Origin of the sequence: Sulfitobacter pacificus (assembly GCF_030159975.1) — a bacterium.
Taxonomy (GTDB): Bacteria; Pseudomonadota; Alphaproteobacteria; order Rhodobacterales; family Rhodobacteraceae; genus Sulfitobacter; species Sulfitobacter pacificus.
The window spans coordinates 2599585-2710096 of the sequence record NZ_BSNL01000001.1 but is presented as its reverse complement, the minus strand read 5'-3'; the positions used below and the strand labels follow the sequence as shown (position 1 = coordinate 2710096).

The 110512-nt window shown below is 58.1% G+C and carries 119 protein-coding genes and 1 riboswitch (2 of these 120 running past the window's edge); of the genes, 70 read left to right on the top strand and 49 right to left on the bottom strand.

Annotated features, from left to right (window positions below; genetic code table 11):
• A protein-coding gene (locus tag QQL78_RS13675) for a hypothetical protein (protein ID WP_284374294.1) crosses the window boundary here: on the top strand, positions 1 to 653 show its 3' portion. Its footprint begins 556 nt before the window's first position; 653 of the gene's 1209 nt are visible here — the last part of the coding sequence; its start codon lies beyond the left edge, outside the window; it ends in the stop codon at positions 651 to 653.
• A 243-nt stretch (positions 654 to 896) separates the two neighbouring features.
• Here QQL78_RS13675 and QQL78_RS13670 read toward each other — a convergent pair whose 3' ends face one another.
• Positions 897 to 2828, bottom strand: coding sequence for a DUF4214 domain-containing protein (locus QQL78_RS13670; protein ID WP_284374292.1), 1932 nt, complete (start codon positions 2826 to 2828; stop codon positions 897 to 899).
• Between the two features lie 197 nt (positions 2829 to 3025).
• Between QQL78_RS13670 and aspS the strand changes: the two genes are divergently transcribed.
• From aspS to QQL78_RS13650, 4 genes are all read left to right on the top strand, one after another.
• Positions 3026 to 4876 carry an aspartate--tRNA ligase gene (aspS, locus tag QQL78_RS13665; protein ID WP_284374290.1) on the top strand — a complete coding sequence of 617 codons (1851 nt, stop codon included), beginning with the start codon at positions 3026 to 3028 and terminating at the stop codon, positions 4874 to 4876.
• A gap of 155 nt (positions 4877 to 5031) precedes the next feature.
• On the top strand, positions 5032 to 6414 hold the full coding sequence (locus QQL78_RS13660; protein ID WP_284374288.1) for a DUF1800 domain-containing protein: 1383 nt from the start codon (positions 5032 to 5034) through the stop codon (positions 6412 to 6414).
• A gap of 7 nt (positions 6415 to 6421) precedes the next feature.
• Positions 6422 to 7591, top strand: a complete 1170-nt coding sequence (locus QQL78_RS13655) for a DUF1501 domain-containing protein (protein WP_386258294.1) — start codon at positions 6422 to 6424, stop codon at positions 7589 to 7591.
• 71 nt (positions 7592 to 7662) lie between these two features.
• Positions 7663 to 8388: a GNAT family N-acetyltransferase gene (locus QQL78_RS13650; RefSeq protein WP_284374285.1), complete on the top strand. Its 726-nt coding sequence runs from the start codon at positions 7663 to 7665 to the stop codon at positions 8386 to 8388.
• A gap of 25 nt (positions 8389 to 8413) precedes the next feature.
• Here QQL78_RS13650 and QQL78_RS13645 read toward each other — a convergent pair whose 3' ends face one another.
• On the bottom strand, positions 8414 to 9133 hold the full coding sequence (locus QQL78_RS13645; protein ID WP_284374283.1) for a response regulator: 720 nt from the start codon (positions 9131 to 9133) through the stop codon (positions 8414 to 8416).
• Between the two features lie 129 nt (positions 9134 to 9262).
• Between QQL78_RS13645 and mce the strand changes: the two genes are divergently transcribed.
• Both mce and QQL78_RS13635 read left to right on the top strand, forming a co-directional pair.
• On the top strand, positions 9263 to 9667 hold the full coding sequence (gene mce / locus QQL78_RS13640; protein WP_284374281.1) for a methylmalonyl-CoA epimerase: 405 nt from the start codon (positions 9263 to 9265) through the stop codon (positions 9665 to 9667).
• Between the two features lie 3 nt (positions 9668 to 9670).
• Positions 9671 to 9964: a DUF1467 family protein gene (locus tag QQL78_RS13635; protein ID WP_284374279.1), complete on the top strand. Its 294-nt coding sequence runs from the start codon at positions 9671 to 9673 to the stop codon at positions 9962 to 9964.
• On the opposite strand, the gene QQL78_RS13630 is transcribed toward QQL78_RS13635, so the two are convergent.
• The 5 genes from QQL78_RS13630 to trpS all read right to left on the bottom strand — a co-directional run bounded on the left by QQL78_RS13630 (position 9897) and on the right by trpS (position 14018).
• Positions 9897 to 10631, bottom strand: coding sequence for an EI24 domain-containing protein (locus QQL78_RS13630; RefSeq protein ID WP_284374278.1), 735 nt, complete (start codon positions 10629 to 10631; stop codon positions 9897 to 9899). The two genes, QQL78_RS13635 and QQL78_RS13630, sit on opposite strands and share 68 nt — an antisense overlap.
• Positions 10616 to 11194: a nitroreductase family protein gene (locus tag QQL78_RS13625; protein ID WP_284374276.1), complete on the bottom strand. Its 579-nt coding sequence runs from the start codon at positions 11192 to 11194 to the stop codon at positions 10616 to 10618. The genes QQL78_RS13630 and QQL78_RS13625 overlap by 16 nt, the downstream gene beginning before the upstream one ends.
• A 3-nt stretch (positions 11195 to 11197) precedes the next feature.
• Positions 11198 to 12304 (bottom strand): class II histone deacetylase, encoded by a 1107-nt coding sequence (locus QQL78_RS13620; RefSeq protein ID WP_284374274.1) that lies wholly within the window; start codon positions 12302 to 12304, stop codon positions 11198 to 11200.
• Positions 12305 to 12385: 81 nt separating this feature from the next.
• Complete coding sequence (locus QQL78_RS13615) at positions 12386 to 12868, bottom strand: VOC family protein (protein ID WP_284374272.1); 483 nt, start codon at positions 12866 to 12868, stop codon at positions 12386 to 12388.
• 130 nt (positions 12869 to 12998) lie between these two features.
• Positions 12999 to 14018 (bottom strand): tryptophan--tRNA ligase, encoded by a 1020-nt coding sequence (trpS, locus tag QQL78_RS13610; protein ID WP_284374270.1) that lies wholly within the window; start codon positions 14016 to 14018, stop codon positions 12999 to 13001.
• A gap of 74 nt (positions 14019 to 14092) precedes the next feature.
• On the opposite strand from trpS, the gene QQL78_RS13605 reads away from it, so the two are divergent.
• A complete protein-coding gene (locus QQL78_RS13605; protein ID WP_284374268.1) occupies positions 14093 to 14779 on the top strand; it encodes a rhomboid family intramembrane serine protease in 687 nt (228 codons plus the stop codon).
• On the opposite strand, the gene murJ is transcribed toward QQL78_RS13605, so the two are convergent.
• Positions 14776 to 16317: a murein biosynthesis integral membrane protein MurJ gene (murJ, locus tag QQL78_RS13600; RefSeq protein ID WP_284374266.1), complete on the bottom strand. Its 1542-nt coding sequence runs from the start codon at positions 16315 to 16317 to the stop codon at positions 14776 to 14778. The two genes, QQL78_RS13605 and murJ, sit on opposite strands and share 4 nt — an antisense overlap.
• Positions 16318 to 16583: 266 nt before the next feature.
• On the opposite strand from murJ, the gene QQL78_RS13595 reads away from it, so the two are divergent.
• Positions 16584 to 17207, top strand: coding sequence for a LysE family translocator (locus tag QQL78_RS13595; RefSeq protein WP_284374264.1), 624 nt, complete (start codon positions 16584 to 16586; stop codon positions 17205 to 17207).
• A gap of 34 nt (positions 17208 to 17241) precedes the next feature.
• On the opposite strand, the gene QQL78_RS13590 is transcribed toward QQL78_RS13595, so the two are convergent.
• A complete protein-coding gene (locus QQL78_RS13590; RefSeq protein WP_284374262.1) occupies positions 17242 to 20028 on the bottom strand; it encodes a [protein-PII] uridylyltransferase in 2787 nt (928 codons plus the stop codon).
• Positions 20029 to 20030: 2 nt separating this feature from the next.
• Positions 20031 to 21215, bottom strand: coding sequence for a penicillin-binding protein activator (locus tag QQL78_RS13585; protein WP_284374260.1), 1185 nt, complete (start codon positions 21213 to 21215; stop codon positions 20031 to 20033).
• An 86-nt stretch (positions 21216 to 21301) separates the two neighbouring features.
• Between QQL78_RS13585 and rsmI the strand changes: the two genes are divergently transcribed.
• The 4 genes from rsmI to QQL78_RS13565 are packed head-to-tail and all read left to right on the top strand — an operon-like array spanning position 21302 to position 24507.
• Complete coding sequence (gene rsmI / locus QQL78_RS13580) at positions 21302 to 22159, top strand: 16S rRNA (cytidine(1402)-2'-O)-methyltransferase (RefSeq protein ID WP_284374258.1); 858 nt, start codon at positions 21302 to 21304, stop codon at positions 22157 to 22159.
• Positions 22160 to 22209: 50 nt separating this feature from the next.
• On the top strand, positions 22210 to 22590 hold the full coding sequence (locus tag QQL78_RS13575; RefSeq protein WP_284374256.1) for a YraN family protein: 381 nt from the start codon (positions 22210 to 22212) through the stop codon (positions 22588 to 22590).
• Between the two features lie 58 nt (positions 22591 to 22648).
• Entirely contained in the window at positions 22649 to 23584 is a 936-nt protein-coding gene (gene gshB / locus QQL78_RS13570) for a glutathione synthase (RefSeq protein WP_284374255.1), read from the top strand.
• Positions 23581 to 24507 (top strand): alpha/beta hydrolase, encoded by a 927-nt coding sequence (locus tag QQL78_RS13565; RefSeq protein ID WP_284374253.1) that lies wholly within the window; start codon positions 23581 to 23583, stop codon positions 24505 to 24507. The genes gshB and QQL78_RS13565 overlap by 4 nt, the downstream gene beginning before the upstream one ends.
• Here the strand turns inward: QQL78_RS13565 and QQL78_RS13560 are convergent.
• From QQL78_RS13560 to cobU, 4 genes are all read right to left on the bottom strand, one after another.
• On the bottom strand, positions 24473 to 25987 hold the full coding sequence (locus tag QQL78_RS13560; RefSeq protein ID WP_284374252.1) for a YifB family Mg chelatase-like AAA ATPase: 1515 nt from the start codon (positions 25985 to 25987) through the stop codon (positions 24473 to 24475). The two genes, QQL78_RS13565 and QQL78_RS13560, sit on opposite strands and share 35 nt — an antisense overlap.
• 87 nt (positions 25988 to 26074) lie before the next feature.
• A complete protein-coding gene (locus QQL78_RS13555) occupies positions 26075 to 26758 on the bottom strand; it encodes a glutathione S-transferase (protein WP_284374250.1) in 684 nt (227 codons plus the stop codon).
• A 60-nt stretch (positions 26759 to 26818) separates the two neighbouring features.
• Positions 26819 to 27397: a histidine phosphatase family protein gene (locus tag QQL78_RS13550; protein ID WP_284374248.1), complete on the bottom strand. Its 579-nt coding sequence runs from the start codon at positions 27395 to 27397 to the stop codon at positions 26819 to 26821.
• Positions 27394 to 27915: a bifunctional adenosylcobinamide kinase/adenosylcobinamide-phosphate guanylyltransferase gene (gene cobU, locus QQL78_RS13545; RefSeq protein ID WP_284374246.1), complete on the bottom strand. Its 522-nt coding sequence runs from the start codon at positions 27913 to 27915 to the stop codon at positions 27394 to 27396. The genes QQL78_RS13550 and cobU overlap by 4 nt, the downstream gene beginning before the upstream one ends.
• 108 nt (positions 27916 to 28023) lie before the next feature.
• Here cobU and QQL78_RS13540 point away from each other — a divergent pair, with 108 nt between their 5' ends.
• The 5 genes from QQL78_RS13540 to QQL78_RS13520 all read left to right on the top strand — a co-directional run bounded on the left by QQL78_RS13540 (position 28024) and on the right by QQL78_RS13520 (position 33757).
• A complete protein-coding gene (locus QQL78_RS13540; RefSeq protein ID WP_284374244.1) occupies positions 28024 to 28902 on the top strand; it encodes an RNA polymerase factor sigma-32 in 879 nt (292 codons plus the stop codon).
• A 79-nt stretch (positions 28903 to 28981) separates the two neighbouring features.
• Positions 28982 to 30181, top strand: a complete 1200-nt coding sequence (coaBC, locus tag QQL78_RS13535; protein ID WP_284374242.1) for a bifunctional phosphopantothenoylcysteine decarboxylase/phosphopantothenate--cysteine ligase CoaBC — start codon at positions 28982 to 28984, stop codon at positions 30179 to 30181.
• Positions 30178 to 30630 carry a dUTP diphosphatase gene (gene dut, locus QQL78_RS13530; protein ID WP_284374240.1) on the top strand — a complete coding sequence of 151 codons (453 nt, stop codon included), beginning with the start codon at positions 30178 to 30180 and terminating at the stop codon, positions 30628 to 30630. The genes coaBC and dut overlap by 4 nt, the downstream gene beginning before the upstream one ends.
• Positions 30630 to 31670 carry a HesA/MoeB/ThiF family protein gene (locus tag QQL78_RS13525; RefSeq protein WP_284374239.1) on the top strand — a complete coding sequence of 347 codons (1041 nt, stop codon included), beginning with the start codon at positions 30630 to 30632 and terminating at the stop codon, positions 31668 to 31670. The genes dut and QQL78_RS13525 overlap by 1 nt, the downstream gene beginning before the upstream one ends.
• Positions 31671 to 31744: 74 nt before the next feature.
• On the top strand, positions 31745 to 33757 hold the full coding sequence (locus tag QQL78_RS13520; RefSeq protein ID WP_284374237.1) for a M3 family metallopeptidase: 2013 nt from the start codon (positions 31745 to 31747) through the stop codon (positions 33755 to 33757).
• A 9-nt stretch (positions 33758 to 33766) separates the two neighbouring features.
• Here the strand turns inward: QQL78_RS13520 and QQL78_RS13515 are convergent, their stop codons facing one another.
• Genes QQL78_RS13515 through QQL78_RS13490 form a run of 6 tightly spaced genes read right to left on the bottom strand, consistent with a single transcriptional unit; the run spans position 33767 to position 40330 of the window.
• A complete protein-coding gene (locus QQL78_RS13515; protein WP_284374235.1) occupies positions 33767 to 34702 on the bottom strand; it encodes a 2-hydroxyacid dehydrogenase in 936 nt (311 codons plus the stop codon).
• Positions 34703 to 34705: 3 nt separating this feature from the next.
• Complete coding sequence (gene rodA / locus QQL78_RS13510) at positions 34706 to 35845, bottom strand: rod shape-determining protein RodA (RefSeq protein WP_284374233.1); 1140 nt, start codon at positions 35843 to 35845, stop codon at positions 34706 to 34708.
• The gene (gene mrdA / locus QQL78_RS13505; protein WP_284374231.1) at positions 35842 to 37785 is read right to left on the bottom strand and encodes a penicillin-binding protein 2; all 1944 of its coding nucleotides are present in this window, start codon (positions 37783 to 37785) and stop codon (positions 35842 to 35844) included. The genes rodA and mrdA overlap by 4 nt, the downstream gene beginning before the upstream one ends.
• Positions 37786 to 37798: 13 nt before the next feature.
• Positions 37799 to 38338 carry a rod shape-determining protein MreD gene (locus tag QQL78_RS13500; protein ID WP_284374229.1) on the bottom strand — a complete coding sequence of 180 codons (540 nt, stop codon included), beginning with the start codon at positions 38336 to 38338 and terminating at the stop codon, positions 37799 to 37801.
• Positions 38335 to 39231, bottom strand: a complete 897-nt coding sequence (mreC, locus tag QQL78_RS13495; protein ID WP_284374227.1) for a rod shape-determining protein MreC — start codon at positions 39229 to 39231, stop codon at positions 38335 to 38337. Before mreC ends, QQL78_RS13500 begins: the two co-directional genes overlap by 4 nt.
• A 52-nt stretch (positions 39232 to 39283) precedes the next feature.
• A complete protein-coding gene (locus QQL78_RS13490) occupies positions 39284 to 40330 on the bottom strand; it encodes a rod shape-determining protein (protein WP_025045991.1) in 1047 nt (348 codons plus the stop codon).
• Positions 40331 to 40501: 171 nt separating this feature from the next.
• Here QQL78_RS13490 and QQL78_RS13485 point away from each other — a divergent pair, with 171 nt between their 5' ends.
• Positions 40502 to 41089 (top strand): VOC family protein, encoded by a 588-nt coding sequence (locus QQL78_RS13485; protein ID WP_284374225.1) that lies wholly within the window; start codon positions 40502 to 40504, stop codon positions 41087 to 41089.
• Between the two features lie 161 nt (positions 41090 to 41250).
• Here the strand turns inward: QQL78_RS13485 and QQL78_RS13480 are convergent, their stop codons facing one another.
• The gene (locus QQL78_RS13480; RefSeq protein WP_284374223.1) at positions 41251 to 42819 is read right to left on the bottom strand and encodes a 2-isopropylmalate synthase; all 1569 of its coding nucleotides are present in this window, start codon (positions 42817 to 42819) and stop codon (positions 41251 to 41253) included.
• Between the two features lie 272 nt (positions 42820 to 43091).
• On the opposite strand from QQL78_RS13480, the gene QQL78_RS13475 reads away from it, so the two are divergent.
• A complete protein-coding gene (locus QQL78_RS13475) occupies positions 43092 to 43757 on the top strand; it encodes an SDR family NAD(P)-dependent oxidoreductase (RefSeq protein ID WP_284374222.1) in 666 nt (221 codons plus the stop codon).
• Positions 43754 to 45280 carry a cryptochrome/photolyase family protein gene (locus QQL78_RS13470; protein WP_284374220.1) on the top strand — a complete coding sequence of 509 codons (1527 nt, stop codon included), beginning with the start codon at positions 43754 to 43756 and terminating at the stop codon, positions 45278 to 45280. The genes QQL78_RS13475 and QQL78_RS13470 overlap by 4 nt, the downstream gene beginning before the upstream one ends.
• A gap of 207 nt (positions 45281 to 45487) precedes the next feature.
• On the opposite strand, the gene QQL78_RS13465 is transcribed toward QQL78_RS13470, so the two are convergent.
• The 3 genes from QQL78_RS13465 to QQL78_RS13455 all read right to left on the bottom strand — a co-directional run bounded on the left by QQL78_RS13465 (position 45488) and on the right by QQL78_RS13455 (position 46676).
• Entirely contained in the window at positions 45488 to 45904 is a 417-nt protein-coding gene (locus QQL78_RS13465) for an acyl-CoA thioesterase (RefSeq protein ID WP_284374218.1), read from the bottom strand.
• A 107-nt stretch (positions 45905 to 46011) separates the two neighbouring features.
• Entirely contained in the window at positions 46012 to 46356 is a 345-nt protein-coding gene (locus QQL78_RS13460; protein ID WP_284374216.1) for an antibiotic biosynthesis monooxygenase family protein, read from the bottom strand.
• On the bottom strand, positions 46353 to 46676 hold the full coding sequence (locus tag QQL78_RS13455) for an NIPSNAP family protein (RefSeq protein ID WP_284374214.1): 324 nt from the start codon (positions 46674 to 46676) through the stop codon (positions 46353 to 46355). Before QQL78_RS13455 ends, QQL78_RS13460 begins: the two co-directional genes overlap by 4 nt.
• A 72-nt stretch (positions 46677 to 46748) precedes the next feature.
• On the opposite strand from QQL78_RS13455, the gene QQL78_RS13450 reads away from it, so the two are divergent.
• A complete protein-coding gene (locus QQL78_RS13450; RefSeq protein ID WP_284374212.1) occupies positions 46749 to 47429 on the top strand; it encodes an ArsR/SmtB family transcription factor in 681 nt (226 codons plus the stop codon).
• On the opposite strand, the gene QQL78_RS13445 is transcribed toward QQL78_RS13450, so the two are convergent.
• From QQL78_RS13445 to QQL78_RS13435, 3 genes are read right to left on the bottom strand one after another with little or no spacing between them, the layout of a single operon-like run.
• The gene (locus QQL78_RS13445) at positions 47426 to 48226 is read right to left on the bottom strand and encodes a CE1 family esterase (protein ID WP_284374210.1); all 801 of its coding nucleotides are present in this window, start codon (positions 48224 to 48226) and stop codon (positions 47426 to 47428) included. The two genes, QQL78_RS13450 and QQL78_RS13445, sit on opposite strands and share 4 nt — an antisense overlap.
• A gap of 31 nt (positions 48227 to 48257) precedes the next feature.
• Positions 48258 to 48788: a hypothetical protein gene (locus QQL78_RS13440; protein ID WP_284374208.1), complete on the bottom strand. Its 531-nt coding sequence runs from the start codon at positions 48786 to 48788 to the stop codon at positions 48258 to 48260.
• Positions 48789 to 48792: 4 nt separating this feature from the next.
• Positions 48793 to 50451, bottom strand: a complete 1659-nt coding sequence (locus QQL78_RS13435) for an NAD+ synthase (RefSeq protein WP_284374206.1) — start codon at positions 50449 to 50451, stop codon at positions 48793 to 48795.
• A 198-nt stretch (positions 50452 to 50649) separates the two neighbouring features.
• Here QQL78_RS13435 and QQL78_RS13430 point away from each other — a divergent pair, with 198 nt between their 5' ends.
• The 5 genes from QQL78_RS13430 to QQL78_RS13410 all read left to right on the top strand — a co-directional run bounded on the left by QQL78_RS13430 (position 50650) and on the right by QQL78_RS13410 (position 55874).
• A complete protein-coding gene (locus QQL78_RS13430; protein WP_284374204.1) occupies positions 50650 to 52038 on the top strand; it encodes an MORN repeat-containing protein in 1389 nt (462 codons plus the stop codon).
• Positions 52031 to 52579: an ankyrin repeat domain-containing protein gene (locus tag QQL78_RS13425; protein WP_284374202.1), complete on the top strand. Its 549-nt coding sequence runs from the start codon at positions 52031 to 52033 to the stop codon at positions 52577 to 52579. The genes QQL78_RS13430 and QQL78_RS13425 overlap by 8 nt, the downstream gene beginning before the upstream one ends.
• A gap of 26 nt (positions 52580 to 52605) precedes the next feature.
• Positions 52606 to 53007, top strand: a complete 402-nt coding sequence (locus QQL78_RS13420; protein ID WP_284374201.1) for a DUF1801 domain-containing protein — start codon at positions 52606 to 52608, stop codon at positions 53005 to 53007.
• Between the two features lie 53 nt (positions 53008 to 53060).
• Complete coding sequence (gltX, locus tag QQL78_RS13415) at positions 53061 to 54395, top strand: glutamate--tRNA ligase (protein ID WP_284374199.1); 1335 nt, start codon at positions 53061 to 53063, stop codon at positions 54393 to 54395.
• Between the two features lie 87 nt (positions 54396 to 54482).
• Positions 54483 to 55874 (top strand): MATE family efflux transporter, encoded by a 1392-nt coding sequence (locus QQL78_RS13410; RefSeq protein WP_284374197.1) that lies wholly within the window; start codon positions 54483 to 54485, stop codon positions 55872 to 55874.
• Here the strand turns inward: QQL78_RS13410 and QQL78_RS13405 are convergent.
• Positions 55854 to 56408: a gamma-glutamylcyclotransferase family protein gene (locus tag QQL78_RS13405; protein ID WP_284374195.1), complete on the bottom strand. Its 555-nt coding sequence runs from the start codon at positions 56406 to 56408 to the stop codon at positions 55854 to 55856. The two genes, QQL78_RS13410 and QQL78_RS13405, sit on opposite strands and share 21 nt — an antisense overlap.
• 90 nt (positions 56409 to 56498) lie before the next feature.
• Positions 56499 to 56584, top strand: a riboswitch (glycine riboswitch).
• Positions 56585 to 56725: 141 nt separating this feature from the next.
• Between QQL78_RS13405 and gcvT the strand changes: the two genes are divergently transcribed.
• The 3 genes from gcvT (at position 56726) to gcvP (ending at position 61175) form a co-directional block, all read left to right on the top strand.
• A complete protein-coding gene (gene gcvT, locus QQL78_RS13400; RefSeq protein ID WP_284374194.1) occupies positions 56726 to 57850 on the top strand; it encodes a glycine cleavage system aminomethyltransferase GcvT in 1125 nt (374 codons plus the stop codon).
• 20 nt (positions 57851 to 57870) lie between these two features.
• Entirely contained in the window at positions 57871 to 58230 is a 360-nt protein-coding gene (gene gcvH / locus QQL78_RS13395; RefSeq protein WP_284374193.1) for a glycine cleavage system protein GcvH, read from the top strand.
• A 98-nt stretch (positions 58231 to 58328) separates the two neighbouring features.
• On the top strand, positions 58329 to 61175 hold the full coding sequence (gcvP, locus tag QQL78_RS13390; RefSeq protein WP_284374191.1) for an aminomethyl-transferring glycine dehydrogenase: 2847 nt from the start codon (positions 58329 to 58331) through the stop codon (positions 61173 to 61175).
• A gap of 42 nt (positions 61176 to 61217) precedes the next feature.
• Here the strand turns inward: gcvP and QQL78_RS13385 are convergent, their stop codons facing one another.
• Genes QQL78_RS13385 through QQL78_RS13375 form a run of 3 tightly spaced genes read right to left on the bottom strand, consistent with a single transcriptional unit; the run spans position 61218 to position 65296 of the window.
• The gene (locus QQL78_RS13385; protein WP_284374189.1) at positions 61218 to 62087 is read right to left on the bottom strand and encodes an inositol monophosphatase family protein; all 870 of its coding nucleotides are present in this window, start codon (positions 62085 to 62087) and stop codon (positions 61218 to 61220) included.
• Positions 62088 to 62114: 27 nt separating this feature from the next.
• A complete protein-coding gene (locus QQL78_RS13380) occupies positions 62115 to 64631 on the bottom strand; it encodes an ABC transporter permease (protein ID WP_284374188.1) in 2517 nt (838 codons plus the stop codon).
• Positions 64628 to 65296 (bottom strand): ABC transporter ATP-binding protein, encoded by a 669-nt coding sequence (locus QQL78_RS13375; protein ID WP_284374187.1) that lies wholly within the window; start codon positions 65294 to 65296, stop codon positions 64628 to 64630. The genes QQL78_RS13380 and QQL78_RS13375 overlap by 4 nt, the downstream gene beginning before the upstream one ends.
• Positions 65297 to 65344: 48 nt before the next feature.
• Here QQL78_RS13375 and QQL78_RS13370 point away from each other — a divergent pair, with 48 nt between their 5' ends.
• From QQL78_RS13370 to preA, 3 genes are all read left to right on the top strand, one after another.
• The gene (locus QQL78_RS13370; RefSeq protein WP_284374186.1) at positions 65345 to 66001 is read left to right on the top strand and encodes an arylesterase; all 657 of its coding nucleotides are present in this window, start codon (positions 65345 to 65347) and stop codon (positions 65999 to 66001) included.
• A 120-nt stretch (positions 66002 to 66121) separates the two neighbouring features.
• Entirely contained in the window at positions 66122 to 67444 is a 1323-nt protein-coding gene (locus QQL78_RS13365) for an NAD(P)-dependent oxidoreductase (protein WP_284374185.1), read from the top strand.
• Between the two features lie 11 nt (positions 67445 to 67455).
• Positions 67456 to 68757, top strand: coding sequence for an NAD-dependent dihydropyrimidine dehydrogenase subunit PreA (gene preA, locus QQL78_RS13360; protein WP_284374184.1), 1302 nt, complete (start codon positions 67456 to 67458; stop codon positions 68755 to 68757).
• Positions 68758 to 68771: 14 nt separating this feature from the next.
• Here the strand turns inward: preA and QQL78_RS13355 are convergent, their stop codons facing one another.
• Entirely contained in the window at positions 68772 to 69161 is a 390-nt protein-coding gene (locus QQL78_RS13355) for a hypothetical protein (protein ID WP_284374183.1), read from the bottom strand.
• Positions 69162 to 69295: 134 nt separating this feature from the next.
• Positions 69296 to 69913 (bottom strand): TetR family transcriptional regulator C-terminal domain-containing protein, encoded by a 618-nt coding sequence (locus tag QQL78_RS13350; protein ID WP_284374182.1) that lies wholly within the window; start codon positions 69911 to 69913, stop codon positions 69296 to 69298.
• 155 nt (positions 69914 to 70068) lie between these two features.
• On the opposite strand from QQL78_RS13350, the gene QQL78_RS13345 reads away from it, so the two are divergent.
• Both QQL78_RS13345 and hydA read left to right on the top strand, forming a co-directional pair.
• Entirely contained in the window at positions 70069 to 71319 is a 1251-nt protein-coding gene (locus tag QQL78_RS13345; protein WP_284374181.1) for a Zn-dependent hydrolase, read from the top strand.
• Positions 71320 to 71455: 136 nt separating this feature from the next.
• Positions 71456 to 72916, top strand: coding sequence for a dihydropyrimidinase (gene hydA, locus QQL78_RS13340; protein ID WP_284374180.1), 1461 nt, complete (start codon positions 71456 to 71458; stop codon positions 72914 to 72916).
• On the opposite strand, the gene QQL78_RS13335 is transcribed toward hydA, so the two are convergent.
• Positions 72917 to 73330, bottom strand: coding sequence for a cupin domain-containing protein (locus QQL78_RS13335; protein WP_284374179.1), 414 nt, complete (start codon positions 73328 to 73330; stop codon positions 72917 to 72919).
• Between the two features lie 40 nt (positions 73331 to 73370).
• On the opposite strand from QQL78_RS13335, the gene QQL78_RS13330 reads away from it, so the two are divergent.
• The 4 genes from QQL78_RS13330 to QQL78_RS13315 all read left to right on the top strand — a co-directional run bounded on the left by QQL78_RS13330 (position 73371) and on the right by QQL78_RS13315 (position 77080).
• Positions 73371 to 74195 carry an ABC transporter ATP-binding protein gene (locus tag QQL78_RS13330; RefSeq protein ID WP_284374178.1) on the top strand — a complete coding sequence of 275 codons (825 nt, stop codon included), beginning with the start codon at positions 73371 to 73373 and terminating at the stop codon, positions 74193 to 74195.
• 63 nt (positions 74196 to 74258) lie between these two features.
• The gene (locus QQL78_RS13325; protein ID WP_284374177.1) at positions 74259 to 75179 is read left to right on the top strand and encodes an ABC transporter permease; all 921 of its coding nucleotides are present in this window, start codon (positions 74259 to 74261) and stop codon (positions 75177 to 75179) included.
• The gene (locus tag QQL78_RS13320; protein ID WP_284374176.1) at positions 75176 to 76018 is read left to right on the top strand and encodes an ABC transporter permease; all 843 of its coding nucleotides are present in this window, start codon (positions 75176 to 75178) and stop codon (positions 76016 to 76018) included. The genes QQL78_RS13325 and QQL78_RS13320 overlap by 4 nt, the downstream gene beginning before the upstream one ends.
• A 66-nt stretch (positions 76019 to 76084) precedes the next feature.
• The gene (locus QQL78_RS13315; RefSeq protein WP_284375594.1) at positions 76085 to 77080 is read left to right on the top strand and encodes an ABC transporter substrate-binding protein; all 996 of its coding nucleotides are present in this window, start codon (positions 76085 to 76087) and stop codon (positions 77078 to 77080) included.
• Positions 77081 to 77154: 74 nt separating this feature from the next.
• On the opposite strand, the gene QQL78_RS13310 is transcribed toward QQL78_RS13315, so the two are convergent.
• The 3 genes from QQL78_RS13310 to ettA form a co-directional block, all read right to left on the bottom strand.
• On the bottom strand, positions 77155 to 77706 hold the full coding sequence (locus tag QQL78_RS13310) for a L,D-transpeptidase (RefSeq protein ID WP_284374175.1): 552 nt from the start codon (positions 77704 to 77706) through the stop codon (positions 77155 to 77157).
• Between the two features lie 150 nt (positions 77707 to 77856).
• Positions 77857 to 78063 carry a cold-shock protein gene (locus QQL78_RS13305; protein ID WP_007117950.1) on the bottom strand — a complete coding sequence of 69 codons (207 nt, stop codon included), beginning with the start codon at positions 78061 to 78063 and terminating at the stop codon, positions 77857 to 77859.
• Positions 78064 to 78784: 721 nt separating this feature from the next.
• Positions 78785 to 80440 carry an energy-dependent translational throttle protein EttA gene (gene ettA, locus QQL78_RS13300; RefSeq protein ID WP_284374174.1) on the bottom strand — a complete coding sequence of 552 codons (1656 nt, stop codon included), beginning with the start codon at positions 80438 to 80440 and terminating at the stop codon, positions 78785 to 78787.
• Positions 80441 to 80824: 384 nt separating this feature from the next.
• On the opposite strand from ettA, the gene QQL78_RS13295 reads away from it, so the two are divergent.
• The 3 genes from QQL78_RS13295 (at position 80825) to QQL78_RS13285 (ending at position 83516) form a co-directional block, all read left to right on the top strand.
• Positions 80825 to 81265 (top strand): universal stress protein, encoded by a 441-nt coding sequence (locus QQL78_RS13295; protein WP_284374173.1) that lies wholly within the window; start codon positions 80825 to 80827, stop codon positions 81263 to 81265.
• An 18-nt stretch (positions 81266 to 81283) separates the two neighbouring features.
• Positions 81284 to 82834, top strand: a complete 1551-nt coding sequence (locus tag QQL78_RS13290; protein WP_284374172.1) for an alanine/glycine:cation symporter family protein — start codon at positions 81284 to 81286, stop codon at positions 82832 to 82834.
• 79 nt (positions 82835 to 82913) lie between these two features.
• Positions 82914 to 83516, top strand: a complete 603-nt coding sequence (locus QQL78_RS13285) for a nicotinate-nucleotide adenylyltransferase (RefSeq protein ID WP_284374171.1) — start codon at positions 82914 to 82916, stop codon at positions 83514 to 83516.
• On the opposite strand, the gene QQL78_RS13280 is transcribed toward QQL78_RS13285, so the two are convergent.
• Entirely contained in the window at positions 83508 to 84332 is an 825-nt protein-coding gene (locus QQL78_RS13280; RefSeq protein ID WP_284374170.1) for a DMT family transporter, read from the bottom strand. The genes QQL78_RS13285 and QQL78_RS13280 overlap by 9 nt on opposite strands.
• A gap of 85 nt (positions 84333 to 84417) precedes the next feature.
• Here QQL78_RS13280 and dacB point away from each other — a divergent pair, with 85 nt between their 5' ends.
• Positions 84418 to 85920 carry a D-alanyl-D-alanine carboxypeptidase/D-alanyl-D-alanine endopeptidase gene (gene dacB / locus QQL78_RS13275; RefSeq protein ID WP_284374169.1) on the top strand — a complete coding sequence of 501 codons (1503 nt, stop codon included), beginning with the start codon at positions 84418 to 84420 and terminating at the stop codon, positions 85918 to 85920.
• Here the strand turns inward: dacB and QQL78_RS13270 are convergent.
• A complete protein-coding gene (locus tag QQL78_RS13270) occupies positions 85917 to 86339 on the bottom strand; it encodes a tellurite resistance TerB family protein (protein ID WP_284374167.1) in 423 nt (140 codons plus the stop codon). The two genes, dacB and QQL78_RS13270, sit on opposite strands and share 4 nt — an antisense overlap.
• Before the next feature lie 123 nt (positions 86340 to 86462).
• Between QQL78_RS13270 and QQL78_RS13265 the strand changes: the two genes are divergently transcribed.
• The 3 genes from QQL78_RS13265 (at position 86463) to QQL78_RS13255 (ending at position 90975) form a co-directional block, all read left to right on the top strand.
• The gene (locus QQL78_RS13265; RefSeq protein WP_284374165.1) at positions 86463 to 88043 is read left to right on the top strand and encodes a lysine--tRNA ligase; all 1581 of its coding nucleotides are present in this window, start codon (positions 86463 to 86465) and stop codon (positions 88041 to 88043) included.
• Positions 88044 to 88100: 57 nt separating this feature from the next.
• Positions 88101 to 88514, top strand: coding sequence for a DUF4864 domain-containing protein (locus QQL78_RS13260; RefSeq protein ID WP_348540752.1), 414 nt, complete (start codon positions 88101 to 88103; stop codon positions 88512 to 88514).
• A 172-nt stretch (positions 88515 to 88686) separates the two neighbouring features.
• Positions 88687 to 90975 carry a glycosyl hydrolase family 28-related protein gene (locus QQL78_RS13255; protein ID WP_284374163.1) on the top strand — a complete coding sequence of 763 codons (2289 nt, stop codon included), beginning with the start codon at positions 88687 to 88689 and terminating at the stop codon, positions 90973 to 90975.
• Between the two features lie 42 nt (positions 90976 to 91017).
• Here QQL78_RS13255 and QQL78_RS13250 read toward each other — a convergent pair whose 3' ends face one another.
• The 4 genes from QQL78_RS13250 to QQL78_RS13235 form a co-directional block, all read right to left on the bottom strand.
• Positions 91018 to 91689 (bottom strand): hypothetical protein, encoded by a 672-nt coding sequence (locus QQL78_RS13250; RefSeq protein ID WP_284374160.1) that lies wholly within the window; start codon positions 91687 to 91689, stop codon positions 91018 to 91020.
• 143 nt (positions 91690 to 91832) lie between these two features.
• Positions 91833 to 92021 carry a PLDc N-terminal domain-containing protein gene (locus QQL78_RS13245; protein ID WP_284374158.1) on the bottom strand — a complete coding sequence of 63 codons (189 nt, stop codon included), beginning with the start codon at positions 92019 to 92021 and terminating at the stop codon, positions 91833 to 91835.
• A gap of 206 nt (positions 92022 to 92227) precedes the next feature.
• Positions 92228 to 94435 (bottom strand): excinuclease ABC subunit UvrB, encoded by a 2208-nt coding sequence (gene uvrB, locus QQL78_RS13240; RefSeq protein ID WP_284374156.1) that lies wholly within the window; start codon positions 94433 to 94435, stop codon positions 92228 to 92230.
• Between the two features lie 100 nt (positions 94436 to 94535).
• A complete protein-coding gene (locus tag QQL78_RS13235) occupies positions 94536 to 94820 on the bottom strand; it encodes an antifreeze protein (RefSeq protein ID WP_284374154.1) in 285 nt (94 codons plus the stop codon).
• A gap of 141 nt (positions 94821 to 94961) precedes the next feature.
• Between QQL78_RS13235 and QQL78_RS13230 the strand changes: the two genes are divergently transcribed.
• From QQL78_RS13230 to rplP, 6 genes are all read left to right on the top strand, one after another.
• On the top strand, positions 94962 to 95273 hold the full coding sequence (locus QQL78_RS13230) for an ETC complex I subunit (RefSeq protein WP_284375590.1): 312 nt from the start codon (positions 94962 to 94964) through the stop codon (positions 95271 to 95273).
• A 256-nt stretch (positions 95274 to 95529) separates the two neighbouring features.
• Entirely contained in the window at positions 95530 to 96372 is an 843-nt protein-coding gene (gene rplB / locus QQL78_RS13225) for a 50S ribosomal protein L2 (RefSeq protein WP_276150910.1), read from the top strand.
• Positions 96373 to 96375: 3 nt separating this feature from the next.
• Positions 96376 to 96654 (top strand): 30S ribosomal protein S19, encoded by a 279-nt coding sequence (rpsS, locus tag QQL78_RS13220; protein ID WP_025045938.1) that lies wholly within the window; start codon positions 96376 to 96378, stop codon positions 96652 to 96654.
• A gap of 3 nt (positions 96655 to 96657) precedes the next feature.
• Positions 96658 to 97038: a 50S ribosomal protein L22 gene (gene rplV / locus QQL78_RS13215; protein WP_025045937.1), complete on the top strand. Its 381-nt coding sequence runs from the start codon at positions 96658 to 96660 to the stop codon at positions 97036 to 97038.
• Positions 97038 to 97745, top strand: coding sequence for a 30S ribosomal protein S3 (rpsC, locus tag QQL78_RS13210; RefSeq protein WP_284374150.1), 708 nt, complete (start codon positions 97038 to 97040; stop codon positions 97743 to 97745). The genes rplV and rpsC overlap by 1 nt, the downstream gene beginning before the upstream one ends.
• 11 nt (positions 97746 to 97756) lie before the next feature.
• The gene (rplP, locus tag QQL78_RS13205; RefSeq protein ID WP_276150907.1) at positions 97757 to 98170 is read left to right on the top strand and encodes a 50S ribosomal protein L16; all 414 of its coding nucleotides are present in this window, start codon (positions 97757 to 97759) and stop codon (positions 98168 to 98170) included.
• Positions 98171 to 98289: 119 nt separating this feature from the next.
• Here rplP and QQL78_RS13200 read toward each other — a convergent pair whose 3' ends face one another.
• The 4 genes from QQL78_RS13200 to QQL78_RS13185 form a co-directional block, all read right to left on the bottom strand.
• The gene (locus QQL78_RS13200) at positions 98290 to 99039 is read right to left on the bottom strand and encodes a heparin lyase I family protein (protein WP_284374147.1); all 750 of its coding nucleotides are present in this window, start codon (positions 99037 to 99039) and stop codon (positions 98290 to 98292) included.
• Between the two features lie 78 nt (positions 99040 to 99117).
• Positions 99118 to 99372 (bottom strand): type II toxin-antitoxin system CcdA family antitoxin, encoded by a 255-nt coding sequence (locus QQL78_RS13195; protein ID WP_284374146.1) that lies wholly within the window; start codon positions 99370 to 99372, stop codon positions 99118 to 99120.
• A gap of 67 nt (positions 99373 to 99439) precedes the next feature.
• Positions 99440 to 100060, bottom strand: a complete 621-nt coding sequence (locus tag QQL78_RS13190; RefSeq protein WP_284374143.1) for a TIGR02466 family protein — start codon at positions 100058 to 100060, stop codon at positions 99440 to 99442.
• A 3-nt stretch (positions 100061 to 100063) separates the two neighbouring features.
• A complete protein-coding gene (locus tag QQL78_RS13185) occupies positions 100064 to 100816 on the bottom strand; it encodes an SDR family NAD(P)-dependent oxidoreductase (protein ID WP_284374141.1) in 753 nt (250 codons plus the stop codon).
• A 231-nt stretch (positions 100817 to 101047) separates the two neighbouring features.
• Between QQL78_RS13185 and rpmC the strand changes: the two genes are divergently transcribed.
• From rpmC to rpmD, 11 genes are all read left to right on the top strand, one after another.
• On the top strand, positions 101048 to 101257 hold the full coding sequence (gene rpmC / locus QQL78_RS13180) for a 50S ribosomal protein L29 (RefSeq protein WP_025045931.1): 210 nt from the start codon (positions 101048 to 101050) through the stop codon (positions 101255 to 101257).
• 3 nt (positions 101258 to 101260) lie between these two features.
• Positions 101261 to 101491, top strand: coding sequence for a 30S ribosomal protein S17 (gene rpsQ, locus QQL78_RS13175; RefSeq protein ID WP_276150901.1), 231 nt, complete (start codon positions 101261 to 101263; stop codon positions 101489 to 101491).
• Between the two features lie 79 nt (positions 101492 to 101570).
• Positions 101571 to 101939 (top strand): 50S ribosomal protein L14, encoded by a 369-nt coding sequence (gene rplN, locus QQL78_RS13170; protein ID WP_025045929.1) that lies wholly within the window; start codon positions 101571 to 101573, stop codon positions 101937 to 101939.
• Entirely contained in the window at positions 101939 to 102250 is a 312-nt protein-coding gene (gene rplX, locus QQL78_RS13165) for a 50S ribosomal protein L24 (RefSeq protein ID WP_025045928.1), read from the top strand. The genes rplN and rplX overlap by 1 nt, the downstream gene beginning before the upstream one ends.
• Positions 102243 to 102806 carry a 50S ribosomal protein L5 gene (rplE, locus tag QQL78_RS13160; protein ID WP_284374126.1) on the top strand — a complete coding sequence of 188 codons (564 nt, stop codon included), beginning with the start codon at positions 102243 to 102245 and terminating at the stop codon, positions 102804 to 102806. The genes rplX and rplE overlap by 8 nt, the downstream gene beginning before the upstream one ends.
• A gap of 18 nt (positions 102807 to 102824) precedes the next feature.
• The gene (gene rpsN, locus QQL78_RS13155; protein WP_025045926.1) at positions 102825 to 103130 is read left to right on the top strand and encodes a 30S ribosomal protein S14; all 306 of its coding nucleotides are present in this window, start codon (positions 102825 to 102827) and stop codon (positions 103128 to 103130) included.
• Positions 103131 to 103142: 12 nt separating this feature from the next.
• Positions 103143 to 103535 carry a 30S ribosomal protein S8 gene (gene rpsH / locus QQL78_RS13150; RefSeq protein ID WP_284374122.1) on the top strand — a complete coding sequence of 131 codons (393 nt, stop codon included), beginning with the start codon at positions 103143 to 103145 and terminating at the stop codon, positions 103533 to 103535.
• Positions 103536 to 103545: 10 nt separating this feature from the next.
• Positions 103546 to 104079, top strand: a complete 534-nt coding sequence (gene rplF / locus QQL78_RS13145) for a 50S ribosomal protein L6 (protein ID WP_284374120.1) — start codon at positions 103546 to 103548, stop codon at positions 104077 to 104079.
• A gap of 11 nt (positions 104080 to 104090) precedes the next feature.
• Positions 104091 to 104450 (top strand): 50S ribosomal protein L18, encoded by a 360-nt coding sequence (gene rplR / locus QQL78_RS13140; protein WP_025045923.1) that lies wholly within the window; start codon positions 104091 to 104093, stop codon positions 104448 to 104450.
• Positions 104451 to 104616: 166 nt separating this feature from the next.
• Positions 104617 to 105186, top strand: a complete 570-nt coding sequence (rpsE, locus tag QQL78_RS13135; protein ID WP_276150895.1) for a 30S ribosomal protein S5 — start codon at positions 104617 to 104619, stop codon at positions 105184 to 105186.
• A gap of 3 nt (positions 105187 to 105189) precedes the next feature.
• Positions 105190 to 105378 (top strand): 50S ribosomal protein L30, encoded by a 189-nt coding sequence (gene rpmD, locus QQL78_RS13130; protein WP_025045921.1) that lies wholly within the window; start codon positions 105190 to 105192, stop codon positions 105376 to 105378.
• Between the two features lie 70 nt (positions 105379 to 105448).
• Here the strand turns inward: rpmD and QQL78_RS13125 are convergent, their stop codons facing one another.
• Positions 105449 to 105871 carry a group III truncated hemoglobin gene (locus QQL78_RS13125; RefSeq protein ID WP_284374116.1) on the bottom strand — a complete coding sequence of 141 codons (423 nt, stop codon included), beginning with the start codon at positions 105869 to 105871 and terminating at the stop codon, positions 105449 to 105451.
• Complete coding sequence (locus QQL78_RS13120; RefSeq protein ID WP_284374115.1) at positions 105871 to 106029, bottom strand: hypothetical protein; 159 nt, start codon at positions 106027 to 106029, stop codon at positions 105871 to 105873. Before QQL78_RS13120 ends, QQL78_RS13125 begins: the two co-directional genes overlap by 1 nt.
• Positions 106030 to 106105: 76 nt before the next feature.
• On the opposite strand from QQL78_RS13120, the gene QQL78_RS13115 reads away from it, so the two are divergent.
• The 7 genes from QQL78_RS13115 to QQL78_RS13085 all read left to right on the top strand — a co-directional run.
• Positions 106106 to 106540, top strand: a complete 435-nt coding sequence (locus QQL78_RS13115) for an RrF2 family transcriptional regulator (RefSeq protein ID WP_284374113.1) — start codon at positions 106106 to 106108, stop codon at positions 106538 to 106540.
• A gap of 121 nt (positions 106541 to 106661) precedes the next feature.
• Entirely contained in the window at positions 106662 to 107144 is a 483-nt protein-coding gene (gene rplO, locus QQL78_RS13110; RefSeq protein WP_284374111.1) for a 50S ribosomal protein L15, read from the top strand.
• Between the two features lie 122 nt (positions 107145 to 107266).
• Positions 107267 to 108631 carry a preprotein translocase subunit SecY gene (gene secY, locus QQL78_RS13105; protein WP_284374108.1) on the top strand — a complete coding sequence of 455 codons (1365 nt, stop codon included), beginning with the start codon at positions 107267 to 107269 and terminating at the stop codon, positions 108629 to 108631.
• Positions 108628 to 109272, top strand: coding sequence for an adenylate kinase (locus QQL78_RS13100; RefSeq protein WP_284374107.1), 645 nt, complete (start codon positions 108628 to 108630; stop codon positions 109270 to 109272). Before secY ends, QQL78_RS13100 begins: the two co-directional genes overlap by 4 nt.
• A gap of 265 nt (positions 109273 to 109537) precedes the next feature.
• Positions 109538 to 109906 carry a 30S ribosomal protein S13 gene (rpsM, locus tag QQL78_RS13095; protein ID WP_025045917.1) on the top strand — a complete coding sequence of 123 codons (369 nt, stop codon included), beginning with the start codon at positions 109538 to 109540 and terminating at the stop codon, positions 109904 to 109906.
• Positions 109907 to 109920: 14 nt separating this feature from the next.
• Entirely contained in the window at positions 109921 to 110310 is a 390-nt protein-coding gene (gene rpsK, locus QQL78_RS13090) for a 30S ribosomal protein S11 (RefSeq protein WP_025045916.1), read from the top strand.
• Between the two features lie 113 nt (positions 110311 to 110423).
• Positions 110424 to 110512, top strand: partial view of a DNA-directed RNA polymerase subunit alpha gene (locus tag QQL78_RS13085; RefSeq protein ID WP_025045915.1) — the start only. It continues 928 nt past the right edge of the window; only the first 89 of its 1017 coding nucleotides appear in the window; its start codon is at positions 110424 to 110426; its stop codon lies off the right edge, out of view.

The window sequence follows — 110512 nt, the reverse complement described above, 5'->3', positions numbered from 1 at the left end:
AAGCGCCGCCGCGTATCGGTATCGGCAGTTTTGCCGCTGATGGCACGCCGATGGGTAAAACCCACACCTGTACTGATCTTCATGGTGAGGCTTTTTCTGGAAGTTTCCTGCTAGCAGGGTGTAAAGAGGGGATCATCGCGCATGACACCCGCGGCGGGCCGGATGCGTTTGCCATGTTGCCCTATCCTGCTGACTTCCCGGAAGCCAGCACCGGCACCCTTGTCGGGGCAAAAGCAATGCAGTCATTTCTGGGCGATTACGATGGAACGTCACTTGTCATTGTTGATCCGGCGACAGAACCACATTTCACCCGAGTCGCGCTGCCATTCCGCGAGGTTGATTTCATTCTCGATCCCGCGAAACCTCAATTCGCATATGTTCTCACCGAAGATGGATCGTTGCACCGCTTGAACATGTTGTCAGCGAAAATCGAGCAGAGCGCGAAAGTTACTCAACCCTATTCCATGGATGGCCACTGGCGTGACCCACGGCCACGTATGACCATCGCGGATAAAAAACTGATCCTTTCTGACCCGCTGGCCGCAACTTTGCGTGTCATCAATACGGAGAGCCTAGCCGAGATTGATACAATTGCGGTCACTGGTGTTCCCTACAATGTGAGTGTTGTTGGGGGCAGCGGCCTTACACACTGATTGCTCAACCGGCGCAGCTGATCCAGCTGCGCCGGTTGACATCGGCTGGAACAATCATTTGTTTGCTTTGTGGTGAGCTTTGCAATGTATGTTTTTTCAGCTTCGCTTGGCGTGATCTGTCAAATGGGCATCGGATCGATGTCCCCCTCGTTTCCGTGAAATACCAGGAAGCACAAACCGGACCTCGGCGCGGCGGGCAAATTCTGCCCGCCGCGCTGGACCAACCAAGACCCGGATGTTTGATCAGACCGCAAAGGGATCGTCGGCGACGCCCACCAGTTGCATCAGCAATTCGCCACTGCCCTCTGTCAGGGCCGTTGCGAATTCAGCGTCAATCCGATCAACCGCTGACTGGATCGAACTGTCAGAGCCACGGGTAAACAATTGCATCGCGGCGGAGGCATCGCCGACATCGGACAGGCCTTTGATAACGCCGAAATAAGTGCCGATATCCGTCTTGGTGGCAAGGTAGTCCCGGTCGGCCAATTGCAGGTCGATATCGGCCTGTGACGCGCCTGCAGGCAGGTCCACTTTCGCCCCTTTCAGCACCTCAAGGATAAAGGCACCACGGCCAATGTTGCCGCTGTCCAGCTGTCCCTGCCAAAAGGTCAACCCGCCCGCATCAGGTGTGCGGCCAAGCACGTTCTCGTAAACCTGCGTGGCAAACTCAAGGTTGCTGATGTCAGAGGCATAGGTCGCGCGGGTTTCATCCTGATCAAGGAACAGGTTGGCGATTTCCTCCAGCGAGGTGCCATTGGCAAAGGCGGAGCCCCAAAAATTCAGGCCAATCGCATCAGGGGCACGGTTGAAATAGGCGACATAGAGTTCAACAAAGGTGCTGATCTGGGCCGCATCAAGGCCCGCGATGCCCTGGAACTGGCACAGGTTGATCATGCCGTCGGTAAAGATTGATGCACCGCCGCCAAAGGACAGGGTTTCGATTCCGGTCAACAGATCGGTGCCTTCGCCATTGACTGTACGGTCCTGCACGGTCACGCTGCCATCATTGGCGAATTGCAGGGTGAATTGACCCAAGCCGTTGAGGAAGCTAGCAACATCGCCGTCGCCTGCGCCGCCATTGATGGCGTCATCACCGCTGCCGCCGCGCAGCATGTCATTGCCGACACCGCCGAACAGATTATCCGCATCCGCGCCACCAAGCAGGGTGTCGTCGCCTTCAAACCCGAACAGGACATCCGTCCCTACGCCACCGTCAAAGATATCGGCCAGTTTCGACAGGTAGAACCAATCACCATGTTCGGACCCCGCAACATCCCCTTCAGGGCTTACAACAAAGCTGGGGTCGGAATTGCGCGAGCCGATGATCAACGTGTCAAGGACGCCACCAAGGCCCGGTAGAATTGTCGCAAGGGCGTTGATCAAGCCCTGAACCTGCGCCGCAGCTTGTGATTCTACACCAGCGGGATCACTTGTGCCCTGGGTGCTGACCAATGTGCCGATTTCCTGCAGCGCCTGTAACGCCTGTGCGCTTGCGGCTTCGGCGGCACCAGAGGCTGCGGCAATTGCGGCGGCATCTGCACCTTCGTTGATCAACTGGCCCAGCACGCTGTCGCGGCTGCCGATAAAGGACATGATGGCGTTGCCTGCTGCCTCGCCCAACAGGTTAAAGAACTCTGCCAGGGTGGAGCCGCTGAACCCGGCGGCACCTGAGGACCAGTTGCCAGAAGCCAGATCGACCGCAAATGTTGGCGAAGAGAAAACGCCGTTCTGATCGTCCCACAACAGTTCTGCAATCCGCGCCTCGGCTGCGGCAAAGGCAGTTTCGATTTCTTCGATGCTGCCGCCGCTGGGATCGATGCCCTCTATCGCGTCGCGCAGCAGCGTGTCTGCGGAGTAGGGGGCCATCAGCGCGCGCGCCTCGGCAAGTGGTTGTGTGATCAAGGAAAAATCACCCGCTGCCCATGCTTCGAAGGTCGCGCGGGTCTCCGCATCCAGCCCCGCAGAAACATTGGGGTCGTTCAAGAGCCTTGAGAAAATTGAGCTGTCCAGCGAGGTCAGTGCGGTTTCAGCTGCGTCGATCAGGGCAAGGTATTCACCAACCGTCCAGTTAAAGATGTCATCGGGTGAGGTTGGTACGGTTAAACCACCGTAGGCGCCAAGGGCACCAAAAGAGCCAAACGCCTGTGCAAGCGCGTCGGAAAAATCCTGTTCCATGTCTATCGTCCAATTGGTTTCTGTAAGAATGCGCAAAATCTATACGACAACATTCCTTGATGTGAAGTGTCTTGCGACATATCGGGCTATTCAGGTGCCCGGTTAGACCTGTGGAATGCCCTTTGGGCCGCCCTTGACTTTTGCGCTGCCAAAAGGTGTACCTGCGCCAACAAATTCAGCCCTCGAAAGGGACCGACATGCACGCCTACCGCAGCCATACTTGCGCCGATCTTAACATCTCAAACAAAGGCGACTCTGTGCGTCTTTCCGGCTGGGTGCACCGTGTGCGCGATCACGGTGGTATCCTGTTCATCGACCTGCGCGATCATTACGGCATGACACAGGTTCTGTGTGATCCTGACAGCCCCGTGTTCAAAGAGATGGAAAAGGTGCGGTCTGAATGGTGTATCCGCATTGATGGCGAAGTGAAGGCGCGTGCCGCTGACCTGATCAACACGAAAATCCCGACTGGTGAAATCGAGGTTTTTGTGCGTGACATCGAAGTCTTGGGCTCCGCTGGTGAATTGCCGCTGATGGTGTTTGGCGATCAGGAGTACCCGGAAGAAACCCGTTTGCGGTATCGCTATCTTGATCTGCGCCGTGAGAAGATGCAGCAGAACATGGTGCTGCGTTCCGATGTGGTTTCCTCGATCCGCAAACGCATGTGGGAGAAGGAGTTCAAGGAATTCCAGACTCCGATCATCACTGCATCCTCGCCTGAAGGGGCGCGCGATTTTCTGGTGCCCTCACGCCAGCACCCCGGCAAATTCTACGCCCTGCCGCAGGCCCCGCAGCAATTCAAACAGCTGTTGATGGTTTCGGGTTTTGACAAGTATTTCCAGATCGCGCCCTGTTTCCGCGATGAAGACCCGCGTGCGGACCGGTCCCCGACCGATTTCTATCAGCTTGACCTTGAGATGTCCTTTGTTACCCAGCAGGACGTGTTCGACACGATCCAGCCGGTGATTGGCGGCATTTTCGAGGAATTCGGCGGCGGTCGTAAAGTCGACGAAACATGGGAGCAGATTTCCTATAAGGACGCGGCCCTTTGGTATGGCACCGATAAACCTGACCTGCGCAACCCGATCAAGATGCAGGTGGTGTCGGAACATTTCGCAGGCTCCGGTTTTGCGATCTTTGCCAAGCTGTTGGAGCAGGAAGGCACCGAAGTGCGCGCCATTCCGGCACCCACAGGCGGCGGGCGCAAGTTCTGTGACCGGATGAATGTATTTGCGCAAAAAGAAGGGCTGCCCGGCATGGGCTATATCTTCTGGCGTGAAAAAACAGCGGATGCGGTGGCGCAGGAACTGGGTATCACCGTGAAAGAGGCGCAGGCCAAGCTGAAATCAGGTGAGGTTGAAGGCGGCATGGAAGCTGCCGGACCGCTGGCCAAGAACATCGGACCAGAGCGGACCGAGGCGATCCGTCAACAACTGGGCCTTGGCATTGGCGATGCAGCCTTCTTCCTTGGTGGCAAGCCGAAAGCCTTTGAAGCGGTCGCCGGTCGCGCGCGCACAGTGATTGGTGATGAATTGGGCCTGACCGACCAGAACCGCTTTGCCTTTGCATGGATCGTTGACTTTCCGATCTACGAAAAGGACGAAGAAACTGGCAAGATCGATTTTGAACACAACCCCTTCTCCATGCCGCAAGGCGGGATGGACGCACTGCAGGGCGATCCGCTGAAGGTGTTGGGCTATCAATATGATCTGGCCTGTAACGGTTACGAGTTGGTGTCGGGCGCGATCCGGAACCACAAGCCGGAAATCATGTTCAAAGCCTTTGAGATTGCAGGTTACGGCAAGGAAGAGGTCGAAAAACGCTTTGGCGGCATGGTCAATGCCTTCCAATATGGTGCCCCCCCTCACGGCGGTTGCGCGGCGGGGATCGACCGGATTGTGATGCTGTTGGCGGATGAGCAGAACATCCGCGAAGTCATCCTTTTCCCGATGAACCAGCGTGCCGAAGACCTGATGATGAACGCACCGAGCGATCCATCCTCTGATCAGCTGATGGAGCTTGGCTTGCGGGTCATTCCACAGGAATAAGCACAGCAGAATTAAGGGCAGGGCCGCGGGAATGCGGCCCTATCCCAACGCCCGGCCCGCGAGTTACAGCCAAATGTCGCAAAACGTCGGATGAATACTTGTGTGATTTCGGCTATATTGCCCGCAATGAAACCCGCATTGCATAAGCCTTTCCGGTGAATTTTGATCCTTTCCTTGCCGAACACCGCTTTGGCTATGGGCGCAGCGCGCGTGTGGCACCGCCCGAAGATGTGGGGGACATGCTGGCGGAACTGCGTAGGGCGGATGATGCGCAGGCCGCTTTTCCAATCCCGCCCTTTCGCGTGATGCAGGACGCTTTGGCGTTGAGGATCAGGTTCAATAGCTATGCCCGCAAACATCCCGAAACGGCTGAAGGGAAAAAGGCGCAGAAGAAGGCCCGCCAGATTTTGCGCGACATGCGCGGGGACCACAGCCAGTGGTTTGTTCAAACGCAGTTGCGCCGCATCACTGCGTCCCATGGGTTTCGCGAGAGGTTGACCGCCTTCTGGGCGGATCATTTCACCGCGCTGGGTGGTGGTGGCCTGCTGCGCATGGCGAGCCCGCTTTACGTGGAAGAGGCCGTACGCCCCAATATGACTGGCAGTTTTGCCGGGCTGCTGACGGCCTGCGTGACGCACCCATTGATGTTGCATTATCTTGATCAGAACAGCTCTGTTGGTCCCAACAGCCGTGCGGCCATGCGGCGGGGGCGGGGGCGCGGTTTGAACGAAAACCTTGCCCGCGAGGTGCTGGAGCTGCACACATTGGGCGTTGATGGCCCTTATACCCAGACAGATGTGCGCGAATTGGCCAAAGCGTTTACCGGACTGGGTGCAACGCGACACTACGGGTTTAAATTTCGTCCGGCCATGGTTGAACCGGGTGCGGAAACAGTGTTGGGCAAAACCTATGATGCGGGTGGTGGCATGGTCACGATCCGCGAGGTGCTGAACGATCTTGCCCGCCACCCTGCCACCGCTGACCATATCGCGTGTAAACTGGCGGTGCATTTTGTCTCTGACATACCGTCTGACGATCTGATCGCCCATATCACCGCCGCGTATCTGCGCAGCGAGGGCGATTTGATGACCTGTTATGCTGCGCTGCTGGAGCATCCGCATGCGTGGTATCCGAAATCCACCAACATGCGCCCGCCGGACGAATTTGTCAGCGCCTCCTTACGTGCTCTTGGGGTCACGGCACAGACATTGCATCAGATGGATCTGCGCGGGGTGCGCGAGGTGTTTTTTCGGCCTTTGCAATTGATGGGGCAGGCTTGGCTGACCCCTGCCGGTCCTGACGGGTTTGCAGAAGCGGATGGCGCATGGGCCACACCGCAAGGTATTTCGGCGCGGCTGGAATGGGCGGTCACGGTCCCGACGCGGTTGATGCCGGATCTGCCTGACCCCCGCGGATTTGTGCAGGCGGTATTGGGCGGGCAGGTGCCGGATGCTGTCCGCTTTGCCGCGAATACTGCTGAAACCCGTGAGGTGGCCATCGGATTGATCCTTGCCGCGCCCGCGTTTCAACGGCGATAAGGGGGGGATGATGCAGGACAGGCTTTCCAGACGCCAACTGTTGACCCGCGCAGGGGTCATCGGGTGTTCGCTGGCAGCCAGCCCGTTGCTGACCCCGGTGACATTGGCCAGCGCCCCTTGGGACAGACGGTTGGTGGTGATCATACTGCGTGGCGGTATGGACGGGCTGGATGTGGTGCGCCCGGTTGGGGATCCGGCCTATGCATCGCTGCGCCCGAGCTTGGCTGCGGGAGATGCGGGATTGGATCTGGACGGATATTTCACCTTGCATCCGGCCCTGGCCCCGTTGATGTCGCTGTGGCGGGCAGAGGAGTTAGGTTTTTTCCATTCGGTTTCTACACCCTATCGCGACAAACGCAGCCATTTTGACGGACAGGATATACTGGAAGCAGGCACCGAGCGGCTGCACCTCGGGGTGCGGGACGGTTGGTTGAACCGGATGCTGCAACAGGTGCCGGGGATCCGCGCTGATACAGCTTATGCCATTGGAAACAATGATGTACGGGTGCTGGACGGGGCGGCCCCGGTGGCGGATTGGGCCCCTGACGCGACGCTTGGGCTGAGCCCGCAGGCGATGCGCCTTGCCGAATTGGTGATGGAGGAAGACCCCGCCTTGCATGCTGCATTGGCCGAGGCGCAGATGTTGTCGGCAGAGACAGGGCGGATGCAAAACAAGGGGCGCCCACATCGTAAGATCGCAGATTTTGTCGCCTCGCGGTTGAAAGAAGATGCGCGGATCGCAGCGTTTTCGCTGGGCGGCTGGGACACGCACCGCCGGCAGGCGCGGACCTTGCCGCGCAGTTTGGGACAGTTGTCAGAGACGCTTTTGTCGCTGCGTTCGGGATTGGGTGCAGATGTCTGGGGAAAGACAGCGGTTGTTGCCCTGACCGAGTTTGGCCGCACAGCGCGTGAAAACGGCACGGGCGGCACGGATCATGGGACCGCAGGTGTGATGGTGATGGCTGGTGGCGCGATCCGTGGTGGGCGAATCTATGGGCAATGGCCGGGATTGGCCACAAATGCACTTTATCAGGAACGCGACCTGATGCCGACTGCCGATGTCCGTGCGCCGGTGGCATGGATCATGCGGGGGTTGCTGGGCCTTGATCGTGTGGTGCTGGAAGAGGCGGTGTTCCCTGGGCTTGACCTTGGGGTCGATCCGAAAGTGTTGAAATAGCGGGTAAACCACCGTTGGTCGCATGCGATTGAGGGCTTGGCGTGCGGCGGCGTTCCGCCTAACGTACGGGTATGAATACCGAAACGTTACATTCCCGCCCCCTTGGCGCGCAGGTTCCCGACTGGACAGCGCCTGACGCACCTGTGGGTGACGTGCTTGCTGGTCGATATGTTGAACTTGCCCCGCTGTCAGCAGAGGCTCATGCAGCGCTATTGTATCGGGAGTTTGCCGGGCATGATGATGTCTGGGATTATATGCCGAATGGTCCGTTTTCCTCGGCCTCGCAATATCACCGCTGGGTGAGGGACCATGAAGGGTCGGTTGATCCGTTCTTTTACGCCATCCGCAACCTTGAAAGCGGTCACTGGGAAGGTGTTGCCAGCTATTTGCGTATCGCGCCGCAGGCAGGGTCGATCGAGGTTGGGTATATCAGCTATGCCCCCGCCTTGCAGCGCACCCGTGCCTCGACCGAAGCGATGTATCTGATGATGAAATGGGCGTTTGAGGCTGGGTATCGCCGCTATGAGTGGAAGTGTAATGCGTTGAATGCGCCGTCCCGCCGGTCGGCGCAGCGGTTGGGCTTCAGCTTTGAAGGGGTGTTTCGTCAGGCAGATGTTGTCAAAGGGCGCAACCGCGACACGGCATGGTTTGCGGTGATCGACAGTGAATGGCCGGCGCTGAAAGAAGCCTTTGAGGCCTGGTTGGCCCCGGCGAATTTTGATGAAAACGGGCAGCAACGTGAACGCCTTGGCGATCTGACCCGTTTGGTGCGGGTCGCCAGCGACCCGTCATTATAGGTTCCATAGCTATTTGGACCCTGACCTAAATCGCTATTTTTTCTGCCAGTCGCGTTTGGATTAGGCCAGCAATCTGCGCCGTTTCAGAGGCGGCGGTTTTGCCCATGGCCCGTTTTTCGGCAAGTGCCTTGGCAGCGTCCTCCAGCGCAGGGTCATCTGCGGACCGGGCCAGCCCGCTAAGAAACTGCGCGATGTAATCAAGCGTGTGATCGTTCAGCCCTTCATCAAGGACATCCGCGATATGCGCCATGTCATCCTGATAAGCCAGCCGGTCGGGTGCAACGGCAGAGTTATCCACCTGACGCGGGCCTTTAGGGCGCCGTTCGGGGGGAAGCATGGCAAGGATTTTCTCCTGAAACCCGCCAATCGACAAAATGGGTTTTTCCATAAAGCCGTCCGCGCCCGCAGCGAGGGCAGCCGCCTCAAGATGGGGATCACCGGAAATCGCCAGGATACCATCGACCCTTGGCACAGCCTCGTGCAACTCCATGATCAGATCGGTGCCGTCACCATCAGGCAGACCCAGATCCACCAGTACCACAGAGGGCCGGTAGACCCGAAAGTGACGCCGGGCAGAGCGCAGGCAATCGGCCCGTCTGATCCGCGCACCGGACCGCAGACACAATAGGCGCAGCGCCTCGCAGGCGTATCGGCTGTCCTCGACCACCAGAACCGTCAGACCCAACAGAGGGCGGGCCGACGTGGGGGTGGGAATGTTTGCGGCAAAAGGGTCTGTTGTGTCCATGATAGCCTCCAGCTGATCCGGCTTTATGGTTACCCATTGGTCGCTAACAGCAGGTTAACATGACGCATTGCCCTTCATCTTTCTTGCGGCCATAAACGCCGCTACCGTGCCAATTTGAAGGAAGAGAAGATGATCGGACGTCTGAACCATGTGGCCATTGCTGTGCCCGACCTTGAAGCCGCAGCAGATCAATACCGCAACGCACTGGGGGCAAATGTGGGACCGGCGCAGGATGAGCCGGATCATGGGGTCACCGTCATTTTCATCGAACTGCCGAACACCAAAATTGAGTTGTTGTATCCACTTGGCGATGACAGCCCGATTAACGGGTTCCTTGAAAAGAACCCTTCAGGCGGCATTCACCACATCTGCTACGAAGTCGACGATATCATTGCGGCGCGCGACCATCTGAAATCAACCGGCGCACGTGTGCTGGGCAATGGCGAACCCAAAATTGGTGCCCATGGCAAACCGGTGTTGTTCCTGCACCCCAAGGATTTCAACGGCGCGCTTGTCGAGCTGGAGCAGGTATAAACCATGGGTATTGTATCGGGGCTGGTCCTGTTTGCGGTGATCTGGTCAATGGTTTTTCTGATCGCATTGCCAATCCGTGTGCAGACCCAAGGTGATCTGGGCGATGTCGTGCCGGGCACCCATGCGGGATCACCCGAACATCACCATTTGCGTAAAAAGGCGTTTTGGACCACGCTTGTGGCTCTGGTGATCTGGGGCATCGTGGCGACGATTATCCTGTCCGGGTGGATCACTGTGGATGATGTAGAGAGCCTGTTTCGGGCGGGCGCGTGGTCAGGGCGTGAAATAGATGGGTAAAGGTCGCCGCACCCAGAATCGGGATGATCAGGTTTAGCAGTGGAATCGAAAGCGGCATGGCCATCAGGACACCGGCCAGCCAGATCGTGCCGATGAACTGACGGCGCAATTTCTTTGCCTGCGCGCGGCCAACGTGGCGGATTGCAACCATGGTGAAATACTCCCGCCCCAACAGGAAGCCGTTTACTCCCCAGAAGATGAACAAGGCTGCCGGGGCGAACAGCAGATAAAGCACAATCGCAAGGATATTCACCCCGATCAGCACGCCCAGAAAATTCACCGTATCGCGCAGTGCGTCACCAAAGGGCACGGGGGTGGACGGTGGAAGTTGGGGATAATGTTCGGATTCCACAGCCTCTGCTACATCGTCCAGAAACATCGACGTGATGGCAGAGGCAACCGGAATCATCAGAAAGACCGACAGGAACATCAGCAGAAACGCGGCCCCCCAGGACACCAGATCACTGACCCAACGGACTTCGCCGAGGATCGGCAGCCAGACCTCTTCGGGGGTCAGCCAGTTGATGAAGCCGGTAAAGAGGGCGGTAAACCCGACCAGCAGGGCCAGCGCCAGTGCAATGCCGATGAAAAACACGCGGCGAAAACGCGGGTCGGACAGTTGACCAAGGGCCAGCAGGAAGGCGCGAAAGATCATTTGGAAAGCCATGTTGTGATTTCTGAAATCTCCGGGCGGGGGCGGTCTGGCGGTACAGAGGTTTCCGTGCCGATGTGGATCAGACCGGCAATGCGTTCGTGTTCCGCAAGGTCAAAGGCTTCGGTCATGAAACCGCGGTCGTGTGATGGCCAGCCGCTGAGCCAGTTCGCACCCCAGCCGGAGGCAAGTGCTGCATTGACCAGCGCAAGGCAGACCGCACCAGCGGAATAGCTTTGTTCGATCGCGGGCACTTTGGCCGAGGGTTTTTGCACCTCGACGACAACAACGGCCAGGTTGCCCTGATCAAACTGCCCCCGTCCCTTGGCGACCTGTTCTGCGTCCAGCCCAAGGGCACGGCCGCGGGCCTCTGCAATATCGGCCAGCCGCGCCATGGCGGGTTTTTCCACCACAATAAAGCGCCAAGGCTCCAGTTTTCCGTGATCAGGGGTGCGGGCAGCAGCGGTCAACAGCGGCAGCAAGGCGTCGCGGTCAGGCACCGGCAGGGCCAGTGTCTTGGCAGGTCGCGAGCGGCGGGTTTGCAGAAACTTCAGGGCGTCTGGGTTCTTTTCGAGCATAGCTTACAGGTCCAGTTTTTGGGCCATGTCATCAATCGACTGGCGTAGGAAAAGATCAAAAGCTGGCGAAGGCTGGCGGGTGTTCAGGGCGATGGCCAATGGGTCTGGCGCATCAATACTGCTGCCTGACAGGGCGGCAATTGTGGCATGTCCGCAGAAGGGGACGTAAACTTCGGAATAGCCGCCCTCATGGACAAGCACCAGCTTGCCCTCACATAGACGTTTGGCGGTTTCCTTGATCTTTTGGGTCATCGCGCCAAAGGTTTCGGCAGTGGCCTGCATCCGGGCCAGCGGGTCAATGATTGCCGCATCATAACCGCAGGCGACGATGATCATATCGGGCTTGAACGCCTCAAGCGCGGGGATGACAACACGGTCCAGCGCATGCAGATAGGCGGTGTGCCCGGAGCCCGCATGCATCGGCAGGTTGATGTTGTATCCCGTGCCGGCCCCGCTGCCCCGGTCGTCCAGCCCGCCGGTGGTCAAAGGATAGTTTCCCTCCTGATGCAGAGAGAGGGTAAGCACGTCATCACGGTCATAAAATATGGTTTCGGTGCCATTGCCGTGATGCACATCCCAGTCCAGCACCGCCACGCGCGCCACCAGCCCCTTGGCCTTGGCCGCTTCAATGGCGATGGCGATATTGGCCAGCAGGCAGAAGCCCATCGGTTTTTCGGGTTCACAGTGATGGCCCGGCGGACGGCTAAGGGCGTAGGCGTTTTCCAACGCGCCACTGGCGACGGCATCCACCGCCGCAACGGTCAATCCCGCAGAGAGGGTCGCAATTTCATAACCGCCCCGAGCGAATGGCACGTTCGGGCCCATCTCGCCGCCACCGGCGTCAGACGCGGCCTTGAATGCGTCAAGGTAAGAGGCGGGATGCACCCGCTCCAGCATCTCGCGGGTGGCATTGGGTGCGGATTGCGCAGCCAGTTCTGACGTCAGGCCCGTTACATCCATCAGGTTCTTCAACCGCCGTTTGGTCTCGGGATTTTCGGGAATGCCACCTGCCGCAAGTGGTTGGACCAAGCCACCGAAAGGGATGGTGAAGGCATAGTTGCCGCCTGCGTGCCAGAAACAGCTTTCATCCCAGAAAAATCCTGTGGCCATGGTGATGCTCCTTTTGATCGGCGTGAACCTGTATCAGACCGGAAGGATTGTCCATGGGGCAGGCCGGATTGTGCTTTTGCGTTAGGGTGTTGCCGCCTCTGCAATCAGCGCGTCGACGTCAAGCGGGGTGTTCACCATTTGCAGCCCGCCTTCCACATCCCGTGGCCAGTCTTGCGGGGCGCGGTCGCGATAAAGTTCAACCCCGTTGCCGTCGGGGTCGCGCAGATAGACCGCTTCGCTCACGCCATGATCCGCAGCACCATCCAGTGTGATACCTGCCGCCAGCACTTGTTTGATAACGGCCCCCAGAGATGCGCGATCCGGGTAGAGGAAAGCGGCATGATAAAGACCGGTATGCCCGGCGGGTGGTGGTGTGGCCCCGGCGCTGTCCCATGTGTTCAGGCCAATGTGATGGTGATAGCCGCCCGCGCCGAGAAAGGCCGCCGAGGTGCCAAAACGCTGAGTAAGCTCAAAGCCAAGGATATCCCGGTAAAAGGCAATCGCGCGCTCAAGGTCGGCGACGCGCAAGTGGATATGGCCGACAGAAGGATGTGGATGGGTCATGGGGCTCGCCTGTGTTGGGATGACCATAACCTGCGAGGTTGTATGATGTTTTGCAACCTCTGCGAACGCAGGTCACCTGTGCAGACGGTTGCGAAAGGGGGCACGCGGCGCATGCCCCCAGGCAGTTTCTTCAGCCGACCATGCCGACTATTTCATAGGTCTTTTTAAGGATCGGTGCGGTGATCTCGCGCGCCTGCTCGGAGCCTTTCTTGAGGATGCGGTCAATCTCGTCCGGCTCTGCCATCAGGCGGGCCATTTCGGTCGAGATTGGTGCCAGTTTGGAGACTGCAAGCTCGGCCAATGCCGGTTTGAACGTACCGAACTGCTGTCCGCCGACATCGCGCAGAACCTCTTCCACCGATTGCTCGTTCAGGGCCGCGTAGATGTTCACCAGATTGCGCGCATCCGGCCGCCCTTCCAACCCGGCCACTTCGGAGGGCAGGGCATCTGGATCGGTCTTGGCTTTGCGGATCTTCTTGGCAATTGCATCAGCGTCATCGGTCATGTTGATGCGGCTGGCATCGGAGGGATCGGACTTGGACATCTTCTTGGATCCATCGCGAAGCGACATCACGCGGGTTGCGGCCCCTTCGATCACCGGTTCGGTGATGGGAAAGAAATCAACCCCGTAGTCATGGTTGAATTTGGCGGCAATGTCGCGTGTTAGTTCAAGATGCTGTTTCTGGTCGTCCCCCACAGGCACATGGGTGGCGTGATAGATCAGAATATCCGCTGCCATCAGGGCAGGATAGGCAAACAGGCCCAAAGACGCAGCTTCGGCATTCTTTCCCGCCTTGTCCTTCCATTGGGTCATGCGACCCATCCATCCCATTCGCGCGACGCAGTTGAAAATCCACGCCAGCTGCGCATGTTCCGGCACCTGCGACTGATTGATGAGAATGGATTTTGCCGGATCAATACCCGAGGCAATAAAGCCTGCTGCCAATTCGCGGGTGTTATGGGCCAGCGTCTTGGGGTCAAGAAATTTCGCGGTGATCGCATGCAGATCAACCATGCAGAAAACCGTCTCGTAGTCTTCCTCCTGCATTGACACGAACCGTTTGATCGCGCCCAGATAATTGCCCAGCGTCAGACCGCCGGATGGCTGGATGCCAGAGAAAACGCGGGGGGTAAATTGGGTGTCGGGCATATGCGGACCTCGAGGGGTGGATTAACGGATGCTTGCGGCGTAACTCTATGGCTTCATCGCGTCAAGGAGCGGCCATGCAAGACCCTGAATTCCAGCCACCGGTAAATCCCCTGCCGCCCATCGTTACCCTGACCTTTCTGGCGATTGCGGGGGTTGAGGCGGGTCTGTCACTGGGTGAGGCGGGGATCATCGGCGGACCCGGTGCCGTGGGCTGGCGGCTGGGCCTGATCCGTGACTTCGGCTTTTCGGGGCAGATCTTTGATTGGATGGTGGCGAACGGGCGATGGCCGCTGACAGATGCCATGCGGGCCTTCACCTATCCGTTTATTCATCTGGGGTTCACCCATGCGCTGTTTGCCATGGTGTTGCTTTTGGCACTTGGCAAACTGGTGGCCGAGGCGATGGGGCCGCTGACTTTTGCAGTGATTTTTATCCTCGCGGGGGCGGGCGGGGCGGTTCTATACGGGCTGTTGCTGGATGATCCGGCGTGGATGGTCGGGGCCTACCCCAGCGTTTACGGGCTGATCGGCGGTTATTCCTTTGTGATGTGGCGGCAACTGGCCGGCACTGGTGCGCAGCAATATCGCGCCTTCACACTGATTGCACTCCTGATGGGCATTCAGCTGTTTTGGGGCGTGTTCTTTGAGGTGGGCACACAATGGGTGGCCGAATTGATCGGCTTCTTCTTGGGCTTTGGTCTGTGTTTTGTTATGGTACCGGGTGAATGGGTGCGGATCGTGGATATGATGCGGCGGCGTTAACTGCGCCGCATCGCCGCTTTGAACTCGGCCAGTCGGAAAGCCCCGAACATCTGGCCCACACCAAAATAACTGACCGCACCGATGCCAATCAGCAAGGCCAGCCCCAGACCGCGCCACCATGGCGTGTTCAGTAAGGCTTCCAACAAGGTATTGCCCAATACCAAAGCCATACCCATCACAAGGGACGCCGCGATGATCCGCCAGATGCGTTTGCGGAACCGGTCGTCAAACCGTGCCGCCTCGCCATATTTTCGCGCACCGATGAAGAGGCAAAGCACCATGGCCCAGCCCGCAAAAGTGGTGGCGATGGCGGGGGCGATCCAGCCGATGAAAGGCGCAAGGCCGACGGCAAGGGCGATGTTCACCACCATCGACACAAGCGCAAAGTGGAACGGGCGACGGGTGTCCTCGCGGGCGAAATAGATCGGTTGCAGGACTTTTTGCAGCACAAAGGCAGGCAGGCCTAGCCCGTAAACCGCGACGGCGGCGGCAATGGCGGCGGTGTCATCGACATCGGATGCGCCACGTTCAAACAGCACTGACACCAGTGTTTGCGGGACAACCATCAGGGCCACGGCAGAGGGGATGGTGAGCGCCAGCGCAATTTCCCCCGCGCGGCTAAGGGCGATGCGTGCACCTGTGTCATCCCCTGCCCGCAGCCGGCGTGACAGATCGGGCAATAGGACAATGCCGACAGCAATGCCAACCACACCGAGAGGCAATTGGTACAGCCGGTCCGCGGCAAACAGCCATGACACGGCCTTGTCATACTGGCTGGCGACGACCTGTCCGACCACCAGATTGATCTGCATGACACCAGAGGCAAGGGCGGCGGGCAGGGCGATGACCACCATCGCTTTCATATCGGGCGACCAGCGGGGGCGCGACGGGCGCAGGGCAAACCCGGCTTGTGCCGCCGCCCGCCATGTCAGCGCCAACTGCGCCACCCCTGCAACCGGCACTGCCCAGATCAGCCATGTAATGATCGGCCCGCCGGTCAGCGCCCCGACAACCATCGCCCCGACCAGCAGGATGTTCAGCAGTACAGGAGCAGCCGCCGCAACAGCAAACCGACCGGTGGCGTTCAGGATGCCGGAAAACAGTGCCGCCAGTGACATGCACAGGATATAGGGAAAGACCACGCGGCCATAACCGACGGTCAGGTCAAAACGTTCATCGCCCGCGAACCCTTCGGCGGTCAACCAGACGAAGGCGGGCATAAATACCATGCCGAGGCCGACAAGGATCAATACGGCAAAACCCAACCCGTTAAAGGCCTCCTGCGCAAAGCTTTTCGCGTCTTCGCTACCTTCCAGCTTCTTGGAGAACATCGGTACAAAGGCGGCATTAAACGCACCCTCGGCAAAGAACCGGCGGAACATATTGGGCAGGCGAAACGCTGCGACAAAGGCGTCCATCACCGGGCCCGGACCGATCAGCGCTATCAGCAGCGCCTCCCGCAGGAAGCCCAAAACACGGCTGAGCAGGGTCCAGAAGCCAACAGTGAAAAAGCCTGACATGAGTCGGATGGGTTTCATCGGGTTCTTTCAGCCATAGAGTTAAGGCAGGCTTATCCTGTGGCAGGTTCTGGTGCAATCTGGATCACGGTGGTGAAGGCAAAGTCAACAAGCTGGGTGGCTTGTGGTATTGTCAGATGCGCGTCTTACAAACGACCATATCGCAATCTTCTGGTAAGCTGTCTGAAACAGTTTGATCTCGACTTTGCGCGTTGCAGAAAACTCTGGGCGCAAGTATTTTGCATCAAAGCTGCCGACCTCTCGGAGCATCATGGGACATTGAAATTGTGGACTATCTTCTGTTCGTAGCCTTTCTGACCACAACACTCTTCTTCGTTGCGACACCTGGGCCATCTGTTGCATTTGCATCAGCACAGGCCATTAAATATGGGCAGCGCGCTATGTTTGTCACGGTTGCCGGGGATGCTTTGGGGACCGTGGTGCATATCGCAGTTGCTGTCAGCAGTTTGACGGCTTTGATGGCATTGTCGGCACTGGTTTTGCCGTTTTTACAGGTCGCCGGTGGCGTTTTCATACTGTTCATGGCCTATCACTCATTTAGGGATGCCGGTTCGCAGTCAAAGGCTGGGGGGCAAACCACAGGAAAAGCGTCATTCTGGGCGGGCTTTTTCGCGTGTGTGACCAATCCGAAAGCAATCGTTTTCTTTGTGGCTCTTTTTCCGGCGTTTATCTCGCCAGATCATAACGTCATTGTACAAAGTATTGTTTACGGCGCGATTTTTGTAATCATGGATGCGCTTTCGATCGTTGGGTATGCGATGCTTGCTATGCATACTGTCCGGCGCACGACCTCGCGGTGGATGAATGTCGATGTTTTAAGCGGGATAGGTCTTGCTGGTGTCGGGATTGCGATGGTTATCAAAGGTTTAAGAGCAGTCCCGTCCAACTGACGTTTTATCAGCCGCCAATTAAGAACGACGCGAATTACAATCCTTCAGCCCGCTCTACCCCTTCTGCAATCGCTTGACGCAGACGTTTTTCCAGCGTGCGTTGTTTGCCTTCGGTGTAATATTTCAGCCCGAACATATCCTTGACGTAAAAGGTATCCACCACCTGTTCGCCATAGGTCGCGATGACCGCATTGGCGATATAGACGTTGCTGTCTGCCAGGCTGCGCGCCAGATCATAAAGCAGGCCAGGGCGGTCACGGGTGTCGACCTCGATGATGGTGTAGATCTCGGATCCGTCATTATCAAAGGTGATATGCGTCGGTACTTTAAACGCTTTTTCGCGCTTCTTGATCTTGTCCCGGGATTTCAGCGCATCGCGGGCGACAACTTCGCCGCGCAGGGTCTTTTCGATCATCTGGCGCAGACGCGGCAGGCGCGCGGATTCATAGGCATTGCCTTCGGCGTCCTGAATCCAGAAGGCATCGGTCACAAAGCCGTCTTTCGTGGTATAGCTGCGTGCATCCACCACATTGGCCCCGACCAGAGCAAGGGCACCGGCAAGGCGTGAAAAGATGCCCGGATGGTCGGGCATGACAAAGCTTGCGCGGGTGGCGTCGCGGTCTTCGTCCGGGTGCAGGTCAATGCGCACATCTTCGTTTTCGATACCGCGCAGTAAATTGGCAAAAGCCACATGGGCCGTGACATGCAACCCCTGCCAATAGGGATCGTAATGGCGTGAGGTTTCGATCTGTAAATCCTTGCGCGGCCAGTCTGACAGCGCCAGACGCAGCGCTTTTTTGGCTTCCGCACCGCGGTTCTCGCGGTTCAGGTCTTCCAATCCGGTTTCAAGCGCCCGCTTGGTCTGGCGGTACAGCCCGCGGATCAGCACCGCTTTCCAGTTGTTCCATGTGTTTGGTCCAACCCCGCGAATATCACAGACCGTCAGCACACAAAGAAGATCAAGCCGTTTTACCGTTTGTACCGCTTTGGCGAAATCGCGCACGGTGCGCGGATCGGCAATGTCGCGTTTCTGCGCCATGTCCGACATCAGCAGATGGTAGCGGATCAGCCATTCAACGGTGTCCACCTCTTCCTGCTTCAGCCCCAGACGCGGGGCCACCTGACGGGCAATCTTGGCCCCCAGAATCGAATGGTCCTCTGGGCGGCCCTTGCCAATGTCATGCAAGAGCAGGGCAGTATAGAGCACCTTACGGTTCACTCCTCGCGACAGGATGGAGGAGGCCACAGGCAGTTCTTCTTCCAGCTCGTGTTTCTCGATCCGCGCGAGGTTGGCAATGGTCTGGATCGTATGTTCGTCCACGGTATAGCTGTGGTACATGTTGAACTGCATCATCGCGACGATGGGTTCGAATTCGGGGATAAAGGCGCCAAGCACGCCCAGTTCGTTCATCCGCCGCAGTGCCCGTTCGGGGTTGCCATGTTTCAACAGCAGATCAAAAAAGATCCGCCGTGCCTCGGGATTGGTGCGCAGATCGGCGTCAATCAAATGCAGGTTCGCCTTGACCAACCGCATGGCATCCGGGTGGATTAACATGCCGGTGCGCAGGGCTTCTTCGAACAGGCGCAATAGGTTCAGCTTGTCAGACAGAAAGGCGGCCTCGTCAGGGATGGCGATGCGGTTGTGCACCACGATATATCCCTTTTTGATCTTGGGCCGACGGCGGAAAAGGCGCTCCAGCAGCGGCTCTGCCTTGACGTGGATCGCCTCAAGATTGGTCAGGAAAATCCGGGTCAGATCACCCACGGCAGTGGCATGGCGAAAGAAGGCCTGCATGAACACCTCTACACCGCGTCTGCCGCCAGTGTCCTTATATCCCATCGCTTCGGCCACCTGCACCTGCATGTCGAAGGTCAGCTGTTCGGTGGCGCGGTTGGTCAGCAGGTGCAAATGGCCGCGCACCGCCCAGAGGAAATCCTCGGCGGCGCGGAAGGTGGCGTATTCCTCGGCGCGAAACACACCTTTTCCAACCAGTTCGGAGGAATGATTCACCTTGTAGATAAATTTGGCGATCCAGAACAGCGAATGCAGATCGCGCAGGCCACCTTTGGCCTCTTTGACGTTTGGCTCCACCACATAGCGCTGGCCTTGCTTTTCGTGACGGCGGTCGCGTTCTTCCAGCTTGGCCTCGATAAAGTCATGGCCATTGCCCGAGAAAAGCTGGGTCTCCAGCGCCTGCACCAATTCGGCCTCAAGGCCGGTATCACCGGTGATAAACCGATGTTCCAGCAAGGCGGTCTGAATGGTGAAGTCCTCGCCTCCCAAGCGCACACATTCCTGCACGGTGCGGGTCGCATGGCCGACCTTCAGCTTCAGGTCCCAGAGCATATAGAGCATGCTTTCGATCACGCTTTCGGACCAGGCGGTGGCCTTATAGGGAATCAGGAACAGCAGATCGACATCGGAAAACGGCGCCATTTCGCCGCGCCCATAGCCGCCAACCCCGATGACAGAGAGGCGTTCTCCCTCGGTTGGGTTTGGTTTGGGATGCAGCACCTCTGTCGAGAAGGCCAGGGCACTGCGTACCAGCTGGTCGGTCAGATAGGTATAGGCACGGGTCATCGGGCGGGCGTCAAAAGGTGCGGCGGCAAAGCTGTCTGCGATCACCGCGCGTCCGGCCTTTTGGGCCTCTCGCAGGGTTTTTACAGCGGCGGCGCGTTGTTCCTGTGGGGATAGATCACCGCAGGCCTCTTTTAGTGCCGCGTCGATTGCGAGGCTGTCGAAAATAACCTCCGGTGGGCAAATCAGGCGCGGCACAGCGGCCACGCCTGATTTTTCTTGCAAGGGTGTTGGGTCGGCCAAGTTTAGAAACCAGCTCCGCCAAAGGCCCGTGGTGCAGCCTCAAGGATCACAACCGACTGGTTGCGGATGGTTGCCACCGCAAGGCCGCGCTCATTGGTGCCATCGCGGCGCAGGCGGAAAATGCCGGTCGCCCCGCGGAAGCCTGCCCCCTGTGTCAGTGACGCCCCGGTCAGCGCGGTGGACTTGCCGGATTTCGCCAGTGCCCCCACGGCTGCGATTCCGTCAAAGGCAAGACCGGCAAGCGGATGTGGTGCCGCACCATAGGCAGCGCTGTATTTCTGGTTGAAGGCATTGGTCGCAGCAGGGTCTGGTTTGGCAAACCAGCCGCCTTGAACACCGGGCAGGTCCAGCGTCTGTTTGGGAATGTCCCAGCGTGTCAGGCCGATATACTGCGATGATGCAGAGTTGATACCGGCCTCAGGCAAAAGCTGTGCAAACAACGGCAAGGCCGAGGCAGAAGAGGTTGTCAGGAACAGCGCGTTTGCACCGGTTGAATCAACTGCTGCCTTGACGCGAGGGACGGCGGCAACAACGGATTCCTGGCTCAGCGCATAGTCGACGGTTCCGGCCAGGGTTGCCCCATTTGCCGAAATGGCCTGCTGAATCGCGTTGCGGCCCAACTGCCCAGCAACATCGCTGGCATGCAGCACAACAATGCGGTCTTTACCACTGCGTTTGGCATAGCCCACCAGCCGATTTGCAGTATTTGCGAAGGTCTGACCCAGAACAAAAACATTGCCCCCCGCGATTGTGGGGTTGTTGGAGAAGGACAGGACGTTCACGCCCTGCGCTGCCACAGCAACACCTGCCGCATTTGCCGATTCGCCGTAAACCGGGCCCAGAATGATCTTGGCACCATCGTTGACCGCCTGTGCAGCCATGTTTGCCGCAGTGCCGGCATTGCCAGCGGTGCCGTAAACCCGCAGGTCGATCTTGACGCCATCCAGATCACGGATCGCCAGGCGGGCCGCGTTTTCAAGGTTCTTGGCCAGCAAGTTATCGCTTTGCGATCCGCCGCGCGGAATCAGCAGGGCGACGGGCACAGGTGCGTTGGCGTCGATCTTAACGCCGCCTCCCGTGGCAAGGGACCCAACCGCAGCGGGATCACAGGCTGCCAACATAAGGGCGGCAAAAGGTAACATCAGCAACCGCAGCTTCTTGCGGCTGGCGTTTAAAAAGGCAATCATCGGTACTCACTCCCCAAAGTCTGACGGATGCAGGCGCTTCGCATCACTTGGGCGTGATCATAGACGGTGCGAAAGGCGGGTCCAGCGTGAATTACCAAATGGTGCCCTTGGCGGCGGGTTTATACTTTGTCGGCGTGCCGATTGGTACGGCGCGTGATATCACCCTGCGGGCGCTTGATGTGCTGGCTTCTGCGGATGTGCTGGCGGCGGAGGATACGCGATCCCTGCGTAAGCTGATGGACATTCATGGTGTCCCTTTGCGCGACCGGCGGATTGTGGCGTTGCATGATCATAGTGGCGATGGAGTCGCAGCGCGGCTGGTGGCGGCGGTGAAAGAAGGGCGGTCGGTTGCCTATGCTTCGGAAGCAGGCATGCCTTTGATTGCGGATCCGGGATTCGAGTTGTCCCGGCTGGCGGTAAAGGAAGAGATCAATCTGACCTGCGCGCCGGGACCTTCGGCGGTGCTGACCGCATTAGCATTGGGCGGTTTGCCGACAGATGCGTTCTTTTTTGCCGGATTTTTACCCAATTCAATGGCCGCGCGATCAACGGCACTGGAAAAACTGAAGGATGTTGCAGGCACCTTGGTTTTTTACGAATCTCCGAAACGCTTGGGGGCCATGCTGCGCGATGCCGCCACGGTTTTAGGGGCAGGGCGCTCTGCTGCTGTTTGCCGTGAGCTGACCAAGAAATTTGAAGAGCTGCGTCGGGGATCTTTGGAAGAACTGTCGCGGATTTATGAGAAAAATGCCCCGAAAGGTGAGATTGTAGTGCTGGTGGACCGTGGGCATTTAGAATCTGTTAATCAAGTTGACATAGAAGAAAGCCTACGTGCCGCTTTGAAGGAAATGTCGGTGCGTGATGCGGCTGATATGGTTTCACAGGCGCATGATTTGCCCCGCCGTAAAGTTTACCAGATCGCGCTGGCGCTGGATAAGGCTTAGCGGGGGAACCAAGGATACAGTTGGGAAACCAAGATAGGATGGCAGGGACCATGGCTGTTGCAAATGCGAGACATCACCGGGGGCGTATGGCCTATCATGCCGGGCTTGCGGCGGAATTGCGGATTGCACAGGATTATGAACGGCGCGGTTTCGCCATTGCGCGGCGCAGATGGCGCGGCGCGGGTGGTGAAATTGATCTGATCCTGCGCGATGGCAACGGATTGATTTTTGTTGAGGTGAAGAAAAGCCGAAATTTGGCCCGTGCAGCGAAAAGCCTGTCACCGCGCCAGATGCAAAGGATCTATGCCTCTGCCGAGGAGTTTTTGGGCACAGAGCCGCTGGGCAGTCTGACGGATGTGCGTTTTGACGTGGCTTTGGTTGATGGTCGGGGCGATCTGCAGATCATCGAAAACGCTTTTGGTCACGGCTGACCCATTGCACCTGTCCGGTTGCTGCGCCATCTAAAGGGGGTGTAGCAAGGATAGACCCATGAAAATCGCCTTTCAGATGGACCCCATTGGGGATGTAGACATCAACGCCGACAGCAGTTTCCGTCTTGCTGAAGAAGCGCAGCTGCGCGGGCACAGCCTGTTTTTCTATTCGCCCGACAAACTGGCCTATCAGGAAGGGCGTATCACCGCCCGGGGCCATGATTTTACGGTGCAGCGTGTCCAAGGGGATCACGCGGAGCTTGGCCCGGAAGTTGAGGTAAATTTGGCGGATTTCGATGTGATCTGGCTGCGGCAGGATCCACCGTTCGATATGCATTACATCACCTCGACCCATCTGCTGGACCGGCTTAAAGGTCAGGCGCTGGTGGTGAATGATCCGTTTTGGGTACGTAACTATCCTGAAAAACTGATGGTGCTGGATTTCCCTGATTTGACGCCACCGACAACAATTGCACGTGACCTTGATACCATCAAAGCTTTCAAGGAAAAGCATGGCGATGTCATTCTGAAGCCCCTTTATGGCAATGGCGGGGCGGGTGTCTTCCGGCTGGATGCGGAGGACAGGAATTTGACCTCCTTGCACGAGCTGTTCACCGGGTTCTCCCGTGAGCCCTTGATCGTGCAGAAGTTCCTGCCCGCTGTTTCCAAAGGCGACAAGCGAGTCATTCTGGTGGATGGCGAAGCTGTGGGGGCGATCAACCGTATTCCGGCAAAGGGGGAAACACGGTCCAACATGCACGTAGGCGGGCGCCCGGAAAAGGTGGGGCTGACCGATCGTGATCTGGAGATTTGTGCCGCCATCGGTCCTTTGTTGAAGGAAAAGGGGCAGGTTTTTGTCGGAATTGATGTGATTGGTGAGTATCTGACAGAGATCAATGTGACCTCGCCCACCGGCATTCAGGAGTTGGAGCGGTTTGACGGTGAGAATATCGCGGGCAAGATCTGGGAGGCGATTGAGGGGCGTCTGACATGAGCCTGAGGGCAGGATTGCTCAACACTTGGCTCAGGTGGGTTGAAAAACCTGCGATGGCGCGGGCGAAAGATCCTGCGCAATTGCGCCGCCGGATGGAGATGCATGCGCGGTTGTTTTTCCACGCACCGCGCGGCACCCGGATGCAGTGGCAGGTTTTGGAGCATGGGCATAACCGTTTAGACGCGCTTGAGGTGGCCCCGCGCGCGCTGACCTCTGACATGGTGGTGCTTTATGTCCATGGTGGCGGATTTGTTTTTGGCAGCCCAACGGCCTATTCCGCGCTGGCGGGGCAAATGGCCCGGCGGCTTGGGGCACGGGTGATCCTGCCACGCTATCGTCTGGCACCGGAACATCCCTTTCCGGCAGCTTTTGACGACATATGCACGGCTTGGCAGAGCTTGCTGAAAAGTGGTATTTCACCCGATAAAATTGTGATCGGTGGGGATAGCGCAGGGGGTGCCTTGACCCTGTCCCTTTTGGGGCAGCTTGCGGAAGAGGATGCCCCGATGCCCGCCGGCACATTCTGTTTCTCCCCGTTGACGGATGTGACCTATAGCGGTGAGAGCTTTGGGAAAAACGCCAAAGCCGAGGCGGTATTGCCCGCTGAACGGGCGCATGACATGTGCGCGATGTATCTGGGTGGTGCAGAGGTGACGGACCCGCGGATCAGCCCGTTGTTTGGTCGTTTCGAAGGCGTGCCGCCGGTCTGGATCACGGTGGGAGATACGGAAATCCTCTATGATGACGGGCGTCGAATGGCGCAGGTGCTGCGGGATGATGGGGTGGAGGTGACCTTGCAGGTGCAGCGTGATCTGCCGCATGTCTGGCCGCTGTTTCACAATATCCTGCCCGAGGCGCGTCAGACATTGGACGATCTGGTGGAATGGATTACGCAAACACAGGTGCTGCCAGGCGAAAACTGACGGCTTCTGCGATATGAGGGCGGCGCACCTCCTTGGATCCGTCCAGATCGGCGATGGTGCGTGCTACCCGGATGACGCGGTGATAGCCCCGGGCGGAGAGTTGAAACCGCTCTGCAACTTTGGTCAGCAAGGCCCGTGCCTCGGGATCGGGTGTTGCTATTTCCTCCAACAGATCGCCCTGCGCGTCTGCATTGACGTTTAATCCGGGCAGCCCGTCGAACCGTGCATGCTGGATCTTGCGGGCCTGTGCAACACGGGCAGCGACTTCAGCGGAAGTCTCGCCGTTCGCCGGTAAATCAAGGTCGCTAAAGGCCACCGGGGGCACATCCACGCGCAGATCAAAGCGGTCCATCAGCGGGCCAGAGATCCGGCCCAGATAATCCTCGCCGCAATGCGGGACACGGGCGCAGGCGCGGGCAGGGTCAGACAGGTAACCGCATTTACAGGGATTTGCCGCAGCAACCAGCATGAATTTACAGGGGTATTTCACATGAGCGTTGGCGCGGGCGATCATTACTTCGCCGGTCTCAATTGGCTGGCGCAAGGTTTCCAGCACTGTGCGGGGAAATTCGGGGAATTCATCCATGAACAACACGCCGTTATGGGCAAGGCTGACCTCACCCGGTTTCGCCTGTCGTCCGCCGCCGATGATCGCAGCCATCGAGGCGGTGTGATGCGGTTCGCGAAACGGGCGGGCCCGTGAAATGCCGCCTTCATCCAGCAGCCCGGCAAGGGAATGGATCATTGAGGTTTCCAAAGCCTCCGCCGCACTGAGCGGGGGCAGGATGCTGGGCAGGCGGGCGGCCAACATGCTTTTGCCCGATCCGGGTGCGCCGACAAACATCAGGTGGTGACGGCCGGCGGCGGCGATTTCCAAGGCGCGTTTAGCGCGTTCCTGTCCTTTGACCTCGCGCAGGTCGCGATGTGACGGGCCAAGGGTAACCTCACCCGGTGTGGCGGGGGGCAGTGGGCTCTGGCCGGTGTAATGGCGCACTACATCGCCAAGTGTGCGTGCGGCGATGACTTCGGCGTCGCCGACCCATGCCGCCTCTGCCCCGGATCCATATGGGCACAGCAGGCTGCGGCCCTGTTCGGCGGCGGTCATGGCGGCGGGCAGCGCCCCGACAACCGGGATCAACGTGCCATCCAGCGATAACTCGCCCAAGGCAACCACAGATTGGGTCACGTCATCGGGCAGAATGCCCAATGCGGCAAGCAGGGCAAAGGCGATGGGCAGGTCGAAATGGCTGCCTTCCTTGAGCAGGTTTGCGGGGCTGAGGTTGATGGTGATCCGTTTGGAGGGCAGGGCAATCGCCATCGAACTCAGGGCTGTGCGCACCCGGTCGCGGGCTTCGGATACGGCCTTGTCGGGCAGTCCAACGACAGAAAACGCCGGCAGGCCGGGGGTGACGGCGCATTGCACCTCGACCATCCGGGCCTCGACCCCTTGAAACGCGACTGTATAGGCGCGTGATACCATGTAACTTCTCCTGCCTGCCCCAATCAGGTGTTAACCTTGTTCAGGGGTAGGCAGGGATTGTTTAAGAAGGGTTAATTTCCACCCTGTCTAGGTGACGGGCCAGTCTCGCGTTGGCACACCCATGTCGTAGGGGAAGGGGTCATAGGTTACCTTTAACCCTTCTGCCCGCCATGCCTTGAAGGCGGGATCCTGCAGGGTTGTTGCGCAATAGGCTTTGGCATTTTCGGACACGGGCAGATCATAACCGGTGATGCGGGCCACCACGGGGGCATAAAAGGCATCCGCCAAAGAATAATCACCAAACAGCCATGGGCCGTCCTTGGTGCGCAAGGTGCGGGCGTGTTCCCACAGGGTTTCGATGCGGTCCAGGTCGGCCTGAACTTCCGGCGTGACGGTGAAACCCTGCATCACATGTTGCAATTGCATCGGGCAGGTGCCGCGCAGCGCGGAAAAACCGCCGCACATTTCGGCGGCTAGCCAGCGTGCGGTGGCGCGGGCGGCGGGATCAGTGGGCCACATGCCGGCATCGGGGTGCCGCTCGGCAAGGGTTTCGGCCATGGCAAGGGATTCACCAACAACCGTGCCTTCGGGGGTGCGCATGGCAGGGACCAATCTGGCCGGGGCCAGTTCCGCAAGGTCCGCGGCCATCGTGCCACTGTAAAGCCCGACCAGATGTGCACGGTAAGGCAGGTTGAATTTTTCCATCATCAGCCAGCCCCGCAAGGACCAGCTGGAGAAAGTGCGATCGCCGATATAAAGGTCATATGTCATGGGGTTAACCGGTAATGCGCAATCTGCTTTCGGGCAAATTATAAATTGTGTGGGGGGTAATCACACAAGGTGATTGATGGTCTCTACCTGCCAGTGATCCGTCTGATGGGCCAGAGTGGTTACTGAAAGGTTGTCGATCTTATGGGCCATCGCCGCATGGGCCGTGACACCCAAGGCACGCTGCACCTGCGTCAGGATCACACCAAAATGCGCCACAGCGATGATATGCGTGTCGGGATGGGCGGCGTTCATCGCATCAACCACGGCGTTGACCCGTGCAGCGGTCTGGTTCCAGCTTTCACCTTCCGGTGCCGCAACATCCCCTGGGTTTTCCCAATAGGCGCGTGACAGATCGGGATCGCGGGCGGCAACCTCGTTGAAATGCATCCCGTCCCAAAGGCCGAAGTGCATTTCGCGCAGATCGCGGTGGTGGGGCAGGCGGGGGCGTGATTGTTGCAGCGCATCAGCCGTCGCAATACATCGGATCAGATCAGAGGAGATTACCAGTGCCTCCTCCGGCAGATGGTTTTGCAGCCGCTCAATCTGTGCGGTGTCGGACAGATCCGCAGGAACATCGCGCCAGCCGACAAAGGTTTTTTCATGGGTCGGCCCATGGCGCACCCAGTGCCAGACCGTCATGGCAAGGTCCCTTTCAGCACCTGTGGCAGCCCCGCGATGACCTGCACGGCCAAATCTGCCTCGGCGGCCAGTGCAATATTCAGCCGCCCTTGTGCCTCGCGAAACTGCCGCGCCAAGCCGTTTTCGGGGACAATCCCATGGCCCACCTCATTGGATACAATGACCCAAGGGGCAGGACAGTTACGCAGGGCGGTGATTAGCGTGGTCTGGGCCTGTACCATATCACTTTGCGCCATCAGATGGTTGGTCAGCCACATGGTGGCGCAATCAATCAGGATCACCTGATCGGGCCGCGCATTTATCAGCGGGACGGTCAGGTCAAGCGGTTCCTCCACCGTTGTCCAGTGGTCATCACGCCGGTTCTTGTGAACCTCGACCTTTGCGGCGACTTCGGCGTCAAAGATCTGTCCGGTTGCCAGATAAGTCATTGGCCGCGCGTAAGATTTCACCAATTCCTCGGCCCAAAGCGACTTGCCGGACGCGGCCCCTCCCAAAACAAACGTGGCATTTGGCTGCATTTATTTCACTCTTTTATGGAACCGAAAGCGGTGTTCGTTCGTAGTTAGTACAAAGCTCTGCACAAAGGGCTGCAAAATTACAAGCAACGTGGTCAGGGAATTTTTATCATGGCAATTGAAACAGCTCGCGATTTTTCAATCACCCGCACAGCCATGAAGGCTGAAATGCTGGATGCGGAAACCGAAATGGAACTGGCGATCGCATGGCGTGATCACCGTGATGAGGTGGCGCTGCATCGGCTGATCAACGCCTACATGCGGCTGGCGGTTTCCATGGCGGGCAAGTTTCGCCGCTACGGTGCCCCGATGAACGATCTGATCCAAGAGGCGGGCCTTGGCTTGATGAAAGCCGCCGAGAAATTCGATCCTGATCGCGGCGTGCGCTTTTCGACCTATGCAATGTGGTGGATCAAAGCGGGCATTCAGGATCACGTGATGCGCAATTGGTCGATGGTGCGCACTGGGACGACCTCTTCGCAAAAATCCCTGTTTTTCAACATGCGCCGCGTTCAGGCGCGGATGGAGCGCGAGGCCAGCACGGCCGGACATGAGCTGGACCGACATCAGTTGCGACAGATGATTTCCACCGAGATTGGTGTGCCATTGCACGATGTCGAGATGATGGAAGGGCGGCTTTCCGGCTCTGACTATTCCTTGAACGCGACCCAGTCAGCGGAAGATGACGGGCGCGAGTGGATTGATGTCTTGGAAGATGAATCCGCGCAAGCTGCTGAACAGGTAGAATATAATCATGACACCGCACAGCTGCGCAGTTGGTTGTTGTCGTCGATGCAGGAATTGCGCGAACGCGAGCAGTTCATCCTGCGCGAACGCAAACTGCGCGATAAGCCCCGCACATTGGAAAGCCTTGGTGAGGAGCTGAAGCTGTCGAAGGAACGAGTACGCCAGTTGGAAGCGGCGGCCTTGGTCAAGATGCGCAAGTCGCTTGAGGGCCGCTCGCCCGAGGTGATGCACCTGCTGAGCTGATAGGTTGGTCGGTCAGGGCTGGCACTGGTCCCGCTTGGCGCTTATGGTTCGGTGAACCAAATGGCGAAGAGGGCGCATCATGCTGGCAAACAAGCATATATTGCTGATCATCGGAGGGGGGATTGCGGCCTTCAAGTCGCTGGACCTGATCCGGCGCCTGCGTGAACGCGGCGCAGAGGTGACGCCGGTTCTGACCCGTGCAGGCGAGGAATTCGTGACACCGCTGTCGGTGTCCGCACTGGCCGGCAGCAAGGTTTACCGTGATCTGTTTGATTTGGGGGATGAGGCCGAAATGGGCCATATCCAGCTAAGCCGCGTGGCTGATCTGGTGGTGGTGGCGCCAGCAACGGCTGATCTGATGGCGAAAATGGCGCAGGGGCTGGCCAATGATCTAGTATCAACGCTGCTGTTGGCAACAGACACACCGGTGATGATTGCCCCGGCGATGAACGTGCGGATGTGGGATCATCCGGCCACGCAACGCAACCTGAAAACCCTGCAAGGTGACGGGATCAAAGTGGTTGGCCCGAACGAAGGCGACATGGCCTGTGGCGAACACGGACCGGGGCGTATGGCCGAACCGCTGGAAATCGTCGCGGCGATAGAGGCGCAGTTTGCTGACGGGCCGTTGCGGGGCAAACGTATTCTTGTCACCTCTGGTCCGACCCATGAACCGATTGATCCTGTACGATATATCGCGAACCGCTCTTCCGGGGCGCAAGGGGCTGCCATTGCACAGGCCTTGGCGACTTTGGGGGGCGAGGTGATTTTTGTCACTGGTCCTGCTGATGTCCCGCCCCCCGCCGGGGTCACTGTGGTTGCGGTACAGACCGCGCAACAAATGCTTGAGGCGGTGCAAGGTGCCTTGCCGGTGGACGCGGGTGTTTTTGCCGCTGCTGTGGCGGATTGGCGGGTCGAAGGGGCCAGTGATAAGAAGCTGAAGAAATCCAAAGACGGCTTGCCGGTGCTGAGCTTTGCGGAAAACCCCGACATTCTGAAAACGGTCAGCCGCATGGAGGCGGGTCGTCCGCCGCTGGTCATCGGGTTCGCGGCGGAAACCAATGACGTGCTGGCCCATGCAACGGCGAAGCGTGAACGCAAGGGTTGTGACTGGATCCTGGCCAATGATGTCTCCCCTGAAACCGGCATCATGGGTGGCAGTGAAAACGCCGTGACGCTGATCACGGATGATGGTGCAGAAGACTGGCCGCGCATGTCAAAAGATGCGGTGGCACAAGAGCTGGCGTCACGGATTGCACAGGCGCTGGATTCGAAATGACCACGATCAAATGTACATGGGCAGCGGGCGCGGATCAGGCGCTGGGTCTGCCGGAATATGCCACCACGGGCGCGGCGGGCGCGGATCTGCGCGCCAACCTGCCGGAGGGGCCAGTGCGAATTGCACCTATGGCGCGCGCGCTTGTGTCAACCGGATTGCATATGGAAATCCCGCAGGGTTTTGAGGTGCAGATCAGGCCGCGGTCCGGCCTTGCGTTGAAACAGGGTATCATGCTGCCCAACAGTCCCGGCACAATCGACAGTGACTATCGTGGGGTGGTTGGCGTGATCGTGTTGAATGCGGGCACAGAGCCATTCGAAGTGACCCATGGCATGCGCATCGCGCAGATGGTTGTGGCGCCGGCCCCGCAGGTGGCGTTTGAGATTGCCGAGACGCTGGATAGCACAGACCGCGCCTCTGGCGGGTTCGGCTCTACCGGAGAAACCTGATGCTGCTGGTTCTGGTGATCGCAGCGGTGCTTTGGTTCGGGGGGCGCATGATGGGCGTGCCCCGCGCGGCGCGTCTGTCGATGTTGGGGCTGCTGTTTGTTGCGGTCCTGGGGATGCAGCTGGCCTTGCCCGAAGGGAATGGATTGCGTCAGGCCACCGGGGGCAGTGCCGCGCTGTGGCTGATCCTTGGCGGGTTTGCCGCGGTGATCTGGGCTTATCGCAGTTTTATCGTGCATTTGCGGGGCCGTGTGACCGCGCAAACACCTGATACGCCAACAAATCAAGGCAGCTTTTCCGAGACCGAGCTGGACCGCTACGCGCGTCACATCGTGCTGCGCGAGGTTGGCGGGACCGGGCAAAAGGCGTTGAAGAACGCCAAGGTGCTGGTCATCGGTGCTGGCGGGTTGGGCGCACCGGCACTGCAATATCTGGCAGCGGCAGGGGTGGGCACCATCGGTGTTGTGGATGATGATGTGGTGGAGAACGCCAACCTGCAACGGCAGGTGATCCATCCTGATGGCAATATCGGCATGCCCAAGGTGTTTTCCGCCCAGACGCAGATGGAGGCGCAGAACCCCTTCATCACCGTACGTCCCTATCATCGCCGTTTGACAGATGACATCGCGGCGGAATTGGTTGCGGAATATGATCTGGTGCTGGATGGCACGGATAATTTCGAAACCCGCTATCTGGTGAACGCGGCCTGTGTGGCGGCGGGTCTGCCGCTGGTGTCCGGGGCGCTGAGCCAGTGGGAGGGGCAATTGTCAGTCTTTGATCCCGCCAAGGGTGCGCCCTGCTACCGCTGCATTTTCCCGCAGGCCCCCGCCGCTCACCTTGCGCCAAGCTGCGCAGAGGCCGGGGTGATCGGCCCCTTGCCGGGGGTGATCGGATCAATGATGGCAATTGAGGCGATCAAGGTGATCACGGATGCCGGAACGCCGGCACGGGGGCAAATGTTGATCTATGACGCGCTTTACGGCGAGAATCGCACAATCCAGATCGCCCGCCGTGCGGATTGCGCAACCTGCGGCAGCAGCTGATTCCGCTAGGTTTTCACCAACGGATTGTAACCCGCCCTTTGCGCCCTTAGCTTGAGCGCAAAGGAGAATTTCCCATGATAAATCCCCTGTTGGCCGGTTGGGCCACGCCCTTTGAGATTGCGCCGTTTGATCGGATTTCAGACGATGATTTTGCGCCTGCGCTGGACGAGGCCCTTGCCGCGCATAATGCCGAGATTGAGGCGATTGCCAGCAATCCTGACACCCCGAGCTTTGCCAATACAATCGAGGCACTGGAAGGTGTGGGGGAGGCGTTGAACAAGGTGCTAAGCGTGTTTTTCACCGTGGCAGGGGCGGACAGCAACCCGGCCCGCGAGGCATTGCAGCGGGATTTCTCCCCTAAATTGGCCGCGCATTTCGCCGAAATTTCCGGCAATAAGGCGTTGTTTGAACGCATCGCCGCCGTTTGGGACGCCCGCAATACGCTTGATCTGACCGACGAACAGGCACGGATTTTGATGATCGCGCACCGTGATGCTGTGCGCTCCGGTGCCGCCCTGATCGGGGATCAGGAAAAGCGGATGAAAGAGATCAAGGGGCGTCTGGCAGTTCTGGGCACGCAGTTCACGCAGAATCTGTTGGCGGATGAACGCGGGTGGTTCATGACGCTGGCTGACGAAGATCTGGAAGGGTTGCCGGAATTTGTTGTCAGCGCGGCCCATGCGGCGGGCAAGGAAAAGGATGCAGGCGGCCCTGTCGTCACCCTGTCGCGTTCGCTGATTGTACCCTTCCTGCAATTCTCCCCGCGCCGCGATCTGCGCGAAAAGGCGTTTCGCGCATGGGAGGCCCGTGGGGCCAATGGCGGCGAAACCGACAACCGCGCCATCGCCGCCGAAACGCTGGCCCTGCGCGAGGAACGGGCGCAGCTGCTGGGATACAATAATTTCGCCAAGTTTAAGCTGGAAACCGAGATGGCCAAAACACCCGATGCGGTGCGCAAGCTGCTGATGGAAGTGTGGGAACCGGCCAAGGCACAGGCAAATGCCGATGCCGAGGTGTTGACCCAGATGATGCATGCTGATGGTGTGAACGGTGATCTGGCCCCGTGGGACTGGCGCTATTACGCAGAGAAACGCCGTGCGGTGGAGCATGATCTGGATGAGGCGGCGTTGAAGCCTTATTTCCAACTCGACCGGATGATCGAGGCGTCTTTTACCTGTGCAACCCGTCTGTTCGGGCTGGAATTCACGCCGCTGGATGTGCCGCTCTATCACGCGGATTGCCGCGCTTGGGAAGTGACGCGCGGGGGCAAACATGTGGCGGTGTTCATCGGGGACTACTTTGCGCGTGGTTCGAAACGCTCCGGGGCGTGGTGCTCGGCGATGCGCGCGCAGGCCAAGTACCCCGAAATGCAATCGCCTGTTGTGATCAATGTCTGCAATTTTGCCAAGTCCGATCCGGCTCTGTTGTCTTATGATGATGCGCGGACCTTGTTTCACGAATTCGGTCACGCGCTGCACCAGATGCTGTCGGATGTGACCTACGAAAGCGTCAGCGGCACTTCGGTGGCGCGTGATTTTGTGGAGCTGCCAAGCCAGCTGTATGAACATTGGCTGGAAGTGCCGGAGGTTCTGGGCGAATTTGCCACCCATGCCATCACGGGCGAGGCGATGCCAAAAGAGATGCTGGACAAGGTTCTGGGCGCAGCCACTTTCGATATGGGGTTCCAGACGGTGGAATATGTCGCCTCCGCGCTGGTCGATCTGGAGTTTCACGATGGTGAACCGCCTGCTGATCCGATGGCGAAACAGGCCGAAGTGCTGGACGCATTGGGGATGCCCGACGCCATCCGTATGCGCCATGCGACACCGCAGTTTGCCCATGTCTTTGCCGGTGACGGATATTCCAGCGCCTATTACAGCTATATGTGGTCAGAGGTGATGGATGCCGATGCCTTCCAATCCTTTGAGGACGCCGGCGGTGCCTTTGATGCGGAACGGGCAAAGGCGCTGGAAACGCATATCCTGTCCACCGGCGGATCACAGGATGCGGCAGAGCTTTATGTGGCCTTCCGGGGGCGTTTACCTGGGGTTGAGGCCCTGTTGAAGGGGCGCGGTTTAGCCGCTTAAACTCTTTGACTAGTACCCAAGGGCGCGGTCGACGAGGTTGATAAAGGGCTCATCCGCCTCACCACGGCGGATGTTCTCGACAATCACTTCGCTGGCCGTGCTGGCCCGCGTTTCGGCGGCGATATGCGGGGTGACTGTGACCTTGGGATGGGTCCAATAGGGATCATCAGTGGGCAAGGGCTCCACCCGGAACACGTCCAGCGTGGCATGGGCGATCTGGCCGCTGTCCAGCGCGGCCAGCAGTGCGGCATCGTCGATCAGCGGGCCGCGACCGGGATTGATGATAAACGCGCCCTTGGGCATCTGCGCCAATGTCTCTGCGTTCAGGGTATTCTCGGTTGCTGCGGTATCAGGCAGCAGCAGCACCGCGATTTCGGCTTGTGACAGTGCTTTGGTCAGGCCGTCCTCCCCGTGCAGACAGGTCGCGCCGGGCAGATCCTTAGGGCTGCGCGACCATCCGGTGACGTTGAAACCAAGGCCAAGCAGTGTGTTTGCAACAGCGGCACCCAATGCACCAAGGCCCAGCACAACAACCTGCCGCTCCTGTGCCAAGGGCGGCGTGCGCGGCACCCATTTTGTGTCATCGCGTAGGATGTCGGTGTCGATCCCCAGATGGTAGCGCAGCACATGGCCGGTGACCCATTCCACCATGCCTTTGGTCAGGCCCGGATCAACCATGCGGGCCAAAGGCATGGTCAGGGTTTCATTACCGGTAATCGCCTCGACGCCAGCCCAGAGGTTCAGCACCGCTTTGGTTTTTATGTAGGGAGTGAAATCCTGCAACGGGCTGTTCGGGGCATAGATGATGTAATCAACATCCTGTGGGGCGATCTCTTGGGCGAGGTTGGCGTCACCAAAGCCCGCCTTGTCCAATGCGTCCCGCAGGGGGCGTTCATAGGTTTCCCAGCGTTCGGGGCGCGCGGCGAAAAGCAGGTTCAGGGGCATGGGTTATCTCGGTCTGTGGACATGGGCAGATTGGACAAGGCCAAAGGCCAGAAGCAGCACCAGCATCGCAGAGCCGCCATAGCTGACCAGCGGCAGGGGCACGCCGACAACCGGGGCCATGCCCATGACCATCGACATGTTGACGGCGAAGAACAGGAAAAAGTTCAATGCAATGCCCAGCGTCAGCAAGGATGAAAACCGGTCCTTGTTGCGGATTGCGGTGACCACGCAGAAGATGATGATCAGCGCATAAAGCCCCAGCAGGGATATTGCCCCGACAAAGCCGAATTCCTCGGCCAACGTAGTAAAGATAAAGTCGGTGTGTTTCTCAGGCAGGAAGTTCAGCCGCGATTGCGTGCCTTGCATGAATCCGCGTCCGGTCCAGCCGCCGGAGCCGAGTGCAATCTTGGATTGGGTGATGTGATACCCCGCACCCAAAGGATCGGCGGCGGGGTCCAGAAAGGTATCAATCCGGCGGTACTGATAATTGTTCAACAGCTGCCATGGGGTGCCGCGTGACTGAAATACAGCAGCGACCAGTCCCACACCAGTGGCGATGACGGCGGCGAAATAGGCCCAATGCACACCGGCGAGAAACATCAGCCCGGCTCCGGCGGTCAGCAGCAGGATCGAGGTGCCAAGATCGGGCTGTTCAAGCACCAGCGCTGTGGGCGCAAGGATGATCACCACCGGCAGCAGAACCCAAAACGGGCGGGATACTTTTTTCGCAGGCAGCCAGTCGTAATAGGCGGCCAGAAACATCACCAGCGTGATTTTCATAAGCTCCGACGGTTGCAGGTCCATAAACCCGAGATCGAGCCAGCGTTGCGAGCCCTTGCGTTCTTCCCCGACCAGCGCGACCAGCACCAGCAGGATCATGGAGGCACCGTAAGCCACGCCAGAGAGGTTGCGCCATAACCAGATCGGCACCATGGCCACACCCATCATCAGGGCCAGGCCAAGGCCGAACCGCTTGATCTGTGGCTCTGCCCATGGGGAAAACGATCCGCCGGCCACTGAGTACAACATTAGGAAGCCGACACCACAGACGCTGGCCAGCAGCAATGCCAATGGCCAGTTCAGGTGCAGGATCTTGCGAAACCCTGTTGGGACGGATTTGACCGTATATTCAAGATAGCTCATGCGCGGTCTTTGCCCTTGATCGCTGCCTGTGGTTGCACATCACGCAGGCGGTTCTGCTGGGTCTTGATGCGGGCACGATCGCCGGTTGGATAGGCGTTCAGCGGCGGTTCACCCCCGGCAAGCGCCTGCAACATCACGTCCCGCGCGATGGGGGCCGCTGCCGTTGATCCGCCGCCGCCATGTTCGACCAGCACCGATACCGCATAGCGTGGCTTGTCATAAGGGGCAAAGGCGACAAACAGTGCATGGTCGCGCCGTTCCCACGGCAGATCCGCGTTACGGGTCACCCCGCGCGCACGTTCTGCGGCAGTAATATTGCGCACCTGTGATGTGCCTGTCTTGCCTGCCATGCGCCATTCATCGGCGATAATGCGATTGCGGTATGCGGTGCCGCGGCGGTCGTTCACAACTTCATACATGGCGCGGCGCATTTCGCGCAGGTTGTTCTCGTTCATGCCAAGCGACACACCATCGCCCAAGGGTTGTTCCACACCATCGCGGGATTTGATCAGCCGAGGCAGCACCATGCGTCCAGTGGCAAGCCGGGCCGTCATTACCGCCAGTTGCAAGGGCGAGGCCAGCATGAAGCCCTGCCCGATAGAGGCGTTGACGGTGTCCCCAATCACCCATTCCGCGCCCCGCGCCGTGCGTTTCCAGTCCTTTGTCGGGGTCAGGCCGGAATTGACCGAAGACAGCGCCAGATCATGGCGGATGCCAAGGCCGAACCGGTTTGCCATGGCTGAGATTTTCTCAATCCCGACTTTCAGTGCCAGATCGTAATAATAGACGTCGCAGGATTGTTTGAGCGAATTGCTCAGATCAACCCAACCGTGGCCGGCACGTTTCCAGCAGTGAAACTTGCGTTCTGCAACCTCCAGATGGCCGGGGCAATACACCGTTTCGCTGGGGTTGATGAGCCCGTCTTCGAGGGCGGCCATGGCGGTGATCATCTTGAAGGTAGAGCCGGGCGGATAAGAGCCCTGCACAGTCTTGTTGACCAGCGGGCGGTATTTCGAATTCAGCAGGGGGTCATAGTCCGCCGAGGAAATCCCGCCGATGAACAGATTGGGATCATAACTGGGCGCCGAGGCGATTGCGGCCAGATCACCGCTTTCGCAGTCAATGATCACCACAGCAGCGCTTTCACCGCCAAGGCGGGCCTGCACATAGCCTTGCAGCTTGGAATCAATGGTCAATTGCAGATCGGCACCTGATTGCCCTTCGCGCCGCGCCAGTTCGCGCATCACCCGGCCGGTTGCATTGACCTCAACCTGTTTGGTGCCTGCCACACCACGCAGCGCGTCCTCGGCGCGGGCCTCTACATTGATCTTGCCAATCTGGAAGCGTGGGATGCGCAGTACCTGATCAGGATTTTCCAGCGCATCAAGGTCCTTTTGGCTGACCCGCCCGACCCGCCCAACCACATGGGCAAAGTCAGACCCGCGCGGATAGACCCGTGTCAGCCCGACCTCAGGGGTGACACCGGGCAGGGCGGGGGCATTGACGCTGACCTTGCTGACCTCGTCCCAGCTGACACCCTCAACGATGGTGACGGGCAGGAAAGGGGCGGAGCGTTTCAACTCTTCAAGCGCGCGCTCATAGGTTTCCAGATCGATCTCGATGATCTGGCTCAGCCGTGCCATCACCGCGTCCACATCACCGGCATCTTCGCGCACCATAACGATCCGGTAGGAGGGGACATTCTCGGCCAGCCGCACGCCGTTGCGGTCGAAGATCTCACCACGTGTTGGCGGGATCAGGCGGATGTTGATGCGGTTTTCTTCGGCCAGCAGGCGGAACTGATCGGCCTGATCCACCTGCAGATACCGCATCCTTGCGGCCAGCCCACCCATGAACAATAGCTGCGCACCGCCCAACAGCGCCGCCCGACGGGTCAGTTTGGCGTGGCTCGCGTCGTTTTCCGCGCGGTTGCGTCTCATGCCAACACCCCCTCTAAATCCGCTGTCCGTGGCCGTCCAGATCACCCGGATTGGCCTTGCGCACGCCCATGCCGAAATGGGTTACTGCGACAACAGCAGGGTAGGCCAGCAAGGTCAAAAACAATTCCGACAGGCCAAGGGACAGGCTGGGTTGTTCGATCAGCACAATGGCGAGGATAACCCGGTAGGCCAGCGTAATACTGATGATGATGACACCAACGCTGATCCATTCCGCGGCAAAGTTCGCATCCCGCAGGGAACGGGCCCGCCCTTTCAGGTTCTCACATCCGATCAGTGCCAGGACTGCCGCCAGACCCGGCGGGCGCTGTAACAACAGATCCGCCAGCAGGAAGGCACCGGCGAGGGCCAGCGCGGGCACGTAATCGGGGCGGCGCAGGCTCCACGCCAGTGCAAAGCAAAGCAGAAAATCAGGAGCGGCCCAGCGGCGCGGCGTGGTTTCCAGCGGCAGCAGGTGGAAGAACAGGATCACCAGCGTCAGCAGCAGGAAAGCCGCACGCATCAGCCAAAGGCGGGTGGCAGAAAGGTCGTTCATTCGCTTGCGGCCTCCTGTGTTTCCTCCAAGGGGCCGTTTTCGGTGATGACCTGTGCCGTGTCGGTGACATGTTCAGTGCCATAATGGCGCAGCACACGCAGGAATTCGAGGCGTTCATAATCTGCGGCCAGACGCACCCGCAAACGGCCACCGGGGTCGGCGGCAACCTGCCCGATCAGCAGACCGGCAGGAAAGACACCGCCATCACCAGAGCTGATCACCCGGTCACCGGGGCGCACGAGGTCGGGATTTTCAAGGAAATCAACAGGTGGGGCAATGGTGTTGTCACCGGCGACAATTGCGCGTTGGCCTGACGGCTGGATTGTTGCGGGGATGCGGCTGGTGGCGTCGGTCAACAGGATCACCCGCGCTGTGTTTTCCGCGACGCCCGAAATACGCCCGACCAACCCGATACCGTCCATCGTGGCCCAGCCATCCACCAGACCATCCCGTGCGCCGACATTCAGCAGCACCGATTGACGGAAGGGGGAACCGGAATCCGCCAGCACAACACCGGTGATAAAGGTCAGGCGCGGATCAAGACGCACCTTGTTCAGATCCAGCAGACGGGCGTTTTCCTGCTCAAGTTGCAGCGCAGCTTCTTTCCAAGCCTGCATCTGGCGCAGCTCGCTGCGCAGCTCCTGATTTTGTTCGGACAGCCGTTGATACGACCGGAAATCGCGAAACAGATTGACGGTGCCGGTGACGGGGGCCATGGCCCAGTCAAGATTGGGCACCAATCGGTCGGTGATCTGGGCGCGAAAGCGTTCAACGCGCGGGCTGTCGATGCGCCACAAAAGGAAGGTTGCGCTGAGCAGCAGGATCAGGACAGCCAGCAACAGCCGCCGCAGTGGGGCGGTGTAGTCATTGCTGTTTGAACGGTCGCTTGCCATGTCCCTTGCGCTCCTGCCCGAGGTGTCAGGCTTTCATCGAGCCTAGCAAAAATCAGCTGTCGTAGTCGATGGCGTGGCGCAGCTGTTTTTCATATTCCAGCGCCTTGCCGGTGCCAAGCGCCACGCAGTTCAATGATTCATCCGCGATGGAAACCGCCAGACCTGTCTGCTCTCGCAGGGCCAGATCCAGATCACCCAGCAGCGCACCACCGCCGGTCAGCATCACGCCGCGATCCACAATATCAGCCGCCAGATCAGGTGGTGTGGTTTCCAGCGCGGTCATCACCGCCTCGCAGATTTGCTGTACCGGTTCGGCCAGTGCTTCGGCGATCTGTGCCTGGGTCACTTCGATTTCCTTGGGCACACCGTTCAACAGGTCGCGCCCACGGATTTGCATCGAGGTGCCGCGCCCGTCGTCAGGCATCCGTGCGGTCCCGATAGAAGTCTTGATGCGTTCGGCGGTGGTTTCCCCAACCAGCAGGTTCTGCTGACGGCGCAGATAGCTGATGATCGCTTCATCCATACGGTCACCCCCAACACGCACCGAACGGGCGTAAACGATATCACCCAGCGAAAGCACCGCAACCTCGGTTGTACCACCACCGATGTCGACGACCATATTGCCGGTGGGGTCGGTGATCGGCATGCCGGCACCAATGGCCGCCGCAATCGGTTCGGCGATCAGGCCGGCGCGGCGCGCACCTGCTGACAGAACCGACTGGCGGATCGCGCGTTTTTCAACCGGGGTCGCACCATGGGGCACACAGACGATGATCTTGGGTTTGGAAAAGGTAGAGCGTTTGTGCACCTTGCGGATGAAATGTTTGATCATCTCTTCGGCGGTGTCAAAATCGGCAATCACACCCTCGCGCATCGGGCGAATCGCTTCAATGGAACCGGGGGTACGGCCCAGCATCAGCTTGGCATCCTCGCCCACCGCCAGAACTTTCTTCACGCCGTCCTTGATGTGATAGGCAACAACCGATGGTTCCGACAGGACAATCCCGCGCCCTTTTACGTAGACCAGAGTATTGGCTGTACCGAGGTCGATCGCCATATCGGATGAAAACAGTCCACGGAGATTTCCAAAGAGGTTCATTTGCCTGCGTACCTTGTCAAAGTCATATTGGCCCGCGACTCTGCCGAGGCGGGCTGATGGTGCTTATAGGCTTGGCGTAGCTTAGGTGAAAGGGGGTGTTTTTCACAGTTGGGCATGTTGCCGCCTGCGCCCTATGTTCAGGGGCAGAGCTTATACGTGGAGAAGAGTGAAATGAAGAAAATCCAGAGCCTTGGCGTACATCACATCACCCTGATGGGGGCGGACCGGCAAAGCAGCATTGATTTCTGGGAGGGGGTGCTGGGCATGCCCTTTATCTTTGATCAGCCGAATCTGGATGATCCAGAGGAGGGGCATCTGTATTTCGATCCCGGTGACGGCAGGTTGATCACCATCTTCACCAATGAAAATCGTGCGCGGGTGCACAGTCGCACGCCGATGGATGCCGGTTGTGTACATCACATCGCCTTCGAGGTGGATCGCGCCATGTTTGATCAGGTGCTTGACCGGCTGGCGGATCGCGGGATTGGCAATTCGGGCATCAAGGACCGTGGGTTCATGCATTCGATCTATTTCAAGGACCCGCTGGGCCTGTTGATTGAACTGGCCTGCTATACCTTCATCCCGCCAAGCGGCAGCAGCCATGCCGAAGTGATGATGCAGGCACACAAGCTGCGGGTGGAACGGGGGGCAGAGGCGATTGAGCGGGAGCATCTGGCCGATGCAGCGGTGATGATTGTGGAACGCTCGCAGGGATCTCTAAGCGCTGATCGGGCGGCGAAGAACCCATTTGACAGGTGACGGGACAACGCAGCTGCTTCATGTGTGGCATGGTTGGAAATGAGTTTAAGGGCAAGATGAAGAATGCCGCTGTGACTTCATCTTGCCAATTAAACTCAATCCTGTCGCCCGCTGCATGCGCTGCGGGAACGGGCAAGGTGGGCTGTTGCCCACCTTCATTCTCAGGTTACGTCTTTATAGTTGATTTCGCGCTTGTCCGTGCCGCCCTTCTCGCGACGGACCAACAGGCGGTTCAGCGCGTGGATATAGGCGCGGGTGGATGAAACAACCGTGTCGGTATCGGCAGACTGACCGGTCACGATACGGCCGTCTTCCTCAATCCGAACCGAGACAGTTGCCTGTGCATCGGTGCCTTCGGTTACCGCATGTACCTGATAAAGCTGCAACCGCGCCTCATGTGGGACCAGAGCCTTGACGCAGTTGAATGCCGCATCAACCGGGCCGTCGCCGGTTTGCTCTGTGGTGCTTTCCGTGCCGTCCACATCAAGGGTCATGCGGGCCTGATTTGGCCCCTCGGTGCCGCATATCACATGCATCGATACCAGTTTGACACGATCCTCTTCGGGATCGGTGGACGTGCGCATCAAGGCGATCAGGTCATCCTCATAGATTTCCTTTTTGCGATCAGCCAGTTCCTTGAAACGTACGAACACATCCTTGAGCTGGTTGTCGCCCAATTCGAACCCGAGGTCCTCCAGCTTGGAGCGCAGTGCGGCCCGGCCAGAGTGTTTGCCCATAACGATATTGGTTTCGGACAGGCCCACATCCTCGGGGCGCATGATCTCGAAGGTTTCAGCGTTTTTCAGCATGCCGTCCTGATGGATGCCGCTTTCGTGGGCAAAGGCGTTTTTGCCAACGATGGCCTTGTTGGGTTGCACCGGGAAACCCGACACAGTGGAGACGCGGCGCGAGATGTTCATGATTTTGGTGGCGTCGATGCCCGTTTGATAGGGCATGATGTCGTTGCGCACGCGCAGGGCCATTACCACTTCTTCAAGGGCGGTATTGCCCGCCCGTTCGCCCAACCCGTTGATGGTGCATTCGATCTGGCGCGCCCCGGCCTCTACCGCGGCAAGGCTGTTGGCGGTCGCCATGCCTAGGTCGTTGTGGCAGTGGGTGGCAAAGATAATCTCGTCCGCGCCGGGCACGTTTTCAAGCAGTTTGCGGATCAGATCAGCGCTTTCACGCGGGGCGGTATAGCCGACGGTATCAGGAATGTTGATCGTGGTGGCCCCGGCCTTGATGGCAATTTCAACCACGCGATAGAGGTAATCCAGCTCGGTCCTTGTGGCATCCATGGGCGACCATTGCACGTTTTCGCACAGGTTGCGGGCATGGGTGACCGTCTCGTGAATGCGATCGGCCATTTCGTCCATGGTGAGATTGGGAATGGCGCGGTGCAATGGCGAAGTGCCGATGAAGGTGTGAATGCGCGGTTGGCGGGCGTGTTTGATCGCCTCCCAGCAGCGGTCAATATCGCCGAACTGGGCACGGGCCAACCCGCAAATAACTGATTTTGTGGCGTTTTTTGAAATTTCCGTGACAGCGGCGAAGTCCCCCTCAGAGGCGATGGGAAAACCGGCCTCGATAATATCAACGCCCATTTCATCCAGCAAGCCGGCGATTTCCAGCTTCTCCGCATGGGTCATCGTGGCACCGGGGGATTGTTCGCCGTCACGCAAGGTTGTGTCGAAGATCATGACGCGATCTTGGGTCTGTGTATCAGTCATTGTGATGTCTTTCGTTCTGCTTGTTCAAATCCGTGGCGCGGTGGCGAACCCTCTGAGCGGACGCGCCGGGATGGCACGCTCAGAGGCGGATTAGCAGCAGGAGGTTGGCACGCAGAAGCAACGCGTCGATGCGCGAAGGGGTCACAGTATGTGAGGCGTGTGTCATGGCGGTATTTATAGGCCCGTGATTTGAAATGGGAAGGGGGGAGTTTGATTTTGCATTTTTTCCAGGAGGGCGTTGACCTGTGGCGCGCTGCGGCTAGGTCAGAAACATGGGAAAAACACTGATTATAGGCGCTTCTGGCGGGATTGGGGCGGCAATGGTCGCGGCCTGTATCGCAAAGGGCGAGCAGGTCACCGGGCTGTCACGCAGTGATGATGGGTTTGACATTACTGACCCGGCCTCGGTTGCCCGGCATTTGGATGCGCTGGACGGGCCATATGACAGGGTGGTGGTGGCGACGGGTGCCTTGGTCATTGAGGGGGCAGAGCCGGAGAAGACGATCAAAGCCATCGACAGCAAGGCTATGCTGGATCAGTTCAGGTTAAATGCGGTGGGGCCGGCGCTGGTACTGGCCCGCGCGCATGGGTTGCTGCCGCGCAAGGGACGTGGGGTGCTGGCGGTATTGTCGGCGCGGGTGGGCTCTATCGGGGACAACCGGATGGGCGGTTGGATCAGTTACCGCGCGGCCAAAGCGGCGGTGAACCAGATTGTACATACAACAGCGATTGAGTTGGCGCGGACACATCAGGAAAGCATCTGCGTGGCCTTGCATCCGGGGACTGTCGCCACGGCTTTTACGGCTGATTATCTGGGACGGCACCCGGCAGTGACGCCTGACGAAGCGGCAGAGAATTTACTGCACGTAATGGATGGTTTGACCCCTGCCCAGACCGGTGGGTTTTACGATTGGGCAGGCAAAGAGGTGGCGTGGTGAAACGGTTGGTTTTGGTGCTGGGGGATCAGCTTTCGCAGGGGTTGTCCGCCTTGCAGGAAGCAGAGCGAGAAAGTGATATTGTAGTGATGGCAGAGGTCGCCGAGGAGGCGGGATATGTCAAACACCATCCCAAGAAAATCGCGCTTATTTTCGCCGCGATGCGCAAATTTGCGCAAGTATTACAGTCGGATGGCTGGGATGTGCGATACACGAAGCTGGACGATGAGGAGAACGCAGGCAGCATCGTTGGAGAGCTGTTGCGCCGCGCGCAGGAGACTGGTGCAGAGGAGGTGATCTGTACCGAGCCGGGGGAATGGCGGCTGATTGAAAAGCTGAAATATGCGCCGGTGAAAACACGTATTCTGCCGGACGGTAGGTTCATCGCCAGTCACGGCGAATTCGAGCGCTGGGCCGAGGGGCGCAAGGCGTTGCGGATGGAGTATTTCTATCGCGAGATGCGACGTAAGACCGGCCTGTTGATGGAGGGTGAGGAGCCCGCCGGAGACAAGTGGAATTTCGATCATGACAACCGCAAACCGGCACCGGATGATGTGTCGGTGGAAGGGCCGTTGTGGTTTGAACCGGACACGGAAGTTGAAGAGGTTCTGTCGCTGGTCGAAGCGCGGTTTGGCGATCACTTTGGAGACCTGCGCCCCTTCGGTTTTGCCACCACGCGCGGGCAGGCTTTGGAAGCGCTAGAACATTTTGTGAAACAGGCCCTACCGCGGTTCGGCGACTATCAGGATGCAATGCTGGAAAGCCATGCGTTTTTGTATCACGCGGTGCTGTCGCCCTATATCAACATCGGGCTTCTGGACCCTTTAGAAGTCTGTCAGGCAGTTGAAAAGGCATGGAAAAAAGGCGATGTGCCGATCAATGCGGCGGAGGGGTTCATCCGTCAGATCATCGGCTGGCGCGAATATGTGCGGGGGATCTATTTCCTTGAAGGGCCGGAGTATCCGCAGCGGAATGTACTAAAGCATGACAGGGATTTGCCCGCCTTCTACTGGGGGGCAGAGACCAAGATGAATTGTGTGTCCCATGCGGTGGCGCAGACCCGGGAACATGCCTATGCGCATCATATCCAGCGGCTGATGGTGACGGGCAATTTTGCGCTGTTAGCCGGGGTTGATCCGTATCAGGTGCATGAGTGGTATCTGGAGGTTTATGCGGATGCGTTTGAATGGGTCGAAAGCCCCAATACTGTGGGCATGTCACAGTTTGCCGATGGCGGGGTGATCGCGTCAAAACCTTACGTGTCTTCAGGGGCTTACATCAACCGGATGTCGGATTACTGCAAGGGATGCGCCTATAAGGTGAGCGTGAAAACCGGCGAGGGGGCCTGTCCGTTCAACCTGCTGTATTGGCACTTTCTGGACCGGCATCGCGACCGGTTCAAAGACAATGCCCGGATGGGCAATATGTACCGCACATGGGACCGGATGGACGAAGAGCGTCGCAAGACCGTGTTGAAGGACGCGGAAAGCTGGCTTGCGCGGCTGGATACGGGGGAAGTTGTTTGAAAACCACCGTGCGCGCAACGGGTAAGGGTGACGCAACGGGCAGCGCTGCGAATCGGGGTTAACGCCATATTTCGCTGGGGATTTCGGGGCGCACCTCCTGTGCACCTGCCATGCACCTTTGATGCACCCCCCGGTGTATGTTTGGCGTGGTTAACCCAGCGCGCGCCGTAGAATGTGAGCGAAAGGTTAACGCCGCCGGGCTACCTGTCAGTCTTTGACCAGCCAAGCGTCCAGTGTTTCGCGTACCTTGTCGGGCCATGGCATCGAGGTGTGCTTGTCCAGATCTGAAGCGGCAAGGACCTGGGTACTGGTCCAGCGTTTTTCACCCTCGCAGCTGATTTCATGTTTAAGCGTCAGGGAGGAGCGTCCCACCTTGACCACTTGTAGTTCAAAGGTCAGCGTCTGACCAAACAAAGATGGCACCGAAAAATCACAGGTCAGATGTACCGTGGGTGTGCCCCAGCGCTCTTTCCAGATCATTTCGTGCCAAGGATAGCCGATATGGGTCCAGAACTCCTCGTTCACGCCATTCAGCAGGTCCAGATAGGACGGGAAATAGGCGGTGCCGGAAATGTCGCAATCGCCAAAGCGCAATTCGCGGGTGGTGGTGAAGGTTTTGGTCATGGCGCTGTCTTTTGTTCAGGAATGTGACCGCCTGTCTACGGGATATAGGGGATGAACAAAAGCCATGAGGTGAGGCGAGGGTTGGAGGGGCAGCACGCCCCCCTCTTTTATCCATGGGAGGCACGGCTGTCATTTGGGGCCTCGTCACGATCAAACATACCGTAATCGCGGATCACATGGGCGATGCGCAGATGGTAATCGGTGAAGATGCCCTTGCGGCCTTTGGCCTGCGCCTTGCGGTGGGCGGCGAGGCTGCGCCAGCGGGCGACGGCGGCTTCGTCCTCGAAAAACGACAGGGACAGGAGTTTGTCTGGGTTGGTCAGGCTTTGGAAGCGTTCGACGGAGATGAAACCCTCCACCTCTTCCACCAGCGGGCGCATTTCTGCGGCGATGTCGAGGTAGTCGGTTTTGTGCTCCGGGTCGGGCATGACTTCGAAAATAACGGCGATCATTTGCTGTCTCCATGAGGGGCGGAGGCCAGTGTCAGGAAGGTTCGGTCCTCGCGCAACAGGAATTTCTCCGATTGGGCAAATTCATAGTTTTCGCGGCCCAAGGGATCGGCGGCGAGGCGGGCGCGGTAGGATTCATATTCGGCAAGGGACGGGATGTTGTAGATGCCATAGGCGAGAGTGGAGGAGCCTTCATGTGGTGCGTAATAGCCGATGAGGTCAGCGCCGCAGCGTGGAATGGCGGTGCCCCAGTTGCGGGCGTATTGGTTGAATTGCGCCTTTTTGGTTGGGTCGATGTGATAGCGGATGATACAGGTCAGCATGGTTTTTCCTTTGATGTGATGCCCTGTTGATAGTGGATTGATCGATGCGGATGCTTCGGCTACGATCGAAGTATGAAAGAAGGTCCAGATATATCCCGCATCGCGGCGCTGATCGGTGATCCGGCCCGCGCCAATATCCTGACGGCTCTGATGTCGGGCAAGGCGCTGACGGCGACAGAGTTGGCGTCAGAGGCGGGGGTGACGGTGCAGACCACCAGCGCCCATCTGGCCAAGCTGGAAGCGGCAGAGATGATTGCCTGTCGCAAATCCGGGCGGCACAAGTATTTCACATTGGGTGGGGACGATGTGGGTCATGCGCTTGAGGCGCTGATGGGGTTGGCGGCAGGTGCGGGGCATCTGCGCACACGCACCGGCCCCAAGGACGAGGCGCTGCGCGAGGCGCGGGTCTGTTACAACCATCTGGCAGGGGCCAAGGGCATTGCCCTGTATCAAGGGCTGCTGGGTAAAGGTGTGGTCGAGGAACGGGGTACGGATGTGGTTCTGACGGCAGAGGGTGCCGCGTTTCTGACGGGGTTTGGTGTGGATGTGGCGGGTTTGCGCAAGTCCAAGACGCCGCTGTGCCGGTCCTGTCTGGATTGGTCGGCGCGCCAGACCCATCTGGCGGGCAGTGTCGGGCGGGCCTTGCTGTCACGGATGCAGGAAATCGGCTGGGCCGAGCGGGTGGAAGGCACGCGGGTGGTGCGGTTTTCGCGCGCGGGCGAGAAGGGGTTTGCCGAGATGTTTGGCAGCTAGAGCTGGCCTGCCTCCTTCAGGGTGGCAAGGCCGTGGCCAAGGTATTCGGTACGGAAGGAATGGCCGCCCTCGAACAGGCAATATTCGAGAACCTCGCCGGTGGGGTTGCTGCGGGAACGGCAGGTAAGTGGGCCGGTTTTGAAGGAGTTGGACGGGCCGAAATTGCCGAATTTTTCATACATTGAAAGAGCTTCTTCGACCTCTCCCTGTTTGGTTTCGCCGATGGGGCGCCCCTTGAGCGGCACGGTTTTGTCTTGGGTGCCATGGATATGGACGATGCTGGACACCGGCGTTTTGCAGGTTTCGGGAGGGTGCAGCCAATAGGTGCCGGACAGGGGAATGAAGCCTGCAAAGCTTTCGGGGTGGGAGCAGGCGAGGTTCCAGACCATCATGCCGCCTGCGGAAAATCCGGCAGCGACGATGCGGTCGGGGTCAACGTGGTGCCGCGCGGTGGCGTCCGTGATGACGGCGTCGAAATAGGCAAATTCGGCGGAACCGTCACTGTTCATGGTGCGCGGCCCATTGGGCAGGTTCCATGAGCCGTTGAGGCCATTCATCGCAATCAGCGCAAAGCCTGCATCCGACAACATCCGGCGCAGGGAGCCGTTGCGCATCACCCCCGCCGCAGAACCACGATAGCCATGTGACCAGATCAGGGCGGGCACCGGAGTGATGCCGTCGTGGTCGGCAGGCATCACGATGCGGTAGTGCCGGTCACCGACGGGGCAGTCGGTGTCGGGACCACAGGCAAGGGCGGGGCTGGAAAGGAGCAGGAGACAGGTCAGGAGAATGCGCATGGGGTGATGATGGCGCGGCGGGCAGGGAGGCTCAAGTCACATGATTGTGCGTGTGGGGGTGCGCCGCGTGCAGGTCTTGAGCCTTGGCGACCAGATCATTCACAGAAGTGTCGTGCAGCAGCAGTTCCGGCACAATGATGTGATGGCCGGAGTTGCGACCGCTGGCCCAAGACGCAAAGCGGCGCCAAGCGGATTGCCGGTCACGAAAGCCAATGGGGTCGTGCAATGTGAAGCCGAGGAAGCGATGGTGTTTGTGGCCGATGACAAGGCCGATGTCCGTGATTTCGTCCCATGTTGCGGGATCACAGTAGAAGCCGGAAATCCCCTGAGCGTCCATGCGCAAGGCAACGGGGTTGCGCAGGGCGATGCCGCCAAAGAACAGGGCAAAACCGGCAAACATTGATGTGGCGGACAGGCTGATGAAGATCAGCCAGAAGTCGGGCGTATCGACATGCGCGAGCAGCAGGCATAGCGCCAGACCGGCAAGGGCAATGGCCCCGCAGAGGACCCCGCGCAGGGCAGCTTTGCCCCGCCTTATCCTGGCAATCACCGGTGCGGGCACGCGGCTAGCTGGGGTCGCGCCAGCGGTTGACGATGGGATAACGGCGATCCAGCCAGAAGGCCCCTTTGGTCAGGCGCGGGCCGGGGGCGGATTGGAAGCGTTTGTATTCCGAAATATAGATCAGGTGTTCGACCTTTTTGGCGGTGGCGCGGTCGAAACCTGCGGCGACACAATCCTCGATAGAGCCGTCCTGATCGACGAGGATGTTCAGCATCGCATCAAGATCTGGATAGTCGGGCAGGCTGTCGCTGTCCTTTTGATCATCACGCAATTCGGCGGTGGGCGGTTTGGTGATGATGGTTTCGGGGATCATGGTGCCGGCAGGCCCCATCATCCAGTCGCGGTGGTTGGCATTGCGCCAGCGGCAGGTTTCAAACACCCGCGTTTTATACATATCCTTGATGGGGTTATAGCCGCCCGACATATCGCCATAGATGGTGGCATAACCCACGGCGACCTCTGATTTATTGCCGGTGGTCAACAACATTTCACCGAATTTGTTCGACAACGCCATCAGCAAGAGACCGCGCAGGCGGGATTGGATGTTTTCTTCGGTGAGGCCTTCGTCAGTGCCTTCGAAAAGGGGGGCCAGCGTGTTGGTGATGGCCTGGCGTCCCTCGGAAATCGGCACGTAGTCATAGCGACAGCCAAGGGCATTTGCGACCGCTTCGGCGTCATCCAGAGAGGCCTGGGAGGTGTATTCAGAGGGCAGCATCACACAGCGCACGTTTTCGGGGCCGATGGCATCGGCGGCGATGGTGGCGACAATGGCGGAATCGATGCCACCCGACAGGCCCAGCAGCACCTTTTTGAAACCGGTCTTGCGCATGTAGTCGCGCAGGCCCTGAACGCAAACCCTGTAGTCGGCCTCGTATGGGGGCGGGTATTTGGCGAAAGCCTGTTCCACCACGCGCCAGCCGTCGGGGGTGCGTTCAAGATCAACATTGGTGGTCACGGCATCAAAGGCGGGCAGTTGCATTGCCAGTTTGCCGCCGGGGTTCAGCGCGAAAGAGGCCCCGTCAAAGATCTGGTCGTCCTGACCGCCTACCATGTTCAGGTAGATCAGCGGCAGGCCGGTTTCCACAACACGGGCAACCATCACATTCATCCGCGTGTCCATCTTGTTGCGGTAGTAGGGGGAACCATTGGGCACCAGAAGGAATTCCGCACCGGTTTCTTCCAGCGTTTCGGAAACATCCGGGTGCCAGGCGTCTTCGCAAATCGGCGATCCGACACGGGTGTTGCCCACGGCGTAGGGGCCGCCCAGCGGGCCGGAATCAAAGATGCGCACCTCGTCAAAGACGGTTTCATTGGGCAGGTTGTGTTTCAACATGCGCGAGGCGATTTTGCCGTTCTTGAGGATCAGATAGGCGTTGAACAGTTCCGTACCTTCGGCCCATGGGGCACCGATGGCGAGGGGTGGCCCATCTGCGCAATCAGCGGCCAGTTTCTCGATATGGGTCATCACATCAAGCTGGAAGGCGCGTTTCATCACCAGATCCTGGGCGTTGTAGCCGGTGATGAACATTTCCGGCAGGGCGACAAGATCGGCACCAGCCTCTTTGCCAGCCTGCCATGCCTCAAGCGCCAGGGCAGCATTGCCGGCAAGATCGCCAACGGTCGGGTTCAACTGACCCAGAGTGATGCGGAAACGGTCTGCCATAAGAGCGCCCTTTGTCTAAGTGTCTGCACGTGATGTAGCAGATCAGGGGCAGGGGGAAAGGGGATATGGCGCGGCGGGCACTTTGGTCGGGCAGGGGGACGCCGGGAACCGGGATGATTTTGAAAAGACATTGCCCCGTTCGCAGCCAGACCTTAGGCTGCCGTTAACAAGATTTTAACGTTTCTGAATAGGTTCGCCATGACTCTTCGCACGATTGCCCTGTGTCTGATCCTTTTGCCGTTCCCTGCTCTGGCACAGGATGGTGAGGTGCAGACCAAACAATATGACGATGGAGGCATTTACGAGGGCACCTTCAAGGAGGGGCTTCAGGATGGGCAGGGCACCTATAAGCTGCCCAATGGTTACGAGTATTCCGGGGCCTGGGTTGCCGGAGAGATCAAGGGCGAGGGTGTTGCACGTTTTCCCAATGGATCGGTCTATGAGGGCAATTTTGAACGCGGCAAGCCGGATGGCTTTGGCAAGATCACCTTTGCCGATGGTGGCACCTATGAGGGCGAATGGCAGGCGGGTGCGATCATGGGGCAGGGCATTGCGCTTTATGCCAATGGGGTGCGCTATGAGGGGGAGCTGCGCAACGCCAAGCATCACGGTAAAGGTGTGATGCAAAGCACCGGTGGCTATGAGTACAAGGGCGACTGGGTTGATGGTGTGAAACAGGGGATGGGCACAATCACCTATCCTGATGGTGCGGTGTATGAGGGGGAAATCGTCGCGGGCAAGCGCAGCGGCACGGGTACGCTGAAAATGCCGGACGGGTTGACCTATGTCGGTCAGTGGAATGACGGGCAGATCGACGGTGAAGGCACGCTGACCCAGCCCAATGGCGATGTTTACGAGGGCCAGCTGGTTGCCGGTAAACGGCAGGGCAAGGGCAAGGTCACCTATGAAAACGGCGACGTTTACGAGGGGGATTTCAGCGATGACCGGCGGGACGGGCAGGGCAGGTTCACCGGGACAGATGGCTATGTCTATGCCGGATCATGGGTTGCAGGCCAGATCGAGGGTGAGGGTCGCGTGACCTATCCTGACGGGTCGGTTTATGAAGGTCAGTTTCGTAGCGATTTAGCGGATGGCACAGGCAAAATCACCTATCCAGATGGATCGACCTATGAGGGCGACTGGTTGGCCGGGGTGATTGAGGGCAAGGGGCGCGCGACCTATCCCAATGGCATTGTCTATGAGGGGGATTTCAAAAACGCCCGCAATGATGGTGAAGGGGTGATGACCTATGCGGACGGCTACCGCTATGAGGGGGCCTGGAAAGACGGTCAGCGCCATGGCATGGGCACGGCCACCTATCCAGACGGAACCACCTATGCGGGATCGTTTGTAGAGGGCCAGCGCCACGGCGAGGGGACCATCACCATGGCGACCGGTTTCAAATATCAGGGGGCTTGGGCCAATGGCGAGATCGAGGGTATGGGCACCGCGACCTATGCCAATGGCGACGTCTATGAGGGCATGTTCAAGGCCGGCAAGCGTCAGGGTGCGGGCACCATGCGTTATGCCACGGGAGAAGAAACCAGCGGTGACTGGGAAAGTGGGGCGTTGAAGGAAGGTGGCTGATTGGGAGTGGCAGCTTCCCATCACAGGAAAAAACCCATCAGATGATGCAGAGATTGAACGCCGTCTGATGGCAGGCGACATCGCCGGACTGGAGGAGGTCGCGGAAATTCTGGACGGGTTTCCGAACTGCAAAGACGGTTTGCCTTCGGGGCGATACTGGGTGAGGACTGCGGTAGATGTGGGGACGATTTCTGCGATTGAATGGATGATCGCGAAAGGTGCCGATCTGAATCTTGAGGATGGTGAAGGCGGCACGCCGCTGCATTCTTGCATCGATCGGGCCAAGGCCGACCGTCATGCGGTTCTCTCTATGTTGATCAAGGCGGGGGCTGATGTGAACATAAGGGGATTTAACAACTGGACGCCGCTTCATCTGGCAGCGATCCGTGATGACAAAGCGGCGATGCAGATATTGATGGACGCGGGTGCGGATAGGACGAGGCGCACGGTAATAGACAACTATGCCACCCCTGCAGAAGAAGCGCGGATATTGGGGCATAACGACTCTGCTGATTTTATTGACTGGTACAAAAAAGGCTGAGCGCGCCGGGGATCGAGAGGCATATCATGGATGATGTTGGTGATTTTCTGGAAAGTGTTGAACCCGCTCGCCGGCATAGGGAAGCCGCACAGCTGGATGCGTTTTTCCGCGATGTGACGGGGTGGCAGCCGGTTTTATGGTCGGGATCGATGCTGGGCTATGGCCAATATGACTATACCTATGCCTCGGGACGGACGGGCCGTTATTTCGCCACCGGATTTGCGCCGCGCAAGGCCAAGCTGAGCATTTACATCATGCCGGGCTATGCGGATTTCTCGGGTATCCTTGAACGGCTGGGCAAGCACAGCAAAGGTAAATCCTGTCTCTACCTGAACAAGCTGGAGGATGCCGATCTGGATGTTCTGGCCGAGCTGGTGCGGGCGGGATTGGCGGATCTTGCCAAGAGCTGGCCGGTCCGTTCAACCTAACTGGACAATTTCGAGCTGTTGTGAGAAGCCTGCCGCTCGCAAGGAGATCATGCATGGCCAGCCCGACAACCACACGTTTCGCCCCCTCCCCCACCGGTTACATCCACGTGGGCAACCTGCGCACGGCGCTGATGAATTACCTGATTGCCCGCAAGGCCGGAGGCACGTTTATCCTGCGGATCGACGACACCGACCCGGAACGATCCAAGGAAGAATATGTTGACGGGATCAAACAGGATCTGGACTGGCTGGGCCTGCATTGGGACCGGGTTGAGCGCCAGTCGGAGCGGTTGGAGCAATATCACGCGGCTGCAGATGACCTGCGCGCCAAAGGGCGGTTTTACGAGGCGTTCGAGACGCCGACCGAGCTGGACCTCAAGCGCAAGAAACAGCTGAACATGAGCCAGCCGCCGGTCTATGACCGTTCGGCGCTGAAACTGTCAGATGATGAGAAAGACGGGCTGCGGGCAGAGCGTGGCGATGGCGTGTGGCGGTTCAAGCTGGATCACGAACGGATCGAGTGGAAAGACGGTATTCTGGGCGACATCTCCATTGATGCGGCATCGGTGTCTGATCCGGTTCTGATTCGTGGTGATGGCCAGATTTTGTACACGCTGGCGAGCGTTGTGGATGACACGGAAATGGGCGTAACCCATGTTGTGCGCGGGTCGGACCATGTGACCAATACAGCGACACAAATCCAGATCATGAAGGCGCTGGGCCATGACCACCCGGCGTTTGCGCATCATTCATTGTTGACTGGCCCGCAGGGCGAAGCGCTGTCAAAACGTCTGGGCGTGCTGGCGCTGCGTGATCTGCGCGAACAGGGGGTGCAGCCCTTTGCCTTGCTGTCGCTGATGGCGCGGCTGGGGTCGTCCGATCCGGTTGAGCTGCGCACCGATATGGCGGCGCTGATCGATGGGTTTGACATTGATCACTTTGGCGCGGCCCCGACGAAGTTTGATGAGCGGGATCTGTTCCCGCTGACCGGGCGGTATTTGCAGACGCTGGGCGTGGCGGATGTGGCCGAGACTCTGGACGGATTGGGTGTGCCAAAGGCGCAGGCCGAACAGTTCTGGGCGGTGACGCGCGAGAATATCGAGACCTTGGGTGAATTGGATGCCTGGTGGGCGATGTTCCGCGACGGTGCTGATCCGGTGATTGAAGAAGACGATAAGGCGTTTATCGCAGAGGCCATGGCGATGCTGCCAGAGATGCCGTTCGATGCCAGCACCTGGGGCACCTGGACTGCGGCGGTCAAGGAACAGACCGGGCGCAAAGGGCGCGGGTTGTTCCGCCCCTTGCGACTGGCGTTGACGGGGCAGGAACACGGGCCAGAGATGGCTGCGGTGATGCCGCTGTTGCAGGTGATCAAGGCGCGCGGATGAGACGGGGCCAACCTTTCGCAGGGGGTCGGGAAATGAAGGGGCGGCGCTTAAGCGCTGCCCTTTTTACGTTGTTAAGAGGGCGCGTGCATGGCTGAGGCGAAATTTCTGAATGGCAATCTGTTTGGTCATGTGACGGTGATGTCGCTGACCGCCTCGCTGGGGTTGATGGCGGTTTTTATTGTCGATTTTGTCGACATGATCTTTATCTCGATGCTGGGGAAGACAGAGCTGGCGGCGGCGATTGGATATGCCGGGGCGATCCTGTTTTTTACCACCTCCTTTGGCATTGGTCTTGGCATTGCGGCGGGGGCCTTGGTGGCGCGGGCTCTGGGCGCGGATGACGCAGAGCTGGCCCGCGAAAGGACCACACATGCGCTGAGTTATGGGTTTGTTTTTGCTGTAATATTTTCGGTTCTGGTCTGGTTGTCGCTGGGGCATCTGGTGGCGCTTTTAGGCGCGAGTGGCGAGACGGCGGCCCTTGCGGTGCATTTCCTGCAGATCATTGTGCCCTCAATGCCCTTCCTGATCCTTGGGATGATGGGCAGTGCGGTTTTGCGGGCCCATGGGGATGCTCGCCGCGCGATGATGGCAACGATTGCGGGGGGTGTTGTGAATGCTGCGCTGGACCCGATTTTGATCTTTGGGCTTAATCTGGAACTTACCGGGGCGGCGATTGCATCGGTGGCGGCACGGCTGACGATTTGCGCCATGGCGCTTTGGCCGTTGGTCAAGATTTACGGCGGCATCACCTGGCCCCGACCCAAAGGCATGTTGCGTGATCTAAGCCCGATTTTGGCCATCGCATTCCCCACCATTCTTGCGCAGATCGCCACCCCCGTGGGGCAGGCGTTTGTGACACGTTCTATGGCCGGCTACGGTGAGGAAGCGATTGCCGGTATGGCGATTGTGGGCCGTTTGACGCCGGTGGCGTTTGGCGTGGTTTTTGCGCTGTCCGGCGCTGTGGGGCCGATCATCGGGCAGAATTATGGTGCCGGTAACATGGCGCGGGTGCGGGCCGGGTTCAACGCAGCGGTGATCTTTGTCGCGGTTGTGATTCTGCTGGTTTCGACGGTTTTGTTTCTGGCACGGGGCGCGATTGCAGAACTGTTTGGCGCAACCGGGCTGACGCGCGATCTGATCTATCTGTTTTGCGGGCCGCTTTCGCTGGCGTTCTTTTTTCCGGGTGTGTTGTTCGTGTCCAACGCGGCCTTTAACAATCTGGGCCAGCCGTTTCTGTCGACCTTTACCAACTGGGGGCGCAATGCGGTTGCGCTGATCCCCTTGGTGTTCATTGGGTCATGGGCCTTTGGCGCGCAGGGAGTGTTGATTGGTCAGGCCCTTGCTGGCGTGATCTTCGGTATTGTGGCCTGGGTTCTGGCGCTGCGGGTGATCGAGCGTGGCGGGGCACCGGAGCGGACCAGACAGGAGCTGTTTGGCCGCGAGGGACGTTTGATGACCCTATTCCACGCGCGCAGATAGCCGCGCAAGGTGGTGATCCACCAGCGCGGTTTCCGCAGTGGTCAGGACCTTGTGGCGCGGGTATTGCGGCGCGGCGCGGTCGTTCAGAATGGGGGTGTCCCAGCCGTCGGTGGTGTCAAAAAACGCCTGAACCCCGTCTTCGCCGAACTCGCGCAGGAATCCTTGCACAACAACATCCAGATAGCTGAGGATGATGGTGTTGGCGGTGGTGTGCCCCTGTTGTGATGCAGGCACGGCATAATGGGCGATGTCGGGGGCCGGTGTCAGCGGATGTTTTACCGCCCCGCCGGAGGAAAGCCGGGCATAGCCGGTTTCGCGCGCATCCAAAGCGGCCCAATCGGCATTCGGCACAGCAGCGATCAAGCCGGAAATTGTGGTTTCAGGATCGAGGGTTACGCTGAGAAACACCCGGTCAAATGCGGCAGAGCGGACCCATGCACGCCGCCATCCGACCAATTGGGCGGGATGGGCGTCCGGGTAGCTGTGGGTGTCACGGTTCACAAGGCTGCCATAGCCAAAGAAGTAAGGGGTCATCAGGTACTCGCGTTGTTTTGCGCTACCAAAGCATGTGGCGGCGGTGGCGACAAGCGCTTGACGGCTCGCGGGGGCACGGCGTACATCAGGGCCCAGATCATGGGAGAATCAGCGACGCTGATGCCGAAGGAGCAACCGCCCCGGAAACTCTCAGGCCCAAGGACCGTGATCTGATGACGACACTCTGGAGAGTGGTGCAGAGGCACCCGCCGAAGGGATAACGATCTCAGGCGAAAGGACAGAGGGGGCATCACACATCGCATGGTGCGATGTCATGATGCCGGTGTTGCCAGAACATCCGGTCAGGGGAGCGACGGATGGAAGATTTACACGCGACAGCGCTTTATGATTTGCACCTGAGCCTTGGGGCCAAGATGGTGCCCTTTGCCGGGTATTCGATGCCGGTGCAATATCCGCTTGGTGTGATGAAAGAGCATCTGCATTGCCGCGCGGCTGCCGGGTTGTTTGACGTCAGCCATATGGGGCAGGTGATTCTGTCGGGGGCCTCCTGGGAGGCTGTGGCGCTGGCGTTTGAGACATTGGTGCCAATGGATGTGCTGGGGCTGGGCGATGGTCGTCAGCGCTATGGGTTTTTCACCAATGACGCAGGCGGGATCGAGGACGATCTGATGTTTGCCCGGCGCGGTGATGATTTGTTTGTTGTGGTCAATGCGGCCTGCAAGGAGGCGGATATCGCGCGGATGCGCGCCGCGCTGGAGCCAGAGGTGACGGTGACAGAGCTGACCGACCGCGCCTTGATCGCGTTGCAAGGCCCGCAGGCGGTTGATGTGGTGGCCGAGATGGACGCCCGCGCCGCCGGGATGACCTTTATGGATATTGCGGATCTGGATCTGGACGGGAGCGCCGTATGGGCGTCGCGGTCCGGCTATACCGGTGAAGACGGGGTTGAGATTTCAGTGCCTGCTGCCGAGGCAGAGACGCTGGCGCGGAAGTTGCTGGAACATGACAGTGTAGAGGCCATTGGTCTGGGGGCACGCGATTCGCTGCGTCTGGAGGCGGGGCTGTGCCTTTATGGAAATGATATTGATGCGGGGACCACACCGGTTGAAGGGGCGCTCAACTGGGCCATTCAAAAGGTGCGCCGTTCAGGTGGCGCGCGCGCGGGCGGTTTTCCGGGGGCCTCTGTCATTCTGGCGCAGCTGGCCGAAGGTGCCAGCCGCAAGCGGGTTGGGCTGCGCCCCGAGGGCCGCGCGCCGATGCGCGAAGGTGTGGTGTTGTTCGACGCGGCCGAGGCGGGCCGGGAAGTTGGTGTTGTGACATCCGGCAGCTTTGGTCCCACGGTCGAGGGGCCGGTTGCGATGGGCTATGTTGCGACGGAGGCCAGCGGTGTCGGCACGGCACTATGGGGTGAGGTCCGGGGCAAGCGGTTGCCTTTAACCGTTGCCAAGCTGCCGTTTGTTGCGGCAAATTTCAAACGATAATCAAAACGGGGAAACCAGAGATGAAGTTTACTGAAGAGCATGAATGGCTGCGTGAGGAAGATGGCGAAATGGTTGTGGGGATCACAATCCATGCGGCCGAGCAATTGGGCGATGTGGTGTTTGTGGAATTGCCGGATGAGGGCACCACAGTCAGCAAGGATGACGAGGTTGTGGTCATCGAAAGTGTGAAGGCCGCATCGGATATTCTGGCCCCGGTTGACGGTGAGATCACTGAGGTGAACAGCGCGCTGACTGATAATCCCAGCATGGTGAATGATGACCCGCAGGGGGAGGCCTGGATGTTCAAGATGAAGATCAGCGATCCGTCGCAGATGGATGAATTCATGAATGAAGCGGCCTATCAGAAGTTCATCGGCTAGGCCCGGAGCGGCCAGCAGGATTGAGTTTAAAGGCAAGATGAAGTCAGGGGCTGCGCAGATCAGGCGCGGTGCCGGCTTGGATAAATGAGGATGACACAATGACTTTCAAGCCGACAGATTACTTGCCCTATGACTTTGCCAACCGTCGACATATCGGTCCGTCACCGGCGGAAATGTCTGATATGTTGAAGGTGGTTGGTGCGGGATCGCTGGCCGAATTGATTGACGATACGGTGCCAGCGGCCATCCGCATGGAGGGGCAGCTGGATTTCGGCAAGGCCATGTCAGAGCGTGAGGTGTTGGAGCATCTGCGCGTCACGGCATCCAAGAACAAGGTGCTGACCTCGCTGATCGGGCAGGGTTATCACGGGACGGTCACGCCCCCGGCGATTCAGCGCAATATCCTTGAGAATCCGGCATGGTACACGGCCTATACACCCTATCAGCCGGAGATTGCGCAGGGCCGGTTGGAAGCCTTGTTGAACTTTCAGACGATGATTTCGGATTTGACCGGCTTGGAAGTTGCCAATGCGTCCTTGCTGGACGAGGCAACGGCCTGTGCCGAGGCGATGACCATGGCGCAGCGCGTGTCGAAATCCAAAAAGACGGCGTTTTTTGTCGATCAGGATTGTCATCCACAGAATATCGCGGTGATGAAAACCCGCGCGGCACCTTTGGGCATTGAGGTGATTGTCGGCGATCCGGTGGATATGGACGCCGAAGCAGTGTTTGGGGCGATTTTCCAGTATCCGGGCACCTATGGGCATGTGCGAGATTTTACCGATCCGATTGCGGCTCTGCATGAACATAAGGGCATTGGCATTATTTCAGCGGATCCGCTGGCGTTGACGTTGTTGAAAGAGCCCGGTGCGATGGGGGCGGATATCGCGGTGGGATCGACCCAGCGCTTCGGTGTGCCCGAAGGATATGGCGGGCCACATGCCGCCTATATGTCGTGTAAGGATGCGTACAAGCGGACGATGCCGGGGCGGATTGTCGGTGTATCGATTGATGCCCATGGCAACCGTGCCTATCGTTTGTCCCTGCAAACCCGCGAACAGCATATCCGCCGCGAAAAGGCGACATCGAATGTCTGTACCGCGCAGGCCCTGTTGGCGGTTATGGCGTCGATGTATGCCGTGTTCCACGGGCCGGAAGGGTTAAAGGCGATTGCCCAGCGTATCCATCGCAAGACGGCGCGTTTGGCCGAGGGGCTGAAGATGGCGGGTTTTGAAATCCGCCCGGCGACCTATTTTGACACGATCACGGTTGAGGTTGGCCCGTTGCAACAGGCGGTGATGAAATCGGCGGTGGACGAGGGGATCAACCTGCGGGCTGTAGGCGAGACCAGAGTTGGGATTACCCTTGATGAGCGGACGAAGCCCGCGACCATCGAGGCGGTCTGGCGCGCCTTTGGCATCACCAAAGAAGACAAGGATTATACGCCGCATTACCACATGCCGGAAAAGATGGTGCGGCAGACAACCTATCTGACCCATCCGATTTTCCACATGAACCGTGCCGAGACCGAGATGATGCGCTATATGCGCCGTCTTGCGGATCGTGATCTGGCGCTGGATCGGGCGATGATCCCGCTTGGGTCTTGCACGATGAAGTTGAATTCGGCAGCTGAAATGATGCCGGTCAGCTGGCGCGAGTTTTCCCAGATGCACCCCTTTGTGCCGGCGGATCAGGCGGCGGGGTATAAGGAAATGATCGACGATCTGTCCGCCAAGCTGTGTGACATCACCGGCTATGACGCGATTTCCATGCAGCCGAATTCAGGTGCGCAGGGGGAATATGCGGGATTGCTGTCGATTGCCGGATACCACCGTGCAAATGGGGAGGATCAGCGCAACATCTGTCTGATCCCGATGTCGGCGCATGGCACCAACCCAGCAAGTGCGCAGATGGTGGGCTGGAAGGTTGTGGTGATCAAATCCGCTGCCAATGGCGATATTGATCTGGATGATTTCCGCGCCAAGGCAGAAGCGGCGGGCGAGAACCTTGCTGCTTGTATGATCACCTATCCGTCGACCCATGGGGTGTTCGAGGAAACCGTGACCGAGGTGACCAAGATCACCCACGACCACGGCGGGCAGGTCTATATCGACGGGGCCAATATGAATGCCATGGTCGGGTTGTCGCGGCCGGGTGATTTGGGCGGTGATGTCAGTCACCTGAACCTGCACAAGACCTTCTGCATTCCGCATGGCGGCGGTGGGCCCGGCATGGGGCCGATTGGTGTGAAGGCACATCTGGTGCCGCATTTGCCCGGCGATCCGAACGCGGGTGGCAATGCGGTATCGGCGGCACCCTTTGGATCACCCTCGTTGTTGCCGATTTCATGGTCTTATTGCCTGATGATGGGTGGTGAGGGTCTGACACAGGCGACACGGGTGGCGATCCTGAATGCCAACTACATCGCCAAGCGGTTGGAAGGCGCGTTTGACGTGTTGTATCGCGGGCCAACAGGGCGGGTGGCGCATGAGTGCATTCTGGACGTGCGCCCGTTCGATGATAGCGCCGGTGTGACGGTGGACGATATCGCCAAACGTCTGATTGATTGTGGTTTCCACGCGCCGACGATGTCATGGCCGGTGGCTGGTACGCTGATGGTTGAACCAACGGAGAGTGAGACCAAAGCCGAGCTGGACCGGTTCTGCGATGCGATGCTGGCGATCCGCGCCGAGATTGATGCGATCGAAAAAGGCGAGATGGATGCGGTGAATAACCCACTAAAGAACGCGCCGCATACGGTTGAGGATCTGGTGCTGGAATGGGGCGAGCGGCCCTACTCCCGCGAGCAGGGCTGTTTCCCTCCGGGGGCGTTCCGGGTTGATAAATACTGGCCGCCGGTGAACCGTGTGGACAATGTGCATGGGGATCGTAACCTGATCTGCACCTGCCCACCGCTGAGCGATTATGCGGAGGCGGCAGAGTAAGCCGCGGGTAGAAAAAGGCGTGGTGGCGGGGTGACCCCCGCCCTACGGCTGCTCCAGCAGGAAGGCAAAGACCTTTTTCAGGCGATTCCATGTGGTGCGGTCAGGGGCCACCATAAGGTGCCCACTGTGGCGGTCGGCGTTATAGGGGCCGCCATCCAGCATTTCCACATATGCGCCAGCACGTTCACAGATCAGCGCCCCGGCGGCGTGATCCCAGGGATGCAGGGAGGCCGTGAGCAGGAAATCGGCATGGCCCTGTGCGATCATCCGGTATTCATGGGCCGAGCAGCCCAAGGGATGGGTGCGGGCGAAACCGGTCAGGGCGACAGCGAGTTTTGCTTGGTGTTCTTTGGGGAAGATATGCAGCGGTACATAGCCGATCAGCGCGTTCAGCGGCTTGCCCATGCTGGCCTTTAGCGGACGCGGGGATGTGGCGGCGGCGTCCATCATTGCGGGGCTTTCGTCATCAGCAATGACCCAGTCATCATTGACCGGATCATAGATCACGCCGAAGGCGGGCCGGCCAAAGCGGGTCACCGCGATGATCACACCAAACACAGCCATGCCATGGGCATAGTTCCATGTGCCATCGATGGGGTCGATGATGAAGGCCAGCTGTGCATTGGCGATTTCTCCCAATAGCTCGGGGGTGTCAGCGGCGGCTTCCTCCCCCACAATCAGTGCCTCGGGAAAGGCGATTTGCAAGGCGCGGGTGATCATCTGCTCTGCGGCGGTATCCGCGGCGGTGACAAGATCATGCGCGTGGGATTTGGCGCGGATGTCACCGGCGGAAAGGGCGCGAAAACGGGGCATGATCTCTGCCTTGGCCGCGCGGCGGATGATGTTCACGATATGTTGCTGCTGGGCAAGGCTGACGGCCTTGGGCAGGGGGGCGGGTAGGGTGTCGGACATATCCAGTTCCTTCGCTGGTCAGTGTGCCTATTCGCGGGCCCGCAAGACCTGAGCGGGGCGGGCATTCAGGGATCTAAGCGCAAATCCAAGCCCGGCCAGAACACAGGCCAGTACGCCACCTAGGATGATTGCCAGTGCGGAGGGCCAGATCAAGGTGAAATCGGTTTCCATGATATAGGTGCTGACCGCCCAGCCCCCCAAGGCCCCGGCGAAAAGGGCAACCGTGCCTGCGAAAAGCCCCAAGAGAGCGGCCCGCAGAATAAAGCTGGCCGCGATCCGGGCCCGCGATGCGCCGAGGGTTTTCAACACCGCCGCTTCATAGGTGCGGGCATCGGCACCGGCGGCGGCGGCACCAATCAGGACGATGAAGCCGGTCAGCAGGGTGGCAAGCGCGCCGTAGGATGTGGCGGCGGCAAGACCGGCCAGAACGGAGGCAACCCGGTCTATGGCGTCACGCACACGGATGGCGGTGATGTTGGGATAGGCGCTGGCAAGGTCGCGCAGGATGGCGGTTTCGGCCTGCTCTTCGGCATAGACGGTTGAAATGAAGGTATGGGGCGCACCGGCCAGCGCGGCGGGGTTCATCGTCAGGATGAACCCGATGCCTGCGGTCGAAAAATCAACCTCGCGGAAAGAGGTGATGGTGCCGGTGATGTCGCGGCCAAGGATGTTGATCGTCAATGTGTCACCAAGGACAAGGCCCATTTCCTCGGCCTCTTCAGCGGCGAAGCTGATCAGTGGCGGGCCGGTGTAATCTTTGGGCCACCATTCGCCGGCGGTGATTTTTGTTTCTGTATCAGGGGTTTCTGCATAGGTGACGCCGCGATCGCCGCGCACCACCCAGTGATCACCCGCCACCTCAGCCGCAGGAATGCCGTTGATCTGTGTGACCACGCCGCGCAGCATTGGCACGCTTTGGATGCGCGACACGGCGGGATCGTTTTCCAGCCGTTCGGTATAGCCGGGCATCTGATCTTTCTGGATGTCGACAAAGAAATAGGAGGGTGCGACATCGGGCAGGTTGCCGGTGATGGCGTTGCGCAGGTTGCCGTCGATCTGGCCCACGGCGGCGAGGACCGACAGGCCAAGGCCAAGGGAGAGGACCACCGCACCGGCCCCTTCGCCGGTGCCGGAAATTGCTGCCAATGCCCAACGCAGACGAGGGTGACCCCGGGCCAGACGGGCACCCCGGCGGGCAAGAAAGCGGATCAGCAGGGCCGCCAGCGACAGGATCAGCAAGGCACCGGCGATGCCGCCAAGAGTCCAGAGCGTGAGGAACCACGAACCGTTAAACCAACCGGCCAGCGCAATCAGGGTTGCCGCGATCAGGGTGATCACAACAAGGTAGCGCGGTGCGGGCAGGCGCGGGGTGCCGGACCATGCATCGCGAAACAGAGTAGCGGCGCGCACGTCTTCACTGCGCGCAAGTGGCCAAAGGGTGAAGGCCAGTGCGGTCAGCAGCCCGTAAAGACCCGCTTCGATCAAGGGGCGGGGGTAAAGGGCGAATGTGGTTGGCAGGGGCAGGCGGGCCTCGATCAGCGGGGAGAGCAGCATAGGGACAGCCGCACCAAGCGTCAGGCCGATGGCGACACCCAGCAGGGATAAGATGCCGATCTGAATGAAATAGGTTTGAAAGATCGTGGTGCGATCCGCCCCGAGCGCCCGCAGGGTGGCGATGGTGCCGGTTTTGCCGTTCAGATAGGCGCGCACCGCTGCTGACACACCAACCCCGCCGACAGCCAGACCGGAGAGGCCAACCAGCACCAGAAACGCGCTGAGCCGCCGGACAAATTGCGCCACACCGGGGGCACCGTTGCGGGCATCGGTCCAGCGCATGCCGCTGTTGGTGAATTGTTCCTTGGCATCGGTTTCGAGGGCTTCGAGGTCCGTGTCGGGTGGCAGATCAAGGCGGTATTTGCTGTTGAACAGGGTGCCGGAGGCGAGCAGCCCCGCCCCCTCAAGCGCGTCACGGTAGAGCAGGGTGCGCGGACCAAGGGCAAAACCGCTGGCGGCGGAATCTGGTTCGCGGGTTAGCAGCGCGGAGAAACGATAGGTCTTGGTACCCAGTTGAAATGTATCACCGGGTGAGAGGCCCAGCCGGTCGGAGAGGGCACGCTCCATCACGGCACCTGCGATGCCGTCGGCGGTGGCAAGCGCCTGCGTCAGCGGCATGTCGGGCGACAGCGCAACGGTGCCGACCAGCGGGTAAGCATCATCAATCGCTTTGATCTGGGTCAGGGCGCGTTCATCACCGACCACAGCCATGGAGCGGAATTCGGCGATTTCTGACACACGGGTGGCGCGGGCCTGCATCCAGTCGCGCTCTTCCGGTGTGGCAAAGCGGAAGGTAAAGTCGAGCTCTGCCGCGCCGCCCAGTATTGCGGCCCCTTCACGTTCGAGCCCGGCCTCGATTGCGGAGCGCACGGAACCAACCGCAGCGATGGCCGCAACACCAAGGGCGAGACAGGCAAGGAACAAGCGAAAGCCGCGCAGACCGCCGCGCATCTCGCGCCGTGCGAAACGGGCGGCAAGACGCAGACTCATGCGATTTTCCCGTCGGCTAGATTGACCGCGCGGTCACAGCGTTGGGCAAGGGTCGGGTCATGGGTGACCAGCACCAAGGTGGCACCGTATTGGTCGCGCAGATCAAACAGCAGATCCATGATTGCGGCCCCATTTTTGCTGTCCAGATTGCCAGTGGGTTCATCCGCCAAGAGGATCGCAGGGCGCGGTGCGCAGGCTCGGGCGAGGGCCACACGTTGTTGTTCACCCCCTGACATCTGCGCCGGGTAGTGATCAAGGCGGTGGCCAAGACCGACGGTTTTCAACGCCTCTGTCGCCCGCTCAAAGGCATCTGTGACGCCTGCAAGTTCCAAAGGTGTGGCGACGTTTTCAAGAGCGGTCATTGTTGGAATCAGGTGAAAGGACTGGAACACAATGCCCATGCGGCCCTGACGGAAACGGGCAAGATCGTCCTCTGACATGGTGGTGAGGTTCTGGCCCAGGGCGGTGACGGTGCCACCGGTCGCCTGTTCCAATCCGCCCATCACCATCAGCAAGGAGGATTTGCCGGAACCGGAGGGGCCGGTCAGGGCGAGGGTTTCGCCAGCTTGCACATCCAGTGAAATGCCGCGCAGAATGTCGACGGGTCCGGCATTGCCTTTCAGGGAAAGAACCACATCTGAAAGGTGAAAGACTGGATCGGACATGGGCGGCCTTTGTTTTTGGGTTCCTTTGGATATGGAGGTTTACGGCAGATGCGCAAGGCGTTGGCAGGGATTGTTTTCATTTTGGCAGGGCTGGGGCAGGCGGGGGCCGCATTGGCCGAGGAAGTGGTGATTGCCGCCCTTGGGGACAGCCTGACCCAAGGCTATGGATTGCCCGCAGAACAAGGGTTTGTTCCGCAGTTACAGGCATGGCTGGATGCGCAGGGGGCAGAAGTGCGGCTGATCAACGCAGGGGTGTCGGGGGATACCACGGCGGGTGGCTTGTCGCGGGTGGCCTGGACATTGACGCCAGAAGTGGACGGGATGATCGTGGCGTTGGGGGGCAATGACCTGCTGCGCGGGTTGGGACCGGAGCAGGCGCGCAGCAACATTGACGGGATTTTGCAGGCCGCCGAGGCAGCTGCGGTCGAGGTTTTGTTGATCGGCATGCAGGCACCGGGAAATTTTGGCCCCGCCTATAAATCGCAGTTTGATGCGATCTATCCCGAGCTGGCGAAAGAATACGGCAGCGGTTTTCTGGAAAGTTTCTTTGCCGGGATGAGCGAAGTAGGCGACATCACCAACCCGTTGAGTTTGCGGGCATATTTTCAGGCGGATGGGGTGCATCCCAATGCGGAAGGTGTGGCATTAATCGTGGCGCAGGTTGGGCCAAAAGTTCTGGCATTGATTGATGAAATAATAGGCTGATTGCACCAATACATCCCAATGGTTGGTAAAATTTATCGCTCAAAATAATTTTACCAGTTGATAAAAAAATCATTCCGTGTGAGCGTTTTCCCGTATCCAGCAAGCAATAGGGTGAGCCAGATGGGATCAGACGTTTTTCAAGAAGGTATTGTCGCGGGGCGTTTGGACCCTGACAGCTATGACGCACATTTCTCGGATCTGCATCCGCGACTGGACCCGCATGAGGCTCTGGTGGCGGCAGATCGCTGTTACTTTTGTCATGATGCGCCCTGCATCACAGCCTGTCCCACGGACATCGATATTCCCTTGTTCATTCGCCAGATTGCCACGGGTACACCGGATGCGGCAGCGAAAACAATCCTGACCCAGAACATCATGGGCGGCATGTGCGCGCGGGTTTGCCCGACCGAGACCCTGTGTGAGGAAGCCTGTGTACGTGAAGCGGCAGAGGGCAAGCCGGTGTTGATCGGGCAATTGCAGCGCTATGCAACCGACCATCTGCAGGAACAGGGTGTGCATCCCTTCACGCGGGCGACAGCCACGGGCAAGACGGTTGCCGTGGTGGGCGCAGGGCCAGCGGGATTGTCCTGTGCACACCGTCTGGCGATGCTGGGGCATGATGTGGTGGTGATGGACGCCGCCGCCAAGCCCGGCGGGCTGAACGAATATGGCATTGCGACCTACAAGACCACAGGCGGGTTCGCACAGGATGAGGTGGAATGGCTGCTGAAAATCGGCGGAATCACCATGCAATATGGTGTGGCGCTGGGCGATGGTGTGATGCTGGACGGGTTGCAGGCCGAGTATGACGCGGTTTTCCTTGGTGTGGGGCTGGGCGGTGTCAATGCGCTGGGCGCGGATGGTGAGGATAAGGCCGGTGTGCTGGATGCGGTGGATTTCATTGCAGAGCTGCGGCAGGCGAGTGATGTGGCAAGCGTGCCCATCGGGCGCGACGTTGTGGTGATCGGCGGCGGGATGACGGCGGTGGATGCGGCTGTGCAGGCCAGGCTGTTGGGCGCGTTGAACGTGACGCTGGTGTACCGGCGCGGGCGCGACCGTATGAACGCAAGCGTGTTTGAACAGGATCTGGCCGCCAGCAAGGGCGTGCGGATCGTGACCCATGCGGTGCCGGTGGCGGTGCATGGCAATGGCGCGGTGCGCGAGATTGAATTTGAATATGTTGATGATGCGATGAAGGGCACGGGGCAGATGCTACGCCTGCCAGCGGATCAGGTGTTCAAGGCAATCGGCCAGACGCTGGAAGACGAAGGGCTGCCCGCGCTGGAGGGGCGCAAGATCAAGGTTTCCGAAACGGGGCAAACTTCGGTGAAAGGCATCTGGGCAGGTGGGGATTGCGCCAGTGGTGGCGACGATCTGACCGTGACAGCGGTGGCCGAGGGCCGTGATGCGGCGATGGATATTCACGCAGTGTTGAGCGCGTAGGGGAGAGAGATATGGCTGATCTGACAAGCAACTTCATCGGGATCAAATCCCCCAACCCGTTCTGGCTGGCCTCTGCGCCGCCGACGGACAAGGAATACAATGTGCGCCGCGCCTTTGATGCCGGATGGGGCGGTGTGGTGTGGAAAACACTGGGGCTGGACCCGCATGTGGTGAATGTGAACGGGCCACGCTATGGTGCGATTTACGGGGCGGACCGGCGATTGCTGGGATTGAACAACATCGAGTTGATCACCGACCGCCCGTTGCAGACCAATCTGGACGAGATTAAACTGGTGAAACGTGACTATCCTGATCGGGCGATGATTGTCTCCTTGATGGTGCCTTGCGAGGAAGAGCCGTGGAAATTTATCTTGCCGCAGGTGGAAGAGACCGGCGCGGATGGTGTCGAGCTGAACTTTGGTTGCCCGCACGGGATGTCAGAGCGCGGCATGGGCGCGGCGGTAGGGCAGGTGCCGGAATATATTGAAATGGTGACGCGCTGGGTGAAGTCGCACACGCGGATGCCGGTGATTGTCAAACTGACGCCGAACATCACCGATGTGCGTAAACCGGCAGCGGCAGCGCTGGCGGGAGGCGCGGATGCGGTTTCGCTGATCAACACCATCAATTCGATCACCAGTGTGGACCTTGATCTGTTTGCGCCAGAGCCGACGATTGACGGCAAGGGCGCGCATGGTGGCTATTGCGGGCCGGCGGTGAAACCGATTGCGCTGAACATGGTGGCGGAAATTGCGCGGGATGCGGAATTGCAGGGCCTGCCGATCAGCGGGATTGGCGGGGTGACCAACTGGCGCGACGCGGCGGAGTTCATGGCGCTGGGTGCGGGCAATGTGCAGGTCTGTACAGCGGTAATGACCTACGGCTTTAAGATTGTTGAGGAAATGATCAGCGGTTTGTCCGAATATATGGATGATAAGGGCATGACATCGGTAGATGAAATTGTTGGTCGCGCGGTGCCGAATGTCACCGACTGGAACCAGCTGAACCTGAATTACGTGGCCAAGGCGGTGATCAATCAGGATCTGTGCATTTCCTGCGGGCGGTGCTTTGCCGCCTGCGAGGACACCAGCCATCAGGCGATTGCCATGACCGAAGACCGCACATTTAGTGTGATCGATGACGAATGCGTGGCCTGCAACCTTTGTGTGAATGTTTGCCCGGTTGAGGATTGTATCACGATGGAGGCAATGACGCCGGGCACAACTGACCCGCGTACCGGAAAGGTGGTCCAGCAGGAATACGCCAACTGGACAACGCATCCCAACAATCCGTCGGCGTCTGCTGCGGAGTAACCTTTGGCCTGACCCTATGCGACGTCTGCGTTTGATTTCAGGAACGGGGAAGTCGGCAAAGGGTCAGGCATTTCAACCGCTGGCAAATCCGGCCCGAGGGGCAGTTTGATGGGGCTTTCCCGTTCCCCGTCAACCTGCGTCTGTGCGTTGATCACAGAGCCGCCGGTTGCTTTTGCGGGTTGCGCCCATTTTGCGCTGCCTTTGGACTGAAACAGAGCAACATTCTGCGCCTGACGGCTGGACCCTGCACCCGAGCCACTGAACGAGGTTGCATTGCCGGAAGACTCTGAAGAACCGCCAGTCGGAACCGCAGCGATCGGTGCCGCTGCTGCCGGGGCTTCGGCAGGCAGGGCCGATGCCGCAGGAGCGGTAGGGAACGGATTGCTTAGTAATATCGAACTCATTGGAAGCTCCAATTTTGAAGTCTGGAGCCCGCCACCCATGTGAAGTTTCAGGGATTTTCCTAAACGAATGCTTAACACCAACCTCAAATCGCAAAGATGGTGAATGACCTGTAAAGAGCGTGGAGGGGGGGTGATTACCCGCGCAGCAGCCTGCGAAACATCGTGTCCAGATGCGCGGCAGCCCCGGCAAAAGGGGCGTCACCCTCGCCCAGAAGCAAGCTGACCTGTGCTTCGAAATCGGCATAATGCTGGGTGCTGGACCAGATCGAGAAGATCAGATGGCGCGGGTCGAGCGGGGGCAGGCGACCCTGATCGATCCAGTTCTGGATCAGAGCGCATTTTTCATCGAATAGAGGTTTGAGGTTGGTTTCAAGTTCGGGGCGCATGCGCGGTGCCCCTTGCAGAATTTCGCCCGCAAAGAGGCGGCTTTCGCGGGGGAATTCCTGTGTCATATCCAATTTGCGATGCACATATCCCATGATTTCCTCAACCGGATCACCAGTTGGGTCCATCTTGACCAGTGGATCCAGCCAGTTTTTCATCAGCTGGTTCAACAGGGTGACATGGATGCTTTCCTTGCCGTCGAAATAATAGAGGATGTTGGGTTTGCTGAGTCCTGCTTGCGCTGCGATCTGGTCCAACGTGGCCCCGCGATAGCCGTGGCGGGAAAATACATCCAATGCGGCATCAAGGATGACACGTCGGTTGCGCTGCTGGATGCGGCTTGGCTTCTTCTCGGCATCCTTTGGCATTGGCGTTCCCCCGCAGTTGCCTGAAATCTATGCATTTACCTATCAGTGGCGCAAGTGTCCCTAAAGCAGTTCTTGACAGAGGCAAGTCTAACCGCAATCGTGTCTTTACCAAATGGTAAAATTTACCGTGCCCACGCCAGCCAAAGGAGCCAGCAATGCCCGCACCTGGAGAGAACCTCAAGATCAATCCCGACCGCTTGTGGGACAGCTTGATGGAGATGGCCAAGATCGGGCCCGGCGTAGCGGGGGGTAACAACCGCCAGACTCTGACCGATGAAGACGGTGAAGGCCGCGCCTTGTTTCAAAGGTGGTGTGAAGAGGCGGGGTGCAGCATGGGGCTGGACCAGATGGGCAATATGTTTGCGCGCCGCGAGGGCACCGACCCGGATGCCCTGCCGGTTTATGTGGGATCACATCTGGATACCCAGCCGACGGGCGGGAAATATGACGGGGTGCTGGGTGTGCTGGCGGGGTTGGAGATTATCCGAACCCTGAATGATTTGGGGGTGAAGACCAAACATCCGATTGTGGCGACCAATTTCACCAACGAAGAGGGCACGCGATATGCGCCGGCGATGCTGTCGTCGGGGGTGTTTGCGGGGATCCATACGCAGGATTGGGCATATGACCGGGTGGATGCCGAGGGCAAGACGTTCGGTGACGAGCTGAAGCGGATCGGTTGGCGCGGTGAGGAAGAGGTAGGCGCGCGCAAGATGCATGCCTTCTTTGAGCTGCATATCGAACAGGGGCCGATTTTGGAGGCCGAGGGCAAAGACATTGGCGTGGTCACCCATGGTCAGGGGTTGAGCTGGACGCAAGTGACTGTGACAGGCAAGGACAGTCACACCGGATCAACGCCGATGCCGCTGCGCAAGAATGCAGGGTTGGGCATGGCGCGGATCCTGGAGAAGGTCGAGGAGATCGCATGGAGCCATGCGCCCCATGCGGTGGGGGCGGCGGGGCATATCGATGTTTATCCGAACTCGCGCAATGTGATCCCCGGTAAGGTGGTGTTTACGGTTGATTTCCGCTCGCCCGAGTTGGCGGTGATCGAAGATATGGAAGCGCGGCTGCGTTTCGAGGGGCAGAAGATTGCCGATGATATGGGGATGGAGATCGCGTTTGAAAAGGTTGGCGGATTTGATCCGGTCGCCTTTGACGAGAGCTGTGTGAGCGCGGTGCGGGATGCGGCGGAACGCTTGGGGTATTCCCATATGAACCTGATTTCCGGGGCGGGGCATGATGCCTGCTGGATCAACCGCGTGGCCCCGACTGCAATGGTAATGTGCCCTTGTGTGGACGGGCTAAGCCATAATGAGGCGGAAGAGATTTCCAAGGAGTGGGCGCAGGCGGGCACAGATGTGCTGATGCATGCGGTTGTGGAGACGGCGGAGGTTGTGGGGTGAATCCTTTTGTATGAGGTTTCACTAGAATTTGAAAATTCTTGCGCTTTCGGAGAGGGCGGTTTGGCTTTGAGAGGTTGACTGGGGCGCTGCCCCAGACCCCGGAGGTTAAAGGCAAGATGAAGATGGGAGACAGACGATGAGCAAGGTGATCAAAGGCGGGCAGGTGTGTACGGCGGACCGGACGTGGAAGGCCGATGTGCTGATCGAGGGGGAGAAGATTGTTCAGATCGGGGAGAATCTGAAGGGCGATGAATATATTGACGCCGAGGGTGCCTATGTGATCCCCGGCGGGATTGATCCGCACACCCATCTGGAAATGCCGTTCATGGGGACCACGGCAGCAGAGACATTCGAGACCGGCACATGGGCGGCGGCCTGTGGCGGGACCACCATGGTGGTGGATTTCTGTCTGCCGGGGGCGGATGGCAGCATCAAGAATGCGATCAATGAATGGCACCGCAAGTCCGCACCGCAGATTTGTTCCGACGTTGGCTATCATATGGCGATCACCGGTTGGGACGAGAATGTCTTTAACGAAATGAAAGACGCCGTGGATATGGGCGTTAATTCCTTCAAGCATTTCATGGCCTATAAGGGCGCATTGATGATTGAAGATGACGAGATGTTTGCGTCGTTCAAGCGCTGCGCCGAACTGGGTGCGCTGCCGATGGTGCATGCGGAAAACGGTGATCTGGTGGCGGAGCTTCAGCAGAAGTATTTTGATCAGGGGATCACCGGGCCGGAGGGACATGCCTATTCGAGGCCGCCGGAGTTGGAAGGCGAGGCGGCGAACCGGGCGATCACCATTGCCGATACCGCAGGGGTTCCATTGTATATCGTGCATGTGTCCTGTGAGCAGACCCATGAGGCCATTCGTCGTGCGCGGCAAAAGGGCATGCGGGTCTATGGTGAGCCGTTGATCCAGTTTCTGACCTTGGATGAGAGCGAGTATTTCAACAAGGATTGGGACCATGCGGCGCGCCGGGTGATGTCACCGCCGTTCCGGTCAAAGGATCATCAGGATTCGCTTTGGGCGGGCTTGCAGGCGGGGTCCTTGCAGGTGGTGGCAACAGATCATGCGGCGTTCAATACCGAGCAGAAACGGGCGGGGCGGGATGATTTCCGGATCATTCCCAACGGGTCCAATGGGTTGGAAGAGCGGTTGAGCGTGCTGTGGACTGAAGGGGTTGAGACCGGGCGTCTGACGCCGAATGAATTTGTTGCGGCGACCTCGACCAATGTGGCGAAGATCCTAAACACCTATCCGCGCAAGGGGGCGATTGTTGAAGGGGCGGATGCGGATATCGTGGTCTGGGATCCGAAGATCGCCAAGACGATCTCGCCTGCGAACCACCATTCGATTTTGGATTACAATGTGTTTGAAGGCTTCGAGGTGACAGCGAATGCGCGCTATACTCTGAGTCGGGGCGATGTGATCTGGGCCTGGGGGCAGAATTCGCAGCCGCAGCCGGGGCGCGGCAAGTTTATCCCGCGTCCGGCCTTTCCCAGTGCAAACCTGGCCCTGTCGAAATGGAAGGCGCTGACCAGTCCGAAGATGATCAAGCGCGATCCGCTGAATATTCCGGCGGGGATCTAGTTAGCTTGGGACCCGTTCTTCCAGCTCTGGTGTCAGAACAACGCTTTCCTGTTCGTGCGGGTCGGTGCGGGAAATCACTGCGCGGGCTGGTGCGTCAGTCAGGTTCATTGGCAAATGGGGGGTATCTGCGGGGATATAGATCAGATCACCGGCTTCGGCCTTCATGTGGTTTTCGAGATCCTGGCCCCAGTACATCTCGACCTTGCCTTCGAGCATATAGATTGCGGTCTCATGTGTTGCGTGCTTATGCGCCTTGGCTTTCGCTCCGGCGGGGATCGTCAGAAGGTGCATACAAATCGCCCGTGACTGCGTTGTTTCGCGGGCGATCCCTTCGAAATAGTCAAAACCTTGCTTGCCCGAATAGGTGTTTTCAGGGCGTATTTTGCGACATTGTAGGGTCTTAGGCTGAGACAAAGTAGAAACTCCTTAAGAGTAAAAGTTAAATTGGATTGAAATGCTAACCTTAGATAGAAATTCCGATGGGATCACCCCTAAAGCGACAGCCAAGGCGGTTATTTCGGCTGACAGTCTGGATTTGACTTTTGAAACCCGCGATGGGCCGATCCATGCGTTGAAGGATGTGAATCTGGACATCAACGCCGGTGACTTTGTCAGTTTCATCGGGCCCTCGGGGTGTGGCAAGACGACGTTTTTACGAGTGATGGCGGATCTGGAACAGCCGACGGGCGGCAGGGTCACAGTGAATGGGGTGAGCCCCGAGGAAGCCCGCAAGGCGCGCGCCTATGGCTATGTGTTTCAGGCGGCGGGGCTTTACCCATGGCGCACGATTGGGGGCAATATCCGGTTGCCGCTGGAGATTATGGGGATCGCGAAGGATGAGCAGGCCCGGCGGGTCGAGCGGGTGCTGGAGCTGGTCGATCTGGCCGGGTTCGAGCGCAAGTTTCCCTGGCAATTGTCCGGCGGGATGCAGCAGCGGGCAAGCATAGCGCGGGCGCTGTCGTTTGATGCGGATATCCTGTTGATGGATGAACCTTTCGGGGCGCTGGACGAGATTGTGCGCGATCATTTGAACGAACAGCTGCTGAAGCTATGGGCGCGGACGGAAAAGACCATTGCTTTTGTGACCCATTCGATCCCCGAGGCGGTGTATCTGAGCACCAAGATTGTGGTGATGTCGCCAAGGCCGGGGCGGATCACCGATGTGATCGAAAGCACCCTGCCAAAGGAGCGCCCGTTGGAGATACGTGACACGCCGGAGTTTCTGGAGATTGCCCATCGGGTCCGCGAAGGGTTGCGCGCGGGGCATCTGGATGAGTGAGAAGGGCGTTTGCCGGGCAGGCGGGCATGAGTTTATTGGCAAGATGAAGCTGGGGAGGACTCTGTGAAATCGATACTGCCGGTGATGACCGTGGTTGGGGCGGTGCTGCTGTTTTGGATGGTGGCGGTTGTGCCAATGAACATGCATCTGGTCGCGGATCAGGCGCAGCGTGATGGGCTGCCTGTGACGCCAGAGACACCGGTGGAACGGCAAGAATATAGCGGGATTGGGTTGAGCCTGCGCAATTTGCATCTGGTGCCGCTGACCTATGATTTCGTGCGGCCCCGTTTGCCGGCACCACAGCAGGTGGCGGGCGAGATGTATGCCACGATTTTCGAGAAGAAGATCACCTCTAAACGGTCATTGGTCTATCATGGCTGGGTGACGCTGGCACCGACCCTATTGGGGTTCTTCATAGGGACGGGGCTCGGCATTTTGCTGGCGGTTGGGATTGTCTATTCTCGGGTGATGGACCGGTCGGTGATGCCTTGGGCAATTGTCAGCCAGACCATTCCGATTTTGGCGCTGGCCCCGATGGTGATCGTGGTTCTGGGGTCGATGGGAATACAGGGATTGTTTCCCAAGTCGCTGATTGCTGCCTACCTGTCCTTTTTCCCGGTGGTTGTCGGGATGGTGAAAGGGTTGCGGTCGCCGGATGCCATGCAGTTGGACCTGTTGCGCACCTATCATGCATCGAACCGTCAGGGATTTTGGGCGCTCAGGCTGCCCGCCTCGACACCCTATCTGTTTGCCTCGCTCAAGATCGGGATTTCGGCATCTTTGATCGGGACCATCGTGGCGGAATTGCCCACCGGGGCAAAGGCGGGTTTTGGGGCGCGGATGCTGGTGGGGGATCAATATGGTCAACCACTTGTGTCCTGGGCGGCCCTGTTTGCGGCCGCTTTGACGGCGGCGGCGCTGGTTGGGCTGTTTAGTGCAATGGAGCGGGTGACATTGCGACGGATGGGGATGCGGACGGCATGATCTGGACAATTGCAGCATTGATGATCTGGGCACTTGGCTGGTGGGTGAATATCCGTCTGGCCAATGGGCCGGTCTCGGATCATCCAGGGGTAAAGGTGTTGATCCCTGCAATTTTCGGGCTGACCGTTGTGGTGGTCTGGGAGTTGCTGGTGGTCGGGTTCGAGGTCAATCCGGTGATCCTGCCGGCACCGTCGGCGATTGTGGAGCGGCTGTTCAGTGAAGGGCCGCGGCTATGGGCGGATTTCCACCAGACGATCATCAAAGGGGCGATGACCGGTTATGTGATTGGCGGTCTGGCTGCCCTTGGCATTGCGGTGCTGGCGGATCGCTCTGATTTTTTGACGCGGGGGATCTTGCCGGTGGGCAGTTTTATGGCTGCCTTGCCGATTGTCGGTATTGCGCCGATTTTTGTGAAATGGTTCGGCAGTGACTGGGAAAGCAAAGCGGCGGTTGTTGCGGTGATGGTGTTCTTTCCTATTCTGGTGAACACGGTGGCGGGTTTGCGTGAAACATCGGTGATGCAGCGTGATCTGATGCGGACCTATGGCGCGGGCTATTGGCCGACGCTGTTAAAGCTGCGCCTGCCGGCGGCAATGCCGTTCATCTTTAACGGGCTCAAGATTGCGACGACACTGGCGTTGATCGGGGCGATTGTTGCTGAATTTTTCGGCTCGCCGACGGTGGGGATGGGGTTTCGGATCTCGACCAGCTTTGGCCAGCTTGCGCTGGATATGGTTTGGGCCGAGATTGTAATTGCGGCATTGGCTGGCAGTGCGTTTTATGGATTGATGACGTTGATCGAAAAGCGGGTGACATTCTGGCATCCGTCGCAACGCTAGCGTTGTAGGAATGACCAAGACCTCGAAACGGGGCACTATGTTAACCAACAGGGGAGACGACAAATGATGAAGAAAATGATGATGGCCGCGGCTGTGGCCACCGGGCTGGGCGGCGTGGCGGCCCATGCAGATGGTCATGCCAATAGTGTGACCTTGCAATTGCAATGGGTCACGCAGGCGCAGTTTGCCGGGTATTACGTGGCTCTGGACAAGGGGTTTTATGAGGAAGAAGGCTTGGACGTGACCGTTCTGGCTGGCGGTCCTGATATTGCACCACCACAGGTGCTGGCGGGCGGCGGCGCTGATGCCATGCTGAACTGGATGCCCTCGGCGCTGGCCGCACGTGAGAAGGGGCTGCCGGTGGTGAACATCGCACAGCCGTTCAAAACCTCCGGTCTGATGCTGACCTGCTGGAAGGATACCGGGATCACCGGTCCGCAGGATTTCAAGGGCAAGACGATTGGTGTCTGGTTCTTTGGCAACGAATATCCGTTCCTGTCGTGGATGTCGCAGGAGGGTATTTCCACCGACGGTGGTGATGACGGTGTGACCGTGCTGAAGCAGGGGTTCAACGTTGATCCGCTGTTGCAGCGCGAGGCGGATTGCATTTCGACCATGACCTATAATGAATACGGTCAGGTGCTGGATGCAGGGGTGAACCCGGACGAGCTGGTGACCTTCAAATATGAAGAGCAGGGTGTCGCAACCCTGGAAGACGGTATTTATGTGTTGGAAGACAACCTGAAAGATCCGGTGTTTGAGGATAAGATGGTGCGCTTTGTCCGGGCGTCTATGAAGGGCTGGAAATACGCGGAAGAGAACGCGGAAGAGGCTGCAAACATCGTGCTGGACAACGACGAGACCGGTGCCCAGACAGAGGCCGCACAGGTGCGGATGATGGGCGAGATTGCCAAGCTGACCGCAGGGTCCAACGGTGCATTGGTCGAGGCAGACTTTCAGCGGACGGTGGACACGCTGTTGGCCGGTGGTTCTGATCCGGTGATTTCCAAGCAGCCAGAGGGCGCATGGACATCAGTGATCACGGATAAGGCGCTGAACTGATCCGGTTCACATTGCAGAAATGAAAAAGGCCGGTGCATCAACGCACCGGCCTTTTTTAATTCGGAGATCTGTATTTACAGAACCGTCACCACGGTGCCGACGGGCACGCGGTTATAAAGATCAATCACATGTTCGTTGATCATACGGATACAACCGTTGGAGACCGAGCGGCCAATGGTGCTGGGCGCAGTGGTGCCGTGGATGCGGAAGTAAGTGTCACGCCCGCCTTCAAAGAGGTAAAGTGCCCGTGCGCCAAGTGGGTTGCCGGGGCCGCCTTCCTGGGCGTCAGTGTTGCCGATGAAACGTTTGTAGGTCTGCGGCTCACGTTCGATCATCTCATCCGTGGGGCGCCATGTGGGCCATTCCTTTTTCACCGCGATAGTGGCCGTGCCGGTGAATTCCAGACCTGCCTTGCCGACACCGATGCCATAGCGCATCGCCTTGCCCGGTGCGGTCACGAAATACAGATAGTGGCTGCGCGGCAGGACCAGCAGCTGGCCCGGCTGATAGGTTGGTTTGATCGACACTTCCTGCGGCGTTGGGTCATAGGCGGCTGTAGTGGCGGACAGGACCTGTGGCAGGGCGGCAGCGGCCAGGGTCGAGGCCAAAAAGGTGCGGCGGTGCATGGGGGTGCTCCATAAATTACGTTTTGCAGATGATTAAATGTCGCGAAACTGCGCATTTTTTCAACCCTGCGGAAAGAAAAACCGACCCACTGTTGCCAGAGGGTCGGTCAAATTCTCGTGACAGGGACGCCGCGACGGCCCGTCTAAGGCTTATGCCAGTGCGATGTTCGTTGCCGACTCGCGGCCATCACGGCCAGCTTCGATGTCGAACGTCACTTTCTGGTTGTCGGCCAGACCGGTCAGGCCTGCGCGCTCAACAGCAGAAATGTGAACGAAAACGTCCTTGCTGCCGCCATCGGGTGCGATAAAGCCGAAGCCTTTTGTTGTGTTAAACCATTTTACGGTGCCAGTAGCCATTCCGTAGTCTCCTAAAGCAGTGTTCCATCCGCATTGTGCGATGGCGTGGCGTGGTCGGTCTGAGTTCGATCTGCGCCGTGTTAGGGAGACAGTGGGTCGAAATAGATAAACGTTAGCAAGGCAGAACATAGGCCGAACTGCCGATTCGGACAAGGGGTGTGGGCAGGTGGGCGGATTTTGGCCGGAGGTCGATGGCTGAAAGGGCGGCCCGAAGACCACCCAATGTCATAGAAACATGTCTATGAACATCAGCAAGAGTGCCACGGTTGCGACAATGTCGCGGTATGTCACTCGCCCTTTCAATTTGGTAAGAAATCGCATGACAAAAGTCCTAACGATGCCCGACCGGTCGAGCCATTTCGTTGGCTCAGTGGATTATACTGCCCTTTATAGCAGTTTGGCGTGCTCCTATGATCACTTGGAGCTACCGTTCGACGACTACCTTATTTTGCTTCCCGCAACATAGGGTCGCCTTAGCCTAATTCCCGCAAAGGTTTCGACATAGCACCGCTAAGCACTGACAAGTTCTGGGGTGCTACTTCAGTTTTCCTCGAAAGGTCCAAAGTAGTCCACATGGTGGTTTGAGCACCTCCCTTGCTTGTTTAATACTTGGTTGCCTTCGGCCTATTTTTTCAACGGTCTTAAAGAACAACAACCGAGTGCGAACGCGCCCGCTCAAGCGGACGCTGCCTCGCACCCGTTCGAAAATCGCTTAAGCGATTTATCGAACGAACTTCTTATGTTTCAACCGCTTCGGCTCCAGCGCATCGGCACCAAGTCTCCGCTTCTTGTCTTCTTCGTAATCCTCGAAGTTGCCCTCGAACCACTCCACATGGGCCTCTCCTTCAAACGCCAGAATATGCGTACAAATCCGGTCGAGGAAGAAACGGTCGTGCGAGATGACCACGGCGCAGCCGGCGAAATCAACGAGGGCGTCTTCCAGCGCGCGCAGGGTTTCGACGTCCAGATCGTTGGTCGGTTCATCGAGCAGCAGCACGTTGCCGCCTTCTTTCAACAGACGCGCCATGTGGACACGGTTGCGTTCACCACCTGAGAGCAGGCCAACCTTTTTCTGCTGATCGCCGCCTTTGAAGTTGAAGGAGGAGCAATAGGCGCGGGAGTTGACCTCGGCGTCGCCCAGTTTGATCAGCTCTGCACCGCCGGTGATTGCCTGCCAGACGGTGTCATCATCGGCCAGATCATCGCGGGACTGGTCGACGTAAGACAGATCAACGGTTTCGCCATATTCGATGGTGCCGGCGTCGGGTTTTTCCTGACCGGTCAGCATCTTGAACAGGGTGGATTTACCCGCACCGTTGGGGCCGATCACGCCAACGATGCCACCGGGAGGCAGATCAAAGGTCAGATCCTCAACCAACAGCTTATCGCCCATGGCTTTGTTCAGGTTTGCCACTTCAATCACCTTGTTGCCAAGGCGGGGGCCGTTGGGGATGACGATCTGGGCGCGGCTGAGTTTCTCGCGCTCTGACTGGTCGGCCATTTCGTTATAGGCGTTGATCCGGGCTTTGGATTTTGCCTGACGGGCCTTGGCCCCTTGGCGCATCCATTCAAGTTCGCGCTCAAGCGTTTTCTGTTTGGATTTGTCTTCGCGGGCTTCCTGCGCCAGACGCTTGGCTTTCTGCTCCAGCCAGTCGGAATAGTTGCCCTCGTAGGGCACGCCCTTGCCGCGGTCGAGTTCAAGAATCCAGCTGGTGATGTCGTCCAGGAAGTAGCGGTCGTGGGTAACAATCAGGATGGTGCCTTTGTAATCCATCAGGTGCTGTTGCAGCCAGGCGATGGTTTCGGCGTCGAGGTGGTTGGTCGGTTCGTCAAGCAGCAGCATGTCGGGCGCTTCGAGCAGCAGTTTGCACAGCGCGACGCGGCGGGCTTCACCGCCGGAGAGGTCTTTGATGTTGGCGTCATCCGGTGGGCAACGCAGGGCCTCCATCGAGACGTCAATCTGGCTGTCCAGATCCCAGAGGTTCTGTGCGTCGATGTCATCTTGCAGCTTGGCCATTTCATCGGCGGTTTCGTCCGAATAGTTCATCGCCAATTCGTTATAGCGATCAAGGATCGCCTTTTTCTCGGCCACGCCCAGCATGACGTTTTCGCGCACTGTCAGGCTCTCGTCCAACTTGGGCTCCTGTGGCAGGTAGCCCACTTTGGCCCCCTCGGCGGCCCATGCCTCGCCCTGAAAGTCCTTGTCCAGACCGGCCATAATTTTCAACAGGGTGGATTTACCTGCGCCGTTGACGCCGACAACACCGATCTTCACGCCGGGAAGAAAGTTCAGGTGAATATTTTCAAAGGTTTTCTTGCCGCCGGGATAAGTCTTGGAGACGCCGGACATGTGGTAAACGAATTGATAGGCCGCCATGGGTGGATTCCTGTCTGATCAAATGAGGTTGGCACCGCAATATCGCGGCGGCGTCACAAGATCAACGCAGACATGACACGCTCACAAAACGCGGTGCAGCAAGGGTGAATTGGACAGGGAATCCGCCCGGTTTGAGAGGCGATTCATAAATATGAGTACTGCGGTTTGCGCTGAATTGATGTGTTTCGGCTCAAAAATAAAGAATTTGAAGTCGGAAACACTGCTGAGATGGCGTATTTCAGGCGCTCCTCTCTGGTTGAAGCTGTTATGCTTTTCTTAACCTGTAGGGGCGGCAATCTGTCACCTGTACAGGAAAAACGGGCTGCTTCCGACCTGCCAAGACCGGCTGCGCGGGGGCAGTGATACAACAGGGAACAGTAAACAATGACTAAAGCCACTATCGTTGTTGGTCTGGATGGATCAGAAGCGGGCGCGCGTGCGCTTGCCTTTGCCAAGCAGCAGGCCAAGGGGATCGGAGATTGCACAATTGCAATCTGTTATGTGATCGAATGGTCGCCGTTCAGCTTTCAAACCCCGGAAGAGAATGAACAACGCCACAAGCGGCGTGAAGAAGAGCTTGAGATGGCGCATTCGCGTGTCCTTGATCCGGCAGTGGATCAGGCCAAGAGCGAAGGTTTCAACGTTATTGGGATCGTCAAACACGGTGATGCGGCAGATATTCTGGATGCAACGGCCAAGGCACATAGTGCAATGCAGATCGTTGTCGGCCGGGTTGGCGCGCGTGGTTTGAAAGAACGCGTGTTTGGTGGTGTGACGGGCCGTTTGGCGGCATCGGCCAGCGTGCCAATCACGATCATTCCGTGAATTTAGGGGATTTTTAAAATGAAACGATTTTTAGCAACAGGGCTGACCGCAACCGCGCTCAGCCTGCCGACACTTGCGGCGGCGCAAGAGGCCGTTAGTTTTGAACAGAAGGTGAATGACGTCTTTGCCGGTTCAACGGGTTGGTTTGTGAACCTGATCTTTATGAGCCTGCCGGGCACAAATTTCCCATGGATTGTGCTGTGGTTGGTTGTGGCCGCGTCGATCTTTACGATCTATTTCGGCTTTGTTCAGTTCAAGGCCTTTGGCCATGCGATTTCACTGGTCAAAGGGGATTACTCTGACCCCAACGACGCGGGTGAGGTAAGCCATTTTCAGGCGCTGACAACGGCGTTGTCGGGGACTGTGGGGCTGGGGAATATCGCGGGCGTCGCGGTGGCCGTTGGCATTGGTGGTCCGGGGGCCACATTCTGGATGGTGCTGGCCGGTCTTTTGGGCATGGCGTCCAAGTTCACCGAATGTACGCTGGGTGTGAAATACCGAAATGAATATCCCGATGGGACGGTTTCCGGTGGTCCGATGTATTACATGACCAAAGGGTTCAAGGAACGCGGGCTGCCCGGGGGTAAGGTGCTGGCTGTGATCTTTGCGATCTTCACCATCGGTGGCGCATTGGGCGGCGGGAACATGTTCCAAGCCAACCAAGCCCATGCGCAGATCACCAATATCACTGGCGATTTCTCTGGTTTGATCACTGGTGTGATCTTTGCCGGTGTTGTTTTTGCGGTGATTGTTGGCGGGATTAAATCCATCGCCAGCGTGACCGAGAAAGTCGTGCCCTTTATGGGGGTCATGTATGTCTTGGCCGCCCTGGTTATCCTGATCATGAACGCGGATCAGATCGGTTGGGCCTTTGGCCAGATCTTTGCCGGTGCCTTTACCGGGCTGGGGGTCGCGGGTGGCTTTGTCGGTGCCTTGATCCAAGGGTTCAAACGGGCGGCGTTTTCGAACGAAGCTGGCGTTGGTTCAGCGGCGATTGCGCACTCTGCGGTGAAAACCAAAGAGCCGGTGACAGAGGGCGTTGTGTCCCTGCTAGAGCCGTTCATCGACACGGTTGTGATCTGTACGATGACAGCTTTGGTGATCACCATCTCTGGTGTGCTGGTGATGGATCCTGCAACGGGTAACTTTGTGCTGAATGAAGCTGGCACAGCGATCAAAACCGTCGACGGGTCAAGCGGTGTAAGCCTGACATCTTCGGCCTTTGCTGCCGGGTTCAGCTGGTTCCCATATGTTTTGGCTTTGGCTGTGATCCTGTTCGCTTTCTCGACGATGATCTCTTGGTCCTATTATGGCCTGAAAGCGTGGACCTATCTGTTTGGTGAAGGCAAGACGACGGAGTTGGTGTTCAAGCTGATCTTCTGCTTCTTCATCATTGTAGGTGCCGCGGCACAGCTTGGTGCGGTGATCGACTTCTCAGATGCGATGATCTTTGCCATGGCGGTTGTGAACATCACGGCGTTGTACTTCCTGATGCCCATCGTGAAACGCGAGATGAACAGCTATTTTGATCGTCTGAAGTCAGGTGCGATCGTGCGCCACAAGCATTAGTCTTGGCATTGATCTGATTGACAAACCGGGCATATGCCCCTTCTTTCGGCCCCTGAAGCATTTCGGGGGCCGTTTTCTATTGCGCTATCATTTTCCATATGCGTCCGCCGGTCAGGTGATTGGCCTGTTGGGGGGGTCGTTTGACCCCGCGCACGAGGGCCATGCACATATCACGCGCGAGGCGCTCAAGCGGTTCGGGCTGGATCGGGTGTGGTGGTTGGTGAGCCCCGGGAACCCGTTGAAAACCCGGGGGCCAGCACCGCTGGAAGACCGGATGGCGCGGGCGCGGCTGGTGATGCGGCACCCGCGGGTCGAAATCACGGATATCGAGGCACATTTGGGCACAAGGTACACAGCACAGACCTTGGTGCGGTTGCAGATGCTCTATCCGCAGGTGCGGTTTGTCTGGCTGATGGGCGCAGATAACATGGCGCAATTCCATCTTTGGCAGGACTGGCGCGGGATCATGCAAAGCGTGCCGGTCGGGGTGCTTGCCCGGCCCGGTCAGCGTATTTCAGCACGGATGAGCCGGGCCGCAGCGCTTTATGCACCTCACCGGATTGCGGGCAGATACGGGCAGTTGTTGGCTCGCGCCGAGGCTCCAGCGTGGAGTTTTGTAAACGTGCCGATGAATGATGCATCCAGTACAGCGATCAGGGCCAAGGGTGACTGGTCAGCGTAGGCGGGTCGAGGCGATGCCACTGGCCAGAATGACCGCAAGACCGGCCCAAGTATAGGCGTCCGGCAGGTCGCCAAAAATGCTCCACCCGAAACCGACCGCGGCGATCAATTGGAAGTAGACCAGCGGTGCAAGCCGTGTGGCATTGGCAATGCGGTAGGCATAGAGCAACAGCAGGTTGCCCATCATTGAACAGAAGGCGGAAGCAAGCGTCAGCGTGGCGATGGGCGCTGTGGCTTCGGGCAGGTTCATCAGGCCAAAGGGCAATAGGATCAATGCGCTGAGCAGCAGCTGGGTGAAGGTCAGGGCGATGGGGGTGCCGATGCCCGACAGCCAGCGCGACATGGTCAGGAAGGTGCCGTAGCACAGCCCCGCGATTGCAGCCCAAATGACACCGGCTTCACCGCCCATACCGGGACGGACGACCAAAAGGACGCCAGCGAAACCAGTGACTATCAACACGGATCGCACAGGGGTGACGGGTTCGCGCAGGAAAATGACGGCCAAGATATAGGAGAATATCGGACCGATAAAGAATGCGGCGAAGACCGTCGCGAGATCTGCGGTTTGCAGGGCCATCTGGATAGAACTGATGCCACAGGCAAGGACCAGCGCCCGCAACCAGACCCGCCAGTCGCGCAGCAATCCGAAGGCAGAGGGTGAGATGAAGGGCAAGATCATCAGCGCCCCAAGGACGAAGCGAGACCATGCTACAAAAAGCGGCGCAACCCCCAGAGAGGAAGACAATAATTTGCCAGCGCTATCCCCGGCGGGGATCAGCGACATGGCGACAAACATGATCAGGGCGGCGCGTTGCATGGCGCCGCATAACACGCAGGTCACTGGTTGAAAATGTGTAACCGCAGCGCTTGAAGCGGGAGGGCGATCAGGGTTAAGTCGGGCCATGGAAAATAGGTTTAGCAGACGTGGTTTTTTAGGTTCCGTTGCGGCATTTGCAGCGATGGGGCAGGGGGTATTGGCTGCGCCACCCACGGAATCACTGCGGCCTGTGCTGCGGGGCGACGACTTTTTCAAAAAGGCCGTTCCTGAAGTTTCCGAGATCATCAGCGGGCAGAAACTGTCGGGCCGTGTGGCTTTTGCCCTGGCGGATGTGCAGACCGGGGCTTGGCTGGAATGTGAGAACGAAAGCATTGGCACGCCGCCTGCCAGTGTGACCAAAGCCATCACTGCGCTTTATGCGTTGGAGACTTTGGGTGCGGATCACCGGTTTGAAACGCAGCTGGCGGCAACCGGTGGCATCACGGATGGCGAGGTGCAGGGGGACCTGATCCTGATCGGCGGGGGGGATCCAACGCTGGACACGGATCAGCTGGCGCAGATGGCGGCGGATTTGAAAGCGGCCGGTGTGATCGGCGTTAAAGGCGGGTTGAAAGTCTATCAGGGGACCTTGCCTGTCGTGACAGGAATTGACCCAGAACAGCCGGATCATGTGGGCTATAACCCGGCGGTATCGGGGATCGCGCTGAATTTTAACCGTGTGCATTTTGAATGGCGGCGCAACAGCGGGAAATACACAGTGACGATGGACGGGCGGTCGGAGAAATACCGCCCCAATGTCACCTTTGCCGCGATGCGGATCGAGGATCGCGCCGCCCCTGTCTATACCTACCGCGACCAAGCGGGCCGTGATCAATGGAGCGTGGCACGTGGTGCATTGGGCGGTGCCGGATCGCGCTGGTTGCCGGTGCGCAAGCCTGCGCTCTATGCAGGAGAGGTTTTTGCCACTTTGGCGGGAGCGCATGGTATCCGGCTGGGCAAGCCCGACGTGATCGAGGTGCTTCCGGCGCATGAGGTTGTACTGCGCCATCAAAGTCAGGATTTGCGTATGATCCTGCGCGGCATGCTGCGGTTTTCAACAAACCTGACGGCCGAGATGGTGGGGCTGGCGGCAACGCAGAAGCGTTTGGGTGCGGTGGATGGTTTGCAGGCTTCGGCGGCAGAGATGAACCGTTGGGCGATTGGCGCGCTGGGCATGAAGGCACCTGCCCTGGTGGATCATTCGGGGCTGGGCGATGCGTCGACCCTGACGGCGCTTGATATGACGCGCGCCCTGTTGGCAGTGAAAGATGAAGGGTTCCGGTCGATTCTCAAGCGGTTCGGATTTCGCGATGCCAAGGGCAGACCGGTCAAGGATCAAGCGATTGCGGTGGACGCAAAGACCGGCACGCTGAATTTCGTGTCAACCTTGGCGGGGTATATCACCGCGCAGGACGGGCGCGAGATGGCATTTGCGATCTTTGCGTCTGACATGGCGGCGCGGGCAAAGATCAGCCGTGCGGAACGGGAATCCCCCGCCGGGGGACAGACTTACAACAAACGTGCCAAACGGGTTCAGCAGAAATTGATTGAACGCTGGGATGCGCTTTACGGGCGGGTCGAGGCCTAGCTAAGGTGCCGTGCCCGTGCGCCCCGTTCGATGGCAGCGGCATGCAGGCGGTCGATCTCCAACTCGTAGCGGATTTCCTCAAGCAGGCGCAATTCCGCTTCATCCAGCGTGCCATCGGCGGCGGCCACATCACAGGCCAGTGCATATGCGGTTTCAAAAAGACGCTCGGGCAGGGCTTCGCGGATCAGACCAAATAGCGCGTCCAGCCCGTCTTCCTGTTCGAAAAGGTCAAAGACGGTTTTGCTGATCACGGTCAGCCGGTCGTTGTCGTATTCGGCGAATATCGGAAGCATGTTCACGGCGGACTGAATCTTGATCAGCTCGGCGGTGCGGATGTTTTCATCAGAGGCGGAAACCGCAACCATCAGGGCGACAAGGCTGTCTTGGGCGCTAAGCGCCAGGGAAGGGCCGTTGGTCATGAGGGTCTCCTTTGGGAGGGCTGTTGTTGCAGTGCAGAATATTGACGCACCTCAGGGGACGCAATAGGTACACGCGAGCCGGCGTGCATGGGGCACGGAATCGGCGGAAAATGGATGATACAAATGTCTGAGATGCGGGAAGCGGCGATGAGCAGCAAAGCGTGGCCTTTTGAAGAGGCCCGTGCGGTTTTGAAACGTTATGCGAAAGCCCCGCCTAAGAAGGGGTTTGTGTTGTTTGAAACGGGTTATGGCCCGTCCGGTCTGCCGCATATCGGCACCTTTGGTGAGGTGCTGCGCACAACGATGATTCAGCGGGCGTTTGAGGAGATCAGCGATATTCCAACCAAGCTGGTGTGTTTCTCTGACGATCTGGACGGGATGCGCAAGGTGCCCGGCAATGTGCCCCAGCAGGAAATGCTGGCCGAGCATATGCACAAGCCGCTGACATCGGTGCCGGATCCGTTTGGCGAATTCGAGAGTTTTGGCCATCACAACAATGCAATGTTGCGCCGGTTTCTGGATACTTTCGGGTTCCAGTACGAGTTTTACTCTGCCCGCGAGTTCTACCGCGCTGGGCATTTCGACGAAATTCTGAAGCTGGCCTGTGAACGTTATGATCAGGTCATGGCCGTGATGTTGAAGTCGCTGCGCGAAGAGCGTGCGGCGACCTATTCGATCTTTTTGCCAATTCATCCCGAGACCGGTCGGGTGCTGTATGTGCCGATGAAGAATGTCGATGCGGTGAACCACACGGTTACATTTGACGATGAAGACGGCAAGGAATGGACGCTGCCGGTGACTGGCGGAAACGTGAAACTGCAGTGGAAGCCGGACTTTGGCGCTCGCTGGGCGGCACTGGACGTTGATTTCGAGATGTACGGTAAGGAACATGCGACCAATACGGCGATCTACGACCGGATTTGCGAGATATTGGGCGGCAAGAAGCCGAACCATTTCAGCTATGAGCTGTTTTTGGATGAAAACGGGCAGAAGATTTCAAAATCTTCGGGCAACGGGATTTCGATTGATCAGTGGTTGACCTATGCCAGCACGGAAAGCCTGTCGTACTTCATGTATCAAAAGCCCAAGACGGCCAAGCGGATGCATTTTGATGTGATCCCCAAGGCAGTGGATGAATATCATCAGCAGTTGCGGGCCTATGAGGGGCAGGACGCGAAGGGGCGTTTGAACAACCCGGTTTGGCATATTCACGGCGGTGATGTGCCCAAGTCGGATATGGTTGTGCCGTTTTCGATGTTGCTCAATCTGGCGTCCGTGTCCTCTGCTGAGGATAAATCGCAGCTTTGGGGCTTTATCCAGCGCTATGCGCCCGAGGCGTCCGCGGAGAACAATCCCGGTATGGATGCGGCGGCGGGTCATGCGGTGCGGTATTTCAACGACTTTGTGAAGCCGCATAAGGTGTTCCGTGCGCCAAGTGATCTGGAGCGCGAAGCCTTGGAAGAGCTGCGCGACAACCTGAAAGTCTGGGATGGCGGATTGGATGCTGAGGGCTTGCAGACCATGGTGTTTGCCGTGGGCAAAGAGCGGTTTGATCCGCTGCGCGACTGGTTCACTGCGCTTTACGAGGTGTTGCTGGGTGCAAGCCAAGGGCCACGGTTTGGCGGTTTCATTGCGCTTTATGGTGTTGATGAGACGGTTCAGCTGATTGATGACGCGCTGGCAGGGAAACTGCTGGCGGCGTGAAACTCTTGCCCTGCTGGCCGCGTGACTTGACGTAAGGGCCAGCAGGGGAGAAGTGACATGTGGAAATCTGTAAGCCGGATGCTGGGCGGGATGATCCTTGCCTGTGTCCTTTGTTTTGGTGTTTCGGCGCAGCAGGCCGAGATCGAAGGCACGATCAGCGCCCAGATCGAAGCCTTTAAGGCGGATGATTTTGAACAGGCGTTTACCTATGCAACGCCAACTCTGCAGCGTTTGTTTCAATCACCGCAAAACTTTCGCCGGATGGTGACAACGCAATATCCAATGGTTTGGCGGCCTGCGGAAGTGCGGTATCTGGAATTGAAGGAATACGAGGGTTCGGTTTTTCAAAAGGTTCAGATCATGGATGCCAAAGGGGTGATGTACCTGCTGTTGTATCAGATGCAGCCTACCGACGCGGGATGGCGCATTGCCAGCGTGCAGTTTCTGGAGGCACCGGGGGCCTCTGTCTGAAGCGTTTACCCTGCGAAAAGGTCTTTGGTCGTCCGCTGTTGCGCGGTGTGGCGCACGGTGGGCTTAGCCCCGATTAACTCATCATTGATATCTCCCTGTCCCGAACCGGCATGTGCCGGAGGTACGGCAACAACCGAAGGGCGGCTGGCGCCTTTGTGGAAAGGGATTTTTGATGAACAAGGCAATTACCGATGGTCTGGTACTGACGCCGACACCTTTTGCGGCGGGTCTGGATGTCTGGTCAAGCGGGGATGGCACAGCGGGGTCCGACACCTATGAGAACGCGGCAAATGCGTTGTTTGTGGCCGCGGATCAGGATTTTGCTGGGGCGCTGGAGCTGCTGAAGACGCAGAACACCCAAAAGCTGCGCTACATGGGGCAGACACCGATCTTACCCGGATGTTATTTGCAGGTCACGGCACGGGTAAAGGCGATCAGTGGCAACCTGCCATCGGTGCGCATCGCCGGATATCCGGCCTATGGCAACGGGGCACGGGTGAATGGGTTGCCGGAGTTTACAACGTTTACGACCCTGCAAAATTACGGTGAAGTGGTCGAGATCAAGGGGATCATTGGCACCGGGGGGCGCGGTGGTGTTGATCTGGTCTGGGGCACAGAGCCGGTTTACGGTCACTTTGGGATTGATCTGGTGGGGCCGAACGGCGGTATCATCCGTGTTGATGACATTCAGATCGAGGATGTCACGTCGGTCTTTATCCGCGACATGATTTCGATTGTGGATGTTGTGGACTACGGAGCCATTGGCAATGGGAATACGGATAACACCGCCGCTTTTGAGGCAGCCAATTCTGCCGCGAACGGGCGGACGGTATTTGTCCCTGAGGGCAATTTCCGGCTTGCGAATAATGTGACAATCGACACGCCTGTAAAGTTCGAAGGCCGGGTCAGCATGCCGGATACGGCGGTTCTGTTGCTGCGCCGGAACTTTGATTTGCCCACCTATATCGAGGCCTTTGAGGATGAGGAGGTGGCATTTAAAAAGGCGTTTCAGGCACTGTTGAACAATTCGGATCACGAAACGCTGGATATGGGCGGGCGCAAGGTGAATGTGACGGCACCACTGGATATGGCGGGCGCTGTACCGGGAACACATTCCTATGCGACGCGCCGGGTGATCCGCAATGGCCAGCTGGAAGCTGCGGCCAGCGCGGCATGGAACACTGAGGTCGTTACCTCTGCGGCGACCTATACGGCGGGAGATTCCAAGACGCTGACGAATGTTACCAATGTGGCAAGTATTCCGGTTGGGTCGCTGGTGGAGGCCACAGGTGTCGGTCGTGAGGTCTATGTGCGCAGCAAGGATTTAGCCCGTCAGGAAATTACGTTGAACAAGCCGCTGTATGATGCAGAGGGGCGGCAGAATTTCACCTTTCGCAAGTTCAAGTATCTGATTGATTTCGGAGGCTTTAACGCGCTGAGCAAATTTGTGATGGCGGATGTGGAGCTACAGTGTAATGACCGTTGTTCGGGGATTATGCTGTCGCCCGGCGGGATTACCTTTCATGTGCGGGATTGTTTTATCAGCCGACCGATGGATCGCGGTATCACGTCGATTGGGACCGGTTGTCAGGGGTTGATCGTTGATCGCTGTCAGTTCCTGTCCGCCGAAGATGCCCTGGCTGTGCCTGCGCGCAAGACCATCGGGTTTAACGTCAATCAGAACGACGCCAAGATCCGCAACAACCGCGCCACGCGGTTTCGCCATTTTGGTCTGTTGGGCGGGTCGAATAACATCTTTACCGGCAACCATTTTTTCCAAGGGGACGGGGTGGCAAACGGTGTTCGATCGGGCGGTATCATTCTGGCAAGCACCAGTGTGGGTACTGTGATTTCGAACAATTATATCGACAATTGCTTTATCGAGTGGACCAATGAACATGATCCAAGCCCGGCATTCACCGGTGGCTTTTCGTTCAGCGCGTTAAGTGTGACGGATAACATGTTTCTGTCCGGGGACGTTGCTCCGTGGTTCAGTTATATCGTGGTCAAGCCGCATGGGGCGGGGCATTTCCTGAATGGCGTGTCGATTTCCGGAAATCGGTTTCGCAGTCTGAATGGGTCCATTGATCGGGCAGAGCGGGTCGATACAACATTTGCGGATCTGGACATGTCGCGGTGCAAGAATTTCACCATGGCGGCCAATTCCTATCTTGGGGTGACGGCGCAACCGGTAAACCCCGCTTATGTCGATTTTACCCAAGCGGCGGTGGATGACAATTGGACGATTGATGTCTCGCAGTACCTGGCGTTTGGCGGTGAAGCCCTGTCAGTGGATGCGATTACGGCCATCGGGCCGTTGCGCAACACCAATAACGTCAAGCAATTTGTGACACCCTATGTGGATACGGTGCAGGGGGCGCAACGCGATCAGATCAGACTGGTTTGGCCAAGCGACGTGCGGGGCAAGGTTCAGGCGACGGTGCGGATGGACTTCCGCTAGGGTTACCTACCCCGTCCCTGAGTGAGGGGCGGGGTATGGCGCTTAAAAGCTGTGCCAGATTCCAAGTTTTAGCGCGGCGCGGTCGTCCTCGTCGAAAGGAATCTGGGCCCCGAGTTTGACACTGAATTTACTGTCTTTCGGGCGGATCAACAGGGAAGGTTCGAATGCGCCATAGGTATCGTTGTTTTGTGAGGAATGGGTGACCTCCAAGAGGCCGGTGGTGATGCCGCCAAAGTGCAGCCCCAAGGTCGCGTCGAATTTAGTGATATGGCTGCCCAAGGTCGGTTCATAGATAAAAGCGGCGTCCATGTTTACCCATCCGCTACGGTTGTGAAACTGGAAACCGCGTCCCCATGAGAGTGTGGTTTTTAATGTGGGCAAGTGCCGTTCATTGCCCCATAGCCCGCCCACCCCAAGTTCGTAGGCCCATCTATTTGGTTGGTCCGTGGGCCCGATGGCGCGGCGGATAAACAGGTTGCCAAAGCCGTTTCGGACATTCAGGGCATTGGTGAAGGTGCTGACATCCAGGCCGATGGTTGTTTTATCGCTGAGCCCGTATTCGACATAGAGCGCGTTTGTGGTTTCTGAAAACTGCGTGGCCCCGAAGCTGAGTGAGGCGAAACCGCTGCCCTCGTCGCGCAGCCAGGCACCAGCATGGCCGATACTGGCCATGCACTGGCACGTCATCACTAAAACGGCGAATAAAGTCTTCATCGCACCTCCGGTCCGTAGACTGAGGGGAGGTTTGTTAACAAAAGGTTAATGGATGATTTGACGCCTTAAGTTTGTGGTGATTTTGGCGCAAGCAAAAGCCCGACGCAGATGCGCCGGGCTTTTCTTGTAATCTTGATCGAATATTATACGCGGACGGACCCGTTGCCACGTGGGCCTGCAATCAACCAGATGATCAGGCCGAGGATCGGCAAGAGCAGGATTGCAACGGTCCAGATGATCTTGGCCAGGCCGGACGCACCGGATGTAAGTACCTGATAAATCGCATAAATGTTAGCGATCAGGATAATCAGTCCGAAAATACCATATTCCATTGTTAGTCTCCCTAGAATGTCTCTGTTGCAGGGATAACAATGGACAGGCGAAATGGTTCCAACGTTTTTAGACACTGATCCGCCAACAGCGCGTTTGCCTGCGAGAGCAAGGAGTTGGATTGCGTGGAACCACCCCGCGCCAAGGGTGAACAGTCGGGGTGCAGGCACTGCGCCATCAAGCGTGATCAATGCTCTGGGGGACGTGGTTAAGAGCGCCCCCGCCGTCGCTTTACCCCGCCCCGCATACCGCCACGGCCCATAGAGGAACGACCTGAGGCTTTCTTGGCGTCGTCCACCGCCTTTTCCACGGCGTATTGCCGCGCCATCGGGTCATCGGCAATTGCCAGATCCACCGCTTCCAACCGCTTGACCTCGTCGCGCAGACGCGCGGCTTCTTCGAATTCCAGATTTTCGGCGGCCTTGCGCATGTCACTGCGCAGCCCTTCCAATACCGCCTGCATGTTGGAACCGGCCAGATTTTTGTCGATCGTGGTGGTGACGCGGTTCATGTCCACATCGCCCTTGTAAAGGCCCGCCAGAATATCCTCGACGTTCTTTTTCACGGTGGTCGGTGTGATGCCGTGTTCCAGGTTATAGGCTTCTTGCTTGGCGCGGCGGCGTTCGGTCTCACCAATGGCGCGTTCCATTGAGCCGGTGATGCGGTCGGCATACATGATCACCCGGCCTTCTGCGTTGCGCGCGGCGCGGCCGATGGTCTGGATCAGCGAGGTTTCCGAGCGCAGGAAACCTTCCTTGTCCGCATCGAGAATGGCAACCAGCCCGCATTCGGGAATGTCGAGCCCCTCGCGCAGCAGGTTGATCCCGATCAATACGTCAAAGGCCCCAAGGCGCAGATCGCGCAGGATTTCGATCCGTTCGATGGTGTCGATATCGCTGTGCATATAGCGGACGCGAATGCCCTGTTCGTGCATGTATTCTGTCAGGTCTTCGGCCATGCGTTTGGTCAGCGTTGTACAAAGGGTGCGATAGCCGTCAGCGGCGACCTTGCGCACCTCATCCAGCAGATCATCAACCTGCATTTCAACGGGACGGATTTCGATCTGCGGATCGATCAGGCCGGTGGGGCGAATGATCTGTTCGGTAAAGACACCGCCGGATTGCTCGATCTCCCAGGCGGCGGGGGTGGCGGAAACGAACACTGACTGCGGGCGCATGGCGTCCCATTCCTCGAACTTGAGCGGGCGGTTGTCCATACAGGAGGGCAGGCGGAAGCCGTGTTCGGCCAAGGTGAACTTGCGCCGGTAGTCGCCTTTGTACATGCCGCCGATTTGCGGCACCGACACGTGGGATTCATCCGCAAAGACAATCGCATTGTCGGGGATGAATTCAAACAGGGTGGGGGGCGGCTCGCCGGGGGCGCGGCCCGTCAGATAACGGGAATAGTTTTCGATGCCGTTGCAGACGCCGGTGGCTTCCAGCATCTCAAGGTCAAAGTTCGTGCGCTGCTCAAGTCGCTGTGCCTCTAGCAGCTTACCATCTGCGACCAGTTGATCGAGCCGCATACGCAGTTCTTTCTTGATGCCGACCAGCGCCTGCGACATGGCGGGCTTCGGCGTCACATAGTGGCTGTTGGCATAGACCCTGATCTGTTCGAATGTATCGGTCTTTTCGCCGGTTAGCGGGTCAAACTCTGTGATGCTTTCCAGTTCTTCACCAAAGAAGGACAGCCGCCATGCGCGATCATCAAGGTGGGCGGGAAAGATCTCAAGGCTGTCGCCGCGCACCCGGAAAGAGCCGCGCACAAAGGCGGCATCGTTGCGTTTGTATTGTTGTGCGACCAGATCCGCGATCACCTGCCGCTGATCATAGGTGCCGCCGGTTTTGAGGTCCTGGGTCATCGCGCCGTAGGTTTCGACCGACCCGATACCGTAGATACAAGAGACCGAGGCGACGATGATCACATCGTCCCGTTCCAGCAGCGCGCGGGTGGCAGAGTGGCGCATGCGGTCGATCTGTTCGTTGATCTGTGATTCTTTTTCGATGAAGGTGTCAGAGCGGGCGACATAGGCCTCAGGCTGATAATAATCATAGAAACTGACAAAATACTCCACCGCATTGTCAGGGAAGAACCCTTTGAACTCCCCGTACAGCTGCGCGGCCAATGTCTTGTTCGGCGCAAGGATGATCGCGGGGCGCTGGGTTTCCTCAATCACCTTGGCAATGGTGAAGGTTTTGCCGGTGCCGGTTGCGCCCAGCAGCACCTGATCGCGGTCGCCATCGCGCACGCCTTGGCTTAGTTCCTTGATCGCGGTGGGTTGATCGCCAGCAGGTTCGAATTCGGTATGCAGAACAAAGGCTTTGCCGCCTTCAAGCTTGTCACGGTTGCGCACATCCGGGGCAGGCGCGGCCATCATCGGCAAGGTTTCAGAGCTGTCGTTATGGGCATAGGGCATCGGGCAAGGTCCTGCAAACTGTTGCCCACAAGGTGACCTTTTTCGCCGGTGGTTCAAGCCCGTATGCCCGCTTTACTGCCAGAAACTGACAGCAGGGGCGCTACTTCATCAAGCGTTTGCGGTTTGAGGTGACACGTTTGCTGACCGGGGCCATAGCGGCGGACATGATCTGATCGGGTCTGCGTCCTTCCATCATGGCCTTGGTTGCCGCCGCGTAAGCCTTGGCCATTGCCGGGCCTTTCTCATCGATCATACGTTCGTTTTCGCCCTTCTTTGCGGGGATCGCCCCGCTCATCCCCAACAGGCGCAGGGCCATGACCGTCTGGGTTTCAGCCATCAATGTGGTCATCTTAAGCTGTAGGGAAAACAAATCACTGGGAAACATCTGGCAACTCCATGCTGGTAGAAGGACGCTAGTGCTGCGTTGCAGCAAAGGCAAGCGGCGCGTTAGGGACCTTGGTCGCATACTCTTGCTTTGAGGGGGCAGATGCCCGATAAGACCTCCAGCAAAACCAACGAGGCCAATATGCGCGCACGCATCTATCAACCTGCCCGGACGGCAATGTCGTCAGGCACCGCCAAGACCAACCACTGGGTGCTGGAGTTCGCCCCCAGCGAGGCCCGTGCGGTTGATCCCCTGATGGGGTGGACATCTTCCTCGGACACGCAATCGCAGGTTAAGCTGCAATTCGAGACCAAGGATGCCGCGGTTGAATACGCCCGCGAACATGGCATTGACGCGCAGGTGAAAGAGCCCAACAAGCGCAAACCGAACATCCGTCCCGGCGGTTACGGCGAGAATTTCGCCACTGGACGGCGCGGGGCCTGGACGCACTGAGGATATTGAGGGGAACACCCCCCTTGACCCCATCGGCGTCAACACCTAAACGACCCCATCGGCATGGCCCCAGATTCGTCTGGGGCTTGTCTTTTGTCGCATGGCAGGACCAGTCCCGCCTTAAGGCAAACCGGTAACGCGGGGCTTTTCCCGCCGCGCCACATCCATCGGGGACCTTCGGGGCCCTATAACCATCGGTAGATACCGCCCTGATAATGGGCAGCTCTGCCGCACAGCTAAACGGAAGACAGACAACATGGCACTCAAGTCGTACAAACCGACGACGCCGGGCCAGCGTGGGCTGGTACTGATCGACCGTTCGGAGCTTTGGAAAGGCCGCCCGGTCAAGGCCCTCACAGAGGGTTTGACCAAGAATGGCGGACGGAACAACACCGGACGGATCACAATGCGTCGCAAAGGTGGTGGTGCAAAGCGCCTCTACCGTATCGTCGATTTCAAGCGCAACAAGCTGGACATGTCCGCGGTTGTAGCACGGATCGAATATGACCCGAACCGGACAGCATTTATTGCCCTGATCCAGTACGAAGATGGCGAGCAAGCCTATATCCTTGCCCCTCAGCGTCTGGCAGTTGGCGACAAGGTGATTGCATCGGCCAAGGCCGACATCAAGCCCGGTAACGCAATGCCATTCAGCGGCATGCCCATCGGTACAATCATCCACAACATCGAAATGAAGCCAGGTAAAGGCGGTCAGATCGCCCGTGCCGCCGGTACATACGCCCAGTTCGTTGGTCGTGATGGTGGATATGCTCAGATCCGTTTGTCTTCGGGCGAACTGCGTCTGGTGCGTCAGGAATGCATGGCCACCGTTGGTGCCGTGTCCAACCCCGACAACTCCAACCAGAACTACGGTAAAGCGGGCCGCATGCGTCACAAGGGCATCCGTCCTTCTGTACGTGGTGTCGTGATGAACCCGATCGACCACCCGCACGGTGGTGGTGAAGGCCGGACCTCTGGTGGTCGTCATCCGGTTACGCCTTGGGGCAAGCCGACTAAGGGTGCAAAAACCCGGAACAAGAAAAAAGCGTCTAGCAATCTGATCATCAGATCGCGCCACGCCAAGAAGAAGGGACGCTAATTTATGTCTCGTTCAGTATGGAAAGGCCCTTTTGTTGACGCGTATGTCCTCAAGAAGGCCGAAGCGACACGCGAGAGCGGTCGGAACGAAGTGATCAAGATCTGGTCGCGCCGCTCCACCATCTTGCCTCAGTTTGTTGGTCTGACATTTGGTGTCTACAACGGCCGCAAACATATCCCAGTAAACGTCTCTGAAGACATGATTGGTCAGAAGTTCGGTGAATATTCCCCAACTCGTACCTATTACGGTCACGCAGCAGACAAAAAAGCGAAGCGGAAATAAGCCATGAGCAAGGATAAAAATCCCCGCCGCGTGGCAGACAATGAAGCACGTGCAAAACTGCGCATGCTGAAAACGTCGCCGCAGAAACTGAACCTCGTTGCTGGCCTGATCCGCGGCAAGAAAGTCGAGCGGGCGTTGACCGACCTGACTTTCTCGAAGAAGCGTATCGCGCAGGATGTGAAGAAGTGCCTTCAGTCCGCAATCGCCAATGCCGAGAACAACCACAACCTTGATGTGGACGAGCTGATCGTCTCTGAGGCCTATGTCGGTAAAAACATGACACTCAAGCGTGGTCGTCCACGTGCGCGTGGCCGTTTCGGCAAGATCATGAAGCCGTTTGCCGAAGTCACCATCGTCGTGCGTCAAGTTGAGGAGCAAGCATAATGGGTAACAAAGTAAACCCGATCGGCATGCGTTTGCAGGTCAACCGTACCTGGGACAGCCGCTGGTATGCCGACACCAAGGACTATGGTGATCTGCTGCTGGAAGATCTGGCGATCCGTGCTTTCATCAAGAAAGAGTGTCATCAGGCCGGTGTGGCCCGTGTGATCATTGAGCGCCCTCACAAGAAATGCCGTGTGACAATCCACACTGCACGTCCGGGTGTGATCATCGGCAAAAAAGGTGCGGACATCGAAGGTCTGCGCAAGAAGCTGGCGAACCTGACTGCCTCTGAAGTTCACCTCAACATCGTTGAAGTGCGCAAGCCAGAGCTGGACGCGGCCCTTGTTGGCGAAAGCATTGCACAGCAGCTGGAGCGCCGGGTGTCTTTCCGTCGCGCCATGAAGCGTGCGGTTCAGAACGCCATGCGTATGGGTGCCTTGGGCATCCGTTGTAACCTTGCCGGCCGTCTGGGTGGTGCAGAAATCGCGCGTACCGAATGGTATCGCGAGGGTCGTGTCCCATTGCACACATTGCGCGCCGACATCGATTATGCCCACGTTGAAGCCTCCACTGCCTATGGCATCATCGGCATCAAGACGTGGATCTTCAAAGGCGAGATCATGGAACATGATCCTTCCGCGCATGATCGTAAGTTACAGGAACTTCAAGACGGCCCAGCACCTCGCGGTGCAGGCGGCCGGCGTTAAGGAGTAGATAAATGCTACAGCCAAAACGGACGAAATTCCGCAAACAGTTCAAAGGCTCGATCAAAGGTCTGGCGAAGGGCGGGTCTGACCTGAACTTTGGCACCTATGGTCTGAAAGCCTTGGAGCCCGAGCGGGTCACCGCACGTCAGATCGAAGCTGCACGTCGTGCCATGACGCGTCACATGAAACGTCAGGGCCGTGTCTGGATCCGTATTTTTCCAGATGTGCCTGTTACCTCCAAGCCTGTCGAAGTACGGATGGGTAAAGGTAAAGGTTCCGTGGACTTTTGGGCATGCAAGGTCAAACCCGGCCGCGTGATGTTCGAAATCGACGGCGTGAACGACGATATCGCACGCGAAGCCCTGCGTCTGGCAGCGATGAAGCTGCCAATCAAGACACGGGTCGTGGTACGCGAAGACTGGTAATCCCGTCGACCCTGCCTAGGCAGGGTCTGGCGCGCCGGAGGCAGGGTATCCTCTTGGGGATGCCCGTTCCGACACCGGTGAGTTTGAGAGCCCCCGCTGAGTGATCAGTGGGGGCTCTACTATTTCAACTGCTCTATTCGGAGATCGTCAAAAATAACAACTGATGTTTCGGACCCCTTACCTCCAGGGCGATAGATCCCGAATTTAACGTAGGGTTCGGCACAAGAAGCATACTGAACACTGGTATCTGAGACGATTTGGTGTCCATTCAACGATACGGATAATCGTCCGGGGAGGGTTGTTGTGTCAAAATCCAATTCAAGCGAGATCGGTCTGCCGTAAAGCGAACTAATCTTAATGTTTTTCTTGAGCGCATTGCGATGGCGTCCAGAACTGGTGTTCGAGACACCACGCAGGGTCTCAACGCGCATTTTTCCGTTGGTGAATTTCATCATCACTGGAGGATAGGCGTGTTGACAGTCTTCGGCCCACCCGTGGATTTGAAAGAAGGCTTCTCGTTCGCCTGTGAATCCGCTCTGAAAAATAACCTCAGATGTAATCTTGTAACGGCGTCCAACCCCGCGTCGCTCTTTTTGCGCTAGTTCAGCGCGCTCCCAATAGGACGCGCTATGACGTGCGTTTTTATCAGTGCTGCATCTCCCGATATCACCGGGGTGCAACGTGAACCGTAGCTTGCGATCGCCATCCATTTTGACACGTTCGATAGAGGTTCGGCTTGGCAGCCCGCAATTATCGAAAAACTGAGTGTTCCAGTCTGTGTCGCTGTAAGACTTATTTTGAGCGCCAGAGGCATTTGCAATTGCCATGAGGACCAGACATAGCGCTCCAGTCAAAAGTAGATTTCCCATCGCATCTATTCTCATTCTATTCGCGACCTCAAACCCCACCGATCAACACATCGCCATAGGCAGCAATATCAAAGCGCGTCAGGCTTTCCACGGCTCTCCGGCCGGACTCATCATGATGTCAGCAAGCGGATGGTCGTTGTTCTGATGCCATTCCGCTTGTGCTGTGAAGGCATCGGCGTTTTCCTCTAGCCATTTCTGATGGCGGGCAGTGGCAACAGCCTGTTCAAGCGCCTTGTCTGCCACTGCGGAGACATTCACCCCGAACTCGTGCGCGGCGTCCAATGTACTGGCGTTCAAAGTATGGGAGGTTTTGCGCTTGATGGCCGTGGTCATTTGGCAGGGCCCAATTTATACCGCAAAAATATACCGTATGACGGGTTCGGTCAAGTTTCGGCCAGCCTCACCCCCATCCATAATTAAAACTCACCGACACCCGATCCTCCTCTACCATATTCATCGGCACCTCATGGCGCAGCCAGCTTTCCCACAACAGCACATCCCCCACCTCGGGTGCCACATAGATGAACTGCCGCAACTCCTCCGGCGCATCCTTCACCCGCCCTGGTGAGGCCATCATCATCGCCAGACGCGGGTCCTCGAATTTGATCGCGCTCGCGCCTTCGGGCATGGTCACATAGGTCGTGCCGGAAATCACCGAATGGGGATGGATGTGGGCCGTGTGAATGCCGCCTTCGGGCAGGATGTTGATCCACAGGCTGTCGAGTTTCAGCTTCCGCTCGCCAAGGTCAAAGGCCAGATCCTTGGCAAAGGTTTTGACATGCTTATCCAGAACCTTTTTCAAATCCTTGAAGATCGGAAAGCGGTAAGGCAGATCGTCGAGGGACGCATAGGAGGTATAGCCAGCATAGCCGTTTTCCTCGCACCAGTCCTGTCCGGCCTCATCGTCATTGGCGATGGCGATGCAGGACGCTTCGAGTTCGTCGGGATTGATCGGTTTGCCGCGCTCGGCCAGCTGGGCGTGATAGAGGCGGGTGGCAAAGAGGGATTTGATGTTGCTCATGGGTTAACTCCGTAATGCGGGCAGGCCGACGCCGGTGCTGTCAAACCCGCCATCTGCTGCGATGACCTGTCCGGTGACATAGCTGGCTTTGTCGGAACAAAGGAAGGTGATGACTTCGGCAATCTCGCGCTCTGATCCATAGCGGTTCAGCGGGATTGCGTCGTGATAGGCGTCGATGATGTCTTGACTGTGAACCGCCATGGCCAGCTTGGTGCGCACCGGGCCGGGGCAGACGCAATTGGCGCGGATGCCGTATTCGCCCAGCTCGGCGGCCTGCTGCTTGGTCAGCTGGATCACGGCGGCCTTGGAGGTGCCATAGGCGACCCGCAGGGTAGAGGCGCGCAGACCAGAGATAGAGGCGATGTTGACCATGGCCCCCTTGGTTTCTTTCAGGGCAGGGATTGCCGCCTGAGACACAAGGAAGACGCCATCAAGGTTGGTTTCCATCACCCGGCGCCAACGGGCGAAATCGGTTTCCTCGATAGGGCCGAAATCCGCAACACCTGCGTTGTTGACCACCGCGTCGATCCGGCCAAAGCTGGACTGAACCGCCTCGACCATCGCATCCACATCGTCGGGTTGAGACACATCATGCACAAAGGGGCTGGCCCCGTTGATGCCTTTGGCCGCAAGGGCTAGTTCATCCCCATCCCGATCCACCATGGCCACCCGCCAGCCGTCATCGATGAACAATTTTGTGGTGGCAAGGCCGATACCGCGTGCGGCACCGGTGACAAGGGCGACTTTTTCAGACATGGATGAACCTCCGGTGGTTGGCTTTCACTCCCGTTTAGCGCAGTGTCCGGCCCGTGACGAGGCAGAGTTTCCGGCAAACTGCCGCCATGCGGGGCACTGTCACAAAACTCCTGTGGCAAAGGGGTTGCGCCCTATGCCTTTCCCTCCTATACGGCGCACTTCGGAACAGACTCCACCAGAATCGGGGTGACGCATGTGCGGCCTGCTGGTGATGTTGAAAGGAGATGGCACATGATTGCCAAAGAACTGCACGACAAGACGCCGGACCAGCTCCGCGACGAGCTTGTGAACCTGAAAAAAGAAGCTTTCAACCTGCGTTTCCAGCAAGCCACTGGCCAGCTGGAAAACCCTGCGCGTCTGCGTACGGTCAAGCGTGATGTGGCCCGTGTCCACACAGTGTTGAACCAAAAAGCTGCCGCAGCAGCAACCGAAGGAGCCTAACGAATGCCCAAGCGTATCCTGACAGGCACCGTAACATCGGATGCCAACGCCCAGACAGTCACCGTATCCGTAGAGCGTCGCTTTACCCATCCGGTTCTGAAGAAGACCATCCGTAAGTCCAAAAAATACCGGGCCCACGATGAGAACAACACATTCAAAGTTGGGGATTCCGTCCGCATCATCGAATGTCCGCCAAAATCGAAAACGAAACGTTGGGAAGTGATCACTGCGTAACCGCAGTATCGCTGACCGTTAATCGAAACCCTGGGGGAGAAGGCCACGCATCGGCCCCCCATAGGTCGGGAGAAACCAAATGATCCAGATGCAGACCAACCTGGATGTTGCTGACAACAGCGGCGCGCGCCGTGTTCAGTGCATCAAGGTCCTGGGTGGTTCCAAGCGTAAATACGCATCCGTCGGCGACATTATTGTCGTGTCGGTCAAGGAAGCCATCCCTCGCGGTCGTGTGAAAAAGGGCGACGTCCGTAAGGCCGTCGTTGTTCGCACCGCCAAAGAAGTACGTCGCGACGATGGCACAGCCATCCGTTTTGACCGTAACGCCGCCGTTATCCTGAACAACAACAACGAGCCCGTAGGTACACGTATCTTTGGACCAGTTGTGCGCGAACTGCGCGGCAAGAACTTCATGAAAATCATCTCGCTTGCGCCGGAGGTGCTGTAATGGCTGCTAAACTTCGCAAAGGTGACAAGGTCATCGTGTTGGCTGGCAAGGACAAGGGCAAGACAGGCGATATCACGTCTGTTGATCCGAAATCCGGCAAGGCCGTTGTGGAAGGGATCAACATCTCTATCCGCGCCACGCGCCAGTCTCAGGAAAACCAGGGCGGTCGCATCCCCAAGGCGATGCCAATCGACCTGTCCAACCTCGCACTTGTTGACGCCAACGGCAAAGCAACACGCGTAGGGTTCAAAATTGAAGGGGACAAGAAAGTCCGTTTCGCAAAAACCACGGGGGACGTGATTGATGCTTGATACTGCAGCCTATACACCCCGCCTTCTGACCGTCTATCGCGATGAAATCCGCGCCAAGATGAAAGAAGAGTTCGGCTATAAAAACGACATGATGATCCCGCGCCTTGATAAAGTCGTGTTGAACATCGGTTGTGGTGCAGCCGCCGTGCGTGACAGCAAGAAAGCCAAATCCGCGCAGGAAGACCTGACGCTGATCGCCGGCCAGAAAGCTATGACGACTATCGCCAAGAAGTCGATCGCGGGTTTCCGCGTACGTGAAGAAATGCCAATGGGCGCGAAAGTGACCCTGCGTGGCGCACGTATGTATGAATTCATGGATCGTCTGATCACAGTTGCAATGCCTCGTATCCGCGACTTCCGCGGCATCTCTGGCAAATCCTTTGATGGTCGTGGCAACTATGCCATGGGTCTCAAAGAGCACCTCGTGTTCCCGGAAATCGATTTTGATAAAATCGACGAAAACTGGGGTATGGACATCGTCATCGCCACAACGGCGAAAACCGACGCAGAAGCAAAAGCATTGTTGACAGCGTTCAACATGCCGTTCGCTCAGTAAGCGCGGGAAGGATTAGATATGGCTAAGAAATCCATGATCGCACGCGAGAAAAAGCGTGAAGCATTGGTCAAGAAGTACGCCGCAAAGCGTGCCGAATTGAAAGCAATCGTAAGCGACCAAGAAAAGCCGATGGAAGAGCGTTTCCGCGCCTCCCTGAAGCTGGCGAAACTGCCGCGCAACTCTTCGGCTGTGCGTTTGCACAACCGTTGCCAGCTGACCGGCCGTCCGCACGCTTACTATCGTAAACTGAAAATCTCGCGTATCGCGCTGCGTGATCTCGGCTCTTCCGGCCAGATCCCCGGCATGGTCAAGTCGAGCTGGTAAGGAGCGCATCAGATGAACGATCCTATCGCAGATATGCTGACACGCATCCGCAACAGCCAGATGCGCGGCAAATCCACAGTCATGACACCAGCTTCCAAGCTGCGTGCATGGGTTCTGGATGTGCTGGCCGACGAAGGCTACATTCGCGGCTATGAAAAAATGACAGGCGCCGACGGCCACCCTGCCATTGAAATCAGCCTCAAGTATTACGAAGGCGAACCTGTTATTCGCGAGTTGAAGCGGGTCTCTAAACCCGGTCGCCGCGTTTACATGGGCTCAAATGACATCCCGCAGGTCCGTCAGGGTCTGGGTGTGTCGATTGTCTCCACCTCCCAGGGTGTGATGTCGGATGCAAATGCACGCTCTGCCAATATTGGCGGCGAAGTGCTCTGCACCGTATTCTAAGGAGTGCAAGATGTCTCGTATTGGTAAAAAAGCGGTTGATCTGCCCGATGGCGTAACAGCCACCGTGTCCGGTCAGTCTATCGAAGTAAAAGGCCCCAAGGGTGTCCGCTCTTTCAAGGCAACAGATGATGTTGACCTGAAAGTTGAGGATGGCGCGGTTTCCGTGATCCCACGTGGCAAGTCCAAGCGCGCGCGCCAGCAGTGGGGCATGAGCCGCACAATGGTCGCGAACCTGGTCACCGGTGTGACCACCGGCTTCAAGAAAGAGCTTGAAATTCAGGGTGTTGGTTATCGTGCTGCGATGACTGGCAACGTTCTGAAATTGAACCTCGGCCTGTCGCATGACGTAGATTACACGCCACCGGAAGGTGTTACTGTAACTGCGCCCAAGCAGACAGAAATCGTTGTGGAAGGCATTGACGAACAGCTTGTTGGTCAAGTCGCTGCGAACATCCGCGCATGGCGCAAGCCCGAGCCCTATAAGGGCAAAGGCATCCGCTATAAGGGTGAATTCGTCTTCCGCAAAGAAGGCAAGAAGAAGTAAGGAACGCACAGATGGCAAACAGCAAAAGACAACTGTTCATCAAACGCCGCATGCGCGTTCGGAACAAACTTCGCCGCGCGAACCGGGGCCGTATGCGCCTCTCCGTGCACCGTTCAAACAAGAACATCATGGTTCAGTTGATCGACGACGTGAACGGCGTAACAGTCGCCTCCGCATCGACGCTCGAAAAAGACCTTGGTTTTGTTGGCAAGAACAACCTCGAAGCGGCCACCAAAGTGGGCACGGTTATTGCCGAGCGCGCCAAGAAAGCCGGTGTTGAGGAAGCATATTTTGACCGTGGCGGTTTCCTGTTCCACGGCAAGGTAAAAGCATTGGCCGAAGCGGCCCGCGAAGGCGGACTGAAGATTTGATGCTGGTGGCGGGCTGAACCCCGCCCCGCATTTTATCGGTAGGGTGGGACATGTCCCGCCAATTGAACAAAGCGAAGAGGGCCACGCCGGCCCTCTCGATGATCCGGGGGCAAGGCCCACCAGGATTGAACCAATAGGGCACACGCCCGCAAACAAGGAGGCCACAATGGCCAGAGATGACAACCGCGGGGGCAACCGCCGCAACAACCGCGATGAAACTCCAGAATTCCAGGATCGCCTTGTCGCGATCAACCGTGTGTCCAAGACTGTTAAAGGCGGTAAGCGCTTTGGTTTTGCGGCACTCGTTGTTGTCGGTGACCAAAAAGGTCGTGTGGGTTTTGGCAAAGGTAAAGCCAAAGAGGTGCCCGAGGCGATCCGCAAGGCCACCGAGCAGGCCAAGCGCCAGATGATCCGCGTTCAGCTGCGCGAAGGCCGCACGCTGCACCACGATATGGAAGGCCGTCACGGCGCCGGTAAAGTGGTTATGCGCACAGCACCAGAAGGTACCGGTATCATCGCCGGTGGTCCAATGCGTGCCGTTTTCGAAATGCTGGGTGTGAAGGACGTTGTGTCCAAATCCATCGGTTCGCAAAACCCGTACAACATGATCCGCGCCACCATGGACGGTCTGCGTAAGGAATCTTCCCCGCGCTCCGTTGCACAGCGTCGCGGCAAGAAAGTTGCTGACATCCTGCCCAAGACTGACGCGCCAGCGCCAGCAACCGAGGAGGCCTAAACCATGGCTAAGACTATTGTCATCAAACAGATCGGTTCGCCGATCCGTCGCCCCGCAAAACAGAAGGCCACGCTTGTTGGTCTGGGCCTGAACAAGATGCACCGCACACGCGAGCTGGAAGACACCCCTTCTGTGCGCGGCATGATCAACAAGATCAGCCACATGGTCGAGATTGTCGAAGAAAAAGGCTAAGGCCCGCTTCACAGCATTAGATTTGGAAAACCCCGGTTCTTATGACCGGGGTTTTTCGTTTTGGTGGCTATCATAAGGTCGAAAACGACGAGAGATTAGGCGGGATTGAGGTGGTCTTGCGTTCGGCATACTCCAACCCAAAACTCAGGCTTTTGCCGATACGATGTGCCAGAGTGGACCAGTAGACAGCCTTTTCCTGCGACAGGTGCCTTGTCAGAACGGAATCAAACAGGTTCAGCCAGATCGGAAAATGGTCGGGCAGGACATTCCCTGCGGCAAGGTGTTTCTGCATCGGGTTTCCAGAATATCCCGGCTGCCGCAGCAATGCGCCACACCAGAAATCAATGATCTTTTCTTCGTGATTGTCCCAGTCGGTGACATGTTCTGCAAAAACGGGCCCCAGTTCCGGGTGCGTCCGGGTGAGGGCGTAAAATTCTTTCACAACTTTACGAATTTCATTCTGGTTCGGCGGGGCGTTGTTAACATGGCGCATCAGACGACGACGTTCCACAGGATGATCAGGGAAATGATGAGGTAGATCAAAGAGTTCAACAGCCATCGCAAGAGACCGGCGTCACCGTTTGGATCAATGCCCAGTTTCCGACAGATCGCATTGCCCGGCCAAAAAAGTAAATCAGCAAGCTGTTGCATCAGGGACTCCTTAATGCGTAAATAAGATGCGGAATATATACCCCCTTTAATGCGCAAATGAAATACCAATAATAAAATGCAGATTGATAAGTTCTCCGATTACGCCCTTCGGGTCATGATGGTGCTGGCAGTACGCAGCCCGCAGCGGGCTTCCGCGCGCGAAATTGCGGGTGTTTTCGGGATTTCGGAAAACCATGTTGCAAAAATTGCCACTGCCCTTGTGCGCGAAGGTTATGTGGTGTCGCAAAGGGGGCGGGCAGGGGGGCTTAGCCTTGCTATTCCTGCGGCGGAAATTTCGGTGGGCGCGCTTTTGCGGCGGATAAAGTCGCAGCCACCTGTTGCGGAGTGCTTTGCTGAAAGCGGCTCCTGCCTGATTATGCCCGCCTGCGGGTTACGCAGCCCGTTGAAGGAAGCGCAGGAAGCATTCTTTGCGGTTCTGGATGGGTATAGCCTTGCTGATATTACCAAACAGCAGCGGGCGCTTGCGCGGCTGCTGCCAGAGCCCTCTTGATCAGAGCCGAAACCCCCTCTATACGCGCCCAGTGGCCCTGATTCCGGCCATCTTATTTGTAACGCCGCGTCTGCCCACTTCCCGTCGCTGGGGGGCATTTCCGGCAAAAGGAGAAGCGACAATGTTTAAGTTGAATGAACTTTCTGACAACCCGGGTGCAACCAAGAAGCGCAAGCGCGTTGGCCGTGGTCCGGGTTCCGGCACCGGTAAAATGGGTGGCCGTGGTATCAAAGGTCAGAAGTCCCGTTCAGGTGTGGCGATCAATGGTTACGAAGGTGGCCAGATGCCCCTGTTCCAGCGCCTGCCAAAGCGTGGCTTTAACAAGCCAAACCGCAAGTCCTATGCTGTTGTGAACCTGGGCCTGATCCAGAAATTCGTCGATGCCAAGAAGCTTGACGCGAAAAAGCCGATTGATGCGGCTGCGCTGATCGCTTCCGGTCTTGTCCGTCGCGAGCTGGACGGCATTCGTTTGCTGGCCAAAGGCGAGATTTCCGCGAAGCTGGATCTGCATGTTGCAGGCGCGTCAAAATCTGCTGTTGAAGCTGTTGAAAAAGCCGGCGGTAAGGTGACCTTGCCTGCAAAAGCTGAAGCAGCGGCAGAGTAACGCGGCCTTAAGGCTTGTGAGCGGGCGATGTCCCGCTTACATACTCACCTAAGTTTTCCCAAACGCCGCCCGCTGGAAAACAGCCGGGCGGCGTTTGCATAACCACGAAAAGAGATCGCAAAATGGTATCAGCCGTCGAGAACATGGCCGCCAACACCAGCTGGGCTGCGTTGGGCAAGGCCACGGACCTTCGAAACCGCATCCTGTTTACGCTGGGTTTGTTGATTGTCTATCGCTTGGGCACGTTTATTCCCGTTCCGGGCATCGACGGTGGCGCATTGCGTGACTTTATGGATCAGGCCGGTCAGGGCATCGGCGGCATGGTCAGCATGTTCACCGGCGGCGCGCTGGGGCGGATGGGGATCTTTGCGCTTGGTATCATGCCCTATATCTCGGCCTCGATCATCGTGCAGCTTCTGGGGTCAATGTATGGCCCTTGGGAGCAGCTGAAGAAAGAAGGTGAGCAGGGGCGCAAGAAGCTAAACCAGTATACGCGCTATGGTACTGTCACGCTGGCGATTTTGCAGTCTTACGGTCTGGCCGTGTCTTTGGAGGCGGGCGATATTGCCGCTGATCCGGGCCTTTATTTCCGCATTGCCTGTATGATCACACTGGTGGGCGGCACCATGTTCCTGATGTGGCTGGGTGAGCAGATCACCGCACGCGGTATCGGCAACGGTATTTCGCTGATCATCTTTGTCGGCATCATCGCCGAAGTTCCTGCCGCGATTGCACAGTTCTTTGCCTCTGGCCGTTCCGGCGCGATCAGCCCGGCGGTGATTGTGGGTGTGCTGCTGATGGTGGTGCTGACGATCATGTTTGTGGTGTTCATGGAGCGTGCTCTGCGCAAGATCCACATTCAATATCCCCGCCGTCAGGTTGGTATGAAAATGTACGATGGCGGCTCCAGCCACCTGCCGGTCAAGGTAAACCCCGCCGGTGTTATCCCCGCAATCTTTGCCTCTTCCCTGCTGTTGCTGCCGATCACCATCAGCACGTTTTCGGGTAATTCCACAGGTCCGGTCATGTCGGTTCTGCTGGCAAACTTTGGTCCCGGACAGCCACTGTATCTGTTGTTCTTTGTCGCGATGATTGTGTTCTTCACCTATTTCTACACTTTCAACGTCAGCTTTAAGCCGGACGATGTTGCCGACAATCTGAAAAACCAGAACGGTTTTGTGCCAGGTATCCGCCCGGGCAAAAAGACTGCGGAATATCTGGAATATGTTGTGAACCGCCTGCTTGTTCTTGGGTCTGGTTATCTGGCGCTGGTCTGTGTTTTCCCGGAAATCCTGCGCGGGCAATTCGCCATTCCGTTCTATTTCGGTGGGACATCCGTGTTGATTGTTGTCTCGGTAACAATGGATACAATTCAACAGGTTCAGAGCCATCTCCTCGCGCACCAATACGAAGGTCTGCTTGAAAAATCCAACCTGCGCGGTAAAGGTAAAGGTCCACGCAAAAAACGGAGCCCGTTACGTCGATGAATATTATTCTGCTTGGACCCCCAGGCGCGGGCAAAGGCACGCAAGCACGTCATTTGGTTGAGACACGCAACATGGTGCAGCTTAGCACCGGCGACATGCTGCGCGAGGCCAAGGACAGTGGCACAGAGATGGGCAAGAAAGTTGCCGAAGTCATGGCCCGTGGCGAGTTGGTTACCGACGAGATCGTCATCGGGTTGATCCGTGAAAAACTTCAGGGTGATGCAGGTGGCGGATTTATTTTTGATGGTTTCCCACGCACATTGACGCAGGCGACTGCGCTGAATGATTTGATGAAGGAAGAGGGCAAAAGCCTTGATGCCGTCATCGAACTGCGGGTGCGCGATGAGGCACTGGTGGCACGGATCGCAGGACGTTCGACCTGTGGTGCCTGTGGTGAAGTCTATCATGATGAGACCAAACCGCAGCCGGCGGATGGCAAATGTTCTAACTGTGGTGCGTCAGACTTCAAACGTCGTGCTGACGACAACGAAGAGTCCCTGCGCACACGGTTGATGGAATACTACAAAAAAACCTCGCCTTTGCTGGGGTATTACTATGCCCATGATCTGCTCAAGCGGGTTGATGGATTGGCTGACATCAAGGTGGTGCAAGCATCACTGGCAGCGATCCTCGACGGATAAGGCGAGTGCCGGACTTTTGCAAAGGTCCGGCCTGATTTCTTGTAAGAAATCGCCCCATGACACAGGTGTTACGCCCTTGGGTTGACGCCCTTTCGAAAACCAAATAGTCAGCGCTATCTCGAAAGAGAATCAATTTGCGGATTGGGTCGCACCCGTTCGCATGATCACCTGATCAGCTTTAGCCCGATGGCCGTAATCGCCTCGGGCTTATGTTGTGAAAAAAGGGTCTGGTACCACGGACCCGCAACGAAAAGGAATTGCACACGTGGCACGTATTGCCGGCGTAAACCTCCCGACTGCAAAGCGGGTTCCAATCGCCCTCACATATATCACCGGTATCGGTAACTCTTCCGCAGAAGCCATCTGCGAATCTGTTGGCATCGAGCGTTCGCGCCGTATCAACGAATTGTCCGACGCTGAAATCCTGAAAATCCGCGAGCACATCGACGAAAACTACACCGTCGAAGGTGACCTGCGTCGTGACACGCAGATGAACATCAAGCGTCTGATGGACCTTGGTTGCTACCGTGGCCTGCGTCACCGCCGGAACCTGCCGGTTCGCGGTCAGCGCACACACACAAACGCTCGCACCCGCAAAGGCCCCGCAAAGGCCATTGCCGGTAAGAAGAAATAAGGGAGACTGATTAGATGGCACGCGATGCACGCAAGACCAAGCGTAAGGTCTCCAAAAATATCGCCGCAGGTGTGGCGCATGTGAACTCTTCGTTCAACAACACAAAGATCCTGATTTCCGACGTTCAGGGCAATGCAATTGCATGGTCCTCTGCCGGTACAATGGGTTTTAAAGGCTCTCGTAAATCTACGCCTTATGCGGCGCAGATGGCTGCAGAAGATGTAGGCCGCAAGGCGCAAGAGCACGGTGTTAAGACGCTGGAAGTTGAAGTCCAGGGCCCCGGTTCCGGCCGTGAATCAGCGCTGCGCGCGCTGGCCGCTGCAGGTTTCAACATCACGTCCATTCGTGACGTGACCCCGATGGCCCACAACGGCTGTCGTCCGCCAAAACGCCGCCGCGTTTAAGCGACACAAGATGACGGGGTCTGCGTGTTTCATGCAGGCCCCATACCGCTTTTTTGAAACCTCGAGCGTAACTGCTGATCGGACATGCGGCAGATACAAGGATGGAGGGACATATGATCCACAAAAACTGGGCTGAATTGATCAAACCCGCACAGCTGGACGTCAAGCCGGGCAATGACCCTGCGCGTCAGGCCACTGTGAT

Excerpts from the sequence above, each read along its gene's own strand:
- QQL78_RS13100 (WP_284374107.1), top strand. The coding sequence starts at position 108,628 with ATGAATATTATTCTGCTTGGACCCCCAGGCGCGGGCAAAGGCACGCAA.
- QQL78_RS13480 (WP_284374223.1), bottom strand. The coding sequence starts at position 42,819 with ATGACTGATACACAGACCCAAGATCGCGTCATGATCTTCGACACAACC.
- gshB (WP_284374255.1), top strand. The coding sequence starts at position 22,649 with ATGAAAATCGCCTTTCAGATGGACCCCATTGGGGATGTAGACATCAAC.
- QQL78_RS13370 (WP_284374186.1), top strand. The coding sequence starts at position 65,345 with ATGCGCAAGGCGTTGGCAGGGATTGTTTTCATTTTGGCAGGGCTGGGG.
- rpmC (WP_025045931.1), top strand. The coding sequence starts at position 101,048 with ATGATTGCCAAAGAACTGCACGACAAGACGCCGGACCAGCTCCGCGAC.
- cobU (WP_284374246.1), bottom strand. The coding sequence starts at position 27,915 with ATGCAGCCAAATGCCACGTTTGTTTTGGGAGGGGCCGCGTCCGGCAAG.
- gcvT (WP_284374194.1), top strand. The coding sequence starts at position 56,726 with ATGGAAGATTTACACGCGACAGCGCTTTATGATTTGCACCTGAGCCTT.
- QQL78_RS13365 (WP_284374185.1), top strand. The coding sequence starts at position 66,122 with ATGGGATCAGACGTTTTTCAAGAAGGTATTGTCGCGGGGCGTTTGGAC.
- QQL78_RS13270 (WP_284374167.1), bottom strand. The coding sequence starts at position 86,339 with ATGACCAACGGCCCTTCCCTGGCGCTTAGCGCCCAAGACAGCCTTGTC.
- QQL78_RS13380 (WP_284374188.1), bottom strand. The coding sequence starts at position 64,631 with ATGAGTCTGCGTCTTGCCGCCCGTTTCGCACGGCGCGAGATGCGCGGC.
- QQL78_RS13315 (WP_284375594.1), top strand. The coding sequence starts at position 76,085 with ATGAAGAAAATGATGATGGCCGCGGCTGTGGCCACCGGGCTGGGCGGC.
- QQL78_RS13475 (WP_284374222.1), top strand. The coding sequence starts at position 43,092 with ATGGGAAAAACACTGATTATAGGCGCTTCTGGCGGGATTGGGGCGGCA.
- QQL78_RS13375 (WP_284374187.1), bottom strand. The coding sequence starts at position 65,296 with ATGTCCGATCCAGTCTTTCACCTTTCAGATGTGGTTCTTTCCCTGAAA.
- QQL78_RS13185 (WP_284374141.1), bottom strand. The coding sequence starts at position 100,816 with ATGTCTGAAAAAGTCGCCCTTGTCACCGGTGCCGCACGCGGTATCGGC.
- QQL78_RS13490 (WP_025045991.1), bottom strand. The coding sequence starts at position 40,330 with ATGAACCTCTTTGGAAATCTCCGTGGACTGTTTTCATCCGATATGGCG.
- QQL78_RS13320 (WP_284374176.1), top strand. The coding sequence starts at position 75,176 with ATGATCTGGACAATTGCAGCATTGATGATCTGGGCACTTGGCTGGTGG.
- murJ (WP_284374266.1), bottom strand. The coding sequence starts at position 16,317 with ATGAAACCCATCCGACTCATGTCAGGCTTTTTCACTGTTGGCTTCTGG.
- QQL78_RS13645 (WP_284374283.1), bottom strand. The coding sequence starts at position 9,133 with ATGGACACAACAGACCCTTTTGCCGCAAACATTCCCACCCCCACGTCG.
- QQL78_RS13540 (WP_284374244.1), top strand. The coding sequence starts at position 28,024 with ATGGCAATTGAAACAGCTCGCGATTTTTCAATCACCCGCACAGCCATG.
- rodA (WP_284374233.1), bottom strand. The coding sequence starts at position 35,845 with ATGAGCTATCTTGAATATACGGTCAAATCCGTCCCAACAGGGTTTCGC.
- dut (WP_284374240.1), top strand. The coding sequence starts at position 30,178 with ATGACCACGATCAAATGTACATGGGCAGCGGGCGCGGATCAGGCGCTG.
- QQL78_RS13405 (WP_284374195.1), bottom strand. The coding sequence starts at position 56,408 with ATGACCCCTTACTTCTTTGGCTATGGCAGCCTTGTGAACCGTGACACC.
- QQL78_RS13520 (WP_284374237.1), top strand. The coding sequence starts at position 31,745 with ATGATAAATCCCCTGTTGGCCGGTTGGGCCACGCCCTTTGAGATTGCG.
- QQL78_RS13670 (WP_284374292.1), bottom strand. The coding sequence starts at position 2,828 with ATGGAACAGGATTTTTCCGACGCGCTTGCACAGGCGTTTGGCTCTTTT.
- QQL78_RS13430 (WP_284374204.1), top strand. The coding sequence starts at position 50,650 with ATGACTCTTCGCACGATTGCCCTGTGTCTGATCCTTTTGCCGTTCCCT.
- QQL78_RS13190 (WP_284374143.1), bottom strand. The coding sequence starts at position 100,060 with ATGAGCAACATCAAATCCCTCTTTGCCACCCGCCTCTATCACGCCCAG.
- QQL78_RS13455 (WP_284374214.1), bottom strand. The coding sequence starts at position 46,676 with ATGCTGACCTGTATCATCCGCTATCACATCGACCCAACCAAAAAGGCG.
- QQL78_RS13655 (WP_386258294.1), top strand. The coding sequence starts at position 6,422 with ATGATGCAGGACAGGCTTTCCAGACGCCAACTGTTGACCCGCGCAGGG.
- rplX (WP_025045928.1), top strand. The coding sequence starts at position 101,939 with ATGGCTGCTAAACTTCGCAAAGGTGACAAGGTCATCGTGTTGGCTGGC.
- secY (WP_284374108.1), top strand. The coding sequence starts at position 107,267 with ATGGTATCAGCCGTCGAGAACATGGCCGCCAACACCAGCTGGGCTGCG.
- QQL78_RS13445 (WP_284374210.1), bottom strand. The coding sequence starts at position 48,226 with ATGCGCATTCTCCTGACCTGTCTCCTGCTCCTTTCCAGCCCCGCCCTT.
- uvrB (WP_284374156.1), bottom strand. The coding sequence starts at position 94,435 with ATGCCCTATGCCCATAACGACAGCTCTGAAACCTTGCCGATGATGGCC.
- QQL78_RS13465 (WP_284374218.1), bottom strand. The coding sequence starts at position 45,904 with ATGACCAAAACCTTCACCACCACCCGCGAATTGCGCTTTGGCGATTGC.
- rplB (WP_276150910.1), top strand. The coding sequence starts at position 95,530 with ATGGCACTCAAGTCGTACAAACCGACGACGCCGGGCCAGCGTGGGCTG.
- QQL78_RS13195 (WP_284374146.1), bottom strand. The coding sequence starts at position 99,372 with ATGACCACGGCCATCAAGCGCAAAACCTCCCATACTTTGAACGCCAGT.
- QQL78_RS13585 (WP_284374260.1), bottom strand. The coding sequence starts at position 21,215 with ATGATTGCCTTTTTAAACGCCAGCCGCAAGAAGCTGCGGTTGCTGATG.
- rplR (WP_025045923.1), top strand. The coding sequence starts at position 104,091 with ATGGCAAACAGCAAAAGACAACTGTTCATCAAACGCCGCATGCGCGTT.
- mce (WP_284374281.1), top strand. The coding sequence starts at position 9,263 with ATGATCGGACGTCTGAACCATGTGGCCATTGCTGTGCCCGACCTTGAA.
- rplP (WP_276150907.1), top strand. The coding sequence starts at position 97,757 with ATGCTACAGCCAAAACGGACGAAATTCCGCAAACAGTTCAAAGGCTCG.
- QQL78_RS13350 (WP_284374182.1), bottom strand. The coding sequence starts at position 69,913 with ATGCCAAAGGATGCCGAGAAGAAGCCAAGCCGCATCCAGCAGCGCAAC.
- QQL78_RS13635 (WP_284374279.1), top strand. The coding sequence starts at position 9,671 with ATGGGTATTGTATCGGGGCTGGTCCTGTTTGCGGTGATCTGGTCAATG.
- QQL78_RS13255 (WP_284374163.1), top strand. The coding sequence starts at position 88,687 with ATGAACAAGGCAATTACCGATGGTCTGGTACTGACGCCGACACCTTTT.
- rpsE (WP_276150895.1), top strand. The coding sequence starts at position 104,617 with ATGGCCAGAGATGACAACCGCGGGGGCAACCGCCGCAACAACCGCGAT.
- trpS (WP_284374270.1), bottom strand. The coding sequence starts at position 14,018 with ATGCCCGACACCCAATTTACCCCCCGCGTTTTCTCTGGCATCCAGCCA.
- hydA (WP_284374180.1), top strand. The coding sequence starts at position 71,456 with ATGAGCAAGGTGATCAAAGGCGGGCAGGTGTGTACGGCGGACCGGACG.
- QQL78_RS13460 (WP_284374216.1), bottom strand. The coding sequence starts at position 46,356 with ATGATCGCCGTTATTTTCGAAGTCATGCCCGACCCGGAGCACAAAACC.
- QQL78_RS13500 (WP_284374229.1), bottom strand. The coding sequence starts at position 38,338 with ATGAACGACCTTTCTGCCACCCGCCTTTGGCTGATGCGTGCGGCTTTC.
- rpmD (WP_025045921.1), top strand. The coding sequence starts at position 105,190 with ATGGCTAAGACTATTGTCATCAAACAGATCGGTTCGCCGATCCGTCGC.
- QQL78_RS13630 (WP_284374278.1), bottom strand. The coding sequence starts at position 10,631 with ATGGCTTTCCAAATGATCTTTCGCGCCTTCCTGCTGGCCCTTGGTCAA.
- QQL78_RS13435 (WP_284374206.1), bottom strand. The coding sequence starts at position 50,451 with ATGGCAGACCGTTTCCGCATCACTCTGGGTCAGTTGAACCCGACCGTT.
- QQL78_RS13245 (WP_284374158.1), bottom strand. The coding sequence starts at position 92,021 with ATGGAATATGGTATTTTCGGACTGATTATCCTGATCGCTAACATTTAT.
- gcvH (WP_284374193.1), top strand. The coding sequence starts at position 57,871 with ATGAAGTTTACTGAAGAGCATGAATGGCTGCGTGAGGAAGATGGCGAA.
- mrdA (WP_284374231.1), bottom strand. The coding sequence starts at position 37,785 with ATGAGACGCAACCGCGCGGAAAACGACGCGAGCCACGCCAAACTGACC.
- ettA (WP_284374174.1), bottom strand. The coding sequence starts at position 80,440 with ATGGCGGCCTATCAATTCGTTTACCACATGTCCGGCGTCTCCAAGACT.
- QQL78_RS13290 (WP_284374172.1), top strand. The coding sequence starts at position 81,284 with ATGAAACGATTTTTAGCAACAGGGCTGACCGCAACCGCGCTCAGCCTG.
- QQL78_RS13115 (WP_284374113.1), top strand. The coding sequence starts at position 106,106 with ATGCAGATTGATAAGTTCTCCGATTACGCCCTTCGGGTCATGATGGTG.
- rpsN (WP_025045926.1), top strand. The coding sequence starts at position 102,825 with ATGGCTAAGAAATCCATGATCGCACGCGAGAAAAAGCGTGAAGCATTG.
- QQL78_RS13615 (WP_284374272.1), bottom strand. The coding sequence starts at position 12,868 with ATGACCCATCCACATCCTTCTGTCGGCCATATCCACTTGCGCGTCGCC.
- QQL78_RS13560 (WP_284374252.1), bottom strand. The coding sequence starts at position 25,987 with ATGGTATCACGCGCCTATACAGTCGCGTTTCAAGGGGTCGAGGCCCGG.
- QQL78_RS13565 (WP_284374253.1), top strand. The coding sequence starts at position 23,581 with ATGAGCCTGAGGGCAGGATTGCTCAACACTTGGCTCAGGTGGGTTGAA.
- QQL78_RS13625 (WP_284374276.1), bottom strand. The coding sequence starts at position 11,194 with ATGCTCGAAAAGAACCCAGACGCCCTGAAGTTTCTGCAAACCCGCCGC.
- rplF (WP_284374120.1), top strand. The coding sequence starts at position 103,546 with ATGTCTCGTATTGGTAAAAAAGCGGTTGATCTGCCCGATGGCGTAACA.
- QQL78_RS13450 (WP_284374212.1), top strand. The coding sequence starts at position 46,749 with ATGAAAGAAGGTCCAGATATATCCCGCATCGCGGCGCTGATCGGTGAT.
- rplN (WP_025045929.1), top strand. The coding sequence starts at position 101,571 with ATGATCCAGATGCAGACCAACCTGGATGTTGCTGACAACAGCGGCGCG.
- rplE (WP_284374126.1), top strand. The coding sequence starts at position 102,243 with ATGCTTGATACTGCAGCCTATACACCCCGCCTTCTGACCGTCTATCGC.
- QQL78_RS13330 (WP_284374178.1), top strand. The coding sequence starts at position 73,371 with ATGCTAACCTTAGATAGAAATTCCGATGGGATCACCCCTAAAGCGACA.
- QQL78_RS13555 (WP_284374250.1), bottom strand. The coding sequence starts at position 26,758 with ATGACATATGACCTTTATATCGGCGATCGCACTTTCTCCAGCTGGTCC.
- rplV (WP_025045937.1), top strand. The coding sequence starts at position 96,658 with ATGAGCAAGGATAAAAATCCCCGCCGCGTGGCAGACAATGAAGCACGT.
- QQL78_RS13280 (WP_284374170.1), bottom strand. The coding sequence starts at position 84,332 with ATGCAACGCGCCGCCCTGATCATGTTTGTCGCCATGTCGCTGATCCCC.
- QQL78_RS13355 (WP_284374183.1), bottom strand. The coding sequence starts at position 69,161 with ATGAGTTCGATATTACTAAGCAATCCGTTCCCTACCGCTCCTGCGGCA.
- rpsC (WP_284374150.1), top strand. The coding sequence starts at position 97,038 with ATGGGTAACAAAGTAAACCCGATCGGCATGCGTTTGCAGGTCAACCGT.
- QQL78_RS13260 (WP_348540752.1), top strand. The coding sequence starts at position 88,101 with ATGTGGAAATCTGTAAGCCGGATGCTGGGCGGGATGATCCTTGCCTGT.
- QQL78_RS13550 (WP_284374248.1), bottom strand. The coding sequence starts at position 27,397 with ATGACGGTCTGGCACTGGGTGCGCCATGGGCCGACCCATGAAAAAACC.
- QQL78_RS13605 (WP_284374268.1), top strand. The coding sequence starts at position 14,093 with ATGCAAGACCCTGAATTCCAGCCACCGGTAAATCCCCTGCCGCCCATC.
- QQL78_RS13250 (WP_284374160.1), bottom strand. The coding sequence starts at position 91,689 with ATGAAGACTTTATTCGCCGTTTTAGTGATGACGTGCCAGTGCATGGCC.
- rplO (WP_284374111.1), top strand. The coding sequence starts at position 106,662 with ATGTTTAAGTTGAATGAACTTTCTGACAACCCGGGTGCAACCAAGAAG.
- aspS (WP_284374290.1), top strand. The coding sequence starts at position 3,026 with ATGCACGCCTACCGCAGCCATACTTGCGCCGATCTTAACATCTCAAAC.
- QQL78_RS13120 (WP_284374115.1), bottom strand. The coding sequence starts at position 106,029 with ATGCAACAGCTTGCTGATTTACTTTTTTGGCCGGGCAATGCGATCTGT.
- QQL78_RS13385 (WP_284374189.1), bottom strand. The coding sequence starts at position 62,087 with ATGTCCGACACCCTACCCGCCCCCCTGCCCAAGGCCGTCAGCCTTGCC.
- QQL78_RS13485 (WP_284374225.1), top strand. The coding sequence starts at position 40,502 with ATGAAGAAAATCCAGAGCCTTGGCGTACATCACATCACCCTGATGGGG.
- QQL78_RS13420 (WP_284374201.1), top strand. The coding sequence starts at position 52,606 with ATGGATGATGTTGGTGATTTTCTGGAAAGTGTTGAACCCGCTCGCCGG.
- QQL78_RS13525 (WP_284374239.1), top strand. The coding sequence starts at position 30,630 with ATGCTGCTGGTTCTGGTGATCGCAGCGGTGCTTTGGTTCGGGGGGCGC.
- QQL78_RS13620 (WP_284374274.1), bottom strand. The coding sequence starts at position 12,304 with ATGGCCACAGGATTTTTCTGGGATGAAAGCTGTTTCTGGCACGCAGGC.
- QQL78_RS13575 (WP_284374256.1), top strand. The coding sequence starts at position 22,210 with ATGGCTGTTGCAAATGCGAGACATCACCGGGGGCGTATGGCCTATCAT.
- QQL78_RS13265 (WP_284374165.1), top strand. The coding sequence starts at position 86,463 with ATGTCTGAGATGCGGGAAGCGGCGATGAGCAGCAAAGCGTGGCCTTTT.
- QQL78_RS13305 (WP_007117950.1), bottom strand. The coding sequence starts at position 78,063 with ATGGCTACTGGCACCGTAAAATGGTTTAACACAACAAAAGGCTTCGGC.
- QQL78_RS13125 (WP_284374116.1), bottom strand. The coding sequence starts at position 105,871 with ATGCGCCATGTTAACAACGCCCCGCCGAACCAGAATGAAATTCGTAAA.
- coaBC (WP_284374242.1), top strand. The coding sequence starts at position 28,982 with ATGCTGGCAAACAAGCATATATTGCTGATCATCGGAGGGGGGATTGCG.
- QQL78_RS13650 (WP_284374285.1), top strand. The coding sequence starts at position 7,663 with ATGAATACCGAAACGTTACATTCCCGCCCCCTTGGCGCGCAGGTTCCC.
- QQL78_RS13345 (WP_284374181.1), top strand. The coding sequence starts at position 70,069 with ATGCCCGCACCTGGAGAGAACCTCAAGATCAATCCCGACCGCTTGTGG.
- rpsK (WP_025045916.1), top strand. The coding sequence starts at position 109,921 with ATGGCACGCGATGCACGCAAGACCAAGCGTAAGGTCTCCAAAAATATC.
- QQL78_RS13200 (WP_284374147.1), bottom strand. The coding sequence starts at position 99,039 with ATGGGAAATCTACTTTTGACTGGAGCGCTATGTCTGGTCCTCATGGCA.
- gcvP (WP_284374191.1), top strand. The coding sequence starts at position 58,329 with ATGACTTTCAAGCCGACAGATTACTTGCCCTATGACTTTGCCAACCGT.
- QQL78_RS13295 (WP_284374173.1), top strand. The coding sequence starts at position 80,825 with ATGACTAAAGCCACTATCGTTGTTGGTCTGGATGGATCAGAAGCGGGC.
- QQL78_RS13235 (WP_284374154.1), bottom strand. The coding sequence starts at position 94,820 with ATGTTTCCCAGTGATTTGTTTTCCCTACAGCTTAAGATGACCACATTG.
- rpsQ (WP_276150901.1), top strand. The coding sequence starts at position 101,261 with ATGCCCAAGCGTATCCTGACAGGCACCGTAACATCGGATGCCAACGCC.
- mreC (WP_284374227.1), bottom strand. The coding sequence starts at position 39,231 with ATGGCAAGCGACCGTTCAAACAGCAATGACTACACCGCCCCACTGCGG.
- QQL78_RS13230 (WP_284375590.1), top strand. The coding sequence starts at position 94,962 with ATGCGCGCACGCATCTATCAACCTGCCCGGACGGCAATGTCGTCAGGC.
- QQL78_RS13410 (WP_284374197.1), top strand. The coding sequence starts at position 54,483 with ATGGCTGAGGCGAAATTTCTGAATGGCAATCTGTTTGGTCATGTGACG.
- QQL78_RS13310 (WP_284374175.1), bottom strand. The coding sequence starts at position 77,706 with ATGCACCGCCGCACCTTTTTGGCCTCGACCCTGGCCGCTGCCGCCCTG.
- rpsS (WP_025045938.1), top strand. The coding sequence starts at position 96,376 with ATGTCTCGTTCAGTATGGAAAGGCCCTTTTGTTGACGCGTATGTCCTC.
- preA (WP_284374184.1), top strand. The coding sequence starts at position 67,456 with ATGGCTGATCTGACAAGCAACTTCATCGGGATCAAATCCCCCAACCCG.
- dacB (WP_284374169.1), top strand. The coding sequence starts at position 84,418 with ATGGAAAATAGGTTTAGCAGACGTGGTTTTTTAGGTTCCGTTGCGGCA.
- gltX (WP_284374199.1), top strand. The coding sequence starts at position 53,061 with ATGGCCAGCCCGACAACCACACGTTTCGCCCCCTCCCCCACCGGTTAC.
- QQL78_RS13515 (WP_284374235.1), bottom strand. The coding sequence starts at position 34,702 with ATGCCCCTGAACCTGCTTTTCGCCGCGCGCCCCGAACGCTGGGAAACC.
- rpsH (WP_284374122.1), top strand. The coding sequence starts at position 103,143 with ATGAACGATCCTATCGCAGATATGCTGACACGCATCCGCAACAGCCAG.